We start from the raw sequence: 115,343 nt of genomic DNA, 5'->3' as shown, positions 1-115,343 counted from the left end.
GGAGCGCCTCCGAGAAGGCCGCCTCCAATGCTGTCACCTCGCTGAGATGCAGCGCCCGGGGGTCGACGCGCACGGCACGCACGTCGCCGAGTCCGCCGACCACGATGGTGACCAGGCCGTCCGCGGACCGGCCGGTGGCCGTCGCACCGGCCAGCCGCTCCTCGAGTTCTGCCGCGTTCTGGTCGAGTTGGGGTTGCATGATGTTCTCCTTCGTGGGGGTCAGCCGACCGCCGACAGGCCACCGAACATCGAGGCCGGAGCGGATCCGGTGAGGTCGGCCAAGGCCAGCGTCCGAGACGCGGCGGTGCGGGTCAGGGCGTACGAAAACTGGTGAGCAGCGCGGACCGTCGGCTCGGGCAGGTTCGCCGCCAGGTCGACGATGGCTGCCCGCACATCCTCGGGGACGAGGTGCCCGCGGCGCAGCAGGTGTCGCACCGCGATCTCGCCGAGTTCCGGTGCGGAGTAGAACGGAACGGTCCACTCCCGAGCGAACGCTTCCGCGATGCTCGGCACCGCGGAACGCAGAACGGCCACGTCGGCGGGCTCCCCGACCAGCACGACAACCGGGCCGCCCGAATCCGCCCGGATCTGCTCGACGAGCGCGCCGACGACTTCGACACCCTGGTCATCACCGGCGACCTCGACAACAAGAATCCCGCCCGCCGCGTCCTGCAACGCCGCCCGGACCAGAGCCCCGGACTGCCCGCCCCACTGCGGCGCGAGCTCGTCGCGGGTGGACACCCGGACCTGGTGGCCGACCGGAACCAGGTTCAGCTCCGACAGGGCCATCGCGTAGAGACGGGCGAATTCGGTGCGTCCGGTGCCCGGCCGACCGGCGATGACGACGTTGCCGACCCGGCCGTACGCCCGGCGGCGGCCGTGCAGCTCACAGAGCTCCAAGACGGTGTCAGCGACGGCCTCCCGGACGGACGGGGCGCCGACCAGACCGGCGATACGCGCCCACGAACTGGAGGCCGCCACGGCTCCGCGCGGGTCGGTGGCGGCGTCCGGCTGCGCCGTCTGCTCGACCGGCAGCTCGGCGAGGGTGGCGAGCTCCGGCTCGACGTCGGCGGCGGTAAGCCGGTTGAGCTGGGTCTCCGTGGACGCCGGCGCGGCGGCCAGGCGGGACGCCTGGTTGTTGATCATGGCCTCGAAGAGCTTGCGCGCCACCCGGCCGTTGCCGAACGTCGCGTTCTTCGGGATGCGTTCGAAGTACGTGGTGAGTGCTTCCACCGCGTCGTCGGTCAGCTCGTAGTAGTGCTTCCCGCACAGATTTGAGGTGATGGTGACCAGTTCCTCGACGGAATAGTTCGGGAACTCGACGGTGCGCGTGAAGCGGGAAGCCAGACCGGGGTTCGAGGCAAGAAACTGCTCCATCAACTCGGAGTACCCGGCGACGATGGCGACCAGCTCGTCACGGTGGTCTTCCATCATCTTGTGCGGACGGTGAGCGTGGTCGTCACTGCGGATCCCTTCATGTCGTGACCGATCGGACCCGGTTGACCGTCACCGACCAGCGGGCGCGGATCACCTCGCCGATCAGCACCGGCACTGCCCGGTGCCGGGTCCGTGCCGCCAGCCCGCGGGCCGCGGCGAGCTGTGCACCACGCAGGCCGCCGCAGACGATCACGACGGGCCCGGGGAGCTGGTCGACGACTGCCGAAGCCGACGCGAAGTCCGCTGTCGCCGTGGTGCCGGTGGGTGCGTCGCCGCCCAGTACGTCGCCGACCACGACCACCGTCACGCCGGCCCGGCTCACCTGCTCGACCAGGTCGATCGCCTGCGGCCGAGCCAGCGCCGGCCTGCCGGTGATCGTGAGGACGTCCGGCACGGCGGCCAGGTCCAGCACCAGGAGCCGTCCCGTACGGCGGCCGAACACGACCGGCAGTTGCGCTTCCGGCGGAGGGTCGCCCTCCATCACCCAGCGGTACGGGATCGCCCTCGTCTCCTGGTCCGCGCCGAGCAGCCGTACGTCGAGCCGATAGCCCGGCTCCGCCGTCAGCGACTCGAGGACCGTGGTGAAGTTGACGGGCCCGGCCGGTGGCGTCTCCGGGGCCACCGCGACGGGCGGAGCCGCCGGTGCGGTGCGGCGGGAGCGGCGGAACAGACCCACTGCGACCACCACGGCCGCCACGCCGGTGGCCGGGAGCAGATAGGCGAGGGCGCCGCCGCGGCCGGTCGAAGCGTTCGCCGCGCCGCGATCGGGCATCGGCGGGACACCGATCCGCACTCCTGGACCTCGGGCGTCCGGCGGCAGTTTCAGGATCCAGCCGGGCCGCAGCGGTGTCAGCGCATCGGTGAGCCGGCCGCCGTCCGGCTGGGGCCGGTCCCGGTTGAGGGCGAGAATCTCGGGGTAGCGATTTCCGTCGCCGAGGGTATGCATGGCGATCTCGTACAGATATTCACGCTGGCCGTCCCGTGGCTCACCCACGACCCAGTAGTGGACCGGCGCCGGGCTGGCCGGTTCCCCGGACGCGGGCATCAGCGCGACGCCCTGCCCGAACAGCAGGGCAATACCGAGCACGACCAGGAGCCGGACCAGCCTCATTCGTCGAAGCCTCAGATCAGCCCGGCGCGCACCGCGTACGCGACCGCATGCGACCGGTTGCGAAGCTTGTGCCGGTCCATGACGCCGTAGATGACCGACTTCACCGTCCGGACGGAGTACCGCATCTCTTCGGCGATCTCCGCGGTGTCCAGCCCGTCGGCCATCAGGCGCAGCACCTCGATCTCGCGCGAGGTCAGCCCGGACAGGGTCAGGCCGTTGGGCAGCAGCACCTCCTGCTGCATCTGCCGGAAGTGTGCGAGCAGTCTGCCGATGAGTTGCGGTGGCATGATCCCACCGCCGGCTGCGACCGCCAGGACGCTGCGCACGAGCCGGTCGCGGTCCACCGATGCTCGGGGCAGGATGGCTACCACCCGGCACTCCACCGCGGTGATCAACTGCGACTCGTCGATGTCCGGGATCACCAACACCACCGGCCGGTCGGCGGTCGCGGCCATCAGGCGGAGCGTCGTGACCACTTCGGCGGTGAAGCGCTCGGCCTGCACGACGATCACGTCGCAGTCCCCCGCGGTCACCACCACGATGTCAGGATGCGTGGCAAGATGGCTGGACAGTCCCGCTCCCACCAGCGCATCGGCCGCCTGCACCAGAACGCGCGTCTCGGCCACGACAACCTCTCCCGACGGTGGATGCCCGGCGCACCCCTCACCTGTGCTGACGCAGAGAGGATCGCGTTCTTCAGATGGCTCTCGAAATTCGGTCAGCCGGGAACCCATCGAGGGCCACTACCGCAGGCTGAGTCGCTTGCACCGACCAGCACTCTTCAGGCGTGAAACCGCCCGCGGGCCGATAGCCCGCGCGACACAGGAAGGCGCCCTCCCGTCCAGGTCCCCCAACCAAGCCCGGTTCCCCAGCCGACCGGACTCCCCAACCCGGTAGAGGACGGGAGGGCACCGGTTGCGTCCGATCGGAGCGATCAGAGGCAGCCACATAGGTACGACGTGCGGCGGCGCGGCTGGTTCAAGCGAAGACGTCGACTTCTTTACCCGTCGACCGGGTTGTCCCGTCCGGGGGCAGGAGCTGGACGCAGCCCGGTGGCAGCCCAGAGTCCGCCTCGGGTGTGCCGAATCTGACCCGTAGGCCCTGGCTCGTGCAGCATTCCTTCAGGTAGTCGAGGACTCGGCGTCCTTCGTCGCTGTCGGGTGCCACGGCGATGGGTTCGTTGGCCTGGTTGATGACGGCCGGCGCGAAGCCCACGGCGCCCACGCCATCTCGACCGGCACGGACTATGGCTACGCCGGTGAGCCGGCCGTCGGGATGGAACGGCAGCAGCGGATAGCCGGCGCGATGACCGAGCCGGTAGCTGCCCGAATACCGGTCCAACCCGGCGTCGTCGGCCGGCCCGATCGGGGGAATGGCGTCACCGTCTGCGGCTATCCGCTTCTCGATGTCGGGCAGGTCGAACAGGTGGTGCCCGAGGCCGTACCAGATCGGCTTGCCTCGATAGAACTCCATGCCGCGCCACATGTGGTGGTGGTGCCCGAGCACGACATCGGCGCCGGCGTCGATCACGAGCCGCCCGATCCGCCGCTCGTGGTCCCGCAGCACGAACGGCTTGTACATGTCGCCCCAGTGCACGCTCACCACGACCACGTCGGCCCGTTCGCGGGTGGCCGTGATGTCGTCGATCAGGGCCTCGGCGTCCTCGGGGACCTCCTCGGTGGTGATGCTCGGCGCGGCGCCCGGGTCCCAGAGATTGTCGGTCGGCGGGTTGTAGTGGGTGTAGGAGCGGATCGGAGCCAGCCCCGGCACCGATCCCCGCGCCTCGTAGCCGTAGGGGAATACGCTGGCGTAGGCGAGGAAGCCGACCCGGATCCCGTCCCGTTCGACGATGGCCGGGCTGCGCGCCTCGGCGATGTCACCGCCGGCCCCCACAGTTGCTATGCCCAGGCCGTTGAGCACTCGGATGGTGTCCCGCAGACCCCTGTGGCCGCCGTCGCCGATGTGGTTGTTGGCCAGGGACAGCACATCGAATCCGGCCCGCGCCAGCGGGTCCGCGTTGGCGGCAGGTGCTACCACCGGCGGTCCCGAGCTGGGCGCGCGATCCCAGTCGTCGCTGAACACCCCTTCGCAATTGCCGAACAGGATGTCGCCCCGTCGCAGATATCGGGCACCGTCGCGGTACGCCTGTTCAGGATCCGGACGGTCGATGAATACGTCACCGACCGCGAAGAGGGAGATGCTCATGTCCGGGTGCTCCTTGCCGTGCGGGAGGGTACGCACCATACGACGTACCAGCCTTCCGCCGGTTCATCCGATCGCGGCACTCGCAGCACCCGACCATCTCCCGGGACCGGTGGCGGGCGGCCGCCGGGACCGTCAGCGGAGCCGGACCGGGAGGCTGCGCGGGCCGCGCATGATCCCCGCCGGGATCCACGGCACCTCGTCGAGCGGTACGGCCGGGCGCAGCTCGGGGAACCGCCGAAGCAGGGAGGCGATCGCGATGCGGGCCTCGAGCCGGGCGAGCGGCGCACCCAGGCAGTGATGGATGCCGTAGCCGAACGCCAGGTGCCGGGCGCCCTCCCGGGCCACGTCCAGGACATCCGGGTCGCCACCGTCCCGCTGGACGATGTCACGGCTCGCCGAGCCGAGCATGACCACCACGACGTCGCCCCGGCGGATCCGGGTGCCGCCGAGATCGAGGTCCTCCGCGGCGTAACGCATGGTGGTCTGCTCCACCGAGGGGTCGAACCGCAGGAACTCCTCCACCGCCCCGGGCATGAGCTCCGGCCGGGCGCGCAGCAGGTCGGCCTGGTCCGGCCGGCGGAGGAGGCTGACCATGATGGTGCCGAGCAGGTTGACCGTGGTCTCGTGGCCCGCGACCACGAGCAGTACGGCCGTGCCGAGGAGTTCCTCGTCCGACAGCGCCTCGTCGCCCCGGAGCCGCGCCTCGACCAGCGCGCTGAGCAGGTCGTCGCCCCGTTCGGCGCGCCGTCGTTCGAGGTCGGGACTCGGCTCGGTGAGGCGCAGCTGGATCTGGTCGCTCATGTATCGGTTGAGGCTGAGCGCGCCGGCCCGCTGCGCGTCGGAAGGCGGGCTCAGCGCCGCGGCGGTCCACTCCCGGAAGTGGTGACGGTCGTGTTCCGGCACGCCCAGCAACTCACTGATCACGGCGATCGGTAGCGGCGCGTTGTACGCCTCGACCAGGTCCACCTCGTCCCCCATCGCGTCGAGCAGCTCGTCGGCGATCTGCTGGATGCGCGGGGCGAGCTGCTGGGTACGCGCGGGGCTGAACGCGCCGGCCACCAGCCGCCGCAGCCGCGTGTGCGCGGGCGGGTCCGACTCCAGCATGTTGCCGCCCAGGCCGACTCCGGGCCGGTTGGTGGTGAAGCCGACGGCGGCGAGCGCTTCCTCGGCCGGGGACGCGTCCTTGCGCAGCGCTGGATGCGTCAGCGCCCGCCGGGCCTCCTGCTCACTGAGCACCATCCAGGCCTGTAACCCGCTCGGGAGCTGGGCGCGGTGCACCGGGCCGAGCGCCCGCAGCTCGGCCAGCCGGCGGGGCGAGTGGGTCTTGAACTCGGGCGTGAAGGTCAGCACCGGCGTGGATGTCACGTCACCCGACATGGGGTCTCCTTCGATCAGGCGGGGTCGTCCGTCATCGGGCTGACGGGACGCGGCCGCCGGAATTCGCCGCCGTGGCGGGTGTCACACGAGCCGATCCGCGCTCGAGATGCTGCGACGGCTGCCGCTGCCGCAGACCGCGGACGTCGATGCAAAACTGGCGCGGCTGCTCCCGCTCGACCCCCCGCCGGCCCGCGCCGCGGACAGCAGTTCGTCGATGGGCGAGAGCAACCACCCGCCGGAGCCCAGCTCGACGTAGATCCGCCGCGCCTCCTGCCAGGCCCGGATCGCCTCGAGCGGCCGGCCGGCCCGCAGATAGAGGTCACCGAGCGCGCGTTCGTTGTTCGCGACGTCCCACTCGTTGCGCGCCTCGCCGAGCCGGCGGCGGGCCCGGTGGCGCCACTCGATGGCCTCGTCGAGGCGGCCCATGTCTTCCAGGGCCTTGCCGATCATCATGGCGCAGACACCGACGCCGTTGGGGTTGTCGATCTCCGTGAAGATGCCCGACGCCCGGTGGAGTCGCTCGACAGCCTCCTGTGCGTCGCCCGCACGGGCGAAGCAGTCGCCGATCCCGCGGAGCGTCATTGCCTGGCCGTGCCGATCACCCTCACGCGCGAAGAACTCCCACGCGAGCTCGTAGTAGCGCAGGGCATTGGCGGTCGATCCGTGGGTGAGCCAGGCATAGGCCAGATTGCAGAGGACGAACGCCCGCTCGAACGGCTTGCCGAGCTCGTCGAAGATCGCCAGGGCGCGCTCGAAGTGGTTGATCGCCGACGAGCCGCGTCCCTGCAACACCTTCGCCCCGGCGATCATACGGTGCATGTGCGCCAAGCCCTCGCGGTCGTGGCAGGAGCGCGCCGTGCGCAGCGCGGACGCGGCCACGATCTCCAGCGCCCGGAACATCCCCGAGCGCTGATAGAACGGCAACATGCTCTCCACGATCCGCCACGCCGGGAAGTCCGCGACCGGGTTCTCCGCCACGACCGCCTCCAGCACGGCTCGCTCGGTGGCGAACCACGTCATCGCCTCGGCGATGCCGGTGATCGGCTCGGGCGTGACCCCGTCCCGCGGATCCGGCGGCCGGGAGTGCAGTTGCGGCATCAGCAGGCAACCGGCCACGTACGCCGTCTGCCGCAGGTGGTCCAGCAACCGGGCGAGGGCGGCCTGACGCTCCGCCGCGCCGTCGACCTGCTCGCCCAGCTCAACGGCGTACAGATGGATCAGGTCGTGGAAGACGTACCGGCGCGCCTGGTGGCGGATCAGCAGCCGGGTCCGGGTCAGCTCCTCGATCAGCGCCTGCGCCTCCCGCGGCGGAACACCGGCGAGGGCGGCCGCGGTCGCGGGGCCGAAGCTCGGGCCGGGGTGCAGCGCCAGCAGCCGGAACAGGCGCGCCGCCGGCTCGGTCAGCATGCGGTACGACCAGGAGAACACACTGCGCACGTCGCTGCGGGGGTCATCACCGTCGAAGACATCCAGCGACCGGGCGTCGCGCAGCTCCCGTGCGATCTCGCCGAGCCGCCAGTCGGGGTACGCCGCCGCCCGCGCGGCCACGACCGCGATCGCCAGCGGCAGGCGGCCGCAACCCTCGATGATCTCGTCCAGGGCGGCGGGATCGTCGGCGTCACGGCCGGCCCCCAGCCGGGTGCGCAGCCCGGCGCGCGATTCGTCCAGAGTGGGCAGTTCCAGCGCCAGCCGGTGGGCGCCCTGGTGCACCACCAGGCCGGTGAGCGGGTTGCGGCTGGTCACGACGACGAAGCAGCCGGGTGCGGTCGGCAGGAGCGGACGGACCTGCTCGGCGTCCCGCGCGTTGTCGAGGATCACGAGCATCCGGCGGCCGGCCGTCAGCGTCCGGTAGAGCGCGGCCTGCGCCTCCACCGTTGCCGGAATCTCCGCGCGAGGGCCCGCGAGCGCGCTGAGGAAGTAGGTCAGCGCCTGCTCGGTGTCCACCGCTTCCTTGGCGTCGTAGCCCTGTAGGTCGATGAAGAGCCGGCCGTCCGGGAAGCTCTCCGCGACGGTGTGCGCCCAGTGCACCACCAGGCTGGTCTTGCCGATGCCGGGCAGGCCGTCGACGGCCACCATGACCGGGCCGGCCGGCGCCCGGCAGGCGGCTGAGAGCACGTCGGACAACCAGCCGATCTCGCGTTCCCGCCCGCTGAAGAACCGGGTGCTCAACGGCACCTGGGCCGGAGGCGTGCGGGAAACCGGCTCTTGCGGGGTTGCCGGCCCGGCTGTCGCCTGTTGCTGGCGGAGCACCTGATCGTAGGCCGCCCGCAGCTCCGCGCCGGGAGTCACGCCCAGCTGCCCAGAGAGACCGAGCCGCACCTTCTCGAAGGCCGTGACCGCCTCCGCCTGCTTGCCGTCCGCCGCGAGCACCAGCAGCAGCCGCGCCTGCAACGCCTCGTCGAACGGATGCCGGTCGGCGATCGGCCGCAGGAGCGGCACCAGCTCGGTCACCCGCCCACCGGCCAGGGCGACGTCCGCGGCCGCGCACGCGGTGGCGGACCTCTCGTGGTCGAGCGCCACGAACTCGGGCAACAACGCCGGCCCGGGATCCAGGCCCGCGGCGCAGTGCCCGTGCCACGTACGCAACGCGGCGAGGTAGTGGGCCCCGGCGGCGTCCCGGTCACCGGCCCGGGCGGCCTGCCGGGCCGCGTCGGCCCGCGCGCGGAACCGCATCACATCCGAGGACTCCGCGTCCACGTGCAGGCGGTAGTCGCCGCCCCGCCCGTCCACCCACCGGCCGGGCGCGCGCGGCGCGAGGCCGGGCTCCAGGATCCGCCGCAGCGCCCCGATGTGGCGGTGGACGATGTTCACGGCCCGGGCAGGCGGGTCCTCGTCCCACAGCAGCGCCACGAAATCCGCGACCGCGACCGGGCGGCCCGCGCGCACCAGCAACAGGGCCAGCATGAGGCGGAGCTGCCGGGGCCGAAGGTCGAGCTCTTCCGTCGCGCGCCAGGCGCGGACCGGTCCGAGCACGGCGAAGCGCACCCTCGCTCCTCACTGCCGACCGACGGGTGATCCTGCCCGAGAGTACCGTCGGCGCGGGTTGAACCCCGGAACCGGATCGTTGGACGGTGGTGTGGAACACGCATCGAACGATCCCGGCCACGTCCGGATGACGCGGGCGTCCACTTCCGTGTTCCCCAGGACCCGGACGCTTGCCTGCCACCGTGCGGGTGCGGGTGATCCGGACGGCCTGCTGGGCGTGAGGGAAGCCGATGCCACCGGGAGTCTGCACGGTCAACGCCTCGACGGTACGGATCTCACGACGACCGTGCCCGGCGTCGCCGTATTGGTCCCCGACCGGCACGTCTGCCCACGGTAGGCGCTTGAGCTGGGCGAACAACGTCGGCTGGTTGGCTTTGACCGACACGTACAGGTGCCCGCCGGCAGCAGCGACAGCCCGGGCGCGGGCGACCTACGTATGCAGCGCGTCCGCGACGATCACCACCCCCGCCAGGCCACCCAACCGGGCCGCAACCTGCTCCAGCAGCGGCGCGCCGCGACGTCACCCGTCGAGCCGGCCACCTGGCACCTCACCGCGTCCACCCCGGGTCTCATCTACTGCGCCGCCTGTGAACGACGAATGCAGGGCCAATACAGCCACGGCGACGCCTACTACCGCTGCCGATTCCCCCAGGAATACGCCCTCGCCAACCAGGTCCAACACCCCAGCAACGTCTACCTATGCGAGGACACCCTCACCGACCCGGCTCGACACCTGGCTAGCCTCCGCCTTCGCAGCCGGCCGCATCGAACAGACGATCACCACGATGACCGATGCCCAGCCAGCGGACCAACCATCACCACTCGTCACAGCAGCCCAAACGATCATCAAAGAGTGCGACGCCGAGCTAGTACGGCAGCCACCGTCAGCCGTTATTTGTACAGTCCCCAGGTAGGGCGAGAGCGACGGGGCCGCGTGAGGTTGACGCGCGGCCCCGTCTGCGGTCAGCGGTTCGGTGGCCGCGTGACCTGCAGTGTCCGTGTCGGCCGGCGCCACGACAGGTGCGGAGGCAGCCCGGTCGTCGCTCGGCGTGCTGGTGTGTACGGCCTGCGGCAGGAGTAGACGAACGCGGGAGGCATGTTTGCCCGCTCCGTGGGGCCGCGTACCACTTCCTCGAACCGTTCACCGAGGCTGTGCCGGAGCCGCCTGGCCGGCGGCATCCAGCGCGTGTGGGCGTACGCGAAGGTGGTGAAGGCGCCGTGCGGGGCGAGTACCGCGGTGACCGCGGCGAGCAGTTCGTCCTGTCGCCCTGGTGTGAAGGCCGCCCACGGGAGCCCGCTGACGATGACGTCAGCGTGATCGAGCCCCCGTACCGTCAGTATCTCGCGAAGGTTGCGGGCGTCGGCGATGGCGAGGTCGACGCACGGGAAGCGCCCAGCGAGCAGATCAGCGAACCGTTCGTTGATCTCGATGGCCACGTGGTGGCCTCGGCCGGCCAGCCGCCGCTGGATGGCCTGCGTGAACGCTCCGGTGCCAGGCCCAAGCTCCACCACGACGGGGTCGCCGGTGAGTGGAACCGGTGCGACGACCGCGTTGGCGAGTGCCTGGCTGCTCGGCGCGACCGCGGCAACCGTGAACGGATCGCGGAGGAACTCGCGGAGAAACTGGCGACGGTGGTCAACGGTCATTGCCTGCCCCCTCGTTCGACGGACATGCCGTCCAATGTGCGGGTCAGCCATTCGATACGGGCCCGTCGGGCGATGGCGCCGATGCGCGTCTCTGGGAACCCTAAGTCGAACCCGTGCACGCCACCCGCCCAGACGTGCAGTTCGGCCTGGCCGCCGGCAGCCCAGATCCGGCTGGCGTAGTCGACATCTTCGTCGCGGAAGACCTCGGCGGTGCCGACGTCGATGTAGGTGGTCGGCAGGTTGGACAGATCCTCGGCGAGCGCCGGCGAGATGTACGCCGAAACGTCCTCGGGCTGGTCGCCGAGGACCAACCGCCATGCGAACTCGTTTGTCTCCCCCGTCCAGACAGCGGGTACGCCGGTGAACTGGCGGCTGGAGGTCGTGCTGTTGCGATGGTCGAGCATCGGGCAGATCAAGACCTGCGCGGCGATCGGGACGGTGCCCCGGTCGCGGGCCAGCAGCGTCACCCCGGCCGCCAGCCCGCCGCCCGCACTGGCACCGGCGACGATGATGCGGCTCGGATCGATGCCGAGCGCGTCGGCATGCTCGGCCGTCCACAACAGGCCCCGGTAGCAGTCCTCGACCAGCGTCGGGCCATGCGCCTCGGGCGCCAACCGGTACTCGACGGAGACGACCACGGCGCCGAACCGGTCGAGCCATTCCAGCGGGATGTCGATGTTTGCGACCCGGTCACCCATGATCATGCCGCCGCCGTGAATCCAGTAAATGCATGGCGCGAGCGCGGTAGGGTCACCGGTCGGGCGGAAGACCGACAGCGCGATCTCCGCGCCGTCGTCAGCGCGGGTGATGAACTCACTGCGGTCGATGAGACGGCCGTCCAGCAGTGGCTCGACGGGAGCCGAGGAGAACGGGCGTATGTGAGCGAGGGCGTCGGCGTTCAGGATGGATGTCAGCGGCATCTCGGCGAGCAGCGCCGCCAGTTGGGGATCGACGCCGGGACGCGATGCAGTGGTGATCACGATGGTTCGTCCTCTCAGAAGGTGGCCTTGCCACCGACGGGATCTCGTCGGTGGAGGTCGACTCACCGGCCAGCAGTGTCTGGAGCCGGGTGACCAGGGTCTGCGCGGGCTCACTGGTGACTAAGCCGCTGTGAGCTTCAGGGCTGGTCCAGCCCTCCGCGAGGAAACCGTGTCCGATGGTCATGGTGTGCCCTTTGGTGGATCTTGCTCGTTCAGGACCAGAACCAATCTCGTCCCAGCGACAGGGGCGGCACATCTGTCATACGACCTCATGGTCATCGCCTGGCAGTGGCCGGGTTACCTAGCCGTCGATGATGAAAATGGCAGGCGCGGCCCTTCTAGGCGGAGCCCGCGCGGCGACCGGGTAACGCGGTGGCCGGGCCACTTCTCAATGGCGTCCGTTAGGTCAGTTGACAGATGTGCCCGGGCGGGCGGCTGACAGACCATGGGTGTGTGCCAGGAGAACCGGGGTTGCGCAGACGCGAGGTACGCGACCGTGCGGTGTGGGACCCGGACGACGGGCCGATCACGCCGTCGAACCGGGCCGACCTGAGCGCGGTGGCACGGCTGCTCAACGTCTTGCTGTCGAGCGTGATCGTGTCGTCGCTGCAGTACGAACACCATGCCCTGTTGGTGCGGGGTCTGTCGGCGCAGCCGGTCGCCGCTTATCTGCTCACCTGCGCCGACGACGACCGAGCCGAGGCCCGTGCGCTGGCAGCCCGCATCCGTGACCTCGGGTTCGCCGCCGACCACGATCCACAGCACATTGCCGGACGGTCACGGATCAGCTTTCAGAGCTTCGCCGCTGGCGACCTCACCGGGATCGTGGCGCAGAATCTCGTGGCTGCCCGGATCCTCGTCCAGACGCTGCAGGAGGCCGTGCGCTGGGTGGGCGACGCGGACCCGACCACCCGCCGCCTGCTGGAACGGCTGCTTGAAGCGAAGGAGGCGCAGGCTTGGGTGCTTGCCGCCGAGTCTGCTCCGGGCCGTCCGGCCGAGCAGATCACTGGGGCTCAGGAGGTGACGAGAGGGCATCCCTGAGACCGGCCCGGGTCGTCACACCGAGTTTGGGAAAGATCCGATACAGGTGTGCGCCGACCGTGCGGTGCGAAAGGAACAGACGGTGAGCAATCTCCTTGTTGGTCAGGCCGCTGGCGGCCAGCTGAGCGATCTGCGTCTCCTGCGGCGTCAATGCGACCGCGCCGGGGGCGCGGCCGTCGGCCAGCGGGTACTTCGCGGCGCGCAGCTCGCCAACCACACGGTCGAGCCACGGCCCGGCTGTCATCGCGGCGAACCCCTCGCGCGCGGCGAGCAGGTGAACGCGGGCTTGCGTGACATGTCCGGCTCGCCGGAGCTTCTCGCCAAACGCCAGCCGCACGCGCGATGCGTCGAACAGCCACCGGTCGACAGCGGTGTCGCCGAGCAACTGCTCAAGCTTTTCCGCGGACTCGGGGTCGTCGGAAACCAGGGCCTCGGCACCCGCCTGGATCAACGCCATCCGGCTGGACAGCCGCGACAGTCGGGCCGCGCGCATCGCCTCGACGTGTGCCCGCGCCTCCACCGTCCGCCCAGTCCGTACAGCCGCCTCGACCAGGTCGAATGCGACCCAGGTGCAGTGCGGCACGAACGGGGCGAGCGTACCCGGCGGGCTCATCGCAGCGGCGTGGGCATATGCGGCGTCGAAGTCCCCAGCCGCGGCGGCGGCGAGGGTACGCGGATGGTGGGCGAACAGGACTGCAGCCGATACCCCGCGAGGATGCGCCCAGTTGGTGATCTCGTCGGCCAGCTTGTACGCCTCGTCGGCCTGGCCTCGCCCGGCGGCGACGATCGCCCTGTTGTACCAGAAATACCACGAAAAGAAGGGGAAGCCGCCGGTGTCGCAGGTCTGCTGCCCCTCCCATGCCAGCTCTTGCGCTTCGTCCCATCGGCCGATGAGGAAGTCGTCCAGGCACAGGTGCATCAGCGCTCCGATGTGCCGGCGAGCCGCCGCTCCGTCGCGTCCCTGATGCACCAACCGCCACGACCCTTCGCGGAGTTCACCGAGCCGGTCCAGATACACGGAGGCGGTGCCGATCCGCATGACGCGCGTGGGGTCGGTCTCCTCGGCGAGGGCGCCTAGAATCGTTTCCGCCTCGGCGAGGGCGGACACGCCGGTGCGTACGGGGTCGGGAAAGGCCTTGCTGGCCATGGCGAGGATCTGCGGCGGTTCAGGCCGCAGCCGCCGCAGCGCGCGGAAGAACGGCTCCCAATACTGCGGTGCGCTGCCGTACCAGCTCACCAGCAGCAGGGCGTGCATTGCCTCGATCAACGCCGAATCGTCGGCGCGGTACCCGTGATCGCCGGTCTCGATGGCGCCGACGAGCAGGCGATGGGCCGTGTTCACATCACCCTCGCCGTCGAGCATCAGGAACGCGGCGGCGTTGGCCGCGTGCAGCGACCCCGTCGGGTCCGGCGCCGCCCGGCGGGCATCGGCCAGCAGAGTGCGCGCGTCCGCGGTCGATCCGTCCGCCTCCGCGCCGATGTAGGCGGCCTCGGCAAGCCGCCGGCCCCGGTCGGCGCTGGTCACGCTCAGTTCAGCGGCGCGTACCAGGGTTGCGATCGCGGCGATGGCGTCGCCGCGCAGCATGACACGACGCGCGGAGGTTTCGAGCAGTTGCGCGACGGCCTCGTCCGGAGCCACCGCGGCTGCGGCCAGGTGCCACGCCCGGCGCTCCTCGTCGTGGACCAGCACCTCGGCCAGGGTGACGTGCGCGGTACGCCGCTCCTCGTGTGTCGACATCGCCACGATCGCCGATCGGATGAGCGGATGCCGGAATGCGATCCGGGCGGTCGCGTCATCCACATACACCAACTGCGTCCGCTCAGCGGGAGCCAGGTCGGCCAACCCGCCACGGTCGGCACAAGCGGCATGCAGCACCCGCACGTCACCGGTGCCCTCATACGCGGCCAGCAGTAGCAGTCGGCGGGTCGGCTCTGGTAGCTCCGCGATGCGGGTCGCGAACAACGCCTGCAGCCGCTCGTTGAGCGGAACAACTTCGGGCTGAGCCGCCACCCGCTGGACGGCACCTGACAATGTGGACGGCAACTCCATCAATGCCAACGGATTGCCTTGGGCAAGATCCAGCAGCCGCCGCCGGACACGGGACGGCAACTGGGAAAAGGAAGCCTCCACTAATTGCTCCGCAGCGGCCTCGTCCAACGGTGCCACCACGACCTCGGCCAGCCCGCGCCGGTCGAGGTAACTGGCCGCACCTGTTCGCGTCGACACCAGCAGACCGGCTCGGGAGCCCGCCAGGCGGCGAGCCACGAAGCCGAGAACGACAGCGCTGGCACGATCGATCCAATGAACGTCGTCGACCAGAAGCACCACCGGCGCCTCGGCGGCAAGATCTTGCACGAGCAGAAGGGTGGCGTTGCATACCAACAGGGCGTCTGGTGGCATACCGACACCGAATCCCAGTGCCACCTCCAACGCTTCCCGCGGGCCGGCGGGCAGCCGCGAAATGCCACCCTGAGCGGACAGCAGCAACTGGTTGAGTGCCGAGTAGCTGACATCGGCCTCGAACTCGGACCCCGAGGCCCGCAGCACCTGCATGCCCTCCGCGAGGGCACGTTCCGCCGCGGCGGCCATGAGCGAGGACTTGCCCACACCGGGCTCACCCGTCAGCAGCCGCGCAGCGCCTTCGCGCCTCGCCTGGCCCAGAAACGTTGAAAGCTGCTCTAGCTCGGCAGCTCGACCGAAAAGCCGGATATCCCCCACGTACACCTCACGTTGCCTGCCCCTCAGCCAACACGAGCACGTATGCGAGGCGGAAGGGGCAATGCTCTCGCGTTCTTGCCTGATCCTCTTGCGCCCCCGGACGGTGGCAGGAGATGTTCTGCTGAACCGCCCAGCCGGATTCGGGACGGTTCAGCCGGAAAGTGCCGCCGGCGCGGGCTGCTGCAGGCGCATTGCGTCGAGTCTCGGCGGCACCCCGAACTGGCGACGATACTCGCGGCTGAACTGCGACGGGCTGTCGTAACCCACAAGGCGGCCGGTCCCGGCGATGTCCGTGGCGTCGCAGGCGAGCAGAAGCCGAGCCTGATGAAGCCGGATCTGCTTCTGATACTGGATCGGGCTCAGCGACGTGAGCGCCTGGAAGTTGCGGTGGAATGCCGAGACGCTCATTCCCGCCTGCCGCGCCGCCATCTCTACCCGGAACGGCTCGCGGTAGTTGTCGCGTATCCAACGGACAGCGCGGGAGATGTGGCTCAAAATGCCGTCAGGTTGCCCGAGCTGCCGGATGATCGGGCCCTGTTCGCTGGTAATCAGCCGCCAGAGAATCTCGCGCTTGATCATCGGCGCCAGCACGGGAATGTCGCGTGGGGTGTCGAGCAGCCGCAACAGCCGTAACACCGCGTCGAGCAAGTCGGCGCCGGCCGTGCTGATCGCCAGCCCGGCAGGCGCACCCTCGTCGCTGTCCGGCAAGATGTCGGCCGGCGCCTGCAGCAGCAGATCAGCGATGACGGTGGGATCGGGCGTCAAACCCACGCCGAGCCCTGGCTGGTCCGGGCTCGCGCCGCTGAAGTGCGCCGTGACTGGCAGATCCACCGACACGACGAGGTACTGCCCTGCCCGGTACTCGTAGATCTGGTCGCCGAGCCCGAAGCGCTTCGTCCCTTGAGCGACGAATGCGAAAACCTTCCCATACGTTGTTGGCCTGGGGGGAAACGGCTTGTCGGCTTTGAAGATCAGCACGTCATCTATGGCCGTACGAAGATCGGGCCTGACGTGCCGGGCGATCAGGTCGCGCACCTCGCCAAGGGACATGAGCCGATTGTTCCAAATGCCCAGCGCCAACGCCAACGCAGTTGATCATGGCCGGGGTGGGCTGAGCAAGGCGGGGAATTAGCCGGCAGCTTCCGCAGGCTCGCCGGAGCCCCGCCCCTGCGTCAGCCCGGATTTGGCGACAAAGCAAGGATTGGGAAAGAAGTCGCGAGGATTTCCCTAACAACCTCGTGAGACCTTCGGGTTGGCTGGAGAGGTGAACACGCAGACAGCCAGCCGAGCAGTAACGGTGGTGAGCCCTTTCATCGTGGGTTTCGGCTGGTCTGGACGATCGTGCTGGCGCGTCGGGGCAGCGGAGCTTGGTCAGGACCTTCCAGCCGTTGAGGGTGGCGACGGCGCGTTCACCGACGGCTCGGATCTTGGCGTGGTGGCGGTTGACGGTCTTCTGCCGTCGGGACCGTCGGGGCCGGTGCGGACGGCGTTTGAACGGCGTGCGAAGGGTGCCGCCGGCGCCTTGGTATGCCTTGTCGGCGAAGGTCATGACGTTCGCGCTGCTCAGCGCGTTGGTCAGGCCGTGGGTGCGGGCGAGGCCCAGATCAGGCGACCCTTGCAGTCCGCGATGACCTGCACGTTCACCCCCTGGCGCTGGTGTTTACCGGAGTAGTACGGCCTCTGGTCGGCGACTCGGTCGATGGGGATCAGGGTGCCGTCGAAAATCGCGTAGGCGAGCCGGCCCACGCGCCGTATGGCCGCGTTCAGGGTCTCGGCGTGTACGGCGGGTAGGTCGATGGCTTCCCGGGCGTACCGCCAGGCCGTGGTGACGCTGACCGCGCAGCCGCAGGCCAGACGGGTGATGGTGTCACCGATGCGGAGCTAAGCCAGGGCGAGCGGGGCCTGCCGGCCGGCGTCGAGGCGCCACGGCGCCGTGCGCGTTCGGCGCGGATGAGGTCGGCCAGGTGGTTCAGGGCGCGGCTGGACAGCGCGATCGCGGACGGGTAACACAGCACAGCGAGGCTCCCGGTTGGGGCATCGGACTGCTGTCTCACCGGGTGCCCCGTCCTATGTCGACACCAACAATCCTCTGCGCCTACCGTGACCAGGCACATCACGATGGAAAGGGCTCATGGTTGAGCGCCCGGGATCAACCGTCGGACGACAAACGCGTCGAGGGCAGGCGGGCGCGGACGACCACCTGCCCCCGTCGTCGTGAATCAGAAGGCGCGGAAGCTGAGCCATCTCCCGGCTTCGTAGGTGCGGAGCGTCCCCACGCCGGTCGCTTGACCGGTGCAGTCTGTGGTGCGGTAGAAGATGACGTCGCGGAAGCCGCTCCAACCGATGTGGCTGTCCGCCGTCAGAGGCAGCGCCGCACAGGCGATGGGGGCTGCCGGGAAGTTTGCGACTTCGGTGGTGAAGGCTCCGCTGTAGAAGGTGAGGCCCGACGGCTGAGCCGAGGCGGGCGAGGCTGCCAAACTGAGCCCGGTGACGGCGAGGACGGACGCGATCAGCGCCGACCCGATCCTCATTGACGCCCTGGTCATAGATAACCTCCACTACATCCATACGCAGACGGGTTCGCGCCACGTGCAGTTGATTGTGCAATCTTCTGGATGCAAAGACACAGCTGCGGTGAAATGCGGCAGGAACGGGCAAGGGACCGCCACTCTTGAGCAAGTGGCTCATTCATGTGACTGATACGTAGCACGCGTGCGCCCGGCGACCCGACCGACGCCTTCGCTGCCACGCCACGGTTCTGGTCGAGATTGAACGTCGCCGCATAGTGCTCAACCCACTGTGAAGCGACCCGGGATCGCAGGTCCCGGGCGTCGGTCCGAAGCGGCTGCGGTTGCACCCGATGCCGGTGGCGCTGGCCGACCTGCCCCGGCTGGACGCGATCATCATCTCGCACGACCACTACGGCCACCTCGGCATGCCGACGATCCGGGCACTCAACCACACTCAGGAGGCGATACTCGCGGCTCACCCTCGCCGCCACCGAGTCTCGCCACTCAGGTCGCGCGTTCATTGGCAGCAACGAAACCCTGTGGAGTTCGTGAATGATCGTCGGCAGCATCGGCTGGTCTTCTACACCGGCGATTCCGGTTCCTTCGACGGCTCGCCGACGTCGGCGAGCGGCATGGTCTTTTCGACGTGACGCTGATGCAGATCGGCCCGTCGATGCCGGCACCCCAACCGAAGTAGCCCCCCTGGTGGCAGGCCCTGTCCTGACGCCGCACCAGCTTCGGAGCCTGGGAAGCTGCGGAAGCCTCGCGAACGCCGGCGGTCAGACGACCGCCGGCACCTCGGCCCGGGTGATGCCGTGCAGGCGGGCGGCGTCTTGGCTGGGACGCACGCCGAACTGGCGACGTTCGATCAGGGGCGCGAGCACCCTGACGTCCCGGGGCCGGTCCAGCAGCCGCAGCAATCGGATCACCACATCACTGGATTCGTCGGGAGCGTCGCTGACCACCATCCCCGACCGCGTCGTGCCGGCCAGGGGCGGCAGGTCGCCCGGCGCGGCCTGCAGCAGCATCTCCGCGATCGTGGGCGGGCGCGACGAGGACGTCGCGTACGCGACCCGACCCTGGGCCGCCGGTGGCCAGGCGGAGCTGCACCTGTGGGGCTTCCACAGCATCTCGGCGCTGCTCCCGCACATCCGCGTCTCGGCCGCGGCACGGCGTACTCAGGCCGACTGGCTCGCCCGCGTCCTGAAAGCCAGCCCCCGAGCACAAGGACTGAGCCGGGTCCGTCGGCGAGGATGGTGACCTTCTTCAGCCCGACCGGTGGAACGTCCAGACAGGTCCGGACGATGTTGTCAGCCGACGGCAGGGCCGGCCAGTCCGGCCCCTGCGCGGCGCACGTCGGCCGCGGGTTACGCCAGCTTCTCGGCGCTCTCGGCTCCGTTGAACACAGCGTGCGTGAACCAGATCAGGCTGCCGGCGTCCGGACTGCAGCGGCAACGATTGTGCCCTCGCGGGCGGCGCGCCGGGCGTGCTCATCGAAGTCGGGGGCCATGCAAATGAACAGGGTCCGTCCGGTCTCGCCGCCGAGGGCGCAGGCGTAGGCGTTCGCGCCTGGCCGGATCTCGTCGGTGATCTGCCCGCCCTCGATGACCCGGATCACACGTCCACCGATGGCGTCAGCCACCCACAGGCCTCCGTCTGCGTCCAGGCACGAGCCGTCCGGGGCGACGTCGAGTTGTTCCAGCGCACCGGCGACCGCACGGTCGGTGGGTACCGGTCCGAACTGGGCCCACACCCGCTGGTTGGTGAGCTGACCATCCTCCGTGAGATCGAACGCGGTGATCCGATTGCCGAAAGTCTCGTTGACCAGCACGACACCGCCTGAGGTGAGGGAGATGGCGTTCGGGAACCAGAGCCCGGAGGCCACTTCGGTCACCGTGCCATCGGGATCGGCGCGATGAAGGGCCGCCGTTTCGAGCGGCGCCCCGTTCATCAGGTCGAACCCGAAGTTGCCGACATAGGCGCGGCCTTCGGCGTCCACCGACATGTCGTTGAGATGGCCGGTCGCGTGCTGACTCAGGTCAGCGTGAGCGACAAGGCTTCCATCGGCCTCGCGGCGCAGGATCCGCCGGTCATGCATGGATACGACGAGCAGCCGCCCGTCCGGCAGCCAACCGATGCCGGACGGCTGCCGCTCCACGACGGCCTCGACCCGGCGATCGGTGCCGTCCGCACGAACGGACATCACCCGGCAGGTGTAGAAGTCGGAGAACCAGAGCCGGCCGTCATGCCAGCGAGGCGCTTCGGTGAACGTAAATCCGTCGAGGATGGTTGTGACACGGTGCGACATTCTCAGACCTCCTGCCGCCTCTCGAGCGACGTCAGTGTAGTGCCGGGCTGGCGGTTCCACACCCAGGGCTTCGACGGTGGCTGGGTCGATCGCTTCAAACCGCGGGTACGGGTGGGCCGGGCGACACGCTGTTCACCTGGAGCGGCACGGGGCCAGCTCCTTGGCCAGGTATCGGGTCCTCGTGATCAGGCCGCCCTTCACACTGGCGTACACGGAGTAGCCCGCAGTCAGGCCGGTCGGGAGGGCGGAGTTACTCGTCGTGTTGACGATCGCCCCGTTGTCGGCGATGAGCGGGAGGAATGTCTGCGTCAGGAAGTACGGGCCGCGCATGATCACCCGGAAGGAGGCCTCGAACAGATCCTGTGTGACGTCGGGAAAGACGTCCTGCTTCGCCATGCCGGCGTTGTTGACCAGGTAGTCGAACGAGTCGCGCTGCCATCGGTCGCGCAGCTCCCTGCGCACTTGCTCCGCGAACTCGGGAAAGTCTCCGTGAGGCCGATGTCCAGCCGCACCGCGATCGCCGACCCTCCGTTTGCCTTGATGGGTGGCCACCGTCTTCTTGACGCCCTGGGGTTTGGTGTTGTAGGTCAGGATCACGCCGTTGCCGCGCTCGGTGATACGGATGGCTGGAGCCTGTCCGATGCCGAGCTTCCCCTGTCAGAACCGCGATACCCATTGCGTTCAACGTCGGGCGGGTCGTCCGGCGATTTCACAGAACTACCTGGGTCTTGTCTATTCACTCCGAGCCGGGTGAGGACCATTTGGTCCTCACCCGGCTCGAGTTCCGCCGCGCGACGGCGGCCGGACGACCGTGCTACGAGGGAATGGCGCCGATCTGCTGCATGATGGTCATCCGGTCCGGCGACACCCAGAACTCGGCGATCTTGCCATCCGCTACGCGCATGACGCCGATCCCGACCGCGGACACCTGTCGCCCGGTCGCCGGCACGCCCATGAGCTCCCCGTCGTGCGTGCCCTCATACCGGCAGCGCAGCGCCACGAGGTCACCGTCTGCGATCAGCTCATCAAGCGGGTGCTGCAAATCGGTCATGCCGGTGAAGAACGCGTCGCCGAACACCTTCACGCCGTCGATGTCCAATGTTGGCAGTCCGGCCGGGTGGAACCGGAAGTCCTCGGTGCACAGGTGCACCGGAGTGGTCCGGCCGCCGTCGAGCTCCTCGAAGTAGTTGCGGACGATCTGCTTGTTCGCCTCGGACATGGCGGTGTTCCTCTCACTTGGCCTGGTCGAGCTGGACCGCGTCGGGTCCGGCGGGGAATCGCAGCTGGCCGGTCGTGTCGTGCACGGCCCGCCACACCGTCTCGGCGACGTCGCTCTCCCGCGTGAACAGGTCCTGCTCGACGAACCGGCCGAGGGCCCGCTTCGCGAACGGCTCGTAAAACGGGGGGACCAACTTGTCCAGCGGGCCGCTCAGGTCGGTGTTGTCGGTCGCCCTGGCAGCGAAGCTGGTCGTGAGGCAGGTGCCCGGCTCGACGGTCTTGGCGCGTACGCCGAACTCGGCGAGCTCGAGGGCGAGCGACGAAGTGAATCCCTCGATGGCCATTTTACTGGCCTTGTACACGGCTGATAGCGGCATGTGCCCGAGCACGACGCTGGAGGTCACGTTGATCACGACGCCGGAGCCGCGCTCACGGAACTGGGTCAGCACCGCTTGAGTGGTGGCCATGACGCCGAAGGTGTTGGTCTCGAAGATCTCCCGCACCCGGCTCATGGGGGTGCCTTCATACACGCCGATCAGCCCAATTCCCGCGTTGTTGACCAAGGCGTCGATGGGGCCCGCCGCAGCGAACGCGGCAGCGATGGAGTCGGAGTCGGTGACGTCGAGTTGGAGGATGCGGAGCCGGTCCGACTCGGGCAGGACATCCGGGCGCGGGGTCCGCATGGTGGCGATGACGTTCCACCCTTGCGCGAGGAAATGCCGTGCGGTCTCCCGTCCGTAGCCGGAAGCGGCGCCGGTGATCAGTACGGTGTTCATGGTGGAAAGGTGCTCCTGTAGCTCGTTCGGATGTGTGCTGAATCCACAATGCGTGGCCACCGACGTCAGACACATCTGTCATCTGACTCCCCAGCTCGAGCCAATTCGAGCGCCTATGACTTAAGCCGCCTCGACCTGGCCACCGCGCACCTGCACGCCACCAACCCAGACCTCCAGGAAGCAAGCGCGCTTGCGGTGGAGGCGCTTACCCTCACCGCGGACCAGCGTTTCGAATCGAGGGACTGCCCCGGGTTTGGTTGACTCGCGGGGTTGAGTGGTTCAGGCCGCGTGTGCGTGCCTGTTGATTGTCTCAAACTCGATGGAAGTGAGCCGTCCGAGGCGTCGTTGCCGTCGGCGGCGGTGGTAGGTCCGTTCGATCCAGGTCACGATCGCCAGGCGTAGCTCCTGGCGGGTTGCCCAGCGCTGCCGGTCCAGGACGTTCTTCTGCAGCAGCGCGAAGAACGACTCCATCGCGGCGTTGTCGCCGCAGGCGCCGACCCGGCCCATCGACCCGACCAATCCGTTGCGGCGCAACGCTTTCACGAACTTCCGGGACCGGAACTGACTGCCTCTATCCGAGTGCACCACCGTCCCGGCCGGGTCCCGTAGTCGGATCGCGTTACGCAGCGCCGCGACAGCCAGGGAGGCTTTCATGCGGTGGTCAATGGAGTAGCCGACGATCCGGCCGGAGTACACGTCCTTGATCGCGCAGAGGTAGAGCGTGCCCTCGGCGGTGGGGTGCTCAGTGATGTCGGTCAGCCACACCGCGTTCGGTGCGTCGGCGGTGAAGACCTTCTTCACGTGGTCGTCGTGCACCGGCGGTCCGGCCCGGCGGGTCAGGCCCCGTTTCTTCGCGAAGACCGACCAGATGCGCTGCTGTGAGCAGAGTCTGGCCACCCGGTTGGCGCCGGCGGTGATGCCGTGCGCTGGCAGTTCGTCGGCGATGAACCGGTAGCCGAACGCCGGATCGTCGCGGTGGATGTCCAGCGCGGCGTTGATCAGATGCGCGTCGTTCCAGTCCCGCTGCGACACCGGATTCTTCCGCCAGGCGTGGAAGGCCTGCGGTGTGAAGCCCAGGACCCGGCAGGTCACCGCGACGGGGATGCCGTCCACGGCCAGGTCGAGGACCAGCGGGTAAGTCATTTTGGGGCGATCTCCCGGGCGAAGAACGCCGCCGCCCGGCGCAGGATCTCGTTCTCCTGCTCCAACAGCTTGGACCGCTTGCGCAGCTCCCGCAGCTCCCGCAGCTCCCGCAGCTCCCGCAGCTCCGCGGACTCGCTGCTGGTCGTGCCGGGGCGGACCCCGTCGTCGACGTCGGCGATCTTCAGCCAGCGGTGCAGACACGACTCGGAGATCCCGAAGTCGCGCCCGATCTGCGACAGCGGCGCCTCACCCTTGCGGGCGACCGCGACCACGTCACGGCGCAACTCCGGCGGGAACGCTTCCGGCATGGCAGACATCCTTCCAGCGAGGAACGCATCCTCACAGGTCAGGAGTCAAGCGAACCGGGTGCAGTCCCCTTCTACTCGTGTACGGGACAACCCGCTCGGCTTCGACGGACCGGCGCATTCCGGCTTACTTGCAACGGATAGGGACCATGTCAGTTCATTGCCTGCGCGGTGCGACTTCTCACCCCGATCGGCATTCGTGGAGGCTAGCTGTCGACTGCTCCTACGACTACCGTCTTGGAGGAAATTTGCCGGTCCACTGTCGGCGCATTCTCTGCTAGGGGGAGTCTCGTGAGCCTTTCAATGTCCGCAGTTGACCTAAATCCACGCGGTGCCGCCGGTGGCTTGCATGTGGCTGCCGGGCACGGAGTGACCAAATGGTTTTCCGGCGACGTCTACACCATGCGCCTTCAGGCAGCCCAGACTGGCGGGTCCATCGGAATCGTAGAGGCCAGTGTGCCGCCGGGCGGTGGCCCCGTCCCGCATACCCACGCTGAGCAGGAGGAGACGTTCTATCTACTGTCGGGTGAGTTGGAGTTCCTGGACGGCGAACGGACTTTCACTGCGGTGACTGGCGATATCGTTCATATTCCGCGTATGGTCCGTCACAGGTTCAAGAACGTCGGTATGCATACCACGAGGTTGCTTTTTATCTACACGCCGGGCGGCGCGGAGGGACTCTTTGTAGAAGGGGGAGATGAACCCCGACCTGGTGTGCAGGTAGACAACTGGGGGCCCGAGCGTTTCGACGAGCGGATGTTGGGATTGTTCCACAAGTACGGTGTGCAGGCTGTGTAGCTTCTCCGGCATCGAATGTGCGGACAATCCGCCGTGAGGGTTCGCCTCGCCTTGCCACAAGCAAGGCGAGGCGACCGCGCGGTGACCCGCAGCCCGACGAAGCGGCGGTCGCTTGCGTCGTACGGTCGCTGACTGCGTGGGCGGATGTCACCAGGTGCTGATGGCGCTGAACTGTTCGTCCGCGAAGTGCTCGGGCCTAGGTGTTCTGTCCAGAGAGGTTGGGGACGCGGCTGGCGGGTGGGCCGCCGAGTGCGGTGTGGTGCCGGTGATTGTTGTAGGTGTGGAGCCAGGCGGGCAAGGCCGCGCGTCGTGCGGTCTCTGAGCGGTAGGGCTTGGCGTAGGCCCATTCGTCGGTCATGGTCCGGTGGAAGCGCTCGACTTTGCCGTTCGTTTGTGGCGGGTAGGGGCGGGTCTTCTTGACGGTGACACCGAGTTTGGTGCAGGTGTCGTGCCAGAGGTGGGACTTGTAGCAGGAGCCGTTGTCGGTCAACACCCGGGCGATGGTGATGCCGTGGTCGGTGAACCAAGCGTGGGCGCGTTGCCAGAACGCGGCTGCGGTTTCTTGACGTTCGTCGGGAAGGATTTCGGTGTAGGCCAGCCTGGAGTGGTTCTCGATCGCGGTATGCAGGTAGGCGTAGCCGACGACCAAGCAACCCACGACCTACGCGCACTCGTCCGGGCGGACATGCTCGAACAGCACGGCGAGACCCGAGGCAGGTTCTACCTCACCTCGCCGACGCTGCGCGACCTCGCCGCCCCCGCGCTGCGCCCAAAGGAAATCATCGACCCGTACCGACGGTGAGGCGCCGGCCCCGGCACTGCCAATCTCCGACGGTCAGCGCGCCGCGAACGGACGCCATTTCCTGTCTACCGAATTGGACCCATGCGGCCGGTCATACCAGTAGGCATTCCAGACTCACAGTATTTGGGCGTAGATATGCCCAAATGGACAGTCAACCTGTCCCATTTATCGTGATTTTCACGAAATTTGGTGTCCGAGGGGCGACACGACCCTTTGCCCCACCGTCGATGACGCTCAGCGCAACTCTGAAACTCACGCAAGTCTAGCTGTGCTGGTGACCTCTTCGGTTCCGCCGAGGTCACCAGCCTGAAAGACTCTCAGGACGTTGCCTGCGGGATCGTCGCCTCAGCTGGCGGATCCGCAGCGCACTTCCGCCCGCTCACCTGCAACGCTTACGTCGATCTACAGCACTTCTGCAGGCGTGGTGTGAGGCGACCCGAGGCGCCGGCCGGCGCCAGCCATCCCGCAGCTCAGACCTGTACGTGGCCATAAGATCCACGTCTATGGTCCGCACCACGCCCCCACGTCCTCTGGACATCACGGCGCTCTTCCCTGAACTGCGGGAACATTCCATCACCGCTACCCGTCTGCATCCCCGACCCGGCGATCCGACCGTTGCGGACAGTTCGGTGGGCGGACCGCTGTTGTGGCCGGCCGACGAGGAATGGCCGGTCTGCGACGACGCCGGGGCGCACGAGCCATGGAACCTGACGACCCCGGCCGCCCTGCACCGCGGGCGGGAGATCCTCGCGACGGCGGAAGCCCGGGAGCCGCTGCCGGGCGGGGACTTCTTGACTGCGAAGGAGCGGACCGAACTCGATGCGGCCGACGCTCTGGACCTGGACGACCTGATCGAGGATCCCATCCCGTTGGTTCCAGTCGCGCAGCTGTACCGACGAGATATCCCGGACTACGTCGGTCCGGACGCCACCGACCTGCTCCAGATGCTGTGGTGCCCGGTGGACCACTCGGACCGGCACCACAGCCCTCGCGTCTTCCTCTACTGGCGCAACAGTTCCGCCGTCGGCCCGCTACTCGAAGCGCCTCCCGAACCGCCAGTGATCAGCGACATGTACCTGCCGCTTCCGTGCGTGGTGCACCCCGAGCAGGTCCGCGAGTACCAATACGCCGACCTGCTCCCCGATGACCTACGCGAACGGCTCCACGACTGGGATGACTGGGATGACGACGAAGACGAGAGCCGTCCCCACTCAGCCTTTTTCATTCTGAGTAGGCCGGGTTCTCGATGTGGGTGCAGGACGAGGATGGCCTACACGATTGGGGTTGTCCGGTGAGGGCTGCAGCGGAGTTTAGTCAGGATCTTCCAGGTCTAGAGGGTGGCGTTGGCGCGTTCGCCGATGGCACGAATCCGGGCGTGGGCCCGGTTGACCTTCTTCTGCCAGGCGGCGAGTTTTGGCCGGTAGCGGTGCCGTTTGAACGGGGTTCGGATGCTGCCGCGGGCCGCCGGAGCATCCATCACGGGCGGCTATCGTGTCATCCGGTTGAGGGCCAGGTCCGCGGTCAGTAGCGGGCCGGCCAGGTCGGCGAGGGCCGGCAGCCGCCCGACGATCCGGGCAGCCAGATGCAGCGCCGCCGCGACCGGGCGGTCCGGACCCCCGTCGTTGGCGTCGGCGTCGAGCGGCAGCCCGACCGCCGCCATGCTGGCGGCCAGCCGGTCGGCGTCGTCGCCCTGCCGCCGCCACACCGCCTCCGGCGGGAACTCGGTGATCAGAGCGCCGTCGACCGCGTAGGAGAACGAGTGTGACGCCGCATAGTCGTGCCGCATGACGCCCACGGCCCGGCACCCGCGGGAGACGGCTACTACCCGGTCATCCTCGGCGACCTCGTAGGTGCCCACCACCATCGTCCACCCCGCCAGGGCCGTGGCGAACGCGATCGGTCGCGTATCCCAATGACCGACGATCTCACAGGCCAGGTCGAGGAACTCGTCGAGGCTGCGCTGCTTCACCGTCTCCGGCCGGGCCGCGAACCGGGTCAGCGCGGTGGCCGGGTCGACGCCCTCCACGAACACCATCCCGACGATCTCGCCGAGCAGCTCCTCATCGACGACAGCGGCGACGAACTCGGCTTCGGCCGTACCGATTTCATCCATGGCTTCTGACCCCCGCGTCGGTGAAGCGTCAGACTGTAGCGTCTTCACCGGGCCTTCGTGACCCCCACCGCGGCGATCTGGCCCGCCCTTGCGACCGAGCCTGGAACGCTGCGGTCAAGCACCCGACCGGCGCGGCTGTACTCACTGCCGCGATCGACGTCCGGTGATTCGGCATCCGCCGGCCATTGGTCCTTTTTCATGGAGCCATTCTCATCCTGCGTAGCGGTTCGTTTCGACGTCGTGCAGGACGAGGATGGCTTGGACGGTCGCGGTGGCTCGGCGTGGGCAGCAGCGCAGCTTGGCCAGGATCTTCCAGGTCTTGAGTGTGGCGATCGCTCGTTCTCCGCGGGCGCGGATCTTCGCGTGGGCCCGGTTCACGGCCTTCTGCCTGCGTGAGAGCTTCGGCCGGAAGCGGCGCCGCTTGAGCGGCGTGCGCAGGCTGCCGTAGGCGCCCTGGTAGCCGTTGTCGGCGAAGGTCATCACGTCCGCGCTGGTCAGGGCATCGATGATGCCGTGACTGCGTGCGGCGCCCAGGTCGTGTGCCGAGCCGGGCAGTGCCGGTGATGCCCACACGATCCGGCCGGCGGCGTCGGAGATGACTTGCACGTTCACGCCGTGGCGTTTGTGCTTGCCGCTGTAGTAGGGCTTCTGCTCGGCGATTCGGTCGATCGGGATCAGCGTGCCGTCCAGGATCGCGTATGCCAGCAGCCGGATGTCGCATCGCGGTGTCCAGGTCGTCGACTGCCGAGCTGAGCAGGGTTATCGCTTCCTGGACGTAGCGCCAGGCGGTGGCGACGCCGATGGCGAAGCCGGCAGCGAGTCGGGTGTAGGTGTCGCTGTTACGCAGGTGGGCCAGGGCGAGCAGCGCCTGCCGGCCGGGCGCAGGGCGCCGCCACCGGGACCGGCGCTGCCTAGGGGTGACCGCGGATACGTTCGGCGAGGTGGTTCAGGGTCCGGCTGGACAACGGAATCGTGGCGGGGTAGGACAGCATGGCGAGGCTCCCGGTCGGGGCTTCGAGTCTTGGTCGACAGCTGTCCTACCTGGAGCCTCGTACCCATCGACCATCGGGCCTGCCGCACACGCCCGAACTGCAAGATCAGCCTGGAAAAGGCTCACTGATCGTGAGCTGACACCCCGCGCATGCTGTTTACGAGCGGTGGCTTCCGCAGCCACATCGGTCGCTTGGAGCACCGTCACGGACGCATTGCCTCATCGGCGGCAGAGGAATGAACCGAGTACTTCGTTCGCGAGAACGGGTTCCGTCACTGGAAGTGTGACCGTCGCCTCGGCTTTGGCGCGAGGTCGCTAGCCTCGTCGACGCCGTAACGCCAGATCTGCGGCCGCGGCCTGCCACTGCGGATAGGCGAATGTGAATCCGGCATCAGAGAGCCGTCCCGGGGTGACTCGCCGGCTCTTCAGCAGCAGTTCGGTGTCCGACCGCATCGCGAACGCGCCGACCTCAGCCATTCGTCTGGTGGCAGGCAGGCCGACCGGCATCCGCCAAGCCGAACGCAACTCCCGCATGAATTCTCGCTGTGGCAACGGGCCGGGTGCGGCTAGGTTCACAGCCCCGGTGAGGTCGTCGCGTTCGATCAGGAATCGGATAGCGCGGGCGAAGTCCTGGTCGTGGATCCACGAGACATACTGCCTGCCGCCCGCGACCGGTCCACCGAGTCCGAGCCGCGCTAGCCAGCTCAGCACGTCGAACACGCCGCCACGGTCGGGGCTCATCACCATGGCCGACCGCAGCGCAACCTTGCGGGTATCCGGAGTTGCCGCCTGCTCCTGCGCAACTTCCCAATTCTGAGCGATCTTGACGCTGTACGCCCAGTACCCGGGCACGCCGCGCTCACCACCGCCGATCAGACCGCTGTACTCATCGTTGGCCGCATCAAAGCGGTGCGCATAGATCGTCGCGGTGCTCATCTGCATCCACACCTTGGGTGGCCGGGTAGCCTCGGCGATGGCCTCGCCGACAACCCGCGCCGACTCCACACGTGAACTCATCATGGCTTCGAGGTTCTCCGCGGTGTACCGACAGCTCACACTGCGCCCCGCTAGATTGATGACCACATCGCTGCCGTTGATCTGCTTGGCCCACTCGCCAAGCGTGGAGCCGTCCCAGTGAACCTGACGCTCACCCTTAGGCGAGCGGGTCAACAGCACAACATCGTGACCCTCCGCAGTCAACGCCCGATCCAAAATCGTGCCGATCTGCCCAGTCCCACCGGGAATGACGACCTTCACAGCCCCTCCTCATCCGGCGCCTCATTCTGAACATGTTCAACCATGCTGTGGGCGTACGGCTATGGCGGGCCACCAATCTCACGCGTCGCCAAGGCGATCCAGAACGCTGCCTACGGGACGACTGGGGAGATCAAAATCAGCGGGAAGATCTCGGCCCTCCATACCCATCCCCTACCTGGAATCAGGTGATGCCGAGCAGTGCCAGCGGGCGGTGCTGTCGGAGCGTGATGTCGGTTGGCGGCGATGTTGGCGACTCCGGCGGTGCGCAGGGCGCCGATGGCGGCGTTACTGAGCGCGACCATCACCTGGGGCCCGGTCTCGGTGCGGCTTCCGCTCCGCACCCCGACGAGGTCGCGGCCGCCGCCTGACTCGCAGAGCTCGTCGCCCGCACGTCCTGCCGAGCCATCAACCATCTGCAGGTGATCCGGGACTCCGTGTCACGCGTCGGGCAGATGGTCCGGGGTGGTGGGCTCGGGGTTGCGGCGCAGCAGCTGCTGCCACTCGGCCTCGCGACGGTCATGCAGTTCGGCGATGGTGCGCATCAGGGACTCGGCATCCTTCCTGCTGTACCCATGGAGGTCAGTGACCGTGCGGTCGCTGACCTCCACCCGGACTCGCCTGCCCACGTGTCGGCCGATGAACGCACCCACGGCCCCGCCCGTGGCCACCCAGACCTCCGGGGTGCTCACCGCGACGGAGATCAGTTCCATCGCGGCGCTGCCGGCAGAGAATTCCAGCGCAATGCTGTTGTCGACGTCGGCCTCTGTGAGCAGACTCTGCAACTGCTCACGGTAACCAGGAGTGATGCGGATCTTCGCGTACCCGGTGCCCGCCCACGGCTCGATCCGGACCACGACGTCGGCATCCTGTTGGACAGTTGGCATGCGCTCCAATGTGGCACGCCGGTGCAACAACATCCGCGCGGCTACCCTGCCCAGTGACGGCCCGAGTTCGATGTCCGGGCCGCGGTCGTGAACTGGATCGAACGGACCTGCCACCGCCGCCGACGACAGCGATCCCTGTCCCGGTTGACCCCTATCGAGTACGAGACCATCATGACCCGACCGATCAGTCAGACCGCGTGACTGAAACTTCGCGCTTTCCGGCGTCGTACTGGTTGGAGACATACGCGGTGGCCTGATCGTTGAGCCACCACGGCGGCGAACCCATCGCCTCCGCCACGTTGCGCGCTTCCTTCAAGACGATGCCATGCAGTAGGAATGTGGCATCCACGTCTCGCGTCACCCGGTCAGTGTCGTAGGCGAGCGCGCCCACAGTGCTGGAAGGTCGACTGCGCGATCAGGCCGGGGCGGGCTGTTTGCTGGTCACGTCGGGACAGGCGTCGAGGAGGCGTCGGCAGGCGGCACGCCTCCCCCGGAACCGGCGAAGTTCACCCTGGCGTCCACGCTCGGACGCAGTCACACTACAAGAAGCGGCCACCTTGTCCTCCCTTGAGAAGATTCACCGTCTCCTCACAGAGTGGCCAGGTGGCCGCCTCATGCCATTCCCTCAAACGACCGACTGATCTCCTACCGGACGTTAAACGCGAAGCTTAGATCTGGGCGACGTGCAGGACCTGGTCGAAGCCCATCCGCCGGACGAAGTCGGTGCGGGCGGACAGCACCGCGGCGTTGGCCTCCTCGACCATCGAGTTGGTCAGGTCCACGACGCTGCGGAAGGGCCGTTCGCCGAAGGGCAGCGCCAGGATCCTGGTGATCTCCTCGGCGACCACGATCGGGTCGGCCGAGGTGCCCGGGGTGAACAGGCTCTCGGTGGCCTCCTCGTTGCGGGCAGCCAGCGGGTCCAGTGCCCGGTAGCCGGCGGCGACCCCGGTGGTGTCCTCAGGGCGCCCGGCCTTGGGGAAGTGGTCGGTGCCCTGGGTGAAGGGGCCAGGCATGACGATCACGGTCTCGATGCCGAGCGGCGCCACCTCGTAGGAGGTCACCAGCGCGAGCGAGTCCATGGCCGCTTTCGAGACCACGTACGGGCCAAGAAAGGGTGGTGTGGTGACCGGGATGGTGCTGCCCACGTAGAGCAGGGTGCCGCGGCCCTGTGCGCGTAGGTGCGGCAGGGCCGCCCGGTTGAGCCGCTGGACGCCGAGCGTGTTCACGTCGATCAGGTGCGCGATCTCATCCGCGGTGAACGCCTCGACGTAGCCGGTGAGCAGGTGCCCGGCGTTGTGGATGACCACGTCGAGCGCCCCTGCGTCCTCGATCACGGCCGCCACCGCCCGGTCCGCGGAGTCCTGCGAGGCGACGTCGAGTTCGACCACGTGCAGGTTGAGGCGCTCGGTCACGGCGAGATCGCGCAGGTCGCTCGCATGGGCGGCGTTGCGGGTCTCGGGAGCCCGCATCGAGGCGTAGACGCGGTGGCCGGCGCGGGCGAGTGCCTGCGCGGTGAGCTTGCCGATGCCGGTGCCGGCACCGGTGATGAGCACGGTAGACATGATGGTTCTCCGATCACGAGGGGGTTATGCGATGCCGCCGTTGCTGAACAGGACCTGGCCGTTGACCCAGCGGCCGCCGGGCCCGGTCAGGAAGGCGACGGCCTCGGCGATGTCCTCGGGCGTGCCGAGACGTTCCAGGGGCGCGGCCCCGGCGATCCGGGCGATCAGCTCCTCGCTCTTGCCGTCGAGGAAGAGCGGGGTCGCGGTCGGCCCGGGCGCCACCGCGTTGACGGTGACGTCGCGGCCGCGCAGTTCGCGGGCCAGGATCAGGGTCATCGCCTCGACCGCGCCCTTGGTCGCCGCGTAGCCGCCGTACGTGGGCTGCTGGAGCCGGGTCACCGAGGTGGAGAAATTGATCAGCGCGCCCCCGGCGCACAGGCGCCGGGCGGCGAGCTGCGAGACCACGAAAGTGCCGCGTACATTCACCCGGTGCATCCGGTCGAAGTCGTCGAGGTCCATCTCCGCGATCGGGGTGAGCAGCATGATCCCGGCGGTGTTGATCACGGCGTCGACACCGCCGAAGCGCTCCTGCACGGTGTCGAAGAGCCGGGTCATCTCCTCCGGCTCGGCGACGTCGCCGGGGAGCGCCACCGCCGTCCCCCCGCCTGCGGTGATCGAGGCCGCGACCTCCTCGGCCGGTGCCGCACGGCCCGCATAGTGCACGACCACGGCCATGCCGTCCGCGGCCAGCCGCCTCGCGACCGCCCTGCCGATGCCGCCCGAGCCGCCGATCACCACGGCCACCCTGTTCTGATTCATGACTGCTCCTGACTCGCCGTGTTTTCCGAACGAGATCCAGCGTCATTCACCAGCTATTATTTGTCCAATGCATGAAAAATATATACCGTATGCGCGTGGCACATATTGAACGCGTCGACCTCAACCTGCTGGCCCCGCTGGCCGCCCTATTGGCGGAGCGACACGTCTCCCGCGCCGCCGAGGTCGCCCGCCTGAGCCAGCCGGCGATGAGCCGCGCACTGCAACGGCTCCGTGACACCCTCGACGACGAGTTGCTGGTCCGCACACCGCGCGGCTACCGCCTCACCCCACGGGCCGAACGCATCCAGCGGCAGCTGCAGACCGTCCTCCCCGGGCTGGAGAGCATGTTCGCCCCGGAGCAGTTCGACCCCGCCGAGGCCGCCGAGTCCTTCCGCATCGCGGGCACCGACTACGCCCGGGTCTTCGCCCCCGCGGTCTTCCAGCGCGTCTTCCGCGAGTCACCCCGCTCCACGCTGCACTTCCGCCCCTGGCACGACAGCATCTACGACGAACTCGACCGGGGCCTGGTCGACCTGGTCTTCTACGCCAAGTCGGAGCACCTCTCCCCGCTGCACACCGCGGAGCTGTTCGAGGACCGCTTCGTCTGCGTCCTCTCCGCCGACCATCCCCTGGCCGCCACCACGGCGATCACCCTCGACGCCTACCTGGCGGCAGACCACATCATCATCGGCACCATCGACGAACGCCAGACCGCCATCGACTGCCGCCTCGACGACCTCGGCAGCCGCCGCCGCGCCGCACTGACCGTGCCCTACCACTCCATGGCCGCCGACGCCGTCCCCGGCACCCCGCTGATCCTCACCGTCCCCGAACGCCTGCTCGACCACCACGCCGACCCCGGCATCCACATCCTGCCCGCCCCACCCGAGATCCACCCGCTCCGCTACCACATGACCTGGCACCCCCGCCTCGACGGCGACCTAGGCCACCGCTGGCTGCGAGACGTCGTCCGCACGGTCACCGCCGACATGCCCGGGCGCGCTGACCGACAGGCTCCATCGATGTGAGCGACCTCGATGACGTGGATGATCCGCGCCGGGATACCGACCCGACAGATATCACCGGGTGCGAGGCGCAGGGCAGGCGGGTCGGTTACGTACAGCTCGTCCGGATCGGCACGGCCCAGGGCCACCACGCCGTTCCAGCACGAGCCCTCCGCGTCCGGGTCGATCTCCCACCAGGGCCAGCGGACGCTGACGTACGCCTCGTCGACGCCGATGACAACCGTTGGCGTGAACGGGCAGGAGATGCGCAGCACGTCCCCGACGCGGTAAACCATGCGCGGCAGGTTAGCGCGGTGCCGGGCAGGACGCCGGCCGTGGAAGGGGCCAGGGACCAGCGGTCGGTGACTGCACGAAGCGCTTCGCCCGGCCGTACGGACGGCGCCGCCGTGTTGCCCGACGAGCACGCTGTCCGCGGCCAGGTCGGGATATCCGATCGCGGCCCGCAATGTAGCCAGGACGGCATCTATCGTGCGTGCATGTCGATCACCGACCGAGAACTGGTCATCAAAGCCGCGGAAGCCGGCGCAGCGATCGTGCGCTCGCACTACGGGTCATCGCTGACACGCTTCGAGAAGTCTGCCGGAGACTTCGCCACGACGGCCGACATCGAAGCAGAGCGCGCCATCCTCGACGTCTTGCACGCTGCCCGGCCGGACGACCTCGTGGTGGGAGAGGAAAGCGGACGCACGGGAACCGGCGGGAACGGACGCATTTGGCTAGTCGACCCGTTGTGCGGGACGCTGAACTACGCCGTACACAACATGCTCGTCTCGGTCAACGTAGCTCTGCGAACCGGAACGCAGGTCGGCGTGGCAGCCTCGGCGGACCCGTTCACCGATGAGGTGTTCTGGACCGACGGTGCTGGGGCACACGTGCGTCACGGCGGCGCGGACGAGCGACTTGCCCCGTCGGCCGCGTCGAGGCTGGTGGACGTCAATCTCGATCCACCGTTCCCCAATGAGCGCGTCTTCCGGGCCGCGCGGTTACTTGCCGATCAAGGGTTCATCCGGCAGTTCCGCCCACGTGTCGTCTCCACCACCCTGGCGGTGGCTTGGGTCGCTGCCGGCCGACGAGCCGCTTACGTAACCGATGGCCACCTGAGCGACAGTGTCCACTTCGCGGCCGGCATCGCCCTCTGTCAGGCAGCCGGCTGTGTGGTGACCGGGATCGACGGCCAACCTCTTCACACTGGCGCGGGCGGTCTCGTCGTGGCGGCCGACGAGCAAACACACGCAGCCCTGCTGACCCTGGTCGGAAACCAGCGTGCAAGAAGGGATTGATCGCCTATCCGCTTCTCGGCAAAGCCGTGAGCGGCTGATCATGTTCCGGGGGCCATGTACGCGGCGAGGATGTAGTTGGGGTGCCGGTCGAGGTTCTTGCGGGCCCGGTCATAGCGCATGGTGGTCCGTGGGTCGGCGTGGCGGGCGGCGATTTGCACGTCGCGGAGGCTGACGCCGGGGTCGAGCATGGTCGTCACGAACGTGTGCCGCAACATTTGGGATGCATCCTCGGCATGCACCACGGCGGCGGCCGGTGCGGAACAGCGCCTCTGCGCATCGCCCTGGTACGCAAGGGGTGCTACCAGCACACTACGGAGACCGTCCGGCCAAGGTCAGTCACCTGCTCTCAGGGCATTGAGCACGGCCGTCACCTCGGGGCGTGACGCGGCCGGTCGCCGGACCCCGGCAGTGATGCGCCGGGTCAGCGGCGGGCTCAGTGGTCGGGTCACCACCCGGTATCGCGGGTCCACCGCCAGCTTCGGCAGCATGGTGATCGAGCGGCCGTTCTCCACGTGCTGGAGGGCCAGCATGTAGTTGTTGAACCGACAGATCACCACGGGCTCGAAGCCGGCCTCCCGGCACAGTCGGGTGGATAGCTCGGACATGTACGAGCCGGCGACGTCGAACGTCCAGCGCTGCTGCGCGCACGCCTCCAGTGCGACCGACTCGGCGCTGGTCAGCGGATGCCCCGGGGGCAGCACGAGCACGACCGGGTCGGTGGCGAGCGGCACTAAATGGATCTCCGGGGAGAGCTCGGCGCCGGCGAAGTCGGCCGTCGTGATGATCAGGTCGACGTCGCCGCGACGCAGCGCCGGCATGCTCTCGTGTGGCTCCAACTCCAGCAACACCACGCTCACATCCGGGTGTCGGGCCGCGAGACGGACAAGTGCGGGTTCGGCGAGGGCTTGCACCGCACTCTGGAACGCGGCCACGGTGACCGTGCCAGCCGGCTCGTCGGCGAGGCGGCGCAGCTCCGCCTCGGCCGCGTCCATGGCCGCGAGGATCTCCCGAGCCCGGGCGGCAAGCAACATTCCGGCCGCAGTGAGTCGCACCCGCCGCCCGGTGCGTTCCAGCAGCGCGGTCCGGGTCTCCCGTTCCAGCGTGGTCAGCTGCTGCGACACCGCCGACGGGCTCAGGTTGCCGCGCTGCGCAACGGCCCGGACGGTGCCGTAGGTCGCCAGGTCGGCGAGCAGGCGCAGCCGCCACGGATTCAGCGTCATGACCGCCGACTGTACGGCTTTGCTTAACAGCGACAGCGGAAATGTGCGATGGACGTGTCTGTTCGGGCTGCCTAGCGTCGGTCCGTGGCTGATTCGTTCTGGTCCGACGCCGATCGTCACCTGGTCCGCTACATCGGCGCGGGCAGCTTCGTACGTGAAATCATCGAACGCGCCGAGGGCAGTTTCGTCTTCACCGCCGACGGCCGCCGCCTGCTCGACTTCACGTCGGGGCAGATGAGCGCGATCCTTGGCCACTCTCACCCGGCCGTAGTAGCAACGATCCAGCGGCAGGCAGCCACTCTCGACCACCTGTTCAGTGGCATGCTGAGCCGGCCCGTGGTCGAGCTGGCACGCCGCCTCGCCGGCTCGCTGCCTGCGCCGCTGGATAAGGTCCTGCTGCTCACCACCGGCGCGGAGTCCAACGAGGCGGCAATTCGGATGGCGAAGCTGGTCACCGGCCGACACGAAATCATCTCGTTCGCCCGGTCCTGGCATGGAATGACGCAGGCTGCGGCGAGCGCCACCTACAGCTCGGGGCGCAAGGGGTACGGGCCCGCGGCGCCCGGCAACTTCGCCATCCCCACGCCGAACGCGTACCGGCCCGACTTCACCCTTCCGAGCGGCGAACTGGACTGGCGGCACCAGCTGGAGTTCGCGTTCGAGCTGTTCGACGCCCAGTCGGTGGGCAGCCTGGCGGCGTGCGTCGTCGAACCGATCCTCAGCTCCGGCGGGGTGATCGACCTGCCGCCGGGATACCTCGCGGCGCTGCGCGACAAGGTGCACGAGCGGGGCGGGCTGTTGATCCTCGACGAGGCGCAGACCGGTCTGTGCCGCACCGGAGAGTGGTACGCGTTCCAGCGGGACGGCATCGTGCCGGACATCCTGACCCTGTCCAAGACACTCGGCGCCGGCCTGCCGCTGGCCGCTGTGGTGACCAGCCCGGAGATCGAGCAGACCGCGCACGAGCGCGGCTTCCTCTTCTTCACCACGCACGTCTCGGACCCGCTGGTGGCTGCGGTCGGTAACACGGTCCTGGACGTGCTGGAGGCCGACCGGCTCGATGAACAGGCTGCGCAACTGGGCTCGTACCTGCGGAAGGGCCTTCAGGAGATCAGCCAACGGCACCCTGTGGTCGGCGACGTACGGGGCCGCGGGCTGCTGGTCGGGCTCGAGCTGGTCAGCGACCGCGAGTCGAAACGACCGGCCGACGCGCTGGGCGCGGCAGTGACAGGGCGTTGCCTGGAACTGGGCCTGCACATGAACGTGGTGCAGCTGCCGGGCATGGGCGGCGTCTTCCGCATCGCACCAGCGCTCACCTCCAGTCACGCGGAGCTGGACCTGGGCCTGGAAATCCTCGACCATGCACTCGCCGACGTGGTGCCGCAGTTCATACCTTGATACGCCAGCCAGGGGTCATGATCATGGAAGTCTTGGGGGCGTTCAGCCTGCGGCATGGGGGAATCGATAAGGGCGCGGCTGCCGGCGTCGTGGAACAGGTCGGTCAGCGGGCGGGTGACACCAGAACCCCACAGATAGGGCGGCTCCTCACCCGGGCCGACCCGTGCAGGGCAGACTTCCACGCCTCAAAGGGCGGTACGAACCTCGGGCTGCGCCAAGGTCCGGGGCGGCGAGGCGGCGTCCGGGTGTCTCGGATTCGACGAGCAGCCGTTTTCGTCAGCAGCGCCGAGCCGAGGTCGGCCAGTTGCCGGTCGTCCCAACCGTTTTAGCGCAATAGGTTCTGCTCGGTCGGGTCTGGCAGCACCATGACTTGCAGATGCAGCGACGCTTCGGGTCGGTTCAAACCGAGCCGGGCAGCGATCCGTTCGACGGTATCCGGCGCGGACAGCAAAGCGTTTCTGGCCGTACGCGCCAGCGGGCAAACCACTCGTCAACTCACCGATACTCGTCGTCAACCGGCAGTCCTCACGTCACGACCACGTGCATCCATCGTCTGCATCATGAGTTGCCCTGCCGACATCTGCAGACGCGCTCATCTGCCCGAAACGGTCGCGCGCCCGTGGTGCCCATCTCCTCGAATGGAAGTCGTACTTTTGCGATGAGCTATCCAACCCCTCGTGCGCAGGTGATCGGCCATCGCCCAGCCCACGACGGCGGGAGTAGGTGTCTACCACGACCGCGAGGTAGCTGATCAGCTCACGCGGTCTCTCTCGCGCAGACCCGCGCCGCTATGAGCGCTGAGCGACGTGGGGGTTCGAGTCGCCGGCCAGCGACTCGCCGTCAATGTCTGCCTGACCTGCGGTGTGGGGCCTGGGGCAATTCGGGGGGCGACACGACCCTTTACCCCACCGCCGATGATGCTCAGCGCAACCCTGAGGCTCGCGCAAGCCTAGCTGCGGTGGTGACCTTTTGGCTCTGTGGGGTGATGCACGGTTCGTGTCAGTCCAGGGGGTCTGCTGCACCGATAGGTGACAGTCGTAGTCACGCGGCCTGACTGGCCGGTGGGGTCATGATGGTCTCGTACTCGATAGGGGTCAACCGGGACAGGGATCGTTGGCGTCGACGGCGGTGGTAGGTCCGTTCGACCCAGGTCACGATCGCGGTCCTCAACTGCTGCCGGGTCGTCCAGGTTCGGCGGTCGAGGACGTTGTTCTGCAGCAGACCGAAGAACGACTCCATGGCAGCGTTGTCGCCAGCGGCGCCGACCCTGCCCATCGACCCGGCCAGGTGGTGCTGGTTGAGGGCGTGGACGAATTTCCGGCTTCGGAATTGCGACCCGCGGTCGGTGTGCAGCACGCAACCGGCCACGTCACCACGGCGGGCTACGGCGTGGTGCAGGGCGTTGACGGCCAGCCTCGACTTCATCCGTGAGTCGATGCAGTAGCCGACGATCCGGTGGGACCACACGTCCTTGACCGCACACAGGTAGAGCTTGCCCTCACCGGTGCGGTGCTCGGTGATGTCGGCCAGCCACACCCGGTTCGGGCCGTCCGCGGTGAAGTCGCGGCGCACCAGATCGTCATGCACCGGTGGACCGACCTTGCCGCCCTTGCCCCGACGCTTGCGCTTGCTGAACGCGCTGAACCAGCCCATGCCAGAGCAGATTCTCCAGGCGGTGCGCTCGACCACCGCCCGGCCGGCAGCGCGGGCCTCATCGGCCAGGAACCGGTATCCGAACTCCGGGTCATCACGGTGGGCGTCGAACAACGCGTCCGCCCGATACGCCGCCACCAACTCGGCGTCGGTGACACGGCGGGCACGCCACCGGTAGTAGGGCTGACGAGCGATGTTCAATACCCGGCACGTCACCGCCACGGGGACCCCGTCGGCGGCCGGCTCGCTCACGAGCGGGTAGAGCCTTTTCCCGGCAGATGCGCCTGCGACAAGTACGCCGCGGCCCGACGCAGGACCTCGTTCTCCTGCTCCAACAACCGGATGCGCTTACGCGCCTCGCGCAGCTCCGCCGACTCGGTGCTGGCCGTCCCGGGGGTGGCGCCAGCGTCGATGTCGGCTTGGCGCAGCCACTTGAACAACGTCATCGGATGCACCCCGAAGTCCTTCGCGATCTGCTCGACCGTCACTCCCGCCTCACGGTCGCGAGCGACACGCACGACGTCATCACGGAACTCTCGGGCGTAGGGCTTGGGCACAGCGACATCCTTCCAGCCCGCCCACAGGGCAAGCCATCTCAGATGTCACCTATCGGTGCAGCAGACCCTCGTCCGTTGTGGACGGCGTGGCGGCATGACTTCCACAGGTGCAGCGGGCAGGGTGGCGCGGTGCCTGCACGTCGTGGCTACCCGTCCGATCTGACCGATGCCCAGTGGGCGCTGATCGAGCCGATGCTGCCGGAGCCCAACACGTACGGCCAGCGGGAGAAGCACCCACGCGGGAAGTCGTCAACGCCATCCTGTACGTGGTGCGGTCCGGATGCCCGTGGCGGTACATGCCCGCTGACCTGCCACCGTGGCAGACGGTGTACTGGTACTTCACCCGATGGGGAGACGCCAGCGTAACGGAGAAGATCCTTGCCACTCTGCGGGTCAAAGCACGAGTGCAGCAGGACCGTGAGCCGCAGCCGTCAGCGGGGGTCGTCGACGCGCAGAGCGTGAAGGGCGTTGACACCGTCGGCCGAGACAGTCGGGGCCACGACGCCGGGACGAAGGTCAACGGCCGCAAGCGGTTCATCGCCACCGACACCTTGGGCCTGCTGGCCGCCGCGACTGTCCTCGCCGCAAGCTGGCGGACCGCGATGGCGCGAATACCGCCCTACTGAGCGCCTACATGGCCACCTCGATCCGGCACGTCTTCGCCGACAGGGCCGTACCGGCGCCGCTTGGTCGACTGGACCCGCGACGTCCTGCGCACCACCCGTGAGATCGCCCGCAAGCCCGCGGACCAGCGCGGCTTCGCCGTAATCCCCGCCGCTGCAACGTCAAGGGCACTCTGGCCTGGCTCACCGCCTGCCGCCGACTCGCCCGCGACTTCGAACGCCACCTCGACGCCTCCGAAGCCATCATCCGACTGGCCGCTATCGCGGCATGACACGCCGCATCACCGGAGGTCGACCCGCCCGACGCCAAGCCCGCCGACCTTGCATCCGGACCTGATCGCAATTCTCAAACACGCTCGAAAAGCTACTCGCCGCCCTCCGCCGGGAGACCCGATCGGGCAGCGTTTGCCGCCTTTCGCGGCTATCGGGAACTACGGGGAATATCGGCCGATCTGACTGCTCGAACCCACTTGAAGCGACCATCTGGCACCTTCCGGAGTCCTGAGTCCTTGCTAAGTCAGAGCCGCATGCGTACGCTGCATACAGCCGACGGGGGTCGATTCATTACCTATTGCACAAGGAGTGGAACGAAGGCCTGCTATCGCCTCGACAGCTCATTCATCGAGGCGATGTCATACTTCTTTTGGCCTCCAGCGGCGAATCACCATTTCCCACGAGGAGGATAAACTTGGCAAGGTTCTCGTCAGGCAAAAAGCCCCTGACAGCCGTTGCGGCGGCCTTTATTGCAGCGTCCATCGTCGGGGTTCCCTCCCCCGCGCAGGCAGGCACATGTTCCACGCCCGGCTGCGGCGGAGAGGCCACCAACGCAAGCACTCGCGGCATCATGATTAGCAACAACTGGTGCTCCGCCGCAGGCACCATCACATACACCGGCGAGTTCCTACCGACGAGCTGCGTCCCGGTGGCGAATCGGCAGAACGGATATACCCACCCTGCTTCCTTCACCCTCCAGCCGGGGCGCCGCTCAAACGAGTACCCCAAGTATTACGACACCGACGCGATTCGCCTTCCCGCCAACTGCGTCACCAACGTGACCATCGACGGCAACGGTGTCCAATACGACAGGCGAGGAATATCCACTCACCAGTGGCGGAAATTCAGCAACAGCCAGACGTGGGTTGTCACCGGGATTTACTGTTAGATCCCGTGTTGCCCCGCTAGCTCGTTCACGGGAAGAGCCCTTGAGTCTGAACTATTGGGAGTCAAACCAAGCCCACAGTTTCAGGCTCAAGGGCATTTCCACATACTTTGCCAGGTCTCTGGCTTGACGCAGGGTTCGTTAGCTGATTTCCGAGGTTCGGAGACCGCGTCCCCGGCGACGGTGATCCGGCGTTGGTAATCGCGGTGAGCAGGAACGCGTGGGTCTGTGGCCACCAGGTCGCGACTGCGTTGGCGAGTCGGTCGAGGTCTTCTTTCACGTTCCACGCGTCGAGCAGGGCACGCCCCGTCGTCGACGTCAATCGGTCCCGCCGACGGGCATGAGCCCAGTCATCCCACGGCGACGACTGTCGCAACGCCCCCCGACAACGGCCGGGTGCAGGTCGACGCTCCCGCCAGCCTGGGCGCAGGCACGTACCTCGCGTTGATCCGACTGGGCTCCACGAGGGGTTGGAGTGTTGGGCGGAAGGATGCGTACCCCGACCGCAGTACAACCACGGCGACGCCTACTACCGCTGCCGCTTCCCGCAGGAGTACGCCCTCGCCAACCAGGTCCCCCACCCCCGCAACGTGTACCTGCGCGAGGACGCACTCACCGACCCGCTCGACACCTGGCTGGCCTCCGCCTTCGCACCCGACCACATCGCGCAGACGATCACCGCGATGGCCGACGCCCAACCCCTCAACCATTCGCCCACAACGGGCACCGCAGCCCAAGCGATCATCACCGAGTGCGACGCCAAGCTGGAGCGCTACCGCGGCGCCCTCGACGCCGGCGCCGACCCGGCCGTGGTCACCGGCTGGATCGCGCAAGCCCAGGCCGAACGCACCCGCGCAGAAGCCGAACTACGCGCCATCGCGGGTTCCACCCCGCGCCGGATGAGCCGAGCAGAGATCACCGCCCTGGTGACCGCGCTCGGCGACATCACCACCGTGCTCCGCGAGGCCGACCCCTCCGACAAGGCCGAGGTCTACCGGCAACTCGGACTCCGGCTGAACTACCAGCCAGAAACGCAAACGGTGCGCGCTGAAGTGGATCTCAGCGCGCACCGTGGGGCAATGGTTTGTGTCCGAGGGGGGACTTGAACCCCCACGCCCTATACGGGCACTAGCACCTCAAGCTAGCGCGTCTGCCATTCCGCCACCCGGACCTGCTCGTTCAGCCTACCTTGCCACCCCGGATGATCTTCCATCGGAGGTCGGCACAGCGGGCCGCACGGGGAGTTACTGTACACGGCACTCGTGGATCATGCACATCGCGTACCAGCGGCTGCCTCGTGGCCTTCCCGGCGCTGCTCGGGTCGGCTCGCCGACGGTCAACAAAGCCGTGTCGGAGGCGCGTCCGGGTAGCGTCGGCGGCTCTCTGCCGGCAGCATTGCCACGTGTCCCATCCCTCTCCTCTGGCTGCCGTCCAACGTCGGGCTCTCGCCCTGCGCACCGCGGGCGACCTCAGTTCAGCCCGGCAGCTGCTCGCGGGGGCCGTCGAGTCCGCCCGTCCGCCGTATGGCGAGGACCACCCCGAGATGCTGCACACGGCGCACCTGCTTGCCCGCTTGCACCGCGAGGCGGACGACCCGCTCGCCGCCCGCCGGGTTCTGGAGGAGGCGTTCGCGGCCGGTGAGCGGCGCTGGAATCATGGCGAGCCGACGATGCTCGCGCTCGCCCTGGAGCTGGCCGAGGTCGCCGAGGAGCTGGGTAACCGGCACGAGGCCCGGCGCAACTACACCCGCGTCGCCACCGCCGGGCCCGCCGTGCTCGGGGAGCACCACCCGGCGGTACGCGCCGCCCGCCAGTACCTCGGCGCGGCCAGCCCCAGCCCCGGCGGCCCAGCCCACCCTGTCTCGACCCCTCCCAGCCCCAACCTGGCCCAGCCGCACGACACACCGCCGACGTACACCTCGGCCCCAGCCCCGACGCCGGCCCCGAGCCCGACAAGCGGGACCGACTCCGGCGCCCGCGCGGCGTTGTCCGGCCCGACGCTGTCGCTGGCGACCCTGGCCGCGATGCGCCCGGCGGCCGACGGCTCTCCCCCGCCCACGTCGCCTTGGGCGCCCGTGCCACCGACGCCGCCACAGGACCCCCCGACGGTACGCATACCCCCCACCTCGGCAGCGCCAGCCGTCGGTGAGGGTCAGCCAGCGCCGACACACGCCTCGCCGACATTCTCTGCCCGACTCGCCCCGCCCGAGTCCCACGCTCGGCCTGCGTCGGCCTCTGCCGCACCGGTCCCACCGCCGCGTACTCCATCCCAGCCCTCGGTGCCTTCCACGCCGCCGGCGCCAACCCGGTCCCCCGCTACCTCGATTCCTGCGGCATCAGCCGCGTCGGTCCCGCCCAGCCCCACGCATCCGGTGCCGCCGCGCCAGCGCGCCGCACAGCAACCGTCCGGGTCGCAACGGCCACCGGCGGGGATCCCTGCCGACGAACAGCCGACGCCGCAAGCACAACAACGGCCCACGGCCGTACCGCCGCGCCAGCGGTCCGGAAGCCAACCGGCCCATCCTGACGCCGAAGCCCCGACGGCACGGCTGCCGGCCGCACCGCCTCCGCCCACGCCGTCGGTAACGCCGCGATGGGACAACCCGACGATCCAGGTACGGCAGATCGAACCGCTGCTGGCCGAGGAGGCTGCCCGGGTGGCCGCCTCCGGCGCTGGTGGGCCCGGCAACGCCGTCGACAGTTCGGGGCCATCGGGGACGACCCCGGCGAGCACCGGTTCTGCGATCACCAACGTGATGGGCGGGTCAGCCGCAAACCAGGCGGTCAGCGCCATGCCTCCTCGGCCCGTCTCGGCACCTCCCGGAGGTTCCCGACCGGTCTCCGGCCCGCCTGGCCGCCATTCCTCTCCGACGGAGGCTTCACCTCACCACGGCCAGCCCGTCTCCGGCCCGCCCGACCACACCCATCCGAGCCCCGGACCACCAGCGCACGTCCACCCGGTATCCGGACCACCCGGACACGCCTACCCCGTGTCCGCGCCACCCGGGCACTTCCACCCCGTATCCGCGCCACCCGGACACACCAACCCGGTGTCCGGGCCACCGGTGAGCGCGCCGTCGTGGGGGCCGGCCGCCCCGGCGTGGAGCAGCAGCGCCCCGCCGCAACCGACGCCCTCCAGCGAACCGACCGCCCCGCTCGCCGCAGACCCGGAGGCGACAATGGTTCGCGGCGAAATGACGCCGGAAGCGGGGCGTCCGGACGGGTACGAACCGGCACCGGGCAGCGCTTCCGCGCCGACCGAGGTCTTCCCGACCGTCCAGCCGACGACCGAGGCCGGGCCGTTGTCCCCGGCCCCGGTCCCGTCGCCCCGCCGTGAGGCGGCGACACCGGCCTGGGCGCCGCGCTCCGATGCGGGCCCGAGCCCCGAACAACAGGCACACCAGCGGGGGTACGCGCCCCAGCCGCACCCGCCGGCCCCGGCCCCCCACGCGGCACCGGGCCAGTACCCGACCCGCCAGCCGTACCCGGGTCAGCAGCCGTACCCGGGTCAGCAGTACCACCAGGGCCAGGAGGCGTACCCGGGCCAGGGGTACCCCCAGGGCGGGTACCCCTCGCCGTACGCCCAGGATGGCGGCACTTCGGGACGTCACCGGGGGGTACTTATCGGCGCGGTGGTGGCGGTCGGGGTGGCCGTGGCGGCCGTGGCCGGGCTGGGCGTCGTGCTGCTGAACCGCGCCGATGCGCCGCCGCCGTCCAAGGCTGCGACGACGGCGGCGGCTCCGACGGCGGCCGGGCCCGCACCGGGTGACCTGAACCTGCGGGACGACTCGGCCACGATCACGCTGACCTGGACGGATCCGTCGGGAGGTGCGGTGCCGTTCATGGTGGCCGGCGGTCGGGCGGGGCAGGCGCTGGGGGTGCTGGCGACTGTGGATCCGGGTCGGACGAGCTACACGGTGAGTGGGCTCAGTTCGCGAGTGGACTACTGCTTCACGGTGCTGGCTGTCTACTCCACTGACAGCTTTGCGACCTCCGGGCAGGTCTGCACCGAGCGGGAGCGGTCCACCCCGCCGACCTGAGCGGCACCCGCATCCACGCGATCGGGCTTGACGAGGTCGGAACAGCCGCACTCGCATCTGCCGTCGTGCTGAGCTGGGCGTCCACAACGCACACGCTCGGTATCCACAGGGGTGACGGTGCGGGTTCCCCCGCCAGCGACCGGGCCATATGATGGCACCCGGCTCTGGGGAGGGGTCGCCGCGAGGCGGACGCCACCTGCCATGACTCAGGAGAGGCAGCCGGCTGTGGCCAGCATCGACGACGCCGAGCGGACCGACGCCCCCCGTTCCCGCTCCCGTCTGCGGGGTGGGCTGGTGACTGTCGGCACGGTGACCGCGCTGCTGGCCGCCATGGGGCTGACAGTCCTCGGGTTGGGTGCGGCGGACAACGCGGTGGCCAACTATGACGCGAGTTCCTGGCTGTGGAGCGCGGCGCGCAGCGAGCTGGCCCGGGTCAACGGGGTGACGGCCCGGGTGGACACCCGCACCGAGCTTCCTGGTGCCCGTCGGCATCCGATGCAGGTCACCCAGACCGATCGGCTGTTGATCCTGCGTGATCTGCAGACCGGGCAGGTCAGCTCACTGGACCTGGCCACCCTGCAACTCACCGCGACCACCCCTACCACCCCTGGGCTGGGTGTGAGCGTTGCCCTGCACGAGGACGCGGCGTTCATCGTCGACGCGGTGCAGGGTGTCGTGCGTCAGCTCGACCCGCGGTCGTTGAGTCCGGTCGGCGAGCCGGTGCGCTATCCCCCGGGCATCACCGGCGGCACGTTCGACGGTAAGGGTCGGCTCTGGATCGCGGTGCCCAGCGAGGGCACCGTCTCGGCGGTCACCGCCGCGAAGTTGCCGTCGGCGCCGGCTTCGGCCGCGCCCGCGAACGGCGGGCTCAGCCCGGAGCGGGTCGAGACGTACGACGTGGCCGAGGCCAGTCACGAGCTTGTGGTCTCCACCTTGGACGACGGGGTGGCGGTGCTGGACCGTACGGCCGGGCGGCTGGTGCGGGTGCAGGGCGGTGAGGTCCGGCGGACGTCGTTGACGCTGTCCGGCCCGGCGGCGCTGCCGGCGCGCACCTCGGGGCCGCGCGTGCCGGTGACGGTGCCCGCCGAGCGGCGGGTGCTGGTGGTGGGTGACGCCGGTGCGGAGCAGTCGTTCACGGTGCCGGGCGGCGGCGATCGGCTCAGCCCGGCGGTGGCCTGGGCGGACCGGTTCTACTGCGCGGACGAGGCCACCGGCACGATCTACTCGTTCGACGCGGGCGGTCAACTGGTCGGCACCGTGCAGGGCAAGACGCCCGGGCCGCTGGAGCTTGAGGTGCGGGAGAACCACCTCTTCATCAACTCGCCCGACTCGGCGACCGCCCGGGTGGTGGACGACAAGCACCAGATGCGCGAGGTCGACAAGTACGCGAACGACGTGCTGGGTGGTGACCCGCCGCCGGCTCCCCCGCCGCCGCCTCCGCCGAAGAAGCCGCAGGTGGGCAAGCCGAGCGCGCCGCGCAGCGTCACCGCCGCCGCCGGCAACGCCCAGGTCCGGGTGAGCTGGCGGCCGGCCGCCGCGAACGGCGCCGAGATCATCAGGTACGTGGTGGAGGGCGCCGGTCAGCGCCTCCAGGTGGGCGCCAACCAGCGTTCGGTGGAGGTCAAGGGCCTGACCAACGGCGAGACGTACCGGTTCGCGGTGCACGCCGAGAACGCCAAGGGCAAGGGTCCGGCGCGCAACAGCAACCCGGTGACGCCGACCGCCTCGGTGCCCGATCCGCCGGCGAGCGTCACCGCGCAGGAGCGTCCGGACGGCACGGTGCTGGTCAAGTGGCCGGCCGCGAACGGGCAGGGCAACAAGATCGCCAGGTACGCGGTGACTGCCAGTTCGGCGGGAACGAACGCGCCGGCCGGTGAGTCGACAAAGACGGAGCTGGTGGTGCCCGCCGGGGAGTTGGAGTTCGGCACGCAGTACGCGTTCACCGTGGTGGCGGTAAACGACAAGGGCGCCGGCTCGGCGGCGTCGCCGGTGAGCAACACAGTGGTGCCGTACGCGGCGCCCGGTCGGCCGCTGGACCTGCGCGCTGCCACTGTCGCCGACCAGCCGGGTGCGGTAACTGTGCAGTGGTCACCGGCGGACGCGAACGGCCGCGCGGTGACGAAGTACCTGGTGGACGTCGGCGGCAAGGTCCGTGAGGTGACCGATACCCGCGCGACGGTCACCGGCCTGGGTGATGGTCAGAACGTCGCGGTGAAGGTGAAGGCCGTCAACGAGGCGGGTCCCGGCCCGGAGGCGACGGCCACGGCCCGGACTGTCGCCGTGCCCCGGGTCACGGTGACCGGCTCGTCGGCGACCGCCACGTCGGCGACTGTGACGTTCACAGTGGACGCTGGCGGTGGGAAGGCCACCTGCTCGGTGAGTACGCCCGGTGAGCCGGCCAAGGCGGGCGCGTGTTCCAGCATCACGATGTCGGGGTTGACGCCGGGTACGGCGTACACGTTCACGGTGACCGCGAGCAACGCGGCCGGTAAGAACACCGCGACGAGGGCTCAGCGGACCGACGCGCTGTACGGCATCGCGACGTGCCGCAACGGCGCCTCCGGCCCGGAGTCGACCTACTGCGACAAGGATGTCGACGGCCGCAACGGCAACGAGATCTTCTCGGTTCCCCGCCAGGACAACGACAAGCAGGTGGGCTGGGCGAAGCCGGGCAAACGACTCCAGGCGTACTGCAAGAAGTCCGGCGAAGAGGTGTACGCCTACATCTACAACAACGACAAGCGCAGCACCTGGTGGGTGCAGGTTGACTACGAGGGAAAGAACTACATTCCCTGGGCCTGGCTCAACCTTGAGGGCGGCGACAACATCAACGTCCTGCCCACCTGCTAGACCTGCCAGGCAAGGAGCACCGCGACCGTGAACACCCACGAGCCGCTCACCCAGCCGGAGGTGCAGGGTTTCGCCGCCCTGGCCGCCCGGCTGGCCGAGAACGTCAACGCGGTGGTGCTCGGCAAGCCGCAGGTGGTCCGGCTGGCGTTGACAGCGCTGTTCGCCCAGGGCCATGTGCTCCTGGAGGACGTTCCGGGGGTCGGTAAGACGACGCTGGCGCGGGCCATCGCCGCGACCGTGAAGGGTGAGTGGCGGCGGATCCAGTTCACCCCCGACCTGCTCCCCTCGGACGTGTCCGGTGTGACGATCTTCAACCAGGCGAGTAGGGACTTCGAGTTCCACCCGGGGCCGGTCTTCGCCAACATCGTCATCGCCGACGAGATCAACCGGGCGTCGCCGAAGACCCAGTCGGCGCTGCTTGAGGTGATGGAGGAACGCACCGTCACAGTGGACGGTGTGCGCCATCCGGTGCCGGCGCCGTTCCTTGTGGTGGCGACCCAGAACCCTGTGGAGATGGACGGCACCTACCGGCTGCCGGAGGCGCAACTGGACCGGTTCCTGGTGAAGCTCTCCGTCGGCTACCCGGACGAGGCGGTCGAGGTGGAGGTGCTGCGCGGCGCGACAGTACGCTCCCCCGAGGCGCTCGCCCCGGTCACCGACACCGCCACCGTCGGGGAGATGGTCCGGATGGCCCGGCGGGTGCACATCGCCGAGCCGCTGTATGCGTACGCGGTCCGGCTTGCCGCCGCCACCCGTACCCACCCGCAGGTGCGGGTCGGGGTGAGCCCTCGGGGCGTGATCGCGTTGACGCGCGCGGCGTGTGCGTACGCGCTTATCGACGGTCGAGGGTGGATCATGCCGGAGGACCTGAAGGCTCTCGCCGAGTCGGTGTTCGCGCACCGGCTGCTGCTCACCCCGGAAGCCCAGGTACGCGGGATGACCGCCCCGGAGGTGCTGCGCCAGGCCATCGCCTCGGTGCCCGTGCCGCTGCCGTCGGGGCAGCCCGCCCCGGTGCAGGGCTGACCGGCAGCAGGTCATGGGGATCACCGCCCGCGGGGTCGGTCTGCTCGTCGCCGCCGTCGTCCTGCTCGGCGTGGGCTTCCGGTTCGCGTACCCCGAGTTGACGGTGTTGGGCGCGGCGGCCGGCGCGGCCGTCGGTTACGCGGCGCTGACAGCGGCCTGGCGGCCCCGGCTGCTGGTGACCCGCCATGCCGATCCGGACCGGGTGGCGCGCGGCGAGCCGGCCAGCATGACGTTGACAGTCCGCAACGGTGGGCGTCTGCGTTCGGCGAACCTGCTGGCCGAGGACCGGTGCGGCGATCGCACGGTGCCGGTGCCGCTGCTGCGGTTGCGACCCGGGCGGGACACCGAGGTCCGCTACCACGTGCCGACCCACCGTCGTGGGGTGGTGCCGGTGGGGCCGCTGCGGGTGACCCGGCGCGATCCGCTGGGGTTGGTGGCGCTGGCCCGCCCGTACGGCGAGACGACGCCGGTCTGGGTGCACCCTCGGATCCACCCGCTGACGGCGGTGCCCACCGGCGCGGGGCGCAGCCTCGACGGCCGGGTCGACGGGGTGCCACACGGGTCGATCACGTTCAACTCGTTGCGGGAGTACGTGGTCGGTGACGAGTTGCGGCGGGTGCACTGGCGCACCAGCGCCCGGGTCGGCGAGCTGATGGTCCGCGAGAACGTGGACACCAGCCTGCCCCGCCTTGTCGTACTCCTTGACAACCGTGCCGTGGCGCACCCGGATCGGGTGGACGGGGTGGCCGAGTCTTTCGAGGCGGCGTGCGAGGCGGCGGCGTCGGTCGTCACCGCGGCGCACCACGCGGACCTGCCGGTGCTGCTGCTCATGGTCGGTCCAGAGACGGCCGGCACGGAGGCGAGCAACCCGGAGGCCATCGAGCCGCGCAGGTCGGCCGGACCGCTGGACCGGCTCGCCGCCGCCGAGTTGTCCGGCGACGGCGACGCGCTGCGGGCAACCACCACCCGGCTGCGCCAGGACCGGCTCGGCGACACACTGATCTTCCTGACCGGTCCGGCTGGTCGGGGCGAGATGGGGCATGTCGGGGCGCTGCGCGGCGCGTACCCGTCGGTGGTGGTGGGTGTTTTCGGCGCGGCCGAGCCGACGCCGGCGGGCGCGACGGGCCTGGTGGTGATCGACGCGGCGGACGGCGCGGCGTTCGCCGCCGAGTGGGACGGGGTGCGCCGGTGGTGACGGACCTCGGCCAACAGCGGCAGGGCGGTCCGGGCACCGGCGGCGCGGCCTCGCCGCCGGACGGTTCGACATCCCGGGGCATCGGCACTGTTGTGCGGGCACTGCGGGCGGCCGTCGTGCCGTTGGCGCTGATCGGATTGACCGCGCTCGCCGGAGTGGTGCTCGGCCGGGTGTACGCGGACGACCTGCTGACCTGGCTTGTCGTCGGCGCGGCGGCGGGGTCGGTGCTGGTGAGCGTGGCCGCTCGGCGGCTGCCGTCCTGGCTCGTCGCGCCGGTGTCGGTGGCCGCGATGGCCGGTTGGACGCTCTGGTCGCTGCGGCTGGCCGCTGCCCGCGCCGACCTTCCCGGCGACCTGTTGACGGTGGGCGCGGACGCGGCGCGCAACGGCATCCCGCGGCTGCTCACCGCGATGATTCCGGTGGAGCCCACGCCGGACACGGTGCTGGTGCCGGTGGTGGCGGCCTGGCTGGCCGGCCTTGCCGGTGCGGAGGTGGCGTTGCGCACCGGCCGGGTGCTGCTGGGTTACCTGCCGGCGGCGGGGCTCTACGCTGCCGCCCTCTACGTGGTCGGTCCGAACGCCGAGCCGGCGATCGGCGCGACGCTCGCGTTCGTCGCTGTCGCGGCGGTCGGCCTGGCAGCACCGTCGGGCCCGCCGCCGGCCGCCGGCGATCCGGTCGCCGGCCTTCCCCGAGGGGTACGCGCAGCGGTGCGACTCCGGTTGACGGCCACGGCGGCGCTCGGTGTGGCGCTTGTGGTCGGGCTTGTCGCGCTGCTCAGTCCCATGATCGCCGGGCAGGTCGACGGCCGTCCTGTGGATCCGCGGCGGTACGTGGAGCCTCCGCAGGTGGAGACCCTCGACGAGAACCCGCTGATCCGGATCTCCGGTTGGGCGCTGCACCCGGAGCAGAAGCTCCTCGACGTGAGCACGGTCCGCGACGGCACGCCGACCGGCGGGAGTTCACCGATCCCGGGCGGCATCGCGCCGGACGGCGACGATGCATCTGGCGGCCCGGACGCCTCCGGCAGCAGCGTGCGGATCCGGTTGGCGGTGCTCAGCGACTACGACGGGGTGACGTGGCGGGTCGGCGCGACGTACCGCAACGCGGGCCGGATCCTGCCGGCCACGGCACCGGCACGGGACAGCACTGTGGAGACCATCCGGCAGGACATCACCGTTGCCGAACTGAGCGGCGGGCTGCTGCCGGCCGTGGCGACGCCCCGGGAGGTAAGCGGCGCGCGGGTGGCGTACGACCCGGAGACCGGGACGCTGATCCGGCCGGAGGGGCTCACGCCGGGGTTGCGGTACACGGTGACGTCGGCCCGGGAGCGCCCGGACAACAACCTGCTGGCGACGGCGAACGTGCCCGCCGGCGAGGAGGTGGCCCGGGTGCTGCGGGTCGCCGACGGAGCACCCGACCAGCTGCGCCGGCTGGCCACGCAGCTCGCCGAGGACAACGGCGCACCGTACGCGCGGGCCACGGCGATCGAGCAGTTCCTTGCCGAGCACTACCGGGTGGCGGCGGACGCGCCGAGCGGTCACGCGTACCCGAATCTGGGTTTCTTTCTCTTCGGACCGCGCAACGGCGGCGGGCAGGAGGGCACGTCGGAACAGTTCGCTGCGGCGTTCGCGGTGCTCGGGCGACTCTCCGGGCTGCCGACCCGCGTGGTGGTGGGCTTCGAGTCCAGCGGGCAGGGGCCGGTGCGGGCCGGCGACGCGTACGCCTGGCCGGAGGTGCTGTTCGACGGTCTGGGGTGGGTGGCGTTCGACCCGCTGCCCCGCCCGGACAACGAGCCGAGGCCTGTGGAGGAGGACTTCCGCCCGACGCCGGATGATCCCCCGCCCTCGGAGGCGCCGGCGCCCACTGTCGAGCCGACCGCGTCGCCGGAGCCGGTGACAGCCGCCGACGGGCCGGACGGGTCCGGCGTGTCCACCCCGGTGCTCGTCGCCGGTGGCAGTGGCGGCCTGCTGCTCCTGGTCGGTGGTGTGCTGCTCGCTCTGCTGGCGATGCGCCGTTCGCTGACCCGCGCCCGACTCGGCAGGGGCGACCCCGGTGAGCGCATCGCCGGCGCCTGGCGGGAGGTCACCGACGCGCTTCGGTTGGCCGGGCGGCCGGTCGGCGATGACCTGGCGGCGACCGAGGTGGCGAGCCGGGCTCGGCAGGCGCTCGCCGACGCCCGCGTCGACCGGCCCGACGGAAGTGTTCCCGGGGTCGACGATCTGGCCGCGCTGCTCAACCAGGTGGCCTTCGCGCCCGGTGCCGCCACCGCCGCCCAGGCCGACCGTGCCGGTGCGGTGGCCACCGCCTACGTGGACGGGTTGCGTGCCGCGCGCCCCTGGTGGCGACGACTGCTCTGGTCTGTCCACCCCGGCCCGCTGCGCCGCCGCTGACCGGCCGTCGCCGCCCACGAATCCGGCACGATATTCCCCGCCAAGCCGAGCCAGGCCAGGCCAAGCCGAGCCCGGCAGGCCGGCCGGCCGGCCGAAGCAGGCCAGGCCCTGCCAGGTCAGGCGGTCAGGCGGCGGACGAGCTTGCGGAGGCCGGCCTGCCAGCCGTCCGGGTCCTCGGCGCGGCGGCGCGCGTAGTCGGCGACCTCCGGGTGCGGCAGGATCAGGAACCGCTCCTCGGCGAGCCCGGCGATGGCCGCGTCGGCGACCTGGTCGGGGGTGAGGACCGCGCCGGACGCCTCGATCACGCGGGCGCCCAGGTGGCCCTCGCGGATGCCGTCGGCGAGCATCGGGGTGTCCACGCCCTGCGGGCAGAGGGCGCTGACCCGGATGCCCCGATCCCGGTAGGTGATGGACAGCCACTCGGCGAAGCCCACCGAGGCGTGCTTCGTGGCGGTGTACGCGGCGTCGCCGACTGCGGTCAGCACTCCCGCCGCCGAGCAGGTGTGCAGCAGGTGCCCGCCGCCCCGGGAGAGCATCCCGGGCAGCACCGCGCGTGCCGAGTAGACGTGAGCGAGGACGTTTACCCGCCACGCCCGGTCCCAGCCGGCGTCGTCGACCTCCACTCCCCCGCCGGTGGTCACGCCCGCGTTGGCGCAGAACAGGTCGATGCGGCCGAAGCGTCGTTCGGTGTCGTCGACGATCGCGCGGACCTGCTCCTCGTCGGTGACGTCGAGGCCGGTGGCGTGGGCGACCGGGCCGATGCTCTCGGCGACCGCCCGGGCGGCGTCGGCGTCCAGGTCGGCGATGACGACGGCGGCGGCACCCTCGGCGGCGAACCGGCGGGACAACGCGGCGCCGATGCCGCCGGCGCCGCCGGTGACGACCACGATCCGGTCGGTGAGGTTCACGCGGACGCTCCCGAGGGCTCGGTGCCCAGCTGGGCGATGAGGGTGGTCAACGCGGCGGCGCCCCCGGCGGTCACCTCGGGCGTGGGCAGCAGGGCGATGATGGGTACGGCCACTCCGGCGTCGGCGTAGCGGCGCACCTGGGCGCGGCAGTGCTCCGGTGAGCCGTGCAGCACCAGCGCGTCGACCACCTCGTCGGGCACCGCCGCGCTGGCCCCGCGCCGGTCACCGGCGGCCCACGCGTCCCACATCGGCGCCAACACCTTGTCGCGGCCGAGCCAGCGGTGGAACTCGGCGTACGCGGGGACTGTGAGGTAGCTGGTGATCAGCCGCCGGCCGAGCGTACGGGCGTAGGTGGCGTCCTCGGTGGGGCAGACGAAGATGCGGGCGGCGATCTCGAAGCCGGGTCGGCGTTCGCCCAGTTCCGCGAGGGCGCGGGGCACGTCGTCGGCGCTGAGCCAGTTGAGGATGACTCCGTCGGCCTCGGCACCGGCCAGCCGGAGCATCCCGGGGCGCAGCGCGGCGAGCACGATGGGCGGCGGCACGGCCGGCGGCCGTTCGAGTGTGAACCGGCGCACGGTGAAGGTGTCGTAGACCTCGTCGACGGTCTCCCCGCGCAACGCGGCGCGCAGGAAACGCAGGACGTCGCGGGTACGCCGGAAGGGCTCGTCGAACCGCACCGCGTTCCAGTCCCGCACGAGCACCGGCGAGGACGCGCCGATGCCGAGCGAGAAGCGGCCCGGTGCGGCCTCGGCGAGCGCCGAGGCGCTCATCGCGAGCAGCCCGGGGCCCCGGGTGAAGACGGGGGTGATCGCGGTGCCCAGTCGCAGGCGGGGCTGCCAGGCCGCCGCGAGCGCCAGCGGGGTGAACGCGTCGGCCCCGGCGACCTCGGAAGACCAGACGTCCGTGAATCCGGCGTGGTCGAGCGTCGCGTAGACGGCCGCGTGGTCGGCCAGCGGGACTCCGTTCAACGGCACTGTCATGCCCCATCGATTCGTCACCGATCGATCGTGCCCGCTGACGGGGTGCGCGAGCAAGATCCCCGTCCTGGGCAGAATCGCCGGTTCCGCCTGCGCGGCGGTCGCGTCGAGCGCCCTGTTCGCGGCATCTGCGCGGGCCGATGTGCTGTCGGCAGGGCAGGCTAATCTCGGCTGGTGACCTTCTCCCTCGTCGCCCGCTCCGCCGACGGCCGCCTGCACGGCGTGGTCGTGGCCAGCAAGTTCCTGGCGGCCGGGGCGCTCGTACCGGCCGCGGAGGCCGAGATCGGCGCGCTTGCCACCCAGGCACACGTCAATCTCGCCTACCGGCCGCAGGGGTTGGCCCTGCTGCGCACCGGGGTTGCCGCCGCCGACGTGGTGGCCGGTCTGGTCGCCGCCGACGGCGACCGCGCGCACCGCCAGCTCGGTGTGGTGGGGGCCACCGGTCCGGGCGCGACCTGGACGGGCCCGGCCTGTCATCCGTGGGCCGGGGGCCGAGTCGGCGATGGCTGGGCCGCGCAGGGCAACATCCTCGCCGGCCCGGAGGTCGTCGACGCGCTGGCCGATGCGTGGCTCGCCGGGTCGGCGCTGCCGTTCGCCGAGCGGCTCGTGGCCGCGCTGCGCGCCGGTGACGAGGCCGGCGGCGATCGGCGCGGCCGGCAGAGCGCCGGCCTGCTCGTGGTCGAGCGCGGCGGTGGGTACGCCGGCACCAGCGACGTGCTTGTCGACCTGCGGGTGGACGACCAGCCGGACCCGGTGGCGGAGCTGGAGAGGCTGCTCGCCGTACACACACTGCTGTTCAGCCGGCCCGACCCGGCGACCCTGCTCGACCTGAGCGGCGCGGTCGCCGACGAGGTGGCGGCGCTGCTCGCCGCGCTGGGTCATCAGGTTGCCGCCGACGGCCCGGAGGAGGCGTTGTTCTCCTGGGCCGCTCTGGAAAACCTGGAGGAGCGGCTGGTGCCGGGGCGCATCGACCCGGTGGTGTTGACGCACCTGCGCAGCGTCGCGCCGCACGTGCCCGCCCCTCGACAGGCGAGCTGACCCGCGCCCGGGTTGGCGAGCTGACTCCCCCGGCCGGCTCAGCCCTTGACGCGGGGCACCAGCCGGTGCACGACGGTGAGCACCAACGCCATGACCACCGCCATCGTGCCGGCGATGCCGGCGGCGCTGCCCGCGTACGCGACGAAGAGGGGCCGACGGCTCAGCTCGGTCGGCCAGGTGTCGCGCAGGCCCACCAGCCACGCCAGGGCGAGCCCGCAGACGATCAGGGCCAGCACGCCGGCCACGCCGAGCACCGCGCTGGCGACCCGGTGCGCATCGCCGGGGGCGACCTCGGCCTGTTCCCGCTGGGTGACCAGCAGCACCAGCCCGGCCAGCGCCGCCCAGACGCCCACCACCAGGTACGCGGCGACGGCGTCGCTGGGTCGGTGCCAGCCGGCCGAGAGGGTGGCGACCCCGGCGGCAGCGGCGTAGGTCGCGCCGATGAACGCGCCTGCGGCCCGTACCTTGCGGGGCAGGACGAGCATCAGCGCGAGGGCCACCGAGGCGGCCACTGCGGTGTGCCCACTGGGGAGGCTGTTGCCGACCCCGGCGCGCTCCGGGTCGATGCCGTAGTCCGGGCGGGCCAGCCCGTACTTGAGCAGTTGGGTGGTGACGTTCGCGCCGGCGATGAGCAGGGTGGCGGTGACGGCAAGGGCGATGCGGCCCCGGATGAGCGCGATGAAGCCGATCATCGCGGTGGCGGCCAGCAGGGACACCACCGACATCGCGTTGAGGAGTCGGTCCACCGGACCGTCGATGCGATCCTGACCGATCTGGTTGCCGGTAAGGGCGACCGTGTCGACCCACTGGCCGATCCCGGTGTGTACGGCCACCCGCCAGACGGCGAGGAAGGCGGCCGCCTGAACGAGGGCCAGTACGACCAACCAGACCGCGGTCCAACCCCTTGCCGTCGCGCGCATCCGCACACCGTAGCGGCCGTCGCGGACCGGCCGGCTGGTGGCCCACCGCCTGTCGACGGTTAGGTTGAACCAGGGTGGAGGAGGTCGCTGTGGACGGCACACCGGAGCGGAAGTCCGGCCAGGTCAGGCCCGCCTCCGAGCGGCGGGAGGCGGCGGAGCCCGGTGGGCAGGTGCGCGGCGAGTCGTTGGCGGACCTGCTGGGCGGCCGGCGCGGGGCCATCGACGCCACGCTTCCTCCGGTGGCGTTCGCGGCGGGCTGGCTGATCGGCGGCGAGTCGCTGTGGGCAGGGGTCGGCGCGGCGCTTGTCGTCGGCGCGGCGGTGGCGGGCGTACGGCTGCGGCGGGGTGACCGGCCACGTTCGGTGCTGATCGGCCTGCTCGCGGTCTGCGTCGCGGCGCTCGTCGCGGTCCGGACCGGCCGGGCCGAGAACTTCTTTCTGATCCAGTTGCTGTCGAACGCGGCGAGCGCGCTGGCCTGGGCGGTGAGCATCGTGGTGCGCTGGCCGCTGCTCGGGGTGGTGGTCGGCACGGCGCTGGGTCAGCGTGGCCGGTGGCGGCGCGACCCGGCGCTGCTGCGCGGGTACGGCCGCGCCAGTTGGGTGTGGACGGCCACCTATGTGCTGCGGGTGGCGGTGTTCGTTCCGCTGTACCTGGGCGGGCAGGTGCTCGCGCTCGTGGTGGCCCGCGTCGCGTTGACCTGGCCGCTGGTGGCGGCGGCGCTGGCGGTGAGCTGGGTGGTGCTGCGTCGGTCGTTGCCGGCCGGGCACCCCGGTCTGCGGCATCCGGTCCCGCCCGACGCCGCCACCGAGGCACCCGACGCGCCGAGCGGCACCCCTGCGCACGAACCGGAGCCAGGGCAAGCGCCGGGGCCGGGCTGAAAGTCGGCGGGCGGCAGCGCTCATCGGGCAGAAAAGTGGAGAGGCCGCCACGGGGGGAGCGGCCTCTCCGATCAGGTACGTTACTCCGTCGTACTCGTCGGCGTGATCCCACGAGAGCCCGAATTTCTGGGCTTTTTCGCGACTGTCTCCACTCCGGGCGGTGGGGTGGGCCGGTCGACCCGCTGCGTTGGCCGGATGACCGGCCCACCCCGGCCTGACCGTGGGTGTCAGGCCGTTCCGCCGGCCGGGTTCCTCAGTTCCCCCGAACCCGGCCGAACCCCGAGGTGGGCGGGGGCACGCTCGCCCACCCCGGGTCGTTGTCAGCCGTTCGGGAACAGCGTCCCGTAGTCGGCGTACGCCATGGCCACGTCGGCCTGCGCCCAGAAACGGTGGTAGTTGAAGCTGGGCTCCGGACCGCCGTCCAGGTACGCCTGGACCTTGGGCCAGTCCGGGTCGTTCTTGTAGAAGGACCGGATGTCGATGAAGCTCTTGCCGGCGGCGATGGCGTCGCCGTTTGGCATCTTCCCGGTCCAGCCCGGCGGGACGTAGAGGCCCTGCCCGCTGGACGCGTCGTAGGTGTCGTCGAAGCGCCGGTAGTCGCCACGCTTCTCGGTGGTGGAGACACCCTTGGCGTCAGCGGCTGCGGAGAGGGCGTCGAGCAGCCCCTTGGCGGTGTCCTTGGCCGCCACGTTGCCGGACTTGGCCGCGTACGCGATGAGGGTCCGGGCGTAGGCGGCGGCGACGCCGACGTCCTGGCCCTTGACGGTGACCTCGACGTGCAGGTTGGTGTTGGGCTGCGGGTTGCTCGGGTTCCAAGTGGTCGGCTGGCCGGTCCACTTCATGTCCGACGGGATCGACCAGTTGGTGCCGACAGTGGTGTTGGCGATCGCCCAGGGCACCCACTTGTCCAGCAGGGCCTTGGCCTTCGCGTTGCCGGTCTGGAGGTACAGCTCGGCGATCCGCTGCATCGACCAGGCCTGCATGCCGAACCACTGGTTGGACGGCGGGTCGTTGTAGACCGGGTCGACGTCGTAGAACATGCCGTAGAAGGTGCTGGTGCCGGCCGGAGGCTGGGCGTAGCTACCGTCCCAGCTGTTGGTGGCGCCACCGGCGATGCCGCCCTCGGCGGACTGGAGCCAGGTGTAGAACTCCAGCTGCCGCTCGAAGCTCTTGGTCCAGTCGGCGACAGCCGTCGACGACTGCGGCTTGAGCTCCGGGGTGTTGGTCAGCGCCCAGGCCGCGAACGGGTTCTGGTAGCCGAAGTGGTTGTGGCTGGAGCCGATCCGCCAGGACCAGTTCTGGCTGGCGTCGTACGCGCCACCCCAGGCGTAGTACCAGGAGAGCAGGTAGTGCGCCGAGTCCTTGCCGCTGCCCGCGGGGCAGGTGCTGGCACCGACGCAGTTGCCGATCTTCTTGAAGTACTTGTCGAACATCGCGTACCGCAGGTAGTCGCCCATCTTGGCGGCCTTGGCCACGGTGGCCGCGACGTCGGCCTGCTTACCCTGCGCCTTGGACCAGGTCAGCGCCCAGTACGCGGCCTGCACTGCGCGGGCGTCGGCGTCCGGGGCGTTCGTGTACTTCCACTGCTTGGCGGGAGCGCCGCTGTCCTTGACGAACAGGTCGAGGTAGCCGTACTGGCCGCCGTGCTTGAAGGTGTCGCAGGACGGCTGCGGGATGGTCTCCCACACCGACTCCTGGGTGCCCCGCTGGAAGGTGTTGATGTAGGCCGGCTTGGTGGTGCCGTCGCCGCAGTGGCCGAAGCCGTAGGTGTTGTCGACGTCCAGCAGCCAGTGCATGCCGTAGATGTCGCCGGTGCCGTAGGTGGACTGCAGCTCCGAGCGCAGCGGGTCCTGCCCGACCGCGACGTTCGGGTCCAGCGCCGAGGGGTACTGGCTGGGCAGGTTGTATTCCGCGGCGTACTGCGGGGTGCCCGCGGAGCCCGCGGTCGGCTGGTCGGCGTGCGAGGGGATGATGTACTTCTCCATCACCGTCCAGGCGTTGTTGAACGGTGCCCAGTTCTGGGTGACCTGGCCGTAGTAGGCCTCCAGCCAGAGCCAGAAGCTGAACGCCTCCGAGGTGGTCTCGTGCCCGTGGTCGGGCGCCTCGACGATCAGCGTCTCCACCGAGTGGTACGGCACGCCCTCGGGGCTGAAGTAGCCCGAGTTTTTGATCTTGCCGTACTGCTCGAGGAACTTCTTGATGTAGGCGTTGTCGCCGCCCGGGGTGTCGTTGTCGATCTCGGTGGCGGCGACCGCCAGCGAGGCGATGCCGGTGGCGGCGGCGGTGATGGTGGCGCTACCGCCGACGGTGTCGGTGTCCTCCGCCGCGGCGACCGTGACGGTGACCCCGGTGTTCCAGTTGGTCGGCGTCAGCGTGACGGTGGCCGGCGTGACAGTGATGTCGGTGTCGCCCGTGCGGGTGAGAGTGACCGGCACGTTCGCCGTCGGCGCGGCGCTGAGCTTGAGGTTGAAGGTGCTGCTGCCGCCCTCGTTGACGCTCACCGCGGACGGGGTGGCGACAAGCGTCGGGCCGGTGGCGGCGCCGACGGTGAACGCCTTCTCGGCGACACCGATGCCGTTGGCGTTGTCGTACGCCTTGGCCTGGACGGTGTAGCTGCCGGCCGGCAGGTCCTCCTGCGTGTACGCGTACGGCGCGGTGGTGTCGGTGTTGATCAGCAGGCCGTTGCGGTAGAACTCGACCTTGCTGATCGTGCCGTCCGGGTCGCTCGCGGTGGCGGTCAGCGGCACGTCGGCCGGCGCGGTGAACGGCCCGGCCGGCAGGTCGAGGGAGACCGTCGGCGGCTGGTTGGCCGGGGTGCCGTTGCACGGGGTGCCGTTGAGGGTGAACGAGGTCGGCTTCGGGTTGCTGCCCGTGTGGGAGCCGTTGAATCCGATGGTGGTGGAGGCCCCGGTGCCGAGGTTGCCGTTGTACGACTCGTTCGTCGCGGTGACCTCGCTGCCGGACTGGCTGAACCTCGCCGACCACCCCTGGGTGACCCGCTGGCCACTGTTCGGGAAGGTCCACTTGAGCGTCCAGTTGCTGACCGGGTCGCCCAGGTTCTTGATGGTGACGTTGGCGGTGAAGCCGGTGTTCCAGTCGTTGGTCGCGTAGACCACGTCGCAGGCCGGTGCGGCCTGCGCAGCGCCGGCCGGCAGGGTCACCCCGCCGACGGCGAGCGCGGCGGCGGCGAGGATCGCCACTCGGCGGCGTCGTGCCAGTTGTCTCATGTGCGCGGTGTCTCCTCGGACCAGGCCGGGACGGACCCGGCGAGGCGCCTGCCCGCAGGTGTGGTGGTGTGCGGGGGATTCGAGGCGCCGGAATGGTGGTCGCCCCGGGCCCGGCCGGGGGTGCGGCGGTGCGGCCCGCGCGGGAGGGGGTCCCGTCGGCTGCGATCGGGTGCCGCGACCGGCGATGATGCTGCCGGCTGCCCTCGGCGGACCCACGCCACGCGATCTGGCTCTGTCGCGTTGAATCGACAGTGTGCCATGGAAGCGCTCCCACGACAAGCGCACAGGAGCCTGAATCAGACACTTGTTTCGATCTCGTTTTGGGTCTTTCACAAAGGCGTGACGGGCGTTACAGTCGCAACATCGGTCGATGGGAGCGCTTCCATCGACAAAGGTTCCAACTAGAAGATCACCGAGGTTGTCCTCGCGACGACTTCGGGGAACCAGCCCGAAGGCTGACGGCGGGCCAGCCCGGACGCCGCCGTCAGCCATCGTCCCATCACTGGGAGGGAGGTGGAACCAGAGCCACTCGCGTGGCCCGGCTCCCGCGCGACACGCACGGCAGGACCCAAATTCCGCCCGTGCGTGTGCAGTTACAGTGGGGACGGGGGTTGCCCTCCCCCGTCCCCACACACTAAACCCCCGTACACGATGGGAAAAGAGGCCGACGGACAGGCGCGACGCGCCGCCCGGTCGGCCTCGTTCGCTGTCCGGGGCCCCCACCCGCCTCGACCTGGTAGCCCGAGCCGCCAAGCGGCCGGCTGACTGGGCGGGGCGCTCCTGACCTATCCTGGGAGCGCTCCCGAATCTCGGCGGTGGCCCCGTACCCACGAGGAGAATCCATGTCGATACCCACCGGGCCCACCGGCCCGCTGCGCTTCCCCAGCGACTTCGGCTGGGGTGCCGCCACCTCCGCGTACCAGATCGAGGGCGCCACCAAGGAGGACGGCCGCGGCGAATCGGTCTGGGACACGTTCAGCCGCGTCCCCGGGCGCACCCGAAACGGCGACACCGGCGATGTGGCCGCTGACCACTACCACCGGTACGCCGAAGACCTCGACCTGATGCGCGACCTCGGGCTGCGCAGCTACCGCTTCTCCATCTCCTGGCCGCGCATCCAGCCCGACGGCACCGGCGCGCCCAACCAGCGCGGACTGGACTTCTACCGCCGGCTGATCGACGGCCTGCACGAGCGTGGCATCGAGCCGATGGCGACCCTCTTCCACTGGGACCTGCCGCAGGCGTTGCAGGACGCCGACGGCTGGGAGTCCCGCGACACCGCCCACCGCTTCGCCGACTACGCCGACTCCGTCTTCTCCGCCCTCGGCGACCGGGTGTCCGTCTGGCTCACCATCAACGAACCCAAGACCGTCGTGCAGAACGGCTACCTCATCGGCCACCACGCACCCGGCCGGCAGGACCCGGACGCCGCCTACCTCGTCGCCCACCACCTGCAACTCGCCCACGGTCTCGCGGTCCGCGCGCTACGCGCCGCCAACAGCACCAGCCGGATCGGCCCCGCGCTCAACCTGCACCCCTGCTACCCCGCCGACGACTCGCCCGAGGCGGCCGCCGCCGCCCAGCTCTACGACGGCTACGAGAACCGCCTCTACCTCGACTCCCTGCTCAAGGGCAGCTACCCGCAGGACGTGCTCGCCGACCTGGGCTCGCGCAGCCGGATGGCCCGCGGCATCCGCGACGGCGACCTGGCGGTGATCTCCTCGCCGGTCGACCTGCTCGCCGTGCAGTACTACACGCCGATCTACGTCACCGCCGACGGCCGCAGCGAGCAGCGCTGGCCGACCTCCGAGGCCGAATGGCAGCAGATCTACCCCGACGGGATGTACGACATCCTGACCCGGGTCACCCGCGACTACGGTCCGATCCCGCTCACGGTCACCGAGAACGGCCTGCCCACCCCCGACACCCTGGGTACCGACGGCACCGTCGACGACGCCGGCCGGATCACCTTCCTGCGCGACCACCTCGCCGCCGCGCACCGCGCCATCGCCGCCGGAGTGCCGCTGGAGAGCTTCCACGTCTGGTCACTGCTTGACAACTTCGAGTGGGCCGAGGGCTACGACCAGCGCTGGGGTCTGGTCTATGTGGACTACGCGACCCAGCGACGCGTGCTCAAGCGCAGCGCCCACTGGTACCGCTCCGTGATCGCCGAGGGCGGTTTCTGAACGGGGCGCCCGGACAGCCGGGCCCGGACGGCTCGGCTCCGGTGAGCCGGTGACCGTCCGGGTCACGCCCGGACCACTCAGCGAGGCAACGCCTGCTGCAACTCCGCCCGCAGCGCAGGGGTGAGCATCTCCCCCGCCTGCTTCGCGAGCCGCGCCATCTCGTAACCCACCACGCCGATGTCCGCGTCACCAGCGGCCAGCGTGGCCAGGATCGAGCCGTCACGCACCTGCATCACCAGGAAATAACCACGGCCCATCTCGACCACCGTCTGCTTGACGATGTCGCCGTCGAACATCTGCGCCGCACCGGCCGTGATGCTCATCAACCCCGAGGTCACCGCGGCGAGCTTGTCGGCGTGGTCCCGCGGCAGGTGATCGGAGATCGCGACCAGCAGCCCGTCCGAGGAGACCACCACCGCGTGCGCCACACCGGGCACCCGCTCCGCGAACGCGCTCACCAGCCAGCTCAGATCCCGTGCCTCCTGGCTCAACGTCGTCACTGTCGTCGTCCCCCTTCGTCGTGCCCCCACGAGGATGACACGGGTATCTCGGTGGTGTCCTCGGCCTCCGCACGCCGTACCCCGCTGTAGAGCCGGGAAAGCATGCCCCCCACCGCCGCCGGGTCCAGATCGACACGTGTCGGCGTCGAGCCCGGCTGCGCCGGGCGGGTGACCGCGGAAAGCTGCGCCATCGGCACCCGTACCGGCAGGCCCCGCTCGTTCGTGCCCGCGGTCACCGGCGTCGCGGGCGGCACGGCCGGACCGGTGACCGCCGGGCCGGCCGGTCCCTCACGGGACCACCAGCCGCTGCCGTCGGACGCAGCGGCCGGCGCGGCCAGCACATCCTCGGCGCGCACCGGCACCGGGCGAGCCTGCTGCGGCACGGCAGCCGCCGGCGGACGACCGGCGAACGGCAACTCCATCGGCGCGGCGGCCGGCGCGGCCACTCGGGAAGCCCTGGCCATCCGCTGCGCTCCAATGCCGCGCGCCGCGCCAGCCGCCAGCATCCGGGCCGGCATCGGCGGATCCAGCTCCACAGTGCCCGCCGGAGCCAGCAGAGAGGCGGGCAGCACCAGCCGGGCGACCAGGCCGCCGCTCTGCCCACCGTCGAGCCGCACGAGTACGCCCAGCCGGGCGGCCAGGTGGCTGACCACGAACAGGCCCATCCGCTCGACCGCCGCGACGTTCGCAGCCGGCGGGCTCGCCAGCACCGCGTTCGCCTCGGCGAGCGCGGCCTGGGTCATGCCGAGGCCGTTGTCGGCGATGTCGATCTGCACGGCCGACGCCTCGACCCGGGCGGTCACCACGACCGCCGTGTCCGGGCGGGAGAACGCCGTAGCGTTCTCCAGCAACTCGGCCAGCATGTGCACCAACTCGCCCACCGCGTGCCCGACCACGTTGACGTCGCCCGCCGGTTCCAGGCGGACCCGCTGGTACTGCTCGATCTCGGCGGCCGCGGCAAGCAGCACGCTGCCGAGACCGACCGGGCGGTTCCGCCGGCGGGTGGATTCCGAGCCCGCCAGCACCAACAGGCTCTCGTCGTTGCGGCGCATCCGGGCGGCCAGGTGGTCGAGCTTGAACAGGTTCTCCAACTGGTCCGGGTCGCTCTCCTCGCGCTCCAGATCGTCAAGCAGCTCCAGTTGGCGCTCCACAAGCACCTGGCTGCGTCGGGCCAGGTTGACGAACATGCTGTTGACGTTGCGGCGCATCCGCGCCTGCTCGACGGCGACGCTGACCGCGCTGCGGTGCACCGCGACGAACGCCTCGGCCAGCTCGCCGATCTCGTCGAGCGAGCGCACCACCGGCGGCGCGACGTCGATGTCGGTCACCCCGCTGTTCACCGTACGTAGCCGGTCCAGCGCGTCCGGCAGCTCGATCTGCGCGATCCGCAGCGCCTGACTGCGCAACAGGCGCATCGACCGGGCAACCGACCGGCCGACGAGCAGCGAGATGAGCAGGGCTGCCAGCAGCACCGTGACGATCCCACCGACGACAAGCAGGGTGTCCCGCAGCTGACTGGAGCTGACGTCGTCGGCCTGCCGCACAGCGTCGTCGAGCACCCCCGCTTCGAGCTGACGCAGCAACTCCTGACGCTGCTGGCTCGCCGACCACCACTGCTCCGAGGGCAGCACCTCCGGCGTCGCGTCACCAGTGGGCAGGCTGCGTTCCTCCAACTGGGTGGCGACCTGGAACATCGGGTTCACCGAAGCCGCGTCGTACCGGCGGATCTGGTCGATGGTGGCGGCCACCCGGAACGCCCCCAGCGCGGTGAGCTGCTGAGCGCGCAGGTCGGAGAGCAGGACCCGGTCGTCGGTGCCGTACCGGCCGGCGCGGGAGGCGGCGTAGAGCTGGGCGCGGATCCGGGAGGACAGCTCCTTGACCCGGGCCAGCTGGACGTAGCGCAGCACCGCGTCGCTCAACGCCGGTCGTTCCTGACCCGGCGTCGGCTCGTCGAGCAGATCGAGCAGCGCGTCGATGGCCCGGTGGTAGTTGCTCAGGATGGTGTCGTTGCTCAACACCGCCGGCGGGACAGCCGCCCGGATGTCGACCACCTTGTCGTACGCCTCCAACGCATCGGAGTAGGCGACCCGCCAGGATGCGTCGGCGTTGGCGAGCGGTTTCGCGGCCCGGCGCAGGTCGTCGACGGCCCGGTCGGTGGCCGACTGCAACGGCCTCAGGTCGCTGGCCGCGGCCTGCCGGTCACCACCCCGGCGCAGTTCGCCAAGCTCACCCGCCGACCGGTCGCGCTCCTGCTGGAGGTGGTGCACCACGGCGGTGATCTGCCTGCCGATGCCGACCTGCCGGGCGAAGTCGTTAAGCTCGGTCGTCCGCCCGACGAGAGCGCTGGTCTGCACGCTTGCCAGCACCAGGAACGCCACCGACGGCACCACCAGGACGGTGGCCAGCTTGGTGCTCATCCGCCAGTCGCGCAGCCGGAACGGCGAGCGGCGCCGGTGCGGAACGACCCGGACGTCGAAGCGACGCCGACGATGGTTCGACACCGAACCGCTCGCCTGATCGGGACCTGCCGCCACCCTGCATCCTCCGTCCTGCCGCGTCCACCGCGACCCGGGGAGCGCAGTCCATCCAACCAGGCCCGGAAGCCCTGTCAACGGTCCGGTCAGACCGAAAGTTCAGGAAGGATACTGCGGGTGCGGCCGACCTGTCGTCGTCGGTGGAACCAGCTCATCCGTCCGGCCGATGTCGGCGAGCTCGGTCGCGTCGCAACAGCGGCCCATCGCCACCAGCGCGGCACCTGTGGCACCGACCTCCGGGTTGCGTTGGTGCGACACCGGTCGCGGCGCGAGCGTGGAGGCGAACGCCTGACGCCACCACACCGAGGCGGCCACCGCGCCACCGCCCAGCACCACATCGACAGGACTGTCGATGGTGGACTCCAACACCGCGAGGTCGTCGGCGACGAGCCCACAGAGACCCTGCATGAGGCCGGCCAGGATGTCCACGGCCGTCGTGCCGAAGCTCAGCCCACGCAACTCGCCAGTGCCCGCCGGCGCGACCCCGGGCGCCCGATCACCGCCGAATCGGGGATCCGCCGGCTGGCCACCGCCGGGCGGCACCAGCGCCAACGCCGCGTCCAGCTCGTCGCCGGCAGGCAACCGCAACTCCCGCTGAGCCCAGGCGAACAGGTTGCCGCCACTGGAGTACGCCGCCCCGGTCACCACATGCTCGTGGTCGACCCGGTAACGCCAGAGCCGTTCGGGCAGCCGGGGCATCGGCTCGCCGGCCGGGATCCGCTGCATCAGGCGTACGGCGGCGGAGGTGCCGACAGTGATCGCGGCCCGGCTCGGGTCGACGCAGCCCGACCCCACGTTGGACGCCCCACCGTCGCCGACCGGCGGCGCCCAGCGCGCCTCGGCCAACTGGGGCCAGCGTCGCGCCCAGTCGGACCGGAGCCGACCGTGCCAGTTCAACTCCCACAGCGGCGGCAGCTCACCGGGACGTGCCCCGGCCAGCACCAGCGCCTCCTCGTCCCAGCGCAGGCTGCCCAGGTCCAGCAGGCCGGTGCCGGACGCCTGGGAGATCGACATGGGCGCCGCCTCCAGCAGCTCACCCAGGACGTACTCGGGCAGGCCGACGAACCGGGCGATCGAGGTACCGGACTGCGCACGCAGCCAGGGCAGGCGCATCGACCAGTAGGAACGGTGCCACCAGCAGCCGGTGCGCTGGTGGAAGTCGTCCGGGTCGGCCGGGCCCGCAGCGCCCTTGGCCGCCGTGGGCCGGGTGTCCAGCCAGGTCACCACCGGACCGAGCGGAGCGCCGTCGCGGCCCAGCGGGAGCACCGAGTGCCACTGCGCGGAGATCGCCACCAGGCCGATGTCCCGCAGCTGTCCCGACTCGGCCAACTCGTCCAGGCACTCGACGAGCAGCGTGCGGTAGTCGGGCCCGGACAGCGTGCCGGTGCCGTCGTCGCCGCTGGCGAGGTTGACCTTCCGTCGGGCCAGCACGCCGGGCATTGGCTGGGCGTCACCGCTCAGCACCAGCCCGCGTACCGAGGATGTGCCCAGGTCGAGCGCGAGAATGTTCATCGCCGGTCAAGTTACCCGGTGCCGGCCGGACAGCAACGGCGGTCACGCCGAGCACACCCGTACACCCGAACAGGTTCCGGACCCGAGCACGGACGCGTAGGGTGGTCGCATGCTCGCGCACCTGACCTGCTGGTGGCCCGCCAACCTGGCGGCCACCCCCCGCGCGTAGCTTCACTCACGCGGCCGCCATCGAGGCGGCCGCCGGATCTCCCGGCCCGGATGGCCGCCCCCGCTGGCGGCGCCCGGCCTACGGAGACTCCGATGACCCACCTGACCGATCTGCTCGCCGCCGTCGCCGACGGTGTCGACCCCGGCCCTTTCGCGCTGGTGCGCCGCGAGGGCGCCGACGAGCTTGAGCTGTTCACCGGCCCCGTCGACACCGTCGAACGCCTGGCGGACATCCCGCTGCCGCCGGGTACGCCCGGAGCGCGGACGCTCGCCGTGGTGCCGTACCGGCAGATCGCCGAGCGCGGCTTCGCCTGCGTCGACGACGGCGCGCCGCTGGAGTGTCTCCAGATCCGCGAGCACCGGCGGATCCCCCTGGCCGAGGCTCTGGCCGCGCTGCCCGACCAACCGGTCCGTACTGAGGGCGCCGCGTTCGACGTCACCGACGAGGAGTACGCCCGGATCGTGCAGCGGGTGCTCGCCGAGGAGATCGGCCGGGGCGAGGGTGCCAACTTCGTCATCCACCGCGTCCTGAACGCCACAGTGCAGGGAGCGCCGCTGCTTGCCGCGCTCGCCGCGCTGCGCCGGCTGCTGGTCGCCGAGCGTGGCGCGTACTGGACGTTCGTGGTGCACACCGGCACCCGGATCCTGGTCGGCGCGAGCCCGGAGCGGCACGTGAGCGTCGACGACGGCCTCGTCATGATGAACCCGATCAGCGGCACCTTCCGATCCTCCGGCGAGGCGCCGGACACCGCCGCGCTGTTGCGGTTCCTCGCCGATCCCAAGGAGGTCGAGGAGCTGTACATGGTGCTCGACGAGGAGCTGAAGATGATGGCTACCGTCGCCGAGCACGGCGGCCAGGTGATCGGCCCGTACCTCAAGGAGATGTCGCACCTGGCGCACACCGAGTACCTGCTCGCCGGGCGGGGCACCCGCGACGTGCGGGAGGTGCTGCGCGAGACGATGTTCGCGCCGACCGTCACGGGCAGCCCCATGGAGAACGCCTGCCGGGTGATCGCCCGGCACGAGGGGCGCGGCCGGGGCTACTACGCGGGGGTGCTGGCCCTGCTCGGCCACGACGAGGCGGGCCGGCAGACCCTGGACGCCCCGATCCTGATCCGGACCGCCGAGATCTCACCCACCGGCCAGCTGCGGGTGCCGGTCGGCGCGACACTGGTCCGACACTCGACGGCTGCCGGCGAGGTGGCCGAGACGCACGCCAAGGCGGCCGGTGTGCTGGCCGCGCTGGGTCTCGGCCCGGCGGCGCCCGCCGGCGCGGGCGGGCAGGCCGCGCGGCTGGCCGACGACCCGGCGGTACGCGCCGCGCTCGCCGCGCGTAACGCCCCGCTGGCCCGGTTCTGGCTGGACCAGCGGGCACCGGACGCGCTGGGCCTGCCCGGTCTGGTGGGCCGGCGGGCGTTGATCGTGGACGCCGAGGACACCTTCACCGGCATGCTGGCCCACCAACTGGGCGCGTTGGGGCTCGCGGTCACGCTGCGACCGTGGCACGCCTGCGAGCCGGTCGACGGGTACGACCTGGTGGTGGCCGGGCCGGGGCCGGGCGACCCGGGAAGCCCGGACGAGCCGAAGATGGTGGCGTTGCGAAAGCTGCTGACCGGGCTGCTGGCGGCCGGACGGCCGACTCTCGCGGTCTGCCTCGGGCACCAGGTGCTGGCCGGGCTGCTGGGGCTGCCGATGCACCGCCGTCAGGCGCCCTATCAGGGGTTGCAGCGGGAGGTGCCGCTGTTCGGCCGGACCCGCCGGGTGGGGTTCTACTCGACGTTCACCGCGCTCGCCGACGGGGACCGCCTGGAAACCACGTACGGGACTGTGGAGCTGGCCCGGGACGTCAGCGACGGCGCCGTGCACGCGCTGCGCGGGCGCGGCTTCGCCGGCGTGCAGTTCCACCCGGAGTCGGTGCTCAGCCCGGACGGACTCGCCGTGCTGTCCGAGCTCCTGGCCGACCTGTTGCCGGCCGCGCCGGCGGGCATAGCGGCCACCGTGCGGGGGTAGGGCTGGTGTGGCCGGTGGCGCGGGCGGGCCGAGAGCCCCCGCCCGCGCCACCGGTACCCAGGCGTATCGGGGGTCTGCGGCTGCGGGTCAGCCGGCCATGCCCTGCTTCAGCGCGGCACCGATCAGCACGGCCCGGCGGGCGGTGAGGGCGCAGGCGCCAAGCGCCACGGCGTCCGGGGCGATCTCACCGTTGTTGCTGACGTGTGAGGCCCCGTACGGGTTGCCGGCGATGAACTGGCTGGAGTCGGTGTAGCCGGGGGTGACCACGATCCCGCCCCAGTGGTAGAAGACGTTGAAGAGCGCGGTAAGCGTGGTCTCCTGCCCGCCGTGCAAGGTCGCCGTCGAGGTGAACGCGGAATAGACCTTGTTGGCCAGCGCGCCCTTGGCCCAGAGCGGGCCTGTGGTGTCGATGAACTGCTTCAGCTGGGCGGCGACCATGCCGTACCGGGTCGGCGCACCCATGATCACCACGTCGGCCCAGGACAGGTCGTCGACCATCGCCTCGGGGACGTCCTGGGTCTCCAGGTGATGCGCCTGCCAACCGGAGTTGGAGCGGATCGCCTCGTCCGGCGCCAACTCCCGCACCTTGCGGAGGCGTACGTCGGCGCCGGCTTCGCCCGCGGCCTCGCAGACGGCCTGCGCCATCTGGTACGTGATGCCTGTGGCGCTGTAGTAGATCACCGCCACCTTGGTCTGAGCAGCCATAAGTCGTGTCCCCTCTTGATTCGGCTCAAGCTCTCGCGACTACCCTCCCGATCGCACGACAAACGACAGCCGGGCTGCAGGGCTGTTCTGGCGCTCGTCAGAGGGCCCGTGGTCACGCCGTCAGCGGACCAGCGCCGCCATCAGCCGGTCCACCTCGGCCGCCGGGTCGGCAGTGAGCCCGGTGTGCACCGGGCCGGCCTGGATCATCGTGCTGCGCGGTGCTGCCAGCCAGTGGAACCGTTCACCGAGCCGCATCCGGGTCGCCGGTCCGTCACCGGCGCAGGTCCGGTCCCAGGAATCGAGGACCGCTGCCACGGCCGGCAGGTCGACGTCGGGGGCCAGCGCGCGGACCCGGTCGGCATCCAGGTGTGTCCGCGCGGCCAGGAAGTCGCGCTGCTGGCAGTAGAGCAGCACACCGACGTTGATCTGCTCGCCGCGCTCGATGCGGGGCACCAGCCGGATGATGGCGTACTCGAAGGGGTGTCTCACGCGGCGTCCCCCGCCGGTAGCCAGTCCACCGACCGGGCGACCCGCTGCGACAGGTGCGCCACGTACGCCTCCCGGGCCGCGTCGGCCGAGTCGAAGTCGGCAGCGGTCAGCCACTCCGGGGGCACCAGCGCCAGCACCTCGGCGAGCAGCTCCGGGGTGATCAGGGGCGCCAACTCGGCGTCGGCTTCGGCCATCCGGTCGGCGTACGGCGCCAGCACGTGATCCTCGGCCCGGTAGGGCCGGTGCACCGCGGCTTCGGCGCGGGGCCAGTTGTGGTGGAAGTACAGGGCAGCGCCATGGTCGATCAGCCACAGGTCCCGGTGCCAGACCAGCAGGTTCGGGTTGCGCCAGCTCCGGTCGACGTTCTGCACGTACGCGTCGAACCAGAGCACCCGGGACGCCAGCGTCGGGTCCACGGGGTGCGCGACCGGGTCGAAGCCCAGAGCCCCCGGCAGGAAGTCCATCCCCAGGTTGGCGCCGCCGCTGTTGCGGAGCAGCTCCTGCACCTCCTGGTCGGGCTCGGCCCGCCCGATCACCGGGTCGACGTCCAGGACCACGAGTGACGGCACCCGCAGCTCCAACCGGCGGGCCAGCTCGCCGCAGATCACCTCGGCGACGAGCGCCTTCGGCCCCTGCCCGGCGCCCCGGAACTTCGCCACGTACGTGCCGAGGTCGTCGGCCTCCACGACGCCCGGAAGCGAGCCACCCTCGCGCAGCGGGGTGACGTAACGGATCGCGGTGACCTGGCGGAGCACGCCGACCACCCTACTGTGGCGGCCGTTCAGTCATCCCGTTCGGCCGGCCACCCGGTGCGTGTGCCTCGACGTGCCGTCAGTCGAGCTTGTCGCGCAGGTCGTCGACCTGCTGCTGGAGGCGGTCCACCGCGCTGTCGTTGTTGACGAAGGTGGTGATGCCAGCGGCCAGACCCAAGCCGATCAGCACGGCCAGGATGCTCAGCACGAGGCCGCCGATGGCCACCCCACGGCCGGTCACTCCGGGCCGCCGGCTCATCTTCAGCCCGAAGATGCCGAGGATGACGCCGATGATGCCAAGGATCAGCCCGATCCAGGCGAGGATCGCGGTCAGCACGCTGAGCAGGCCAGCCACGCCGAAGACGAGGGCGAAGGTGGCGGCCGCGCTGGTCTTGGCGTTGACGGACGCCCGATGGGTCCGGGACCCGGCCGGTTCACCGGCGCCCCGTGCCGGCTCGCTTGCGGCAGTCATGGCACTCCCTTCCGTACGCGCGGTACGCGTACTTCCGGCGGCGCATTCCCACTCCGGCGACCGTTAAGCCTGCTGTCGTACGGCGGGCCTAGGCTGCGCGACGACGACCGGGAAGGGTGCCATGAATGCTGACCTCGGCGCGGCCGACGCGCTGGCGCTACGGATGACAAGCCTGCTGCTGCGCCCGCATCCGAGCACCCGCCCCGGGAGCGTCGCCGCTGTGGTCGAGTGGTTCGGCGCGATGCAGGCACAGGATCTGGCCAGCGGGCTCTGGTCGCTGGGGGCGCGGCTGCCCGGCCGGAGCATGGCCGACGTGCAGGCGGCGCTGGAACGGCGCGAGGCCCTGCGCACCTGGCCGATGCGCGGCACCGTGCACCTCGTCCCGCCCGCCGACGCCCGCTGGATGCTGGAGCTCACCGGCGTCCGCTCGCTGGCTGGCCTGGCGACCCGTCGAGCCCGCCTGGGGCTCACCGACGACGACGCGGAGCGGGCCGTGGACGTCCTGGGCGCCGCGCTGGCCGGCGGCGGCCGACTCACCCGGGCACAGTGCCTGGCGACCCTCCGCGCGGCAGGGGTGGCGACCGACGGCCAGCGGGGTTACCACCTGCTCTGGTATTCGAGCGTGCGCGGGGTGACCTGCGTGGCACCGAACGTCGGCACCGAGCAGACGTTCGCGCTGCTCGACGAGTGGGCACCGGCGCCACGACGGCCCGAGCGGGACGAGGCGCTGGCGATGCTCGCCCACCGCTACGTGCGCGGGCACGGCCCGGTCACGGCCCGCGAGTTCGCCGGCTGGAGCGGCCTCACACTCACCGACGCGCGGCGCGGCCTGGCCGCCGCCGAAGGTCTGGGCACGGTACGCGTCGACGGCGAGCCGATGCACGTGGACGCGGCGCTCGTCGACGCCGCGCTGGCCGGCCCGGTGGCAGCCGACGAGGCAGGCTCGTCGCTTGACGACGTGCTCGTGTTGCCGGGCTTCGACGAGTACCTGCTCGGCTACCGGGACCGCACGCTGATGCTCGACCCCGCGCACCAACCGGCAGTGGTGCCGGGCAACAACGGCATCTTCCAGGCCACAGTGGTCCGCGCCGGCCGGGTGGTCGGCGTGTGGAAACGCAAGATCGGCCGGACCGCGGTGACCGTGACGATCCAGCCGCTGGCGACGCTCGACGCCGCCGCCCGGGCAGGCGTGGAGCGGGCTCTCGGGCGGTACGCGGACTTCCTCGGTCTGCCTCCCCGCTTCGACTGGCGTACGTGACCGCTCGCCGCGAGCGCCCGGCCAGCGTCACCACCGACCGGGCACCCGGATGAGGCGTCAGTCGTCGGCGGGACGCGCCGACCCGGTGGCCGGCTGCACGGCGGCCGACCGCGCGGAACCCGAGCGCGGGCGGGCAGCGGTGAGCAGATCGGCGACCCGGGCAACCCGGGGATCCTCGCGGATCTGCGCCACGGTGGCCGGCAGCGGCAGCCGCCAGTTCGGATACTCGTCCACAGTGCCCGGCATGTTGGGTTGGCGCACCTCGCCCAGCACGTCGTAGAGCGAGACGCCGAGCAGGCGGGCCGGGCTGGCCGCGAGCGCGGCGTGCATCGCGACCACCACGTCGCCGTCGTCGGGTCGGGCCGGCCCATCGGTCGACGCCGGGTCGGCCGACTCGACCGGCGACGGCAGCAGCGCTTCGTCGCGCAGCATCGCCACCAGCCGATCCCGGTCGGTGGCGGCCCGGGCCCGTTCCACAGCCACGTCGGTGCCGAGCAGCTTCAACTCGTCGCGTACCCGGACGTGCTCGCCGGTCAGGAAGCCTGGCGCGGTCGGCAGGTCGTGGGTGGAGATCGTGGCCAGCGCGTTGCGTGGCCAGCGCGACGGCCTGACGAAGTCGCCGTCGTCGTCGCGGGCGAACCACAGCACCGTCGAGCCGAGCATGTTGCGCCCCCGCAGCCCCCGTGTCACGGCGGGTTGGACGGTGCCGAGATCCTCACCGACCACCACCGCGCCGGCCCGGTGCGCCTCCAGCGCGAGGATGCCGAGCATCGCCTCCGCGTCGTAGCGCACGTAGGTGCCCTCGGCGGCACCGGCGCCCGGTGGGACCCACCACAGTCGCCACAGCCCGGCGACGTGGTCGACACGCAGGCCGTCGGCGTGCCGCAGGGTCCGCCGCAGCATGTCGCGGTACGCCGCGTACCCGGTCTCGGCAAGCCGGTCCGGCCGCCACGCGGCGAGCCCCCAGTCCTGGCCGAGCTGGTTGAAGTCGTCCGGTGGGGCGCCGACCCGCACGCCCTGCGCCAGCACGTCGGCGAGTTGCCAGCCGTCCGCGCCGCCCGGGTCGATGCCGACGGCCAGGTCGTGCACGACGCCGACTGGCATCCCCGCCGCGCGGGCCGCCGCCGTGACGGCGTCGAGTTGCTCGTCGCAGAGGTGTTGCAGCCAGGCGTGCAGGGCCACCCGGTCGGCGAGCTGCCGGCGCTGCTCGGCGACCGCGGGCGCGTCGGGGTGGTGCAGCTCCGCGGGCCACGCCCGCCAGTCGTTGCCGTGCCGCTCGGCGAGCGCGCACCAGGTGGCGAAGGTGGTAAGCGCCGGGTCCGCGGCGAGGTCCGCCCGCTGGGCGTACGGGTACAGCAGCTCCAGGGCGTGCCGCTTGGCGGCCCACACCTCGTCGTAGTCGATCAGATCGCCACGGTCGGGGCGCAGCGCGTCGACAACGGCACGGGTCGCCGGGTCAGCCGCCCGGTACGCGGCGATGTCGCTGACCCGCAGGTAGAGCGGGTTGACGAAGCGCCGGCTGGCCGGTGAGTACGGTGAGGTGGCCACCGGATGCGCCGGGCCGACCGCGTGCAGAGGGTTGAGCAGCACCAGCCCCGCGCCGTTGTCGCCGGCCCAGCCGGTGAACTCGGCGAGGTCACCGAAGTCGCCCATGCCCCACGACCGCTGCGAACTGAGCGCGTAGAGCTGGAGCATCCAGCCCCAGGTGCGCGGCGGCACGGGCAGCCGGCGGGGCACCACGACGAGCGTCACCTCCCGGCCAGCGCAGGCCAGCCGGTGCCAGCCCAGCGGCAGGTCGCCCGGCAGCTCACCGTCGACCGCGCGGCGACCACCGTCCTCCAGGCTCACCACACCCGGGCCGGGAAGTGGCCGGGAGGTGCCGTGGGCCAGCACCACGGTCGCCGGCAGGGCGGCACCGTCGACAGCGCGGGCGGCGGCGAGCGCGTCGGCCACCGCTGCCGGGCTGGTGGCGTCCACCCCGAGAAGGCCGAGCACGCCCACCACTGTCTCCGGCGCGACCTCGACGCGGCGGTGCCGCCAGTCCTCGTACCAGGTGGACACCCCGTGCGCGTTGGCCAGCGCGGCCAGTCGTCGATTCATCCGTCCCCCGCCTCACGACGCGACCTGCGACCACCTTGCCACGGTCGGACGCTCCACGCAGGACACGAGAGGGCCGGCGGGTCTCCCCGCCGGCCCCGTCACGATGGACGCTGTCAGTCGGCGAGCGCGCCGGCCGCCCGGCCCTCGTGCAACGTGAGGTTGCGACCGTTGGACGGATCGAACAGGTGAATCTTCTCCAGGTTGAACCAGACCCGGCGCGACTCCCCCTCGGTGACCGGTGACTCCGCGGACAGCCGGGTCACCAGGTTGCCGCCAGCGCCGGCGAAGTCGGACGCGCCGGCGTCGGCGGCCAACTCCTCCAGCTCGGCGGCGCTCGCCTTCTCGCCCTCGACAGTGAAGTAGACGTACTTGTCCGAGCCCATCGACTCGACGATGTCCACCGGCGCCTCGAACTCGATGCCCCGGCGACGGGTGTCGTCGTCGACAAGTTCGGCGTCCTCGAAGTGCTCGGGACGGATACCGAGGATCAGCTCGCGGGGCGCGTCGGCGGCCTCCAGTTCGCGGCGTACCCGGTCGCCGAGTGGGACGTCGCCCAGCGCGGTGTGCAGCCCGCCGTCCTGCACGGCGGCGTGCAGGAAGTTCATCGACGGTGAGCCGATGAAGCCGGCCACGAACAGGTTGCGCGGGTGGTCGTACAGCTCCTGCGGCGGGCCGACCTGCTGGATCGCCCCACCCCTCATGATCACCACGCGGTCGCCTAGGGTCATCGCCTCGGTCTGGTCGTGGGTGACGTAGACGGTGGTGGTGCCGAGTTGCTTCTGCAGACGGGACACCACAGTCCGCATCTGCACCCGCAGTTTGGCGTCGAGGTTGGACAGCGGCTCGTCCATCAGGAACGCCTTGGGCTTGCGTACGATCGCCCGGCCCATCGCCACCCGCTGCCGCTGGCCACCGGAGAGGTTGGCCGGCTTGCGGTCCAGCAGCGAGGTCAGCTCCAGCACCTTCGCCGCCTCGTCGACCTTCGAGTTGATGGTCTCCTTGTCGAGCTTGGCCAACCGCAGCGGGAAGGCCATGTTCTCCCGCACCGTCATGTTCGGATACAGCGCGTACGACTGGAACACCATGGCGATGTCCCGGTCCCGGGGAGCCTTGTCGTTGACCCGTTGGCCGCCGATGCGCAGCTCACCGGAGCTGATGTCCTCCAACCCGGCGATCATGTTGAGGGTGGTGGACTTGCCGCAGCCAGACGGGCCGACCAGGATCACGAACTCGCCGTCGGCGATCTCCAGGTCGACGTCCTGCACGGCGACGGTCCCGTCCGGGAAACTCTTGCTCACCTTGTCGAGCACGATGTCAGCCATGACTTTCCACCTATCCCTTGACTGCGCCGGAGGTCAGACCGGACACGATGCGGCGCTGGAAGAAGAGAACGAACAGGATGATCGGAACGGTGATCACCACGGCGGCGGCGCAGATCGCCCCGGTGGGGTCCTCGAACTGCGACTCGCCGGTGAAGAACGACAGGGCGACCGGCACCGTACGGGCGCGTTCGGTGGAGGTCAGCGTGATGGCGAACAGGAAGTCGTTCCAGCAGAAGATGAAGACCAGGATCGCCGTGGTGAACAGGCCGGGCGCGGCCAGCGGGGCGATCACGCGCCGGAACGCCTGCGCCTGCGTGGCGCCGTCCATCTTCGCCGCCTTCTCCAGGTCCCACGGGATCTGCTTGAAGAACGCCGACAGCGTGTAGATCGCCAGCGGCAGCGCGAAGGTGATGTACGGCAGGATCAGCCCGGGCCAGGTGTCGAAGAGGCCGAGCTGACGCTCGATCTCGAACAGCGGCGACACCAGTGACACCTGCGGGAACATCGCGATCAGCAGGGACACCCCGACCAGCAGGCGCTTGCCGGGAAAATCCAGCCGACTGATCGCGTACGCGGCCATCGCGCCGAGCACCACGGCGATCAGCGTGGCGATCAGGGCGATACCGATGGAGTTGATCAGCGCCCGGACGAACTGGTCGGTGTTGAAGATCGACTTGTAGTTGTCGAGCGTCCACTCGCGGGGGATGAACTTCCCGTCGGTGAGAGTGGCAGGCGTCTTGAACGACAGCGACGCGATCCACAGCACCGGGACCAGCGCGAAGACGATCACCAGGATGTCGAGCAGGCCCCAACGCACCTTCGCCCGGGTGGTGGTTTCGACGGCCATGTCAGCGCCTCTCCCCGTCGTCGCTGCCCGGGGCAGCGGTGCCGAACAGCTTCACGAAGACGAACGCGATGATCGCCACGGTGATGAAGATCAGCACCGACATCGTCGAGCCGATGCCGAGGTTCAGACCCCGGATCAGGTTGTTGTAGGCGAGCATCGACACCGACGACGTCTCGTTGCCGCCGGCCGTCAGCACGAAGATGTTGTCGAAGACCCGGAACGCGTCCAGGGTGCGGAACAGCAGCGCGACAAGGATCGCCGGCTTCATCACCGGCAGCATCACCTTGGTGAACCGCTGCCACGCGGTGGCGCCGTCGGTGGAGGCGGCCTTGAGCAGGTCCTCCGGCACCAGCGCCAGCCCGGCCATCAGCAGCAACGCCATGAACGGGGTGGTCTTCCAGATCTCGGCGAGCATGATGATCGCCAGGGAGCTGGCCCGCTCGGTAAGCGGCGCGCCGTCGCTGAACAGGTTGGCCAGGTAGCCGGTGCCGGGCGTCCACGCGTACCGCCAGGAGAACGCGGCGACGACAGTGACGATCCCGTACGGGATCAGTGCCGAGGTCCGCACCAGGCCGCGACCGACAAGGGTGCGGTGCATGATGATCGCCAAGCCCATGCCGAGCACCAGCTCGACGGCCACGGTGACCACCGTGATCAGCATTGTCACCCCGAACGCTGTCCACCAGAACTCGTTGGTGAGCACCGTGATGTAGTTCTCCAGCCCGATGAACTCGCGCTGGTCGGGGAAGCGCAGGTCGTAGCGCTGCAACGACAGCCATACCGAATAGATGATCGGGTACGCGGTAACCGCGACCATTACCAGCGCGGCGGGCGCGCAGAGCAGCCAGCCGAGCTTGCGTTCGGCCTTCTTGTTCTCGCTCAACGGCGGCTTGCGGCGACCGCCCCGCTGGGCGGGGACTGTGGCTGGCTTGGTCTCCTCGGCGACGGTGTCAGTGCCGGCAGGTGTGGCGTTGACGCTCACGGCGTCACCTTCCTTCGCGACTGCGGGGCTCGCAAACCCGGCTCACTCCTCGCGCTCACGGCGTCACCTTCCTTCGCGACTGCGGGGCTCGCAAACCCGGCTCACTCCTCGCGCTCACGGCAGCACCCCCTTCGATTCGAGGGCGTCGGCGATGGCGCCGCGCAGCTCGTCGGCGGTCTGCTGCGGGCGGATCGCCGACGGCGGCGACAGGATCGCCGACGTCACTGTGGAGATGCTCTGGTAGGCCGGGGTCAGCGGGCGGGTCGCCGGGTCCTTCAGCTGCTCCAGGATGGTGTCCTTCATCGGGTACGCCTCGGCCATCTCCGGGTCGTTGAAGACCGCCTCGATGGTCGGCGGCACGCCGTCGTTGATGGCGGAGAACTTCTGGTGCTCGGCGCTGCGCAGACACCGCGCCGCCTCGAAGGACAGCTCCGGGTGCTTGGAGTACGAGCTGACGGCCAGGTTCACCCCGCCGATCGTGACCTTGCTGGGCGTGCCCTCGTCGACGCCGGGCACGCGCGCCCAGCCGACCTGCTTGGCAAGCTCCGGGTTCGCCTCCTGAAGCGCCGGGTAGACGAACGGCCAGTTCACCTGGAACGCGCCCGAACCGCCCTGGAACTCCAGCCGCACCGGGTCCTCGGTGGCGTTGCTCAGCGACGGCGAGGTCACGCCGGACGTGGCGAAGCGCTGCAACTGCTCCAGCGCCCGGACCGCGCCCTCGTCCATCACCGCCTGCTTGCCGTCATCGGAAAGGATCTTGCCGCCGGCGCTCGCGGCGAGGGTGTTGTAGAGCACCACGAGACCCTCGTACTGGGCGCCCATCGTGAGCACCTGGTGGGGCTTGCCCTGGTCCTTGAGCTCCCGGGCCATCGTGATCATCTGGTCCCAGGTGGTCGGCGGCTGCGGCACGAGGTCCTTGCGATACCAGAGCAGCTGCACATTCGTGTTCTTCGGCGCGGCGTACAGCTTGCCCTCGTAACGGGCGGTGTCCAGCGGCCCGGACAGGGTGCCCTGCTCGGCCTCGGCCTTGTCCTGGCCGGTCCACTCACGGATCCACTTGGCGCTTGCGAACTCCTGCGTCCAGGTGACGTCCAGACCGAGCACGTCCATGCCGCTGTCCTCGGCGGCGAGCCGGCGCACCATCTGCACCCGCTGGTCGTCGGCCTGCCGCGGCAGCACCCGGTAGGCGATCTTGTAGCGCCCCTGGGCCTGCGCGTTGCAGTCGTCGACGACCTTCTGGAGGTTCTGCTCGGGCGGGTAGTACAGGTTGATCGTCGGCGTACCGCCGTCACCGCCGCCGCTGCCGCACGCGGCAAGCGGCGCGGCCAGTGCGAGCGCAGCAGCCGCCGCCCCCAGCCGGACGGCCGGCCGACGCCGGTGTCGAGCCGTTTCGGGGTCCGTCATCGCCCTCCCCCTCTCTTCGGCGAAAGACCGGGGAGGCATCCGCGCCCCGGTGCGCGGCGAGCCGCTTCCAAGCCGACAAGCTGCGGAAAAGGCCGACTCGGGATGCTCTGTGCGGCTACACTGCCCCACCCGCGAAGCCACGAAACCTGCCCGCCGGTCGACGCGGCGGAGGCTCACAACGCCTGGACGATCGCCGGTCCATCGGTGACGGTTGGGAATCTTGGACACTTTCCGTTCGATACGAACGGAAAGTGTCCAAGATCTACCGCCGTCGGCGCGGCGACCCGTCGGCACCGGGCAGTACTGACGGGGTACGTCCGGAGCAGGCATGCTGGGGCCGTGATCGCGAGATTCAAGGACCTGTGTCTGGACGCCGCCGACCCGCACCGCCTGGGCGCCTTCTGGGCGGCGACACTCGACGCCGAGGTCGTGGATCTCGGCGACGGCGACACGCGCGTCGACCCCCGCTCGGCGGGCTCGGACGCCGAGTCGATCTGGGTGAACCGGGTGCCCGAGCCACGGGCCGGCAGGACGCGCGTACACCTGGATCTGCGGCTGGCCGGCGCGGACCCGGCGGCGCTGCTCGCGGCCGGCGCCCGATTGGTGGGCGAACCGGCCGGCGACGCCGGCTGGTGGGTGCTGAACGACCCGGAGGGTAATTCGTTCTGCGCGTTCCCGGTCGGCGCGGGCACCCAGCCGGGCCCGTCCGCGCTGGTCGTGGCCTCGGCCGACCCTGCCGCCCAGGCGGCCTGGTGGGCCCGCGTGGTCGGCGGCGCTGTCGAGCACGGGCCGGGCAACGCCTCGGTGGTCGGCGCGGCCGGGTTCCCCTGGGACCGCTGGAGATTCGACGGTGTGCCCGAGCCCAAGACGGTGAAGAACCGGCTGCACTGGGATGTCGACCTGGTTGCCCCGGAGCCGATGGCACTGATAGCGGCCGGCGCGACGCTGCTGCGCGAACCGCTCGACGAGGCGCACTGGTGGTGGGTGCTGGCCGACCCGGAAGGCAACGAGTTCTGCGCCTTCGCACCCCGCCCTACCGGGTGAACGACCGACTACCGGGAGCGGGCCGCATCGACTAGCGTTTTTCCCAGCGCCGCAGCCAGCGCGTTCGCCGCCGCCGTCGACACGCCTCCGGCCGACCCCGCCTGCCCGATCGGTTGGTAATCGCGGGAACGTCGCACCGCCGCTTCCCCGGTTCGGCAGGATCCTTCCAACGAGGAGGTGCCGTCGTGCAGGACACCCGCGCTCTCGCCCTGACATTCGAGGTGAGCGGCCTGCCACCGGTCAAGACCGAAGCGCTGTCCATCTTCGCCGCCGGGCACCGGCAGGCGACGAGGGTCCGCGCCCTACTTCAGGCCGCCCTGCAGGCGGCTCAGCGCACCGGCTGGACGCCGCTGCCCGGGCCGATCGCTGTCGACCTGGTCCTGCGCTGCCCACCCGGGCACCGTACGTCCGACGCCAGCACCCTGCTCGGCGGCGTCTGCGCCGTGTTGCAGGACAAGAAGCGGGTGTCCAACATCGGCCTGGCGCACCTGGGCGTCCTGGTGGACGTCGCCCTCTACGACGACGACAGGCAGATCCGCCGTTTGTCGTACCAGGAGGAGCCCGCGGAGGAATTCTCGTACCAGGTGCGGGTTGCCGCCGTACCCACTGGCGTTTGACCGACGGCCGCGGTGGGGTATCGCGGACGCCGACGAAGGGAGCACCGATGTCGGAACCACATGTCACGCTCGACCCGCGCGGGCTCGACGCTGTGCAGCAGAAGTTGCGCGGTCCTCTGGAGGACCAGCTGACCTCGGCGCTCCAGGCGGCCACCGACCGGGTCCGTGCCAACTACGGCGGCGAGCCGGTGGAGCAGGTCTGTCAGCGTTTGCTGGATGAGACCCGCTCCGGGTTGCACCCCGACATCGCGGCCGGCTTCAACCCGGACATGGACGAGTTCTGCCGCGTGGCGGTGGCCATCGTCCGCGGCGGCGAGGCGTCCTGAGCGCGAAAACGGTGTCGATGCCGGCCGCCAGCGCGGCCGGCATCGTCCGGTCGGCCGTGTCCGCATCGAGGGGAGCGTGGTCAGGGCCGGGTCCGCAACTACCCGGCCCTGACCCCCGGCGGACCGGCAGGGAGCGGACAGCTCCGGCACCCCGTCATGCCCGGACGTGGCACGACGCCGCGCAGCTCGACGGAGAGAGCCGGCCGCTTCAGCACTCAGCTCCACGGTGCCCACCCGCCGGACGCCGGTACGCCCCCGGCACACCCCGAAGGACCGTGAGCGCCGGCCCAGGCTAGGCCGGCCGCGACGGACCGACAAGCCGCGACGGACCGTCGGCGGGCGTGACTGATCTCAAAGGGGAAAAGCGGCACGTCGGCGTAACGCACCCATCGCCGCCAGCGCTGTTCAGATTCCTCAGGCGCTCAGAAGTGCCGCAGCAGATCGCGGAACTCGGCAAGCCGCAGGATGCCCGCGTCGGTCGGATCCAGTTCGTCGTGCTCCAGCACCCAGGTGTTCTCGTTTGGAATGAACACGGCGTTCAGTCCGGCCGCCCGGGCCGGCAGGATGTCCGACTTCGGGGAGTTGCCGATCATCCACGCGCCAGCCGGGTCGAAGCCGTGCTCCCCGACCAGCCACCGGTACGTGTCGACCTTCTTCTCGGCGACGATGTGCGCGGCCCGGAAGTGGTGCAGCAGCCCGCAGGCGTCCAGCTTGCGCTGCTGTTCCTCCCGCTCGCCCTTGGTGAGCAGCAACAGCTCGTGCCGACCGGCCAGCTCGTCGAGCGCCTCGGCGACGCCGGGCATCAGCTCCACCCGGTGCTCCACGAGCGCCAGGGCCAGCCGGTCGATCTCCTGCCGTTCGACGTCGGTGGCCGGTCGTTCGCGCAGCCGTTCCAGGCAGTCCGCCAGGCTGCGCAGGAAGACCTTGCTGCCGTACCCGTGCGCGACGGCGTTGGCCCGCTCGATGTCGTCCAGGATCGCCCGGATCTCCGTCCGGTCCAGAGTCGGATGGTCGAGCCACCCGAGGAAGTCGTCGATCACCCGCTCGAAGACGACGTTGTTCTCCCAGAGCGTGTCGTCCGCGTCGAAGATCAATACCTGCGCACCCCGCCGAGCCGCCGCGTCCACCGTCATACCGCCACCTCTCGCGCTGACTCCGTCGATGATCCGAGACTCTAGGGCGTGCCCGGTACCGGACCCAGCGAGTTTCCGCCTGCCGTCACGGCCACCGCAGCAGCCTCTCCGCGATCATCGCTTCCCGCTCCTCCTGCCCCTCTGGCCGTAGCCGGCCACCCCTGGTGAGCATGACGACGCCGTGCAGCAGGCTCCAGCCCACTTCGGCGAGGGTGTCCGGGTCCCGGCCCCCGGCAAGCGGGGCGAGGGCAGCCCGCAGCTCGGCGAAGACCGCCCGCGGCGCGGCCGGAACACCATCAACACCGAGGGCGAGGTCCGGGGTCATCGCGAGCATCGCGTCGTAGACCTCCGGATTGGCGTACGCGAAATCGAGGTACGCGCTCGCGACGGCCGGCCAGGCGCCCTCGGCGCTGCCGGCGGCCTCCGCGTGCGCCTCCGCCAGATCGGCGGCCAGGTCGACGAGGGCACACGCGGCGACGGCGGCGAGCAGCGCCTCCAGATCCGCGAAGTGTCGGTAGAGGTCACCGAGGTCGACGGCGGCCCGCTCGGCGAGACGCCTGGTGCTCACCTCCGGCCAGCCCTCCGCCTCGGCGAACTCTCGTGCGAACGCGACGATGCGGTCGCGCCGCTCCTCTTCGGTGGCCTTTTCGGTGGGTCCGGGCACGCACCCGAGCGTACGGCCGAACACCTTAGGTAGTCGCTTGGTGACGGATTGGTGACTGGCGTCAGGGCGTGCCACCAGGGGCCGGGACGGCATGCTCAGCGGCCCTGCTCACCTGCTCCCAGCCGGCCCAGGTGTCCATGCGGCGGCGCGAGATGTCGAACGCCAGGTCGTAGACCATGCTGCCGAGCAGGAGCCGCAGCGGCGGTTCGTCGCTGTCGACGAGTGTCAGCAGCGCCTCGGCGGCCAGCCGGGGCTCACTGTCGATCGAGCCTTCGGCCCACTGCCGCTCCAGTTCGGCGCGCAGTGGCCCGTACTCCTCCATCGGGCCTGCGGAGGTCGCGCTTGTGTACAGGTCGGTCCAGTAGCCGCCGGGCTGCACGATGCTGACCTTGACCCCGAAGGTCGCGGCCTCCATGGCCAGCGCCTCACTCATGCCCTCCAGCGCGAACTTGCTCGCGCTGTACATTCCGGTGCTCGGGAAGCCGCCCAGTGCGGCGATGCTGGAGATCTGCACGATGTGGCCGGCCCGTCGGGCCCGCAGGTGCGGCAGCGCGGCCTGGCTGACCCAGAGCGCGCCGAACACGTTGACCTCGAACTGTGCCCGCGCCTGCGCCTCGGTGAACTCTTCGAGCATGCCCAGCGACATGGTGCCGGCGTTGTTGACGACAATGTCGAGCCCTCCGAAGTGCTCGGCCGCGGTGGCGACGGCGGCGAAGACCGCCGCCCGGTCGGTCACGTCGAGCGGCAGGGCGAGCAGACGGTCGCCGTGACGCTCGTCGAAGTCGTCCCGGGCTATGGTCCGGGCAGCGCCGACCACCCGATCGCCGCGTTCGAGAGCGGCGATGGCGAACGCGCGACCCAGGCCGCGGCTGGCGCCGGTGATGAACCAGGTACGCGGTGCGGTGCCGGTCGGGGTGCGCACAGTCGATCTCCATTCGATTACCGAGACGAGACGGACCGTCTCGTCTGTGTCCGACGGTAGGCCTCGCCTATCCCGCCCGTCAAGACGAGACGGTCCGTCTCGCACCTGGTATCTTTCGGCCCATGGCGACGCAACACCGGGCCGCGCCCAACGCCGCCCGCCGGAAGGAGACCTCGCGCCAGGCCATCCTCGCGGCGGCGTTCGACCTGCTCCGGGAGGTCGGTTACGCCAAACTCAGCATCGAGGGCATCGCCGCGCGCGCCGGCGTGGGCAAACAGACCATCTACCGCTGGTGGCCGTCCAAGGGCGCTGTCATCTTCGATGCCTTCCTCCTGCTCAGCGCCAGCGAGGGCGAGCCCCCGGTGCTGCCCGACACCGGCGACCTGGAAACCGACCTGCGCGTGGTGCTCCGCGCCACTGTCGAGGAGTTGAACGATCCCCGCTACGACCAGCCGATGCGGGCGTTGGCCACCGAGATCGCGCATGATCCGGACCTGGCTGCCGTCTACGCCGAACGGCTGGACGGGCCGCTGAAGGAAGCCAAGCGCCAACGTCTGCGCAGCGCCCAGCAGGCGGGGCAACTCGCCGAGGACCTCGACCTCGACGTGGCCGTGGAGATGATCTGGGGTCCCCTGCTCAACAGGTGGCTGCACCACAGTGGCCCCCTCACCGCCGAGTACGCCGATCGTGTCCTCACCACGGCCCTCAACGGCCTGCGCCCACGCCAGCCCGACAACTGACTAGCGCGTCCCGGGCGTCAGCCGCGCTGCCCGCGATCAGCGCGACGGTGTCCGACCTCCCTACCCAGGATCGAGCACGATCATGGGCGCGGAGGTGCGGGCACAGGCCCGCAAGATCCGCGCACTTTCGGTGATACTGCTGTCTCACGCTGGCCGGAGGCAGCAGCATCCCTGATGTTGCTCGGATCTTGCGGGCGGGGCGGGGCGGCACGGTCGGGGCGAGGGCGGGGTGGGTCAGCGGCGCAGGGTGAGGATCAGGTCGGCGACAAGCGCCGTCCAGCCGGTCTGGTGCCAGGCGCCCAGGCCGGCGCCGTTGTCACCGTGGAAGTACTCCGGGAACGCGATCAGGTCCCGCCAGTCCGGGTGGGTCTGGAACAGGCGCGCCGCGCCGTAGATCGGGCGGCGGCCCCAGTCGTCCTGGGTGAACAGCGAGATCAGCCGGGCCGAGAGGTCGTCGGCGATCTCGTCCAGGGTGCGCTTCACGCCGGAGCGGGTCGGATACTCCACCTGGAGGTCGTCGCCGAAGAACGCCGCGTAGTCGCGCAACGCGCTGATCAGCAGGAAGTTCGTCGGCATCCAGATCGGGCCGCGCCAGTTCGAGTTGCCGCCGAACAGCCCGCTTGTCGACTCGGCCGGCTCGTAGCCGACGGAGAACTCCTGCCCGCCGAGGGTGACCGAGAACGGCTTGTCCAGGTGCGCGCGGGACAGCGTACGAAGGCCGAAGTCGGAGAGGAACTCGTCGGAGTCGAGCATCCGGGCGAGCAGCCGGATCACCTGCTCCGGGCCGACCATGGACAGCAGCCGCTGCTGGCGTCCGTCCGGGCCGAGGCGGCGGGTGCCGATCACCTGCGCGTACTCCGGGCGGTTGGTGAGGAACCAGCGCAGCCGGGCGCCCAACTCCGGCAGCCGGTGCAGGGTCTTGGCGGTCAGCCTGGTGGTGGCGGCCAGCGGCAGCAGCCCGACCACCGAGCGGACCTTCAACGGCACCTTCGTGCCGTCGGCGAGGCGCAGCACGTCGTAGAAGAAGGCGTCCTCGTCGTCCCAGAGCCCCTGCTCGTACGCGGCGGCGGCGATGTAGGCGAAGTGTTCGAAGAACTTGGTGGCGGTGTCCACCCACGTGCGGTCGTGTTCGGCGAGCACTATCGCGATGTCCAGCAGGTTGAGGGCGTACATGGCCATCCAGCCGGTGCCGTCGGACTGCTCCAGCACACCCGCCACTGGCAGCGCCGCCGAACGGTCGAACGGCCCGACGTTGTCCAGCCCGAGGAAGCCGCCCTCGAAGACGTTGTTGCCGCCGGTGTCCTTGCGGTTGACCCACCAGGTGAAGTTCAGCAGCAGCTTGTGCATCACCCGGGCCAGGAACTCGAAGTCCCGACCGCCGTCGATCTCGAACACCTTCAGCGCCGCCCACGCGTGCACCGGCGGGTTCACGTCACCGAACGCCCACTCGTACGCGGGGATCTGCCCGTTGGGGTGCAGGTACCACTCGCGCAGCAGGAGCAGCAGTTGGTCCTTGGCGAAGCCGGGGTCGACGCGAGCGATGCTCACACAGTGGAAGGCCAGGTCCCAGGCCGCGTACCAGGGATACTCCCACGGGTCGGGCATGGAGATCACGTCGAAGCTGGTCATGTGCCACCAGGCGCTGTTGCGTCCGTGGCGGCGCCCGGCCGGCGGCGTCGAGCCCGGGTCGCCTTCGAGCCAGCGCTTGACGTCGAAGTGGTAGAACTGCTTGCCCCACATGAGCCCGGCGATGGCCTGCCGGGCGACCAGTGCCTCGTCCGCTGTGGCGGCCTCGGGGATCACGCTTGCGAAGAACCGGTTCGCCTCGGCCCGCCGCGCCCACACCACCGCCTCGAAGCCGTCGCGAAGGTCGGCCGGGGGCGGCGGGGCCGACGCCGGAGGCGACGCGGTACGGGTCAGCCGCAACCGGATCTGGCGCTGCCCGCCGGCCGGCACGTCGAGGACGTAGTGCAGCGCGCCCTTGGTGCCCTCCCGGGCGGGGTTGACGGTGGGCGCGCCGTTGACCACGTGGTCGTTGATGCCGTCCTTCGGGTACTTCGAGCGGCCCGGCAGGCCCCAGAGCCGCTCGGCGTTCGTGTCGTTGTCGCAGAGCAGCGGCACCGGGCCGCCGTCGCCCTCGAGCAGCAGTTGGCCGAGGACCCGGTGCTCACCGACCAGCCGGGTGCCGTCGCCGGTCAGCCGGGGAATCCGGTCGCCCCCGGGCAGACCCCACGCCCACGTGTTGCGGAACCACAGGGTGGGCAGCACGTGCAGGGTCGCCGCCCGGTCACCCCGGTTGGCGACCGTCACCACCATGCACATGTCGGTCGGGGACGCCTTGGCGTAGTCGACTGTCACCGCCCAGTACCGGTCCTCGTCGAAGATGCCGGTGTCCACCAGCTCGTACTCGGTGTCGTCCCGGCCGCGCAGCGCGTTCACGGCGACGAGTTCGTCGTACGGGAAGGCAGCCTGCGGGTAGTGGTAGCGCCAGCGCATCCAGGAGTGGGTGGGCGTGGAGTCCTCGTACCACCAGTACTCCTTGACGTCCTCGCCGTGGTTGCCGCTGTCGCCGCCCAGGCCGAACATCCGCTCCTTGAGGATCGGGTCCTTGCCGTTCCACAGCGCGAGAGCGAAGGCGAAGGTCTGCCGGTCGTCGCAGACGCCTGCCATCCCGTCTTCATTCCACCGGTAGGCTCTGGACCGCGCGTGGTCATGCGGGAAGTAGTCCCAGGCCGTACCGTGCTCGCTGTAGTCCTCCCGTACCGTCCCCCACGCCCGTTCGGACAGATAGGGACCCCATGCGCGCCAGTCCTGCTCCCCCGAGTCGGCCTGGGCGAGCCGGAGCCGCTCAGCGTCGGGTGGCGAGGCGTCGGAGGACGATCGGTCAGTGATCACGTACACATCCTTGACGCCGTCTCCGTACTTGACCACAGCAGCCATTGTCGTCGTGGCGTGTTACACCTTGCCGTCGGTGGAGGAAAGTTGATCGACATTCACTTCGGCCCGCAGGTCTGTGGCGATCTGGCGAGCGCGTCCAGCCGGGAGTGGCTGGTGCCTGACGGTGTCGGCGGGTACGCGATGGGCACGGTCTCCGGACTGCGCACCCGCCGGTACCACGGTCTGCTGGTGGTCCCGGGCGAAACTCCGGCGTCCCGTCAGGTGGGACTGGCAAGTCTCGATCCGGCGGTCACCCTGCCCTCGGGCGCGCGGGTCCGGCTCGGCGCGCACGAGTGGGCCTCCGGTGACGTCGACCCGCGCGGCTTCGAACTGCTCGAACGCTTCGACCTGGTCGACGGGCTGCCCCGGTGGCGGTGGCGGATCGGCGGCGTCGTGATCGAGCGGGAGCTGGCCATGCTGCCTGGCCGGTCCTGCGTGGCGGTGGTGCACCGGCTGATCGCCGGCGGCCCGGTCCGGCTGGAGCTGTCGGCCGCCTGCACCTGGCGCGACGCGCACGGCGAGCGGCGGGCCGACGGCCCCACGCCGCAGGTCGAGACGGTCGGCGACGGCGCTGTGGTCGAGGGCGCGTACCGGCTCGCCGGCCCGGGCTGGACCCCCGAGGGGCAGTGGTGGCTGGGCGTGCACCACCGGGAGGAGGCAGTCCGAGGGCTACACCCGGACGAGGACGTCTGGTACGCGGGACGCTTCGTCGGTGAGCTGGAGCGCCCCGGCGACACGGTGTCGGTGCGGGCGTGGGCGGGCCGGCTGGACGAGGAACCGCCGCCGGCCGCGCAGATCGTGGAGACCGCCCGGCGACGCAACCGTCAGGTGGTGGCGGCCGCGAACCCGACGGATGACGTGGAGGCGACGCTCACGCTTGCCGCCGACGCGTTCGTGGTGCGCCCGGGCGGCGGGGCTGTCGACGTGGTCGCCGGGTACCCGTGGTTCGGCGCGTGGTCGCGGGACACGATGATCTCGTACGAGGGTCTCTTCCTCTGCACCAACCGCGCCGCCGAGGGCCGGGAGCTGCTGCGGGCGTACGCGGCGACGCTGTCCGAGGGGATGCTCGCCAACACGGCCGACACCGGGCGGGTGGAGTACAACACCGTCGACGGCACGCTGTGGTTCCTGCACGCGGTGAGCCGACACGTCACCGTCACGGGTGACACCGACCTCGGCGACGAGCTGCTGCCCGCGCTGCGGACAGTCGTCGACGCCCACGTGGCGGGCACCCGCTACGGCATCGGCGTCGACCCGGCCGACGGGCTGCTCGCCCAGGGCGCCCCGGGCACGGCCCTGACCTGGATGGACGCCCGCGTGTACGGGGTGCCTGTCACTCCGCGTACCGGCAAGCCCGTCGAGGTCAACGCGCTGTGGATCAACGGGCTGGCCGGGCTCGCCGAGCTGACCGAGCTGGCCGGTCAGGACGCGGACGAGCTGTGGCGGCGGCACGGGCAGGCGACCACCTCGTTCCGGGACCGCTATCCGGCCCCGGCCGGCTGGCTGTACGACGTGCTCGACGCGCCCGCGCCCGCGTACCCGCTTGGTGGCGCGGCCCTGCACGACGACGACGCGCTGCGGCCCAACCAGCTGCTGGCCTGGTCGTTGCCGTTCGCGCCGTTGGAGCCGGACGAGCCGACGTTGCGGCGGGTCGCGGCCGGGCTGCTCACCCCGCTCGGGCCGCGCAGTCTCGCCCCGGATTCGCCGGAGTTCGTGGGCCGGCACCGGGGTGGTCCGGCGGAGCGGGACGGCGGCTACCACCAGGGCACTGTGTGGCCGTGGCTTGTCGGCCCGTACGTCGACGCGTGCCGCAGGGGCAAGATGTCGGTCGATGACGTATTGGTCGGCATTGAGGCACATCTGACCGAATATGGGTTAGGCTCGGTGAGCGAGACAGCCGACGGCCTCGCGCCGCACGCCGCGACCGGATGCCCTTTCCAGGCATGGTCGGTCGCCGAGCTGCTGCGGGTGCGCCGAAAGGGCCAGTAGCGCTTTACATGACCGCAACGGCGGTGTCTCCGCTGGTTATCTCGGCCCCGGCAGGATGGGGCCCGATCCAGGCGCGACGGCGGCACCGATTCGGTGCCGGTCGGCGCGCGCCCGGGGACAACTCAAAGGGGGCCGCAATGTCACCCGACGCCCACGTGATCGACATCCACTCCGCCCGGCACCTGCGGGTGCTGATGCTGTCCTGGGAATATCCGCCGGTGCTCGTCGGCGGCCTCGGCCGACACGTCCACGCCCTCTCCGTCGCACTGGCCGCCGCCGGCCACGAAGTCACAGTCGTCACCCGCCACGCCGACGGCGCACCCCTTGAGGAGTACGCCGACGGCGTCCGCATCCTGCGCGCCCCCGAAGACCCCGTCACCTTCCCCCTCGCCACCGGCAGCCTGCTGGCCTGGACCATGGCGTTCAACCACACCCTCACCCGCACCGCCCTGCGCGCCACCGAAGCCGGCACCTACGACGTCATCCACGCCCACGACTGGCTCGTCGCCCACACCGCCATGACCCTCTCCGACCACCTGGACCTGCCGCTCGTCACGACCATGCACGCCACCGAGGCGGGCCGGCACCAGGGCTGGCTGCCCGAGGAGATGAACCGCACCATCCACGGCGTCGAACACTGGCTCACCGGGGCCTCCACCCGCGTGATCACCTGTTCGGGTTACATGCGCGACCAGGTGGGCGCGCTCTTCGACGTACCCGCCGAGCAGGTCGACGTGGTGCCCAACGGCGTCGACGACCGGGCCTGGCGGGCCCGGCCCCGCGCGGTCGCGTCGGCCCGTGCCCGGTTCGCCGCCGACGGCCCCCTCGTCGGGTACGCCGGACGGCTCGTCTACGAGAAGGGCGTGCAGCATCTCGTGCACGCCGTACCCCGGCTGCGCGAGCAGCACCCCGGGCTGCGCGTCGTGATCGCAGGCGACGGCCCGTACCGCGCCGAGTTGGAGGCCGAGGCCCGCCGCCTGGCGCTCGGCTCGACAGTCAGCTTCACGGGCTTCCTCGACGCCACCCAACTCCCGGCGGTGCTTGGCGCCACCGACGCGACAGTGGTCCCCAGCCTCTACGAGCCGTTCGGCATGGTGGCGCTGGAGGCGGCAGCTGCCGGTGCGCCCCTGGCCGTGGCCCGCACCGGTGGCCTCGCCGAGATCGTCGAACCCGGCGTGACAGGCGTGACGTTTCCGCACAGTGACCCGGCCGCCCTGGCCGGCGCTGTCGGTCAACTCCTCGGCGACGAGATCTTCGCCAGGCGGGTCGCCCGACGTGCCCGCGCCATGGTCGGCGAGCGGTACGGCTGGGCCACCATCGCGGCCCGCACCGCCGCCAGTTACGCCAGCGCACGCCGTGAGCACGGCCCTCTCCAGGCCCGACGCGCCGCTGCCCAACTGGCCGGCGGCCGTACCCGGATCGCCGTCCCGGAGGGCAACCTGCTCGCTGCCGCCGACCACGCCGCCTGCTGAGGTAGGTCGGACGACCGATAGGTGACTTCCGATCCGCTGGATAGGGTGTACCCCGGACAGCGGCTGAGGAGGAGCGTGCGCAGGTGCTGATTGCCGGTCGATACCGGCTGCTCGACCTGGTGGGTCGCGGGGGCATGGGTCGGGTGTGGCGAGCCCACGACGAGATGCTGCACCGCGAAGTCGCCGTCAAGGAGGTCGTACCGCCGAACTGGCTGACCGACCACGACCGGGCCGAGTTGCGCTCGCGCACCCTGCGGGAGGCCCGCGCCGCGGCCCGACTCAACCACCCCGCCGTGGTCCGGCTCTACGACGTCGTCCCGGTCGAGGGCAGCCCGTGGATCGTGATGGAGTACGTCCCCTCACGCACCCTTCAGGACGTCCTCGACGACGAGGGGCCGTTGGCGCCGATCCGGGCCGCCCGGATCGGCCTTGCCCTGCTCGACGCGCTGCGGGCCGCGCACGCGGTGGGGGTGCTGCACCGCGACGTCAAACCGCAGAACGTGCTCATGGCCAACGACGGGCGGGTGATGCTCACCGACTTCGGGCTGGCCACCTTCGACGGCGGCGACGGCGCGATGACCCGTCCCGGGATGGTCCTCGGCTCCCCGCAGTACGTCGCCCCGGAGCGCGCCGCCGAGGGTGTGTCCTCAGTGGCCGCCGACCTGTGGTCGCTCGGCGCCACCCTGCACACCGCTGTGGAGGGCCGCTCCCCGTACGCCCGCAGCACCGCGATGGCCACCCTCAGCGCGTTGGCCGCCGGCCCGCCGGACCCGGCCCCGCACGCCGGGCCGCTCGCGCCGGTGCTCGCCGGACTGCTGTGCCGCGATCCACGGCGGCGCCTCGGCCACGACGAGGCCCACCGGTTGCTCGACGCCGCCGCGACCAGCGACGCCGCAGCGCCGGCCGACAGCTCGGGTGCCGGGAGCCCGGGCGTCGCCGGTCCGGCTGACGCAGGCTCCGGTGCCACCGGCCGGGGTGATGGCGGCCGGGGTGATGGCGATCGGGGCGACACCGGCCCGGTCTCGCCCAGCGCCGGTGACGGCGGGCCCGACCGTCGGCCGCCGGCGGAGGTGGCGGTCGGCGCGGCGGCGACAGCCGCCCGATCGGGACGGCGACCGACGGGACGCCAGGCGGCGCTTGTCGGCACGGCGCTGCTGGTGGCGGTCGCCGCCGGCATCGGCACCGCGCTGGCGTTCGCCGGCGACGGCCCGAGCGACACCGCCGCCCGCCCCACAGCGTCGACGGATCAACTGCCCGGCGGCGACCCGGACGGGCAGTACGGCGATGACGGCCCGAACGACGGTGGAGGGCCGGACAGGCCGCCCGGCGACCGCCGTGGCCGACCCGTCCCGCCCCTGGGCGGACAGAACATCGCCCCTCCCCCGTTTCCCTGCGTACGCCCGGACATCGTCGGCACGCCGGTGCCGGCCTGGTCGCCGCCGCCGGGCGAGCGGCTGCGACTTCCACCCGGCTGGGTGTGGCACGCGGACACCGCAGGTTTCCGGATCTCGGTGCCGGCTACCTGGCGCTACTCCCGCGACGGGGCAGTGACCTGCTTCCAGGACCCGGCGACCGGCCGGGCCCTCAGCGTCACCGAGGGCGGCGCGCCCGACCCGCTGACCCGGCTGCGCGCGCTCCGGGACGCGGCCGCCGCGGCCGGCGCTCTCGTGGGGTACGACGAGGTGCGCCTCGCCGACACCGGCGCGGGCGCGGAGTGGGAGTCCCGATGGCGGACACCGCACGGCGGAGTGCTGCACGCGCGGCAGGACGTCGTCGGGGGCGGGCGCTGGACGCTTGGCTGGATCACCCACGACGAGGACTGGACGGCCGCCGATGCCGACTGGCCGGTGATCCGAAGTAGTTTCCGACCACCCCCCTGACCTGCGCCGTACGGCCGTGGTTGACCCCTCTGTCCGTCGTGGATCGAGGCCGCTCAGCGGATGAGAAAACCCGCATCGGTGGTTATCGTGTAACTCGGGGTGACCGAGGGGGAGCGACCGTGCAGCAGTTGCTGATCGCGGGTCGGTACCGGCTGCTCGACCTGGTCGGCACCGGCGGGATGGGCCGGGTCTGGTTGGCTCGCGACGAGATGTTGCACCGCGACGTCGCGGTGAAGGAGGTCGTGCCGCCGTCCTGGCTGGCCGAGCCCGACCGCGCCGAACTCCGGTTCCGGACGCTGCGCGAGGCGCGTACGGCCGCCCGGCTCAACCACCCCAACGTGGTGCGTATCTACGACGTCGTGCACGACCGGGACAGCCCGTGGATCGTGATGGAGTACGTGCCGTCCCGATCGGTGCAACAGATCCTCAGCGCCGAGGGTCCACTGAGCCCCCAACGTACGGCCCGGATCGGGTTGGCGGTGCTCGCCGCGTTGCGGGCCGCGCACACCGCCGGCGTACTGCACCGTGACGTGAAGCCGCACAACGTGCTCGTCGCCGACGATGGGCGGGTGGTGCTCACCGACTTCGGGTTGGCGACGTTCGACGGCGGCGACGGGACGATGACCGGCCCGGGCACTGTGCTCGGCTCACCGCAGTTCGTCGCCCCGGAGCGGGCCCGCGAAGGTGTCTCCGATCCGCGTACCGACCTGTGGTCGCTGGGCGCGACGCTCTACGCGACGGTCGAGGGGCAGTCCCCGTACGCCCGGTCCAGCGCGATGGCAACGCTCAGCGCGCTGGCCGTCGAACCGCCGGACCCGATGCGCCGCGCCGGGCCGCTGCGTCCGGTGCTCACCGGGCTGTTGCAGCGCGACCCGTGGCGGCGGTTGACAGCCGCCGAGGCCGAGCCACTGCTGCGCGCCGCTGCTGTTGCGGCCCACGACCAGCCCGCCGGACCGGCCCGCTCGGCGGCGGTGGCGGCGCTGCGTCACGCCGGCCGGTCGACGTCGCCTCCCGCTGAGCTGCCCGTCGACCTGTCCCCGGCGCAGCCGGCCGACCTGTCCCCGGCGCAGCCGGTCGAGCCGCCCGTGCCGCCCGCCCGGCCGGCGGGCCGCCGGGCCGTACGGCGCGGGCGGTTGATCGCTGCGGCTGGGGCGGTCACCGCTGTGGCGCTGCTGGTCGCCGGAGGCGTCACGGCGGTGCTGATGAGCCGCCACGACCAGCGGGCGACACCGTCCGGCGTCGGCGGCGGCGCGACCGCCACCCGACCGGCGGCGTTCGCCTGCGCGACGCCCCCGCCACCCGTGGCCACGCCGGTGCCGTCGATGTCCCCGCCGGCCGACTCACGCTACCGGCTGCGGACCGGCTGGACCTGGCACGACGACCCCGCCGGCTTCCGGATCGCGGCGCCGGTGGGCTGGGCGCACTGGACCGAGGAGGCGGTGACCTGCTTCCGGGAGCCCAGCGGGGCCCGGGTTCTCAGCGTCGAGGTCGGGCCGCGACGGGCCGACCCGGTGGCGCACTGGAAGGCCGAGGAGACCCGGCTCGTCGCTGGCGCGGCACTTCCTGGCTACCGGAAGGTGGACATCTCGGGGCTTGATTTCTTCGACGGCGCCGCGCTCTGGGAGTGCAGTTGGGAGAACGCCGCCGGGGAGCGGGTGCACAGCATCCGGCTGCTCGCCAACACCTCTGCCGGGCAGGCGTTCACCGTCTCGTGGTTGACAAAAGAGTTCGACTGGCAGGTCAACGCGGCATACTTCGTGATGATCCGGCAGAGCTTCACACCCACCCTCTGACACCGTCCGTTGTAGACGGTTTGGCTGATGCCCCTGGGGCGCGGCCGCTGACTACAGTGGCGTAGTTTTGGCGCTCAAGATCCCTGGGGAGGGTGAGCCGAGATGATGGGACCGTCGCACGCGCTGTCCGGCGCGGCGGTATGGCTGGCCGGGTCCTGGGCGCTGGACCAGTTCGCCGACTACCAGCAGTCACCACTCGCGTTGGCAGTGGGCACCGCGGTGTGCGCGGGCGGGGCGCTCTTTCCCGACCTCGACCTGTCCGGCAAGGTGACCCGCAACCAGGGCGGCGCCACAGTGGCCCGCACCTTCGGGGTCTTCTCCCTCTTCGTCGCCGAGGTCATGGAGAAGATCTCCCTCGGGGTCTACTACGCGACGAAACTCAGCAAGGATCCACGCCGCAACAACGGGCACCGGACGCTGACCCACACCATCCCGTTCACGCTGCTCGTCGGCTGGGGCACCACCGCGCTCTGCGCCGCGTACGGCAAGTGGGCGGTGATCACGATCCTGTTCTTCATGTTCGGCCTCGCCCTGCGAGGGCTCTTCGACAGGTGGGCCGAGCGGGCAGGCTGGGTGATCGTGACCCTCGCGTCGGCCGGCGCGGCCTGGTTCACCTTCGCCAACCTGCCCGGCGGGCGGGGCTATCCGCTGATCGGCACGGCCGTGGGGGTGGGCTGCTTCGTGCACATCCTCGGCGACATGATCACCAGAGCCGGGGTGCCGATCCTGTGGCCGATCCCGATCAAACGTCGGATGTGGACGATGATCGGCCTGCCGAACAGCATCGCGCTGCGCACCGGCAGCAAGACCGAGGTGGTCGTGCTGCGCACCGTACTCACGGTGGTGTCGGCGCTCGCCACCGCCGGCCTGATCGCCCCGTCGGTGCTGCAACGGTTCAACATCGAGATATAAGCGGCCCGGCCGCGGCCATCACCGCGACCATCGTCATCACCGCCGCCGCCCCCGGGCGGTCGGCCGGGCCAGACCGCCGCCGTCAGCAGGGCGGGTCGCCGCGCCAGTGAAGGCGCGGATCGGCGCCGGCGAAGGGCGCGGGCCCGGACCGCCGGAGTACTCCGACTTCATTTCGACATCGGCTATTGACGACGCCGTAACAGGTGCCCTAGCGTCTGTCGAAACGCTTAGTCGAAACGCTTCGACGCTCACCTCGGGGTGACTCCCCCACCGGGCCGAAGGAGGTACGCGGTGGCCACCATGCACGACGTCGCCCGCCTCGCGCAGGTGTCGGTAAGCACCGTGTCGTACGTGCTCACCGGCACCCGGCCGATCTCGCAGGCGACCCGGAACAAGGTCCTCGCGGCGATGGCCGAGCTCGACTACCAGCCCAACGCGATGGCCCGTGGCCTGGCCAGTCGACGCAGCCGGATCCTCGGCCTGCTGATGCCCATGGACGAGCGCGGCCTGGGTGCGACCGAGACCGCGTTCGTCACCGGGGCTGCCGCCGCGGCAAGCGTCGCCGGCTACCACCTGGTGCTCTCCCCGATCGGCGGCGGCGGTGACCTCGACGACCTACGGCGGCTGGCCACCCAACGGATGCTCGACGGCGTCGTGCTGATGGAGGTGCAACTCGCCGACGAGCGGGTCACAGTTCTCCAGGAGGCCGGCGTGCCGCTGGTGCTGATCGGCCGCACCGGCGACGCCGACGCGCTCTCCTACGTCGACATCGACTTCGAGCAGACCGTGCGGGAGGCCGTCGAGCACCTGGTCGGCCTGGGGCACCGGCACATCGTGTACGTCAACCACTCGGCCGCCACCCTGGCCAGCGGTTACGGCCCCGCGCTGCGTACCCGGGACGCGTTCGTGGCGGCGATGACCGGCTACGGCCTGGACCCGGTGATGATCCCCGCCGAGGACAGCGCCGCCGGCGGCCGGGCAGCCCTTGCCGCCGCGTTCGCGCGGACGCCGGAGCTGTCCGCGGTGCTGGCCATGAACGAGACCGCGATCTTCGGCATCCTCGGGGAGTTGACGGGTCGCGGTCTGTCGGTGCCCGACGACGTCTCTGTCATCTCGATGGTCACCTCGCCGCAGGTCGCCGAGCTGGCCACCCCGGCGCTGACCGCCATGACGTCGCCCGGATCGGCCCTGGGCCGGATCGCGATCGAGGCGTTGGTGCGGCACCTGGACGGGCCGGGCAACGAACGCCACCAGCAACTGCTGCCGTGCGCGCTGGAGATCCGCGGATCGACGGCCCAGCCACGGCGGCCTGCGATTTCCGAACCACCCCGACGAGGGGACTGACCAGCTAAAACGGCCCGCCGCCGCGCTGCAACGCGGCGACGGGCCCAGTGAGATACCGGGCTCGATACTCAACGAGGAGGATAGCAATGCAGCGAATCCGTCGGATCGTCGCCGCGATCGCCCTGGCGGCGACCGCGACGACCACCGTGGCCGCCTGCGGCGGTGGTGACAGCGGGGACGACAGCGGGGCCAAGACCCTGAAGCTGTGGCACTACGAGAGCGCCAACAGCGCCATGGGGGTCGCCTGGGACCGGGCGATCGAGATCTTCAAGACGGAGCATCCGGGCGTCGAGGTGCGCTTCGAGCGCAAGGCGTTCGAGCAGATCCAGCAGAACGCCGGGATGATCGTCAACTCGTCCGAGGGCCCGGACATCATGGAGTACAACAAGGGCAACGCCACGGCCGGGCTGCTCTCCTCGCAAGGTCTGCTCACCGACCTGACCGCCGAGGCCGAGAAGCGCGGCTGGGCCGACAAGCTCAGCACCAGCCTGCAGACCACCGCCCGCTACAGCGACAAGGGCGTGATGGGCTCGGGCAACTGGTTCGGTGTGCCGAACTACGGCGAGTACGTCACTGTCTACTACAACAAGGACCTGTTCCAGCAGAACGGCGTGCAGGTGCCCACCACCCTCGCCGAGATGACCGCCGCGATGGACACCTTCGTCGCCAAGGGCGTCACCCCGCTGGGCATGGCCGGTGCCGAATACCCGGCCGGGCAGCTCTTCTACCAGCTGGCGCTGGCCAAGGCCGACAGGCAGTTCGTCGACAACTACCAGCTCTACAAGAACCCCGTCGACTTCAAGGCCGACCCGCTGAAGTACGGCGCGGACACCTTCGCCGACTGGGTGAAGAAGGGCTACGTCGCCAAGAACTCCGCGAGCCTCAAGGCCGAGGACATGGGCACCGCGTTCATCGGCGGCAAGACCCCGATGATCGTCTCGGGCAGCTGGTGGTACGGCCGGTTCAAGGCCGAGATGAAGGCCAACTGGGACACGTTCCTCTTCCCGGGCAACACCCTGCAGGCCGGCTCGTCCGGCAACCTCTGGGTCGTCCCGACGTCGAGCAAGGCCAAGAGCCTGGCGTACGACTTCATCGACATCACACTGCGCCCGGAGATCCAGGACCTCATCGGCAACAACGGTGGCGTACCGGTGGCCGGTGACCCCGCGAAGATCACCGACGCGAAGGACCGCAAGCTCATCGAGGACTTCAACACCGTCAGCAAGCAGGACGGCCTGGCGTTCTACCCGGACTGGCCGGTGCCCGGCTACTACGACGTGCTCGTCGGCGGCTTCCAGGGCCTGATCAACGGGTCGAAGTCTCCCGACCAGGTGCTCGACACGATCGCCAAGCCGTACGCCGATGGCGTCAAGGAGATCACCGGCAAGTGACGCGGCGGGCGGCGGGCGCGACCGGCGCAACCGGCGCGTCCGCCCGCCCCACCGGGAAGGATCTTCCATGGCAGTCTCCGAGACCGTCGCCGCCCCGGCCGCGACACCGACCCCTCCCGCACCCCGCCGCGCACCCCGCGGCCGAAATGCGGCGTACTGGCTCTACCTGCTCCCCGGAGCGGTCCTGTTCGTCCTGGTCATCGGCGCGCCGCTGGTCGGCACCGGTTACCTGTCACTGACCAAGTGGTCAGGGGTCGGTGACCCCACCTTCATCGGGCTGGACAACTACCGGCAACTGCTGCACGACGAGGTGTTCTGGGCGTCGTTCCGCAACACGGTGGCGATGCTCGTGGCCATGGTGGTGGCGCCGACAGTGCTCGGGTTGCTGCTCGCCTCGGTGCTCTTCGACATCATCGGCCGCCGGTTCAAGCCCCGCACCGCCGCCGCCCTCCGGGCCGCGTTCTACCTGCCGCAGGTGCTGCCCGTCGTGGTGGCCGGCATCGTCTGGGGCTGGATCCTTCGTCCCGACGGCGCGTTCAACAGCCTGCTCGACGCGGTCGGGCTCGGCGCGCTGCGCCACGACTGGCTCGGTGACCCGGGCACCGCCCTGCCCAGCGTGATGGCGGTGATGATCTGGGTGCAGATCGGCTACCCGGTGGTCGTCTTCATGGCGGCGCTGCAGCGGGTCGACCCCGAGTTGTACGAGGCGGCCGAGGTCGACGGCGCGAACTGGCTGCACCGGTTCCGGGCGATCACCCTGCCGCAGATCCGGCCGGAGACGTTCGTGGTGGCGCTGACCTGCACCATCGCCGCGTTGAAGGTGTTCGGGCCGATCTTCGCCCTGACCCGGGGCGGCCCCGAGAACGCCACGAACGTGCCGTCCTACTTCGCCTACTACACGTTCTTCAAGAAGCTCCAGGTCGGCTACGGCTCCGCGATCTCGACAGTGCTCACATTGATCATCGTGGTGGTGGCTGTGGTCTTCATCTGGATGCAGGCTCGCAGCGAGCGCCGGGACCGGGGGTTCTGACATGTCCGTCACGCTCACTCCGACACCCGCGCCGGTAGCGCCGCGCCGCCCGGTACGCGACAGGCACCATCGCGGCGCCGGCCGGTGGATCGTGCTCGTGCTTGTCACGCTCGCCGCGCTCGTCATGCTCGTGCCGTTCGCGTTCATGCTGCTCAACGCGTTCAAGTCGCCAGGCGACTACTCGTCGAGCGGGCCGCTGAGCTGGCCGAGCGAGTTCTACACGAAGGGCCTGCGGACGTACTGGACCGAGGTCAACTTTCCGCTGAAGCTGTGGAACTCGGCGCTCATCGCCGGGTCCGTGGCGGTGCTCGGCGTCGCCGTCTCGCTGCTCAACGCGTACGCCCTGGGCATCGGCCGGGTTCGGGGCCGGCTCTGGATCGTGGGGCTCTTCCTGCTGGCGAACATGCTTCCGCAGGAGGCGCTGATCTACCCGCTGTACTACGTGGCGAAAGAGGTCGGGCTCTACAACACGCGGCTCGCGGTGATCATCATCTTCACCGTCATCCAGAGCGCGTTCGGCACGTACCTGCTCGCCTCGGTGATGAGCACGTTCCCGCGTTCCCTGCTGGAGGCCGCAGCGCTCGACGGCGCCGGCAAGTGGACGGTGCTCTGGCGGGTGGTCTTCCCCAACCTGCGGCCCACCCTCGCGGTGCTGCTCATCTTCTTCTTCATCTGGACCTGGAACGAGTTCCTCATCCCGCTGGTCATGCTCATCGACAACCAGACGCAGACCATCCCGGTCGCGATCGCGTCGTTGCAGGGCGACCGGCTGATGGACGCCCCGACGACGAACGCGGGCGCGTTGATCAGCCTGGTGCCGGCCATCCTCTTCTTCCTCATCTTCCAGCGCACTCTGGCGCGCGGCATCACGGCAGGAGCCGAGAAGTGAAGTTCACCGACGGGTACTGGCAACTGCGCCCGGGGGTCAGTGTCCTGCGCCCCGGCACAGTCGAATCGGTGGAGCCGGACGAGCGCGGTTTCACCGTCTTCGCGCCGTCCGGTCAGATCACCGGTCGGGGCGACACCCTCAACCGGCCGGTGGTCACGGTCCGGTTCTTCTCCCCCGCTCCCGGCATCGTCGGGGTGACCATCGGCCACCACAGCGGCGGGCTGCCCCGCGAGCCGCACTTCGGGCTGAACACCGACGACGGGTTCCCGGTCGCCGTCGACATCACCGGGATCACCGCCTCGCTCACGACCGGCGAGTTGACCGCCCGGGTCGCGCTCGTCGACGGCTGGCGGGTCGAGTTCCTGCACGGCGACCGGCTGATCACCGCGTCCACCGCGCGCAGCGTCGGCATCGTGACCGACGGCGAGGGCCGCCGGTACGTGCACGACCGTCTCGCGCTGGGCGTCGGCGAGACGGTGTACGGGCTGGGCGAGCGGTTCGGCCCGTTCGTGAAGAACGGTCAGACCGTCGACATCTGGAACGCCGACGGTGGCACGGCCAGCGAGCAGGCGTACAAGAACGTGCCGTTCTATCTCAGCAGCGCCGGCTACGGGGTCTTCGTGGACCACCCGGAGCACGTGTCGTTCGAGGTCGGCTCGGAGGTCGTCGCGCAGACACAGTTCAGCGTCGAGGGCCAGTCCCTCACCTACTACGTCATCGACGGGCCCACCCCGAAGGACGTGCTGCGCCGCTACACGGCGCTGACCGGCCGACCGGCCAAGGTTCCCGCCTGGTCGTACGGGCTGTGGCTGTCGACGTCGTTCACCACCTCGTACGAGGAGAAGACCGTCACCGAGTTCGTCGACGGGATGGCCGAGCGTGACCTGCCGCTGTCGGTGTTCCACTTCGACTGCTTCTGGATGCGCCAGTTCCACTGGGTCGACTTCGTCTGGGACCCGGCGATGTTTCCCGACCCGGAGGGGATGCTGCGCCGGCTGCACGAGCGTGACCTGAAGGTGTGCGTCTGGATCAACCCGTACATCGCGCAGCGGTCGTACCTCTTCGAGGAGGGACGGCAGGCCGGCTACCTGGTCCGCAACCCTGACGGGTCGGTGTGGCAGTGGGACAAGTGGCAGGCCGGCATGGCCCTTGTCGACTTCACCAACCCGGACGCGGTCCGCTGGTTCACCGGGAAACTCAAGGTCCTGCTGGACATGGGCGTCGACTGTTTCAAGACCGACTTCGGTGAGCGCATCCCGACCGACGTGGTGTGGCACGACGGTTCGGACCCGCAGCGGATGCACAACTACTACTCCTACCTCTACAACAAGGCGGTCTTCGAGCTACTGGAGACCGAGCGTGGCAAGGGCGAGGCCGTGCTGTTCGCCCGCTCGGCGACCACCGGCGGGCAGAAGTTCCCCGTGCACTGGGGTGGCGACTGCGAGTCGACGTTCGTGGCGATGGCGGAGTCGCTTCGCGGCGGACTGTCCCTGGCCGCGTCGGGCTTCGGCTACTGGAGCCACGACATCGGCGGGTTCGAGGGCACCCCCGACCCGGCGGTGTTCAAGAGGTGGATCGCCTTCGGGCTGCTCTCCTCGCACTCCCGGCTGCACGGCTCCGGCTCGTACCGGGTGCCGTGGGCGTACGACGAGGAGGCCGTCGAGGTGCTGCGGCACTTCACCCGGCTCAAGCTCAGCCTGATGCCGTACCTCGCCGCCGCCGCGCAGGAAGCGCACCGCGACGGGATCCCGATGATGCGTCCGATGGTCGTGGAGTTCCCGGACGACCCGGCCACGGCACAGCTGGACCGCCAGTACATGCTCGGCTCCGACGTGCTCGTCGCACCGGTGCTCAGCGCCGACGGTCAGGTCACCTACTATGTGCCCGCCGGCACCTGGACGCACCTTGTCACCGGCGCGCAGGTCACCGGCCCGGCGTGGGTCACCGAGAAGCACGAGTTCGACAGCGTGCCGGTGCTCGCACGGCCGGGCGCGGTCATCCCGTTCGGGGCACGCTCCGACCGGCCGGACTACGAATGGGCGGACGGCGTGCAGTTGCGGCTCTACGCACCGGCGCCGGGGCAACGCCAGCGGGTGCGGATCCCGGCGCCCGGGGACGGGCCCGGCGCGGAGTTCGACGTGAGTTTCCGTGACGGGGTGGCCACCGCCGAGTTGGTGGCGGGCACCTCGTCGGGATACGACTGTGTGGTGGCTGGCGCGGAGGTGGTGGGGCGATGACAGAACGTAGCTTCCCGGAGAGTTTCCTCTGGGGTTCTGCGACGGCGGCGTACCAGATCGAGGGCGCCGCGACGGAGGACGGCCGTGGCCCGTCCATCTGGGACACCTACAGCCACACCCCGGGGCGGACGCTCAACGGTGACACCGGTGACGTGGCAGCCGACCACTACCACCGCTGGCCGCAGGACCTCGACCACATCGCCGAGCTGGGTCTGGGCGCGTACCGTTTCTCGATCTCCTGGCCGCGGGTGCAGCCGGGCGGTTCCGGGCGGTTCAACCAGGCCGGCCTGGACTTCTACTCCCGCCTGGTCGACGGGCTGCTGGAGCGTGGCGTCCGCCCGGTCGCCACCATGTACCACTGGGACCTGCCGCAGGAGTTGGAGGACGCCGGCGGCTGGCCGGTGCGGGACACCGCGCTTCGCTTCGAGGAGTACGCGTCGGGGATCGTCGCCGCGCTCGGCGACCGGGTGCACACCTGGACGACGCTCAACGAGCCGTGGTGCTCGGCGTACCTGGGCTACGCGTCCGGCGTGCACGCGCCGGGGCGTACCGAACCGGCGGCAGCGCTGGCGGCGGTGCACCACCTGAACCTCGCCCACGGCCTCGCCGGCCGCGTGGTCCGGGCGTTGGCCCCGAGCGCCGAACTGTCGGTGACGCTCAACCTGCACGTGGTCCGGCCGGAGTCGGACTCGGCGGCGGACGCGGACGCGGCGCGGCGCATCGACGCGCTTGCCAACGGGGCGTTCCTCGGCCCGATGCTCACCGGCGCGTACCCGGTGGATCTGCTGACCGACACCGCGAGTGTCACCGACTGGTCGTTCGTGCGGGAGGGCGACGAGAAGGTGATCGCCGTGCCACTGGACGTCCTGGGTGTCAACTACTACTCCAGCACGCTGGTCCGCGCTTGGGACGGGCACTCGGCCCGCTCGGACGCCGACGGTCACGGCGCCTCGGCGCACTCACCGTGGGTCGGCGCCGACAACGTCGACTTCCTGCCGCAGCCCGGCCCGTACACGGCGATGGGGTGGAACATCGACCCGGCGGCGCTGACCGGGCTGCTGCTGCGGCTGCACCGGGAGTACCCGAGCCAGCCTCTGATGATCACCGAGAACGGCGCGGCGTTCGAGGACGTCGTCTCGGCCGACGGCCGAATCCACGACGAGCGGCGCGTCGACTACCTGCGCCGCCACATCGGCGCGGTGGCCGACGCCCGCGCGCAGGGCGCGGACGTCCGGGGCTACTTCGTCTGGTCGCTGCTGGACAACTTCGAGTGGGGTTACGGCTACGACCGTCGCTTCGGGATCATCCGGGTCGACTACGACACCCAGGAGCGCATCTGGAAGGACAGCGCCCACTGGTACCAGCGACTCGCCGCCACCGGCGAGCTGGACCAGGCTTCGGAGTAACCGCACCACGACGCGCCGCCGACTGCCCGGGAGGGCGGCCGGCGGCGCGCCTGTGGCCGGCTGCCGGGCCGCCGGGCCAGCTGACTAGACGCCCACCCGCTGCGGCGGGACGGTGAGGCCGTAGAGCGCCATCAGCTCCGGGGTGTCGACGCGGCTGCCGTCGGCGACCGAGTCGCAGGCGATGTCGACGATCTGGTCCTTGTGCGCCAGCAGGTACGGCCGGGCGCCCACGTCGGCGCTGGCCAGGGTGGCGATGCCGGGCCAGTGCCGGCGGCCGAACAGCATCGGATAGCCGCGCAGTCCGTCGTAGGTGGCGCACACCAGCACGTCCGGGTACGGCAGCGCGGCCACCCGGCGGACCGCTGCGGCTGTCAGGCCCGGCATGTCGACCGGGACCACCACCACCGCCTCGATCCCCTCGTCGTCCATGGCTGCCAGGCCGGCCCGGATGGACGAGCCGACCCCGGTGCCCCACGCCTTGTTGATCACTACGGTGGCTTTGTCGAGGTCGGCGGTCTGTCGGACCTGCTCGGCGGCGGCACCCAGTACGACCACGATCTGCTCGCAGCCCGCCTCGGTCATCGTGTCGATCATCTGGTTGACCAGGGGCTTCTCCCCCTGGTGCAGCAGCGCCTCGGGACCGCCGATACGGCGGCCACCACCGGCGGCGATGATCATTCCTGCGATCCGGTTCAGCTGCGCCCCCTCAAGCACGGGACCGACCGTGACCGGCCGGCCCCTCCTACGGACACTGCAACGAGGACGGCGGGGCGAGGGTGGCGGGGCGAAAAGGAGAAATAGCGCAACCGTTACACGTCCGGCATCACCTGAAGCGGGCCGGGCGACCGGTCAGGCCGCGTCGGCGTAGCAGTCGACGATGGACAGATCCAGCGGAAACCGCACCGGAGTCTCGCCGAACAACAGCGCGGTGGCCCGCTCGCCACTGCGCTCCACCGCGGCCGCGACCGCCTCGGCCTGCTCCGCCGGAGCATGCACGATCACCTCGTCGTGCTGGAAGAAGACCAGCTCGGCGTCGGTGCCGACCAGCGCGGTGCGCAACGTGGCAAGCAGTGTGGACGCCCACTCCGCAGCGGTGGCCTGGATGACGAAGTTGCGGGTGAACCGCCCCCGCGACCGCGCGGCGCGCGCCCGCGGGCTCTGGCGGTCGGCCGCGCCGTCCGGGTCGACCGGACCGTCGTCCGGGTCACCCAACCCGAACGAGCCGGGCGGACACGTCCGCCCCAGCCAGGAGCGCACCAACCCACCGGCCTCACCGGTGCGCGCCGCCGCCTCCACGTAGGCGAACGCCGTCGGGTAGCTGCGTTTCAGCACCGCCAACGCGGGCAACGCCGCCCCGCCGGTCTGCCCGTACATCGCGCCCAGCATCGCCAGCTTGGCCCGATCCCGGTCACCGGCGAACGAGTCCCGGGCCAGCGCGGCGTAAAGGTCGCCGGCACCGCCCGCCGACGCGAGCCGCGCGTCGCCGGAGACCGCCGCCAGCACCCGGGGCTCCAACTGGCCGGCGTCGGCGACCACCAGACGCCAACCCGGATCGGCCACCACCGACCGGCGGATCACCTTGGGAAGTTGCAACGCGCCACCGCCTCGGGTGGCCCAGCGGCCGGAGACCACCCCGCCCGGCACGTACTCCGGCTGGAACCGCCCGTCGCGCACCCACTGCTCACGCCAGGACCAGCCGTGCGCCGTCCAGATCCGGTAGAGCTCCTTGTATTCCAGCACCAGTGGCACCGCCGGGTGGTCCACCCCGCGCAGCACCCACGCCCGCGTGTTCGGCAGCTCCACCCCTGCCCGGGCGAACGCCTTCAGCAGTTCGGCCGGCGAATCGGCGTGCAACTGCCGGACGCCGAGCGCGTCCGCGATCTGGGTGGCCAACTCGGCGAGCCGGCGCGGCGGACCTCCCACCGGGGACGGCTCGCCCAGCAACTCGCCGAGGACCGCGTCATGCACCTCAGCCCGCCAGGGCAGCCCTGCGACACCCATCTCCACAGCGATGAGCGCTCCGGCCGACTCGGCGGCCACCAACAGCCGGAACCGGCCCGGATGTTCGGTGTCGGCGACACGGGCGAGCTGGTCGGCGTACACCTGGATCAGGGCGTCGATGCCCGGCCCCGGCGGGCCGGGCAGAGTGTCGAAGAGCGCCACCTGGCCGTGCCCGGGCGGCGCGACCGGGCGCGGCGGCGGATCCGGCGGGACCTGCACGCCGGTGAGCCGCGCCCAGGCGGCGGCGAGGGAACGTGGCTCACCCCAGCGGCCGGCGTGGCCGAGCAGCAGCGCTTCGGTCAGCTCCACGTCGTGACAGCGGTCGACGCGCACCCCGGCCCGCAGCAGAGCCGGATAGATGGTGCTGGCGGTCGGCCAGACCCAGCGCGGGCGGTCGGCGGCCTCCCGCGCGGCCACTGCGGCGGCCAGGTCGGCGACGGTCTCGGTCGGACCGGTGGGCCGGCCAGCAGCGTCAAGAGGGCGCAGCTCGCCCCCACCGCGCTCATCGGACACCACCGCCACCAGCACGGATGTGATTCTGCCTCGCCCGTCCGACATCGACCGAGCCCACCCTACGGAAGCGGGCCGACGCAGGCGAAAACGGGTCGGTGAATGGCGGGAAGGCTCGGTAGCGTGACCAGGTGCCTCCACAGATCCCCCATCCCGAGCCCGGCATTCCGGATACGAGGGGGCCGATGCGCTACCTGTGGTGGCTGGTCCGGCGCCAGCCCGGGCGCGTGCTTCGCGGGAGCCTCCTGGGTACGGCCTGGATGGTCGCGCTGTCGCTGCGGCCGTACCTGATCGCCCGTGCTGTCGACGACGGGCTGCGCGCACGCGACATCCGCGCCCTGGCCCTCTGGGTCGTGGCGATCGTCGTCGCGGGGGTCGGGCTGTCGTACCTGGGCATCATGCGGCACCGCACCATGACGTTCATCCGGGAGGACGCCAAGGCCCGCTCGGCGGCTGTCGTGTCGCGCCAGGTGTCGCGCATCGGCGCGGCGCTACCGCGCCGGGTGGCCGCCGGCGAGGTGGCCACCATCGGCGGCTCCGACATCGACTGGTCGGCGCAGGTGCTGACGCTGACCGGGCCGGGCGTCGGCGCGGTCGTCGGGTACGCCGTCATCGCCGTGCTGCTCTGGTCGATCTCCCCGCTGCTCGCGCTCTGCGTGCTGGTGGGCGTGCCGGTGGTCGGGCTGGTCGTCGGGCCGCTGCTGCGCCGCCTGGAGCGGGCCGAGTCGGTCTACCGCAAGCAGCAGGGCGCCCTCACCGCCCGATCCGGCGACATCGTGGCCGGGCTGCGCGTGCTCGCCGGGGTGGGCGGCCGGGACCTGTTCGCGCGGCGGTACGCGGCAAGGTCGCAGAACCTGCGCGCCGAGGGATACCGGGTCGGCGCGGTAAACAGTTGGATCGACGCGGCCACCGTCGCCATCCCCGGGTTGTTCCTGGCGGCGGTGGTGTGGCTGACAGCCCGGATGACGGTGAACGGTGACGTCACGGTCGGTGAGCTGGTCGCCGTCTACGGCTACGTGGCGACCCTGATCGTGCCGGTCTGGTTCCTGATGGAGGGCAGTTACCAGCTGATCCGGGGCCGGGTCGCCGCCCGGCGGATCGTCGCCCTGCTCAGGCTGACCCCCGACGATGTCGGCGGCCCCGGCCGCCGCCAGCCGGGCACCGTGCCCGACGCACGCCGACCCGACACCGTGCCCGACGCACGCCGGCCCGGCGTGCTGGCCGCGCCGGCCGGGCCCGCCGACCTGTACGACCCGGTGACCGGGCTGACAGTGCGCGCGGGCCGGCTGACCGGTGTGGCGGCGGACGATCCTGCAGCGGCCGTCGCGCTGGCCGACCGGCTCGGCCGCTACGTCGTCAGCGAGACCACCTGGGGCGGCGTGCCGCTGACCGGGATCGCCCTGGACGAGGTCCGGGCCCGGATACTGGTGGCCGACCACGAGTCCTACCTCTTCGCCGGAACCCTGCGGGACATCCTGCACACCGCCGACGCCGACGACGACCGGACGAACGCGGCGCTGTGGGTCGCCTCAGCCGAGGACGTCGTCGACGCCCTGCCCGCCGGGCTGGACACCCCGATCGACGCCCGGGGCCGGACGCTCTCCGGGGGCCAGCGCCAGCGGGTACGCCTTGCCCGGGCGCTGCTCGTCGAGCCGGAGGTGCTGATCCTCGTCGACCCGACGTCGGCGGTGGACGCGCACACCGAGGCGCGGATCGCCGAGCGGCTTCGTGCCGCGCGGGCAGGACGGACCACAGTGCTGATCGCCACGTCGCCACTGCTGCTCGGTCGCGCCGATCTTGTCGCGCACCTGAGCGGCGGCCGGATCACCGCCACCGGCAGCCACGCCGACCTGCTCGACCGGAACATCGACTATCGGCACCTGGTGGCCCGGGGCAGCGACGACCCCGACCTCGACAAGCCCGCCGACACCGAGGAGGCGTACCGGTGAGCCGGCTGCCGGTGGCCGACCGCGGCACCGTACGCAGTGCCCTGCGGGACATGATCAGCCGTCATCGCCGCGCCGTCGGGATCGTGCTGGCGCTGCACAGTGCCGCCGCAGTCGCCGGACTCGCCCCGCCCTGGCTGCTGGGCACCATCGTCGACCGGGTCACCGCGGGGGCGGGCGTGGCCACCGTGGACCGGCTGGCGCTGGCCATCACCGGCTGCGTCCTGGTGAGCGCGCTGCTCTCCCGCTACGCCCAGTACGCCGGTCACCGGTTCGGCGAGCGGGCCGTCGCCGAACTGCGCGAGGAGTTCGTCAACAGAACGCTCGGGCTGCCCGTCTCGGTGGTCGAGCGCGCCGGCTCCGGGGATCTGGCGACCCGCAGCTCGGTCGACGTGGCGACGGTCGGCACCACAGTGCGCGACGTGGTGCCCACAATCGTCATCGCGACGGTCCAACTGGCGTTGCTGTACGGGGCGGTGTTCCTGCTGCACCCGCTGCTCGGGCTGGCCGCGCTGGCCGGGTTGCCGTCGATCGTGGCGGTGACCCGCTGGTACCTGCGCCGGGCCGCCCCCGCGTACCTCGCCGAGGGCGCGGCGTCGGCCGAGCTGACCGAGACCCTGACCACCACCGCCGAGGGCGCGCGCACTGTCGAGGCGCTCCGGCTGTCCGACGAGCGGATCAGTCACGGCAGCACACGCATCGCCCGGTTGTGGTCGGCCCGACGGGCCACACTCGCGCTGCGTACGGTGTTCTTCTCAGTGGTGGAGGCGAGCTATCCGCTGCCGGTCGCCCTGGTGCTGCTCGTCGGGGGCTTCCTGTTCTTCCGGGACGCTGTCACGCTCGGCGCGGTGGTCGCCGCCGCCCTCTACCTGCAACAGGCGATCGAGCCGTTGGACCGGCTGTTGCAGTGGACGGAGCAGGCGCAGCGCGGCTTCGCGTCGTACGCCAGGGTGCTCGGTGTCGGCATGGTCCCGCCGGAGCCGCCCGGCAGGACCGCCGCGTCGCGGGGTGAGCGGCTCGTCGTGCGGGGCGCCCGGTTCTCCTACACCGACGGGCAGGACGTGCTGCACGGCATCGACCTTCAGGTGCAGCCCGGTGAGCGGCTGGCCGTTGTCGGTCCGTCAGGGGCCGGCAAGTCAACACTTGCCCGGCTGCTGGCCGGAATCGACGCACCCCGGCAGGGTGTGGTCAGCATCGGCGGTTGCCCCGTCATCGAGCTTGACCCGGCCGAGCGGCGTCGCCGGATCGCCCTGGTCACCCAGGAGCACCACGTGTTCATCGGCTCGGTGCGCGACAACCTCGCCTTCGCCGCACCCGACGCGTCCGACGAGCAGATGCGCGCCGCGCTGGTCACCGTCGGCGCCGACTGGTACGCCGACCTGCCGGAAGGGCTGGACACGGCGCTCGGCGACGGTGCCCGGCAACTCGGCGCGGCAGAGGCGCAGCAGTTGGCGCTGGCCCGGTTGGTGCTCGCCGATCCGCACACGCTGATCCTGGACGAGGCGACCGCCGCACTGGACCCGACCACCGCCCGGCGTACCGAACGGGCGTTGGCAGCCGTGCTCGTCGGGCGGACCGTCATCGCGATCGCGCACCGGCTCAACACCGCGCACGACGCCGACCGGGTCGCCGTGCTCGCCGACGGTCGGATCACCGAGATCGGCAGTCACGACGACCTGGTCGCGGCCGGCGGGGCGTACGCGGCGCTCTGGCACTCCTGGCACACCCGGGCCGAGGAGCGCCAGCCACCGAGGTGAAAGGAAGGGCCCCTTGTTAACACCCTCCACAGACGAGGTGTTAACAAGGGGCCCTTCCTATGCACCAGGCGTTAATAAGGTGCCCTTCCTTACTCGCGGCGCCTTTACTACTTCACCGCACCGGAGGTGAGGCCGGCCTGGATCTGGCGCTGGAACACCGCGTACACGATGATCATCGGGAGGATGGCGATTGTCAGCGCGGCGAACAGCCCGGACCAGTCCGCCTCGTAGCCGGCGTTGACCGAGATGTCGGCGATGCCCTGGGTGAGCACCCACTTGTCCTTGGCGTTGGACAGCAGCACCAGAGGAAGTTGGTACTGCGCCCACTGACCGATGATGTTGAAGATCGCCACGCTGATCAGGCCGGGCTTCGCCATCGGCATCATCACCTGGAAGAACAGCCTGGTGTGCCCGCAGCCGTCGATCATGCCGGCCTCGGCGACCGACGACGGTAGCGTCTTGAAGAACGCGGCCAGGAAGAACACGGTGAACGGCAGCGAGTAGGCGATGTAGACGAGCACCACGCCGGTGTGGGTGTCCAGCAGACCCAGGTTGCGCACCACGAAGAAGAGCGGCACCAGGGCCAGGAAGACCGGGAACGCCAACCCGGACACGAACAGGTAGTAGATGGCCCGGTTGCCCCAGAACTTGTACCGGGCCAGCACGTACGCCGCCATCGAGCCGAGCAGCATGGTGCCGAACGTGCTGAAGCCGACGACGATGACGCTGTTGAGGAAGTAGCGGCCGACGTTGGCCTTGGTCCAGGCCCGACCGAAGTTCCCCCAGCGCAGCTCCGCGGGGAGCGTCCACGGGCTGCTGAAGATCTCGCTGGTGTTCTTGAACGCGGCGAGGAACGTCCAGAGGATCGGCACGATCACGATGACCGCCCAGACGGCGAGCGCGATGTGCCCCATACCGGCCAGGAGCCGTACCTCCGAGCGTGGGCCCTTGCCCCGCCGGCCGGTCGCGTCCGGGTCGCCGGTCTTCGGCGGTAGCGCCGCAGGTGTGGGCGGCAGCGTCGACTGCGGGTTCATCAGTACTCCACGCTTTCCCGCTTGGTGAGCCGCAGCGTCAGCGCCGCGAACGTGATGGTGAGGAAGAACAGCGCCACGCCCATGGCGGAGGCGTAGCCGTACTTCGAGTAGACGAACGCGTTGCGGTAGATCTCCATGGCCAGGACGGTGGTGGCGCCGTCCGGGCCGCCGCTGTCCACCGAGAGCACGGCGACGATGGCGAACGCGTCGAACGCCGCGATGCCCAGGTAGACCCAGGCCACCTGGAGGGTGTCCCAGAGCAGCGGCAGGGTGACCCGGAAGAACAGCGTCACCTTTGTCGCGCCGTCCATCTCGGCGGCCTCGTAGATCTCGCCCGGGATGGAGGCCATCCCGGCCGAGAAGAGCACCACGTAGAAGCCGACTGCCTGCCACACCAGCACCGCGATGATCGACCAGAGGGCCAGGTTCGGCTGGACCAGGAACAGGATCGGTTCCATGCCGAACTTCATGAGTACGCCGTTGATCAGGCCGGACTCGTTGGGCCGGTACACCATCTGGAACAGCACCGCGATGATGGCCACCGCCAGGACCTGGGGGAAGAAGAACACCACCCGGTAGAACTTCGACCCCCAGACCCCCTGGCGTTGGCCGCCACTGCTCCTGCCACCCACGTTGAGCAGGAAGGAGAAGAACAGCGCGATGGCGATGGTGATCAGCGGCAGGGCAAGCAGCAGTACGCCGTGGTGTTGGACCGCCTTCAGGAAGCTGCCGTCGTCGAGCAGCCTCCGATAGTTGTCGAAGCCCACCCACTGCGGAGCCGACAGGCCCCGCCAGTTGGTCATCGAGATCTGGAACGCCTGCGCGTACGGCGCGATGACGAAGACCACGTACAGCGTGACCGGGGCGAACAGGAACCCGATCACGAATGGATACTTGCCGTGCCGCATGACCCTAGCTCCGATCGATCAGCGCTTGAACTTGGCGACGGAGCTGTCCTTCTTGATCGCGTCGGCCTTCTTCTGGATGCGCTCCACGAAGGCGTCGGCGTTGATCCGGCCGAACATCAGCTCGTTGGTGGCGGTCCGCGCCTCCGTGTCGAGCTCCTTGTACCAGCCGTCGAAGTACAGGTTGAACACGTCCTGACCGGCCGCCTTGAGCGCGGCCTGCGAGCTGGCCACACCGGGCGGGAAGGCGAAGCCCTCCGAGCCGGCGGTGACAACCGTCGGAGCCTTTACCACCTCGGTGAAGCCCTTCGCGCCCGCAGTGGACAGCATCTGGCGCATGTACTCCAGGCCGCCCTTGGGGTTCTTGCTCTTCGCCGAGACGAAGTAGCCCTCGCCTGCGGTGGCCCGCAGGGCGGTGGCCGGCATCTTGTCCGACGCGGTCAGGCTCGGCACCGGCATGAGCTGGTAGTCGAAGCCGGGCGGGGTGTCCTGCTTCTGCTCGCCCTCCAGCCAGTCACCGCTGGGGTACAGGGCAACCTTGTACTGGTTCTGCCGCAGCTGCACGTCGGTGTGCTTGAGCCCCTCGAAGCTCTTGTCGCTGAACTTCGCGCCGACCTCGGCCCACGCGGCGGCGGCCTGCTTGACGGCGTCCTGCTTCCAGGCGCCGTCCTCCAGGTTGTCGATGTTCTTGAGTACGTCCGTGCCGCCGATCTTGGCGGCCTGGGTGAGGATCACGTTCCACTGGTAGTAGGCCGCGTTCGACCCGGCGTACCCGTAGGGCGTGATGCCCTTGGACTTGATGGCGGTGAGCAGGGCGATGAAGTCGTCCCAGGTCTTGGCCGGCGTCCAGCCGTTGTCCTTGAAGAGCTTGCCGGAGTACCAGATGCCGAAGACGGTGGAGACGTAGTACAGGACGTACGGCTTGCCGTTGAACGAGCCCGCCTCGACGGTGCCGGGCACCACCGTGTCGCGGACCTTCTTGGCCGGGTCGTCGACCGACGGGGCGTCCCACAGCTCGGTGAGGTCCTGGAGCTGGCCGTCGGCGACAAGCGCGCCGAAGTCCATCAGCTTCTCGCCCGAGTTGTTCACGAACTCCGGCGGGTTGCCGGACGCGAAGCGCGGCTGGAGCACAGTGGAGACGGCCTGCGTGGCCTGGTGCTTGACCTCCGCCTTGGGGAACGCCTTCTTGTACAGCGGCTCGTGCACGTCGGTGGCGTACTTCTCGCCGTAACCACCGTTGAAGATGATCACCTCGATCGGGGCGTCCTCCTTGACGCCCAGCGGGTTGGTGGCGCTCTTGGTGCCCTCGGCGGCCTGCTCGTTCTTCTCGTCGCCGCCGCTTGTGGCGCAGGCGCTGAGCAGGCCGATGGCCGGAGTGGCGAGCATGCCCACGGCGGCGGCGCGACGCAGCACAGTGCGACGGTCGAGTGCTGCCGGGTGCTCGGGGGTAATCGACATCGTCGTCTCTCCTTGTGGAATTTCGGGTCAGGCGGTGCGCCGGAGACGCCCGGCGTACCGCGACTCGAGGGCGAGGTTGTGCTCGTCCCCACCGGGGACGTTGGCGGAGAGGTAGATAGGGGGTACCTCCCCGGCCTGGTGGAACCGTCGTACGACCTCCGCGGTCAGCAGCTGCGCCAGCAGCGCCGTGGTGACCGAGGAGACCGCACAGACCGCGCCGCCGCCCTCGAGCGGCAGCAGTGCATCGCCGTACGGCGCGCCGTTGTCCAGTACGACGTCGGCGAGGTCGGCGAGTCGGTGACCGGACGGGTGCCGTGGGGCGACCCGTGCGGTGTGCTCGACGGAGGTGACTGCGATCAACGGGTGACCGCGCTCGGTGACCAGCGCGGCCAGCTCGACGACCGAGCCGTTGATGCCGGACTGGGACGCCACCACGAACACGTCACGCGGCTGAGGTGCCGCGAGGTCGTAGATCTG

Annotated in this window: 91 protein-coding genes, 1 tRNA gene and 8 pseudogenes (2 of these 100 cut by a window edge); 41 read left to right on the top strand and 59 right to left on the bottom strand. The window is 70.3% G+C overall.

Features of this window, described 5'->3' with window-relative positions:
- From ADK66_RS04815 to ADK66_RS04785, 7 genes and pseudogenes are all read right to left on the bottom strand, one after another.
- Nucleotides 1-199, bottom strand: the 5' portion of a protein-coding gene (locus ADK66_RS04815; protein ID WP_053652662.1) for a YbaB/EbfC family nucleoid-associated protein. The gene continues 80 nt to the left of window position 1, outside the view; the window shows 199 of its 279 coding nt (coding positions 1-199); the start codon lies at nucleotides 197-199; the stop codon falls past the left edge of the window.
- Between the two features lie 20 nt (nucleotides 200-219).
- Nucleotides 220-1,437 (bottom strand): annotated as a pseudogene (locus ADK66_RS04810) (ATPase); the annotation flags it as partial.
- A gap of 37 nt (nucleotides 1,438-1,474) precedes the next feature.
- Complete coding sequence (locus ADK66_RS04805; protein WP_053652660.1) at nucleotides 1,475-2,548, bottom strand: hypothetical protein; 1,074 nt, start codon at nucleotides 2,546-2,548, stop codon at nucleotides 1,475-1,477.
- A gap of 11 nt (nucleotides 2,549-2,559) precedes the next feature.
- Nucleotides 2,560-3,174, bottom strand: coding sequence for a response regulator transcription factor (locus ADK66_RS04800; protein ID WP_053652659.1), 615 nt, complete (start codon nucleotides 3,172-3,174; stop codon nucleotides 2,560-2,562).
- Nucleotides 3,175-3,526: 352 nt separating this feature from the next.
- A complete protein-coding gene (locus ADK66_RS04795) occupies nucleotides 3,527-4,753 on the bottom strand; it encodes a CapA family protein (protein ID WP_053652678.1) in 1,227 nt (408 codons plus the stop codon).
- Nucleotides 4,754-4,885: 132 nt separating this feature from the next.
- Nucleotides 4,886-6,130: a cytochrome P450 gene (locus ADK66_RS04790; protein WP_053652658.1), complete on the bottom strand. Its 1,245-nt coding sequence runs from the start codon at nucleotides 6,128-6,130 to the stop codon at nucleotides 4,886-4,888.
- Nucleotides 6,131-6,211: 81 nt separating this feature from the next.
- Nucleotides 6,212-9,115 (bottom strand): BTAD domain-containing putative transcriptional regulator, encoded by a 2,904-nt coding sequence (locus ADK66_RS04785; protein WP_053652657.1) that lies wholly within the window; start codon nucleotides 9,113-9,115, stop codon nucleotides 6,212-6,214.
- Nucleotides 9,116-9,551: 436 nt separating this feature from the next.
- On the opposite strand from ADK66_RS04785, the gene ADK66_RS32655 reads away from it, so the two are divergent.
- On the top strand, nucleotides 9,552-10,196 hold the full coding sequence (locus tag ADK66_RS32655) for a zinc ribbon domain-containing protein (RefSeq protein ID WP_369814761.1): 645 nt from the start codon (nucleotides 9,552-9,554) through the stop codon (nucleotides 10,194-10,196).
- Here the strand turns inward: ADK66_RS32655 and ADK66_RS04780 are convergent.
- Both ADK66_RS04780 and ADK66_RS04775 read right to left on the bottom strand, forming a co-directional pair.
- Nucleotides 10,079-10,762: a class I SAM-dependent methyltransferase gene (locus ADK66_RS04780; RefSeq protein WP_053652656.1), complete on the bottom strand. Its 684-nt coding sequence runs from the start codon at nucleotides 10,760-10,762 to the stop codon at nucleotides 10,079-10,081. The two genes, ADK66_RS32655 and ADK66_RS04780, sit on opposite strands and share 118 nt — an antisense overlap.
- Nucleotides 10,759-11,742, bottom strand: a complete 984-nt coding sequence (locus tag ADK66_RS04775) for an alpha/beta hydrolase (RefSeq protein WP_231639901.1) — start codon at nucleotides 11,740-11,742, stop codon at nucleotides 10,759-10,761. The genes ADK66_RS04780 and ADK66_RS04775 overlap by 4 nt, the downstream gene beginning before the upstream one ends.
- A 501-nt stretch (nucleotides 11,743-12,243) precedes the next feature.
- Here ADK66_RS04775 and ADK66_RS04770 point away from each other — a divergent pair.
- A complete protein-coding gene (locus ADK66_RS04770) occupies nucleotides 12,244-12,783 on the top strand; it encodes a ferritin-like domain-containing protein (protein WP_053652655.1) in 540 nt (179 codons plus the stop codon).
- Here ADK66_RS04770 and ADK66_RS04765 read toward each other — a convergent pair.
- From ADK66_RS04765 to ADK66_RS04750, 4 genes and pseudogenes are all read right to left on the bottom strand, one after another.
- Complete coding sequence (locus ADK66_RS04765) at nucleotides 12,746-15,502, bottom strand: AAA family ATPase (protein ID WP_197281415.1); 2,757 nt, start codon at nucleotides 15,500-15,502, stop codon at nucleotides 12,746-12,748. The genes ADK66_RS04770 and ADK66_RS04765 overlap by 38 nt on opposite strands.
- Nucleotides 15,503-15,652: 150 nt before the next feature.
- A complete protein-coding gene (locus ADK66_RS04760; protein ID WP_053652653.1) occupies nucleotides 15,653-16,552 on the bottom strand; it encodes an AraC family transcriptional regulator in 900 nt (299 codons plus the stop codon).
- Nucleotides 16,482-17,248, bottom strand: a pseudogene (locus ADK66_RS32650) (transposase family protein). Before ADK66_RS32650 ends, ADK66_RS04760 begins: the two are co-directional and overlap by 71 nt.
- A gap of 473 nt (nucleotides 17,249-17,721) precedes the next feature.
- On the bottom strand, nucleotides 17,722-18,033 hold the full coding sequence (locus ADK66_RS04750; RefSeq protein ID WP_157552217.1) for a hypothetical protein: 312 nt from the start codon (nucleotides 18,031-18,033) through the stop codon (nucleotides 17,722-17,724).
- 311 nt (nucleotides 18,034-18,344) lie between these two features.
- Here ADK66_RS04750 and ADK66_RS04745 point away from each other — a divergent pair.
- Nucleotides 18,345-18,662: pseudogene (locus tag ADK66_RS04745) on the top strand (MBL fold metallo-hydrolase); the annotation flags it as partial.
- A 129-nt stretch (nucleotides 18,663-18,791) separates the two neighbouring features.
- Here ADK66_RS04745 and ADK66_RS04740 read toward each other — a convergent pair.
- A complete protein-coding gene (locus tag ADK66_RS04740) occupies nucleotides 18,792-19,040 on the bottom strand; it encodes an AraC family transcriptional regulator N-terminal domain-containing protein (RefSeq protein ID WP_053652650.1) in 249 nt (82 codons plus the stop codon).
- 10 nt (nucleotides 19,041-19,050) lie between these two features.
- On the opposite strand from ADK66_RS04740, the gene ADK66_RS32165 reads away from it, so the two are divergent.
- Nucleotides 19,051-19,272 (top strand): hypothetical protein, encoded by a 222-nt coding sequence (locus ADK66_RS32165; protein WP_231639900.1) that lies wholly within the window; start codon nucleotides 19,051-19,053, stop codon nucleotides 19,270-19,272.
- Between the two features lie 163 nt (nucleotides 19,273-19,435).
- On the opposite strand, the gene ADK66_RS04735 is transcribed toward ADK66_RS32165, so the two are convergent.
- The 5 genes from ADK66_RS04735 to ADK66_RS04715 all read right to left on the bottom strand — a co-directional run bounded on the left by ADK66_RS04735 (nucleotide 19,436) and on the right by ADK66_RS04715 (nucleotide 23,765).
- Complete coding sequence (locus tag ADK66_RS04735; RefSeq protein WP_053652649.1) at nucleotides 19,436-20,320, bottom strand: SMP-30/gluconolactonase/LRE family protein; 885 nt, start codon at nucleotides 20,318-20,320, stop codon at nucleotides 19,436-19,438.
- Nucleotides 20,321-20,452: 132 nt separating this feature from the next.
- Nucleotides 20,453-20,962, bottom strand: a complete 510-nt coding sequence (locus tag ADK66_RS30550) for an SDR family NAD(P)-dependent oxidoreductase (RefSeq protein WP_082377204.1) — start codon at nucleotides 20,960-20,962, stop codon at nucleotides 20,453-20,455.
- A gap of 172 nt (nucleotides 20,963-21,134) precedes the next feature.
- Nucleotides 21,135-21,539, bottom strand: coding sequence for an ester cyclase (locus tag ADK66_RS04725; RefSeq protein ID WP_053652647.1), 405 nt, complete (start codon nucleotides 21,537-21,539; stop codon nucleotides 21,135-21,137).
- 13 nt (nucleotides 21,540-21,552) lie between these two features.
- A complete protein-coding gene (locus ADK66_RS04720; RefSeq protein ID WP_053652646.1) occupies nucleotides 21,553-22,314 on the bottom strand; it encodes an SDR family oxidoreductase in 762 nt (253 codons plus the stop codon).
- A gap of 279 nt (nucleotides 22,315-22,593) precedes the next feature.
- Nucleotides 22,594-23,765 (bottom strand): IS3 family transposase gene (locus ADK66_RS04715; protein ID WP_157552215.1). Its coding sequence is split into 2 segments (ribosomal slippage): nucleotides 22,594-23,465 and nucleotides 23,465-23,765, totalling 1,173 coding nucleotides; the frame shifts between segments, so codons are not numbered across the junction.
- Nucleotides 23,766-24,053: 288 nt separating this feature from the next.
- Between ADK66_RS04715 and ADK66_RS04705 the strand changes: the two genes are divergently transcribed.
- Nucleotides 24,054-24,560 (top strand): cupin domain-containing protein, encoded by a 507-nt coding sequence (locus tag ADK66_RS04705; protein WP_197281414.1) that lies wholly within the window; start codon nucleotides 24,054-24,056, stop codon nucleotides 24,558-24,560.
- A 196-nt stretch (nucleotides 24,561-24,756) separates the two neighbouring features.
- On the opposite strand, the pseudogene ADK66_RS04700 reads toward ADK66_RS04705, so the two are convergent.
- A pseudogene (locus ADK66_RS04700) lies at nucleotides 24,757-25,200 on the bottom strand (integrase core domain-containing protein); the annotation flags it as partial.
- Between the two features lie 665 nt (nucleotides 25,201-25,865).
- On the opposite strand from ADK66_RS04700, the gene ADK66_RS04695 reads away from it, so the two are divergent.
- Entirely contained in the window at nucleotides 25,866-26,657 is a 792-nt protein-coding gene (locus ADK66_RS04695) for a hypothetical protein (RefSeq protein WP_157552213.1), read from the top strand.
- Here the strand turns inward: ADK66_RS04695 and ADK66_RS31265 are convergent.
- The 5 genes and pseudogenes from ADK66_RS31265 to ADK66_RS04675 all read right to left on the bottom strand — a co-directional run.
- A pseudogene (locus ADK66_RS31265) lies at nucleotides 26,633-26,824 on the bottom strand (IS5/IS1182 family transposase); the annotation flags it as partial. The gene ADK66_RS04695 and the pseudogene ADK66_RS31265 sit on opposite strands and share 25 nt — an antisense overlap.
- A 24-nt stretch (nucleotides 26,825-26,848) precedes the next feature.
- On the bottom strand, nucleotides 26,849-27,475 hold the full coding sequence (locus ADK66_RS04690) for a DUF6461 domain-containing protein (protein ID WP_053652642.1): 627 nt from the start codon (nucleotides 27,473-27,475) through the stop codon (nucleotides 26,849-26,851).
- Between the two features lie 210 nt (nucleotides 27,476-27,685).
- Nucleotides 27,686-28,467 (bottom strand): annotated as a pseudogene (locus ADK66_RS04685) (transposase family protein).
- 314 nt (nucleotides 28,468-28,781) lie between these two features.
- A complete protein-coding gene (locus ADK66_RS04680; RefSeq protein ID WP_053652641.1) occupies nucleotides 28,782-29,723 on the bottom strand; it encodes a TIGR01777 family oxidoreductase in 942 nt (313 codons plus the stop codon).
- Between the two features lie 437 nt (nucleotides 29,724-30,160).
- Nucleotides 30,161-30,721, bottom strand: coding sequence for a hypothetical protein (locus ADK66_RS04675; RefSeq protein WP_157552211.1), 561 nt, complete (start codon nucleotides 30,719-30,721; stop codon nucleotides 30,161-30,163).
- On the opposite strand from ADK66_RS04675, the pseudogene ADK66_RS30540 reads away from it, so the two are divergent.
- Nucleotides 30,689-30,808: pseudogene (locus ADK66_RS30540) on the top strand (IS3 family transposase); the annotation flags it as partial. The gene ADK66_RS04675 and the pseudogene ADK66_RS30540 overlap by 33 nt on opposite strands.
- Here the strand turns inward: ADK66_RS30540 and ADK66_RS04670 are convergent.
- The 3 genes from ADK66_RS04670 to ADK66_RS04660 form a co-directional block, all read right to left on the bottom strand.
- Nucleotides 30,792-30,998, bottom strand: coding sequence for a hypothetical protein (locus ADK66_RS04670; RefSeq protein ID WP_053652639.1), 207 nt, complete (start codon nucleotides 30,996-30,998; stop codon nucleotides 30,792-30,794). The pseudogene ADK66_RS30540 and the gene ADK66_RS04670 overlap by 17 nt on opposite strands.
- Before the next feature lie 277 nt (nucleotides 30,999-31,275).
- Entirely contained in the window at nucleotides 31,276-32,169 is an 894-nt protein-coding gene (locus ADK66_RS04665; protein WP_053652638.1) for an SDR family oxidoreductase, read from the bottom strand.
- A gap of 24 nt (nucleotides 32,170-32,193) precedes the next feature.
- Nucleotides 32,194-32,928 carry an SDR family oxidoreductase gene (locus ADK66_RS04660; protein WP_197281412.1) on the bottom strand — a complete coding sequence of 245 codons (735 nt, stop codon included), beginning with the start codon at nucleotides 32,926-32,928 and terminating at the stop codon, nucleotides 32,194-32,196.
- 95 nt (nucleotides 32,929-33,023) lie between these two features.
- Between ADK66_RS04660 and ADK66_RS04655 the strand changes: the two genes are divergently transcribed.
- A complete protein-coding gene (locus ADK66_RS04655) occupies nucleotides 33,024-33,956 on the top strand; it encodes a LysR family transcriptional regulator (RefSeq protein ID WP_053652674.1) in 933 nt (310 codons plus the stop codon).
- 473 nt (nucleotides 33,957-34,429) lie between these two features.
- On the top strand, nucleotides 34,430-35,233 hold the full coding sequence (locus tag ADK66_RS04645; RefSeq protein WP_053652636.1) for an inositol monophosphatase family protein: 804 nt from the start codon (nucleotides 34,430-34,432) through the stop codon (nucleotides 35,231-35,233).
- 38 nt (nucleotides 35,234-35,271) lie between these two features.
- Here the strand turns inward: ADK66_RS04645 and ADK66_RS30535 are convergent, their stop codons facing one another.
- Entirely contained in the window at nucleotides 35,272-35,448 is a 177-nt protein-coding gene (locus ADK66_RS30535; RefSeq protein ID WP_197281411.1) for a tyrosine-type recombinase/integrase, read from the bottom strand.
- A gap of 117 nt (nucleotides 35,449-35,565) precedes the next feature.
- A complete protein-coding gene (locus ADK66_RS04640) occupies nucleotides 35,566-36,453 on the bottom strand; it encodes a LysR family transcriptional regulator (protein WP_053652635.1) in 888 nt (295 codons plus the stop codon).
- An 84-nt stretch (nucleotides 36,454-36,537) separates the two neighbouring features.
- On the opposite strand from ADK66_RS04640, the gene ADK66_RS04635 reads away from it, so the two are divergent.
- The gene (locus ADK66_RS04635; protein ID WP_053652634.1) at nucleotides 36,538-37,851 is read left to right on the top strand and encodes an aspartate aminotransferase family protein; all 1,314 of its coding nucleotides are present in this window, start codon (nucleotides 36,538-36,540) and stop codon (nucleotides 37,849-37,851) included.
- A gap of 1,041 nt (nucleotides 37,852-38,892) precedes the next feature.
- Here the strand turns inward: ADK66_RS04635 and ADK66_RS04630 are convergent.
- A protein-coding gene (locus ADK66_RS04630) for an IS3 family transposase (RefSeq protein WP_157552209.1) occupies nucleotides 38,893-40,061 on the bottom strand; the annotation gives its coding sequence in 2 pieces (ribosomal slippage) (nucleotides 38,893-39,774 and nucleotides 39,777-40,061; 1,167 coding nt in all).
- Between the two features lie 107 nt (nucleotides 40,062-40,168).
- On the opposite strand from ADK66_RS04630, the gene ADK66_RS30530 reads away from it, so the two are divergent.
- The 3 genes from ADK66_RS30530 to ADK66_RS31250 all read left to right on the top strand — a co-directional run bounded on the left by ADK66_RS30530 (nucleotide 40,169) and on the right by ADK66_RS31250 (nucleotide 42,949).
- Nucleotides 40,169-40,687 (top strand): transposase, encoded by a 519-nt coding sequence (locus ADK66_RS30530; protein ID WP_082377202.1) that lies wholly within the window; start codon nucleotides 40,169-40,171, stop codon nucleotides 40,685-40,687.
- Nucleotides 40,688-41,372: 685 nt separating this feature from the next.
- On the top strand, nucleotides 41,373-41,846 hold the full coding sequence (locus ADK66_RS31255; RefSeq protein ID WP_157552207.1) for a hypothetical protein: 474 nt from the start codon (nucleotides 41,373-41,375) through the stop codon (nucleotides 41,844-41,846).
- Nucleotides 41,847-42,433: 587 nt separating this feature from the next.
- A complete protein-coding gene (locus tag ADK66_RS31250; protein ID WP_157552205.1) occupies nucleotides 42,434-42,949 on the top strand; it encodes a hypothetical protein in 516 nt (171 codons plus the stop codon).
- Here ADK66_RS31250 and ADK66_RS04610 read toward each other — a convergent pair.
- Nucleotides 42,931-43,014 (bottom strand) — tRNA-Leu (locus ADK66_RS04610). The genes ADK66_RS31250 and ADK66_RS04610 overlap by 19 nt on opposite strands.
- 30 nt (nucleotides 43,015-43,044) lie before the next feature.
- Between ADK66_RS04610 and ADK66_RS32160 the strand changes: the two are divergent.
- Nucleotides 43,045-43,419: pseudogene (locus ADK66_RS32160) on the top strand (hypothetical protein); the annotation flags it as partial.
- Here ADK66_RS32160 and ADK66_RS32155 read toward each other — a convergent pair.
- Nucleotides 43,318-43,629 carry a hypothetical protein gene (locus tag ADK66_RS32155; RefSeq protein WP_231639907.1) on the bottom strand — a complete coding sequence of 104 codons (312 nt, stop codon included), beginning with the start codon at nucleotides 43,627-43,629 and terminating at the stop codon, nucleotides 43,318-43,320. The pseudogene ADK66_RS32160 and the gene ADK66_RS32155 sit on opposite strands and share 102 nt — an antisense overlap.
- Before the next feature lie 1,263 nt (nucleotides 43,630-44,892).
- Here ADK66_RS32155 and ADK66_RS32150 point away from each other — a divergent pair.
- From ADK66_RS32150 to ADK66_RS04575, 5 genes are all read left to right on the top strand, one after another.
- A complete protein-coding gene (locus ADK66_RS32150; RefSeq protein WP_231639906.1) occupies nucleotides 44,893-45,882 on the top strand; it encodes a fibronectin type III domain-containing protein in 990 nt (329 codons plus the stop codon).
- Nucleotides 45,883-46,107: 225 nt separating this feature from the next.
- Complete coding sequence (locus tag ADK66_RS04590; protein WP_053652627.1) at nucleotides 46,108-48,732, top strand: fibronectin type III domain-containing protein; 2,625 nt, start codon at nucleotides 46,108-46,110, stop codon at nucleotides 48,730-48,732.
- Nucleotides 48,733-48,759: 27 nt separating this feature from the next.
- Nucleotides 48,760-49,755, top strand: coding sequence for a MoxR family ATPase (locus tag ADK66_RS04585; RefSeq protein ID WP_053652626.1), 996 nt, complete (start codon nucleotides 48,760-48,762; stop codon nucleotides 49,753-49,755).
- 13 nt (nucleotides 49,756-49,768) lie between these two features.
- Complete coding sequence (locus ADK66_RS04580; protein ID WP_053652625.1) at nucleotides 49,769-50,950, top strand: DUF58 domain-containing protein; 1,182 nt, start codon at nucleotides 49,769-49,771, stop codon at nucleotides 50,948-50,950.
- On the top strand, nucleotides 50,944-53,340 hold the full coding sequence (locus ADK66_RS04575; protein WP_053652673.1) for a transglutaminase domain-containing protein: 2,397 nt from the start codon (nucleotides 50,944-50,946) through the stop codon (nucleotides 53,338-53,340). Before ADK66_RS04580 ends, ADK66_RS04575 begins: the two co-directional genes overlap by 7 nt.
- A 116-nt stretch (nucleotides 53,341-53,456) precedes the next feature.
- On the opposite strand, the gene ADK66_RS04570 is transcribed toward ADK66_RS04575, so the two are convergent.
- On the bottom strand, nucleotides 53,457-54,248 hold the full coding sequence (locus ADK66_RS04570) for an SDR family oxidoreductase (RefSeq protein WP_053652624.1): 792 nt from the start codon (nucleotides 54,246-54,248) through the stop codon (nucleotides 53,457-53,459).
- Nucleotides 54,245-55,228: an LLM class F420-dependent oxidoreductase gene (locus ADK66_RS04565; RefSeq protein ID WP_053652623.1), complete on the bottom strand. Its 984-nt coding sequence runs from the start codon at nucleotides 55,226-55,228 to the stop codon at nucleotides 54,245-54,247. Before ADK66_RS04565 ends, ADK66_RS04570 begins: the two co-directional genes overlap by 4 nt.
- Nucleotides 55,229-55,399: 171 nt before the next feature.
- Between ADK66_RS04565 and ADK66_RS04560 the strand changes: the two genes are divergently transcribed.
- On the top strand, nucleotides 55,400-56,263 hold the full coding sequence (locus ADK66_RS04560; protein ID WP_053652622.1) for a DUF1028 domain-containing protein: 864 nt from the start codon (nucleotides 55,400-55,402) through the stop codon (nucleotides 56,261-56,263).
- Nucleotides 56,264-56,301: 38 nt separating this feature from the next.
- Here ADK66_RS04560 and ADK66_RS04555 read toward each other — a convergent pair whose 3' ends face one another.
- Nucleotides 56,302-57,189: a phosphatase PAP2 family protein gene (locus ADK66_RS04555; protein WP_197281409.1), complete on the bottom strand. Its 888-nt coding sequence runs from the start codon at nucleotides 57,187-57,189 to the stop codon at nucleotides 56,302-56,304.
- Nucleotides 57,190-57,353: 164 nt separating this feature from the next.
- On the opposite strand from ADK66_RS04555, the gene ADK66_RS04550 reads away from it, so the two are divergent.
- On the top strand, nucleotides 57,354-58,061 hold the full coding sequence (locus ADK66_RS04550) for a DUF3159 domain-containing protein (RefSeq protein ID WP_053652672.1): 708 nt from the start codon (nucleotides 57,354-57,356) through the stop codon (nucleotides 58,059-58,061).
- Between the two features lie 320 nt (nucleotides 58,062-58,381).
- Here ADK66_RS04550 and ADK66_RS04545 read toward each other — a convergent pair whose 3' ends face one another.
- Nucleotides 58,382-61,288, bottom strand: a complete 2,907-nt coding sequence (locus tag ADK66_RS04545; RefSeq protein ID WP_053652620.1) for a glycoside hydrolase family 48 protein — start codon at nucleotides 61,286-61,288, stop codon at nucleotides 58,382-58,384.
- Between the two features lie 842 nt (nucleotides 61,289-62,130).
- Here ADK66_RS04545 and ADK66_RS04540 point away from each other — a divergent pair.
- Nucleotides 62,131-63,474 (top strand): GH1 family beta-glucosidase, encoded by a 1,344-nt coding sequence (locus tag ADK66_RS04540; RefSeq protein ID WP_053652619.1) that lies wholly within the window; start codon nucleotides 62,131-62,133, stop codon nucleotides 63,472-63,474.
- Nucleotides 63,475-63,551: 77 nt separating this feature from the next.
- Here ADK66_RS04540 and ADK66_RS04535 read toward each other — a convergent pair whose 3' ends face one another.
- The 3 genes from ADK66_RS04535 to ADK66_RS04525 all read right to left on the bottom strand — a co-directional run bounded on the left by ADK66_RS04535 (nucleotide 63,552) and on the right by ADK66_RS04525 (nucleotide 68,020).
- On the bottom strand, nucleotides 63,552-63,965 hold the full coding sequence (locus tag ADK66_RS04535) for a roadblock/LC7 domain-containing protein (protein WP_197281421.1): 414 nt from the start codon (nucleotides 63,963-63,965) through the stop codon (nucleotides 63,552-63,554).
- A 5-nt stretch (nucleotides 63,966-63,970) separates the two neighbouring features.
- A complete protein-coding gene (locus ADK66_RS04530; RefSeq protein WP_053652617.1) occupies nucleotides 63,971-66,508 on the bottom strand; it encodes an ATP-binding protein in 2,538 nt (845 codons plus the stop codon).
- Between the two features lie 99 nt (nucleotides 66,509-66,607).
- Nucleotides 66,608-68,020, bottom strand: a complete 1,413-nt coding sequence (locus ADK66_RS04525) for an FGGY family carbohydrate kinase (RefSeq protein ID WP_053652616.1) — start codon at nucleotides 68,018-68,020, stop codon at nucleotides 66,608-66,610.
- Nucleotides 68,021-68,281: 261 nt separating this feature from the next.
- Here ADK66_RS04525 and ADK66_RS04520 point away from each other — a divergent pair, with 261 nt between their 5' ends.
- Nucleotides 68,282-70,198 carry an anthranilate synthase family protein gene (locus tag ADK66_RS04520; RefSeq protein WP_053652615.1) on the top strand — a complete coding sequence of 639 codons (1,917 nt, stop codon included), beginning with the start codon at nucleotides 68,282-68,284 and terminating at the stop codon, nucleotides 70,196-70,198.
- 87 nt (nucleotides 70,199-70,285) lie between these two features.
- On the opposite strand, the gene wrbA is transcribed toward ADK66_RS04520, so the two are convergent.
- From wrbA to ADK66_RS04500, 4 genes are all read right to left on the bottom strand, one after another.
- Nucleotides 70,286-70,903 carry an NAD(P)H:quinone oxidoreductase gene (wrbA, locus tag ADK66_RS04515; RefSeq protein WP_053652614.1) on the bottom strand — a complete coding sequence of 206 codons (618 nt, stop codon included), beginning with the start codon at nucleotides 70,901-70,903 and terminating at the stop codon, nucleotides 70,286-70,288.
- Nucleotides 70,904-71,023: 120 nt separating this feature from the next.
- Complete coding sequence (locus ADK66_RS04510; RefSeq protein ID WP_053652613.1) at nucleotides 71,024-71,392, bottom strand: DUF3037 domain-containing protein; 369 nt, start codon at nucleotides 71,390-71,392, stop codon at nucleotides 71,024-71,026.
- Nucleotides 71,389-72,147: a HipA family kinase gene (locus ADK66_RS04505; protein WP_053652671.1), complete on the bottom strand. Its 759-nt coding sequence runs from the start codon at nucleotides 72,145-72,147 to the stop codon at nucleotides 71,389-71,391. The genes ADK66_RS04510 and ADK66_RS04505 overlap by 4 nt, the downstream gene beginning before the upstream one ends.
- Nucleotides 72,148-72,223: 76 nt before the next feature.
- Nucleotides 72,224-72,616: a DUF4190 domain-containing protein gene (locus ADK66_RS04500; RefSeq protein WP_053652612.1), complete on the bottom strand. Its 393-nt coding sequence runs from the start codon at nucleotides 72,614-72,616 to the stop codon at nucleotides 72,224-72,226.
- A 121-nt stretch (nucleotides 72,617-72,737) separates the two neighbouring features.
- Between ADK66_RS04500 and ADK66_RS04495 the strand changes: the two genes are divergently transcribed.
- Nucleotides 72,738-73,874, top strand: a complete 1,137-nt coding sequence (locus tag ADK66_RS04495; protein ID WP_053652611.1) for a winged helix DNA-binding domain-containing protein — start codon at nucleotides 72,738-72,740, stop codon at nucleotides 73,872-73,874.
- A gap of 57 nt (nucleotides 73,875-73,931) precedes the next feature.
- On the opposite strand, the gene malQ is transcribed toward ADK66_RS04495, so the two are convergent.
- The 5 genes from malQ to ADK66_RS04470 form a co-directional block, all read right to left on the bottom strand.
- Nucleotides 73,932-75,974: a 4-alpha-glucanotransferase gene (gene malQ, locus ADK66_RS04490; RefSeq protein ID WP_053652610.1), complete on the bottom strand. Its 2,043-nt coding sequence runs from the start codon at nucleotides 75,972-75,974 to the stop codon at nucleotides 73,932-73,934.
- Nucleotides 75,975-76,087: 113 nt separating this feature from the next.
- A complete protein-coding gene (locus ADK66_RS04485) occupies nucleotides 76,088-77,296 on the bottom strand; it encodes an ABC transporter ATP-binding protein (RefSeq protein ID WP_053652609.1) in 1,209 nt (402 codons plus the stop codon).
- 10 nt (nucleotides 77,297-77,306) lie between these two features.
- Entirely contained in the window at nucleotides 77,307-78,143 is an 837-nt protein-coding gene (locus ADK66_RS04480; RefSeq protein WP_053652608.1) for a carbohydrate ABC transporter permease, read from the bottom strand.
- 1 nt (nucleotide 78,144) lies between these two features.
- Nucleotides 78,145-79,125, bottom strand: coding sequence for a carbohydrate ABC transporter permease (locus ADK66_RS04475; RefSeq protein ID WP_053652607.1), 981 nt, complete (start codon nucleotides 79,123-79,125; stop codon nucleotides 78,145-78,147).
- Nucleotides 79,126-79,239: 114 nt separating this feature from the next.
- Nucleotides 79,240-80,529: an ABC transporter substrate-binding protein gene (locus ADK66_RS04470; RefSeq protein ID WP_053652606.1), complete on the bottom strand. Its 1,290-nt coding sequence runs from the start codon at nucleotides 80,527-80,529 to the stop codon at nucleotides 79,240-79,242.
- Between the two features lie 339 nt (nucleotides 80,530-80,868).
- Here ADK66_RS04470 and ADK66_RS04465 point away from each other — a divergent pair, with 339 nt between their 5' ends.
- The 3 genes from ADK66_RS04465 (at nucleotide 80,869) to ADK66_RS04455 (ending at nucleotide 82,516) form a co-directional block, all read left to right on the top strand.
- Complete coding sequence (locus tag ADK66_RS04465) at nucleotides 80,869-81,573, top strand: VOC family protein (protein ID WP_053652605.1); 705 nt, start codon at nucleotides 80,869-80,871, stop codon at nucleotides 81,571-81,573.
- 185 nt (nucleotides 81,574-81,758) lie between these two features.
- Entirely contained in the window at nucleotides 81,759-82,190 is a 432-nt protein-coding gene (locus ADK66_RS04460; RefSeq protein WP_053652604.1) for a hypothetical protein, read from the top strand.
- Nucleotides 82,191-82,237: 47 nt separating this feature from the next.
- The gene (locus ADK66_RS04455; RefSeq protein WP_053652603.1) at nucleotides 82,238-82,516 is read left to right on the top strand and encodes a hypothetical protein; all 279 of its coding nucleotides are present in this window, start codon (nucleotides 82,238-82,240) and stop codon (nucleotides 82,514-82,516) included.
- Between the two features lie 422 nt (nucleotides 82,517-82,938).
- Here ADK66_RS04455 and ADK66_RS04450 read toward each other — a convergent pair whose 3' ends face one another.
- The 3 genes from ADK66_RS04450 to ADK66_RS04440 form a co-directional block, all read right to left on the bottom strand.
- Nucleotides 82,939-83,649 (bottom strand): HAD family hydrolase, encoded by a 711-nt coding sequence (locus ADK66_RS04450; RefSeq protein WP_053652602.1) that lies wholly within the window; start codon nucleotides 83,647-83,649, stop codon nucleotides 82,939-82,941.
- Nucleotides 83,650-83,734: 85 nt separating this feature from the next.
- On the bottom strand, nucleotides 83,735-84,313 hold the full coding sequence (locus ADK66_RS04445) for a TetR/AcrR family transcriptional regulator (protein WP_231639897.1): 579 nt from the start codon (nucleotides 84,311-84,313) through the stop codon (nucleotides 83,735-83,737).
- A 61-nt stretch (nucleotides 84,314-84,374) separates the two neighbouring features.
- Nucleotides 84,375-85,235: an SDR family oxidoreductase gene (locus tag ADK66_RS04440; protein WP_053652600.1), complete on the bottom strand. Its 861-nt coding sequence runs from the start codon at nucleotides 85,233-85,235 to the stop codon at nucleotides 84,375-84,377.
- Nucleotides 85,236-85,357: 122 nt separating this feature from the next.
- On the opposite strand from ADK66_RS04440, the gene ADK66_RS04435 reads away from it, so the two are divergent.
- The gene (locus ADK66_RS04435; RefSeq protein ID WP_053652599.1) at nucleotides 85,358-85,975 is read left to right on the top strand and encodes a TetR/AcrR family transcriptional regulator; all 618 of its coding nucleotides are present in this window, start codon (nucleotides 85,358-85,360) and stop codon (nucleotides 85,973-85,975) included.
- A gap of 234 nt (nucleotides 85,976-86,209) precedes the next feature.
- Here ADK66_RS04435 and ADK66_RS04430 read toward each other — a convergent pair whose 3' ends face one another.
- Entirely contained in the window at nucleotides 86,210-88,915 is a 2,706-nt protein-coding gene (locus tag ADK66_RS04430) for a glucosidase (RefSeq protein ID WP_053652598.1), read from the bottom strand.
- A 42-nt stretch (nucleotides 88,916-88,957) separates the two neighbouring features.
- Between ADK66_RS04430 and ADK66_RS04425 the strand changes: the two genes are divergently transcribed.
- From ADK66_RS04425 to ADK66_RS04375, 11 genes are all read left to right on the top strand, one after another.
- The gene (locus tag ADK66_RS04425; RefSeq protein ID WP_053652597.1) at nucleotides 88,958-90,901 is read left to right on the top strand and encodes an amylo-alpha-1,6-glucosidase; all 1,944 of its coding nucleotides are present in this window, start codon (nucleotides 88,958-88,960) and stop codon (nucleotides 90,899-90,901) included.
- Nucleotides 90,902-91,038: 137 nt separating this feature from the next.
- Nucleotides 91,039-92,373: a glycosyltransferase family 4 protein gene (locus tag ADK66_RS04420; protein ID WP_157552203.1), complete on the top strand. Its 1,335-nt coding sequence runs from the start codon at nucleotides 91,039-91,041 to the stop codon at nucleotides 92,371-92,373.
- Nucleotides 92,374-92,456: 83 nt separating this feature from the next.
- Nucleotides 92,457-94,253 carry a serine/threonine-protein kinase gene (locus ADK66_RS04415; RefSeq protein ID WP_053652596.1) on the top strand — a complete coding sequence of 599 codons (1,797 nt, stop codon included), beginning with the start codon at nucleotides 92,457-92,459 and terminating at the stop codon, nucleotides 94,251-94,253.
- A 119-nt stretch (nucleotides 94,254-94,372) separates the two neighbouring features.
- Complete coding sequence (locus ADK66_RS04410) at nucleotides 94,373-96,046, top strand: serine/threonine-protein kinase (protein ID WP_053652595.1); 1,674 nt, start codon at nucleotides 94,373-94,375, stop codon at nucleotides 96,044-96,046.
- Between the two features lie 102 nt (nucleotides 96,047-96,148).
- Nucleotides 96,149-96,958 carry a metal-dependent hydrolase gene (locus ADK66_RS04405; protein ID WP_053652594.1) on the top strand — a complete coding sequence of 270 codons (810 nt, stop codon included), beginning with the start codon at nucleotides 96,149-96,151 and terminating at the stop codon, nucleotides 96,956-96,958.
- Nucleotides 96,959-97,258: 300 nt separating this feature from the next.
- Nucleotides 97,259-98,302, top strand: a complete 1,044-nt coding sequence (locus ADK66_RS04400) for a LacI family DNA-binding transcriptional regulator (protein ID WP_231639904.1) — start codon at nucleotides 97,259-97,261, stop codon at nucleotides 98,300-98,302.
- A gap of 86 nt (nucleotides 98,303-98,388) precedes the next feature.
- Nucleotides 98,389-99,693, top strand: a complete 1,305-nt coding sequence (locus tag ADK66_RS04395; protein WP_053652592.1) for an ABC transporter substrate-binding protein — start codon at nucleotides 98,389-98,391, stop codon at nucleotides 99,691-99,693.
- Between the two features lie 67 nt (nucleotides 99,694-99,760).
- A complete protein-coding gene (locus tag ADK66_RS04390) occupies nucleotides 99,761-100,723 on the top strand; it encodes a carbohydrate ABC transporter permease (RefSeq protein ID WP_053652591.1) in 963 nt (320 codons plus the stop codon).
- A gap of 1 nt (nucleotide 100,724) precedes the next feature.
- Nucleotides 100,725-101,612, top strand: coding sequence for a carbohydrate ABC transporter permease (locus tag ADK66_RS04385; protein ID WP_053652590.1), 888 nt, complete (start codon nucleotides 100,725-100,727; stop codon nucleotides 101,610-101,612).
- Nucleotides 101,609-103,849 carry an alpha-xylosidase gene (yicI, locus tag ADK66_RS04380; RefSeq protein WP_053652589.1) on the top strand — a complete coding sequence of 747 codons (2,241 nt, stop codon included), beginning with the start codon at nucleotides 101,609-101,611 and terminating at the stop codon, nucleotides 103,847-103,849. Before ADK66_RS04385 ends, yicI begins: the two co-directional genes overlap by 4 nt.
- Nucleotides 103,846-105,255, top strand: a complete 1,410-nt coding sequence (locus ADK66_RS04375; protein WP_053652588.1) for a GH1 family beta-glucosidase — start codon at nucleotides 103,846-103,848, stop codon at nucleotides 105,253-105,255. Before yicI ends, ADK66_RS04375 begins: the two co-directional genes overlap by 4 nt.
- Nucleotides 105,256-105,339: 84 nt before the next feature.
- Here ADK66_RS04375 and ADK66_RS04370 read toward each other — a convergent pair whose 3' ends face one another.
- Nucleotides 105,340-105,933, bottom strand: a complete 594-nt coding sequence (locus tag ADK66_RS04370; RefSeq protein ID WP_053652669.1) for an NTP transferase domain-containing protein — start codon at nucleotides 105,931-105,933, stop codon at nucleotides 105,340-105,342.
- 171 nt (nucleotides 105,934-106,104) lie between these two features.
- Entirely contained in the window at nucleotides 106,105-107,814 is a 1,710-nt protein-coding gene (locus tag ADK66_RS04365) for a bifunctional 3'-5' exonuclease/DNA polymerase (protein ID WP_053652587.1), read from the bottom strand.
- A 137-nt stretch (nucleotides 107,815-107,951) separates the two neighbouring features.
- Between ADK66_RS04365 and ADK66_RS04360 the strand changes: the two genes are divergently transcribed.
- Together ADK66_RS04360 and ADK66_RS04355 are read left to right on the top strand one after the other, a co-directional pair.
- Nucleotides 107,952-109,715: an ABC transporter ATP-binding protein gene (locus ADK66_RS04360; protein ID WP_053652586.1), complete on the top strand. Its 1,764-nt coding sequence runs from the start codon at nucleotides 107,952-107,954 to the stop codon at nucleotides 109,713-109,715.
- Nucleotides 109,716-109,765: 50 nt separating this feature from the next.
- On the top strand, nucleotides 109,766-111,469 hold the full coding sequence (locus ADK66_RS04355; protein WP_197281416.1) for an ABC transporter ATP-binding protein: 1,704 nt from the start codon (nucleotides 109,766-109,768) through the stop codon (nucleotides 111,467-111,469).
- Between the two features lie 107 nt (nucleotides 111,470-111,576).
- On the opposite strand, the gene ADK66_RS04350 is transcribed toward ADK66_RS04355, so the two are convergent.
- The 4 genes in view from ADK66_RS04350 to ADK66_RS04335 are tightly spaced (at most 27 nt apart) and all read right to left on the bottom strand, a layout consistent with a single transcriptional unit that may run on beyond the window.
- On the bottom strand, nucleotides 111,577-112,503 hold the full coding sequence (locus tag ADK66_RS04350) for a carbohydrate ABC transporter permease (protein ID WP_053652584.1): 927 nt from the start codon (nucleotides 112,501-112,503) through the stop codon (nucleotides 111,577-111,579).
- Complete coding sequence (locus tag ADK66_RS04345) at nucleotides 112,503-113,411, bottom strand: carbohydrate ABC transporter permease (protein ID WP_053652583.1); 909 nt, start codon at nucleotides 113,409-113,411, stop codon at nucleotides 112,503-112,505. Before ADK66_RS04345 ends, ADK66_RS04350 begins: the two co-directional genes overlap by 1 nt.
- 18 nt (nucleotides 113,412-113,429) lie before the next feature.
- Nucleotides 113,430-114,866 carry an N-acetylglucosamine/diacetylchitobiose ABC transporter substrate-binding protein gene (gene ngcE, locus ADK66_RS04340; RefSeq protein WP_053652582.1) on the bottom strand — a complete coding sequence of 479 codons (1,437 nt, stop codon included), beginning with the start codon at nucleotides 114,864-114,866 and terminating at the stop codon, nucleotides 113,430-113,432.
- Between the two features lie 27 nt (nucleotides 114,867-114,893).
- Nucleotides 114,894-115,343: the 3' portion of a sugar isomerase domain-containing protein gene (locus ADK66_RS04335; protein ID WP_053652581.1), read on the bottom strand. The gene runs 300 nt beyond the window's last position; 450 of the gene's 750 nt are visible here — the last part of the coding sequence; the start codon falls outside the window, past its right edge — the gene reads right to left on this strand; the stop codon is at nucleotides 114,894-114,896.

The sequence above is a fragment of the Micromonospora sp. NRRL B-16802 genome, from assembly GCF_001279555.1.
GTDB classification, from domain to species: domain Bacteria; phylum Actinomycetota; class Actinomycetes; order Mycobacteriales; family Micromonosporaceae; genus Micromonospora; species Micromonospora profundi.
Note: the sequence above shows the minus strand (reverse complement) of the source record. Positions and strands in the feature narration are given on the sequence as shown.

Coding starts and splice junctions, on each gene's coding strand:
- ADK66_RS04805 (WP_053652660.1), bottom strand. CDS start 2,548: ATGAGGCTGGTCCGGCTCCTGGTCGTGCTCGGTATTGCCCTGCTGTTC.
- ADK66_RS04795 (WP_053652678.1), bottom strand. CDS start 4,753: ATGAGCATCTCCCTCTTCGCGGTCGGTGACGTATTCATCGACCGTCCG.
- ADK66_RS04790 (WP_053652658.1), bottom strand. CDS start 6,130: ATGTCGGGTGACGTGACATCCACGCCGGTGCTGACCTTCACGCCCGAG.
- ADK66_RS32655 (WP_369814761.1), top strand. CDS start 9,552: ATGCAGCGCGTCCGCGACGATCACCACCCCCGCCAGGCCACCCAACCG.
- ADK66_RS04780 (WP_053652656.1), bottom strand. CDS start 10,762: ATGACCGTTGACCACCGTCGCCAGTTTCTCCGCGAGTTCCTCCGCGAT.
- ADK66_RS04760 (WP_053652653.1), bottom strand. CDS start 16,552: ATGTCCCTTGGCGAGGTGCGCGACCTGATCGCCCGGCACGTCAGGCCC.
- ADK66_RS04750 (WP_157552217.1), bottom strand. CDS start 18,033: ATGAGGATCGGGTCGGCGCTGATCGCGTCCGTCCTCGCCGTCACCGGG.
- ADK66_RS04740 (WP_053652650.1), bottom strand. CDS start 19,040: ATGCTGCTGCAGGCCGCGCCGGGCGACCTGCCGCCCCTGGCCGGCACG.
- ADK66_RS04735 (WP_053652649.1), bottom strand. CDS start 20,320: ATGTCGCACCGTGTCACAACCATCCTCGACGGATTTACGTTCACCGAA.
- ADK66_RS04725 (WP_053652647.1), bottom strand. CDS start 21,539: ATGTCCGAGGCGAACAAGCAGATCGTCCGCAACTACTTCGAGGAGCTC.
- ADK66_RS04720 (WP_053652646.1), bottom strand. CDS start 22,314: ATGAACACCGTACTGATCACCGGCGCCGCTTCCGGCTACGGACGGGAG.
- ADK66_RS04695 (WP_157552213.1), top strand. CDS start 25,866: ATGGTCCGCACCACGCCCCCACGTCCTCTGGACATCACGGCGCTCTTC.
- ADK66_RS04690 (WP_053652642.1), bottom strand. CDS start 27,475: ATGGATGAAATCGGTACGGCCGAAGCCGAGTTCGTCGCCGCTGTCGTC.
- ADK66_RS04665 (WP_053652638.1), bottom strand. CDS start 32,169: ATGTCTACCGTGCTCATCACCGGTGCCGGCACCGGCATCGGCAAGCTC.
- ADK66_RS04660 (WP_197281412.1), bottom strand. CDS start 32,928: ATGAATCAGAACAGGGTGGCCGTGGTGATCGGCGGCTCGGGCGGCATC.
- ADK66_RS04645 (WP_053652636.1), top strand. CDS start 34,430: ATGTCGATCACCGACCGAGAACTGGTCATCAAAGCCGCGGAAGCCGGC.
- ADK66_RS30535 (WP_197281411.1), bottom strand. CDS start 35,448: ATGTTGCGGCACACGTTCGTGACGACCATGCTCGACCCCGGCGTCAGC.
- ADK66_RS04640 (WP_053652635.1), bottom strand. CDS start 36,453: ATGACGCTGAATCCGTGGCGGCTGCGCCTGCTCGCCGACCTGGCGACC.
- ADK66_RS04580 (WP_053652625.1), top strand. CDS start 49,769: ATGGGGATCACCGCCCGCGGGGTCGGTCTGCTCGTCGCCGCCGTCGTC.
- ADK66_RS04565 (WP_053652623.1), bottom strand. CDS start 55,228: ATGACAGTGCCGTTGAACGGAGTCCCGCTGGCCGACCACGCGGCCGTC.
- ADK66_RS04545 (WP_053652620.1), bottom strand. CDS start 61,288: ATGAGACAACTGGCACGACGCCGCCGAGTGGCGATCCTCGCCGCCGCC.
- ADK66_RS04540 (WP_053652619.1), top strand. CDS start 62,131: ATGTCGATACCCACCGGGCCCACCGGCCCGCTGCGCTTCCCCAGCGAC.
- ADK66_RS04525 (WP_053652616.1), bottom strand. CDS start 68,020: ATGAACATTCTCGCGCTCGACCTGGGCACATCCTCGGTACGCGGGCTG.
- ADK66_RS04520 (WP_053652615.1), top strand. CDS start 68,282: ATGACCCACCTGACCGATCTGCTCGCCGCCGTCGCCGACGGTGTCGAC.
- wrbA (WP_053652614.1), bottom strand. CDS start 70,903: ATGGCTGCTCAGACCAAGGTGGCGGTGATCTACTACAGCGCCACAGGC.
- ADK66_RS04500 (WP_053652612.1), bottom strand. CDS start 72,616: ATGACTGCCGCAAGCGAGCCGGCACGGGGCGCCGGTGAACCGGCCGGG.
- ADK66_RS04495 (WP_053652611.1), top strand. CDS start 72,738: ATGAATGCTGACCTCGGCGCGGCCGACGCGCTGGCGCTACGGATGACA.
- malQ (WP_053652610.1), bottom strand. CDS start 75,974: ATGAATCGACGACTGGCCGCGCTGGCCAACGCGCACGGGGTGTCCACC.
- ADK66_RS04485 (WP_053652609.1), bottom strand. CDS start 77,296: ATGGCTGACATCGTGCTCGACAAGGTGAGCAAGAGTTTCCCGGACGGG.
- ADK66_RS04480 (WP_053652608.1), bottom strand. CDS start 78,143: ATGGCCGTCGAAACCACCACCCGGGCGAAGGTGCGTTGGGGCCTGCTC.
- ADK66_RS04470 (WP_053652606.1), bottom strand. CDS start 80,529: ATGACGGACCCCGAAACGGCTCGACACCGGCGTCGGCCGGCCGTCCGG.
- ADK66_RS04455 (WP_053652603.1), top strand. CDS start 82,238: ATGTCGGAACCACATGTCACGCTCGACCCGCGCGGGCTCGACGCTGTG.
- ADK66_RS04450 (WP_053652602.1), bottom strand. CDS start 83,649: ATGACGGTGGACGCGGCGGCTCGGCGGGGTGCGCAGGTATTGATCTTC.
- ADK66_RS04435 (WP_053652599.1), top strand. CDS start 85,358: ATGGCGACGCAACACCGGGCCGCGCCCAACGCCGCCCGCCGGAAGGAG.
- ADK66_RS04430 (WP_053652598.1), bottom strand. CDS start 88,915: ATGGCTGCTGTGGTCAAGTACGGAGACGGCGTCAAGGATGTGTACGTG.
- ADK66_RS04420 (WP_157552203.1), top strand. CDS start 91,039: ATGTCACCCGACGCCCACGTGATCGACATCCACTCCGCCCGGCACCTG.
- ADK66_RS04405 (WP_053652594.1), top strand. CDS start 96,149: ATGATGGGACCGTCGCACGCGCTGTCCGGCGCGGCGGTATGGCTGGCC.
- ADK66_RS04400 (WP_231639904.1), top strand. CDS start 97,259: ATGCACGACGTCGCCCGCCTCGCGCAGGTGTCGGTAAGCACCGTGTCG.
- ADK66_RS04395 (WP_053652592.1), top strand. CDS start 98,389: ATGCAGCGAATCCGTCGGATCGTCGCCGCGATCGCCCTGGCGGCGACC.
- ADK66_RS04390 (WP_053652591.1), top strand. CDS start 99,761: ATGGCAGTCTCCGAGACCGTCGCCGCCCCGGCCGCGACACCGACCCCT.
- ADK66_RS04385 (WP_053652590.1), top strand. CDS start 100,725: ATGTCCGTCACGCTCACTCCGACACCCGCGCCGGTAGCGCCGCGCCGC.
- ADK66_RS04375 (WP_053652588.1), top strand. CDS start 103,846: ATGACAGAACGTAGCTTCCCGGAGAGTTTCCTCTGGGGTTCTGCGACG.
- ADK66_RS04370 (WP_053652669.1), bottom strand. CDS start 105,933: ATGATCATCGCCGCCGGTGGTGGCCGCCGTATCGGCGGTCCCGAGGCG.
- ADK66_RS04365 (WP_053652587.1), bottom strand. CDS start 107,814: ATGTCGGACGGGCGAGGCAGAATCACATCCGTGCTGGTGGCGGTGGTG.
- ADK66_RS04360 (WP_053652586.1), top strand. CDS start 107,952: ATGCGCTACCTGTGGTGGCTGGTCCGGCGCCAGCCCGGGCGCGTGCTT.
- ADK66_RS04355 (WP_197281416.1), top strand. CDS start 109,766: ATGATCAGCCGTCATCGCCGCGCCGTCGGGATCGTGCTGGCGCTGCAC.
- ADK66_RS04350 (WP_053652584.1), bottom strand. CDS start 112,503: ATGAACCCGCAGTCGACGCTGCCGCCCACACCTGCGGCGCTACCGCCG.
- ADK66_RS04345 (WP_053652583.1), bottom strand. CDS start 113,411: ATGCGGCACGGCAAGTATCCATTCGTGATCGGGTTCCTGTTCGCCCCG.
- ngcE (WP_053652582.1), bottom strand. CDS start 114,866: ATGTCGATTACCCCCGAGCACCCGGCAGCACTCGACCGTCGCACTGTG.